The 112276-nt window shown below is 62.0% G+C and carries 69 protein-coding genes and 1 pseudogene; 39 read left to right on the top strand and 31 right to left on the bottom strand.

Annotated elements, in window-relative coordinates:
• The first annotated feature begins 211 nt into the window (after positions 1 to 211).
• From BBF94_RS16815 to BBF94_RS16800, 4 genes are all read left to right on the top strand, one after another.
• Positions 212 to 13219: a non-ribosomal peptide synthetase gene (locus tag BBF94_RS16815; RefSeq protein WP_065260104.1), complete on the top strand. Its 13008-nt coding sequence runs from the start codon at positions 212 to 214 to the stop codon at positions 13217 to 13219.
• On the top strand, positions 13216 to 21516 hold the full coding sequence (locus BBF94_RS16810; protein WP_065260103.1) for a non-ribosomal peptide synthetase: 8301 nt from the start codon (positions 13216 to 13218) through the stop codon (positions 21514 to 21516). Before BBF94_RS16815 ends, BBF94_RS16810 begins: the two co-directional genes overlap by 4 nt.
• Positions 21517 to 21582: 66 nt before the next feature.
• Positions 21583 to 22731: a macrolide transporter subunit MacA gene (macA, locus tag BBF94_RS16805; protein ID WP_065260102.1), complete on the top strand. Its 1149-nt coding sequence runs from the start codon at positions 21583 to 21585 to the stop codon at positions 22729 to 22731.
• Between the two features lie 2 nt (positions 22732 to 22733).
• The gene (locus tag BBF94_RS16800; protein ID WP_065260112.1) at positions 22734 to 24692 is read left to right on the top strand and encodes a MacB family efflux pump subunit; all 1959 of its coding nucleotides are present in this window, start codon (positions 22734 to 22736) and stop codon (positions 24690 to 24692) included.
• Positions 24693 to 24749: 57 nt separating this feature from the next.
• Here BBF94_RS16800 and BBF94_RS16795 read toward each other — a convergent pair whose 3' ends face one another.
• From BBF94_RS16795 to BBF94_RS16760, 7 genes are all read right to left on the bottom strand, one after another.
• Positions 24750 to 25523 carry a helix-turn-helix transcriptional regulator gene (locus BBF94_RS16795; protein ID WP_065260111.1) on the bottom strand — a complete coding sequence of 258 codons (774 nt, stop codon included), beginning with the start codon at positions 25521 to 25523 and terminating at the stop codon, positions 24750 to 24752.
• Between the two features lie 912 nt (positions 25524 to 26435).
• On the bottom strand, positions 26436 to 27668 hold the full coding sequence (glcF, locus tag BBF94_RS16785; RefSeq protein ID WP_065260100.1) for a glycolate oxidase subunit GlcF: 1233 nt from the start codon (positions 27666 to 27668) through the stop codon (positions 26436 to 26438).
• A gap of 3 nt (positions 27669 to 27671) precedes the next feature.
• Positions 27672 to 28736, bottom strand: coding sequence for a glycolate oxidase subunit GlcE (gene glcE, locus BBF94_RS16780; RefSeq protein WP_065260099.1), 1065 nt, complete (start codon positions 28734 to 28736; stop codon positions 27672 to 27674).
• On the bottom strand, positions 28736 to 30235 hold the full coding sequence (glcD, locus tag BBF94_RS16775; protein WP_065260098.1) for a glycolate oxidase subunit GlcD: 1500 nt from the start codon (positions 30233 to 30235) through the stop codon (positions 28736 to 28738). Before glcD ends, glcE begins: the two co-directional genes overlap by 1 nt.
• A 37-nt stretch (positions 30236 to 30272) precedes the next feature.
• On the bottom strand, positions 30273 to 31112 hold the full coding sequence (yghU, locus tag BBF94_RS16770; RefSeq protein ID WP_065260097.1) for a glutathione-dependent disulfide-bond oxidoreductase: 840 nt from the start codon (positions 31110 to 31112) through the stop codon (positions 30273 to 30275).
• 129 nt (positions 31113 to 31241) lie between these two features.
• On the bottom strand, positions 31242 to 32741 hold the full coding sequence (proP, locus tag BBF94_RS16765) for a glycine betaine/L-proline transporter ProP (RefSeq protein WP_065260096.1): 1500 nt from the start codon (positions 32739 to 32741) through the stop codon (positions 31242 to 31244).
• 142 nt (positions 32742 to 32883) lie between these two features.
• Positions 32884 to 33723 carry a helix-turn-helix domain-containing protein gene (locus BBF94_RS16760; RefSeq protein WP_065260095.1) on the bottom strand — a complete coding sequence of 280 codons (840 nt, stop codon included), beginning with the start codon at positions 33721 to 33723 and terminating at the stop codon, positions 32884 to 32886.
• Positions 33724 to 33818: 95 nt separating this feature from the next.
• Here BBF94_RS16760 and BBF94_RS16755 point away from each other — a divergent pair, with 95 nt between their 5' ends.
• From BBF94_RS16755 to BBF94_RS16745, 3 genes are all read left to right on the top strand, one after another.
• Positions 33819 to 34781 carry a threonine dehydratase gene (locus tag BBF94_RS16755; RefSeq protein WP_065260094.1) on the top strand — a complete coding sequence of 321 codons (963 nt, stop codon included), beginning with the start codon at positions 33819 to 33821 and terminating at the stop codon, positions 34779 to 34781.
• A gap of 95 nt (positions 34782 to 34876) precedes the next feature.
• Positions 34877 to 36421, top strand: coding sequence for a class I SAM-dependent methyltransferase (locus BBF94_RS16750; protein WP_065260093.1), 1545 nt, complete (start codon positions 34877 to 34879; stop codon positions 36419 to 36421).
• A gap of 195 nt (positions 36422 to 36616) precedes the next feature.
• Positions 36617 to 38152, top strand: a complete 1536-nt coding sequence (locus BBF94_RS16745) for a sensor domain-containing diguanylate cyclase (protein ID WP_065260092.1) — start codon at positions 36617 to 36619, stop codon at positions 38150 to 38152.
• Between the two features lie 62 nt (positions 38153 to 38214).
• Here the strand turns inward: BBF94_RS16745 and BBF94_RS16740 are convergent, their stop codons facing one another.
• Entirely contained in the window at positions 38215 to 38892 is a 678-nt protein-coding gene (locus BBF94_RS16740) for a type 1 glutamine amidotransferase domain-containing protein (RefSeq protein ID WP_065260091.1), read from the bottom strand.
• Between the two features lie 210 nt (positions 38893 to 39102).
• On the opposite strand from BBF94_RS16740, the gene BBF94_RS16735 reads away from it, so the two are divergent.
• The gene (locus tag BBF94_RS16735; protein ID WP_065260110.1) at positions 39103 to 39687 is read left to right on the top strand and encodes a TetR/AcrR family transcriptional regulator; all 585 of its coding nucleotides are present in this window, start codon (positions 39103 to 39105) and stop codon (positions 39685 to 39687) included.
• A 4-nt stretch (positions 39688 to 39691) separates the two neighbouring features.
• Here BBF94_RS16735 and BBF94_RS16730 read toward each other — a convergent pair whose 3' ends face one another.
• Entirely contained in the window at positions 39692 to 40948 is a 1257-nt protein-coding gene (locus tag BBF94_RS16730; RefSeq protein ID WP_065260090.1) for a PucR family transcriptional regulator, read from the bottom strand.
• 248 nt (positions 40949 to 41196) lie between these two features.
• On the opposite strand from BBF94_RS16730, the gene BBF94_RS16725 reads away from it, so the two are divergent.
• The 3 genes from BBF94_RS16725 to BBF94_RS16715 are packed head-to-tail and all read left to right on the top strand — an operon-like array spanning position 41197 to position 44534.
• Positions 41197 to 41466, top strand: coding sequence for a YtcA family lipoprotein (locus BBF94_RS16725; protein ID WP_065260109.1), 270 nt, complete (start codon positions 41197 to 41199; stop codon positions 41464 to 41466).
• A gap of 9 nt (positions 41467 to 41475) precedes the next feature.
• Positions 41476 to 42528 carry a multidrug transporter subunit MdtN gene (gene mdtN / locus BBF94_RS16720; RefSeq protein WP_065260108.1) on the top strand — a complete coding sequence of 351 codons (1053 nt, stop codon included), beginning with the start codon at positions 41476 to 41478 and terminating at the stop codon, positions 42526 to 42528.
• Positions 42525 to 44534: an FUSC family protein gene (locus BBF94_RS16715; protein ID WP_065260089.1), complete on the top strand. Its 2010-nt coding sequence runs from the start codon at positions 42525 to 42527 to the stop codon at positions 44532 to 44534. Before mdtN ends, BBF94_RS16715 begins: the two co-directional genes overlap by 4 nt.
• On the opposite strand, the gene BBF94_RS16710 is transcribed toward BBF94_RS16715, so the two are convergent.
• Complete coding sequence (locus BBF94_RS16710; protein ID WP_065260088.1) at positions 44531 to 45469, bottom strand: AraC family transcriptional regulator; 939 nt, start codon at positions 45467 to 45469, stop codon at positions 44531 to 44533. The two genes, BBF94_RS16715 and BBF94_RS16710, sit on opposite strands and share 4 nt — an antisense overlap.
• 21 nt (positions 45470 to 45490) lie before the next feature.
• Positions 45491 to 46324 carry an oxidoreductase gene (locus tag BBF94_RS16705; protein WP_065260087.1) on the bottom strand — a complete coding sequence of 278 codons (834 nt, stop codon included), beginning with the start codon at positions 46322 to 46324 and terminating at the stop codon, positions 45491 to 45493.
• 188 nt (positions 46325 to 46512) lie between these two features.
• On the opposite strand from BBF94_RS16705, the gene tspO reads away from it, so the two are divergent.
• From tspO to BBF94_RS16690, 4 genes are all read left to right on the top strand, one after another.
• Positions 46513 to 46956 (top strand): tryptophan-rich sensory protein TspO, encoded by a 444-nt coding sequence (gene tspO / locus BBF94_RS16700; RefSeq protein ID WP_065260086.1) that lies wholly within the window; start codon positions 46513 to 46515, stop codon positions 46954 to 46956.
• A gap of 9 nt (positions 46957 to 46965) precedes the next feature.
• Complete coding sequence (locus tag BBF94_RS16695) at positions 46966 to 47940, top strand: alpha/beta hydrolase (RefSeq protein ID WP_065260085.1); 975 nt, start codon at positions 46966 to 46968, stop codon at positions 47938 to 47940.
• A 156-nt stretch (positions 47941 to 48096) separates the two neighbouring features.
• Positions 48097 to 48426, top strand: coding sequence for a hypothetical protein (locus BBF94_RS27655; protein ID WP_141676593.1), 330 nt, complete (start codon positions 48097 to 48099; stop codon positions 48424 to 48426).
• Between the two features lie 128 nt (positions 48427 to 48554).
• Positions 48555 to 49358: a serine protease family protein gene (locus BBF94_RS16690; protein WP_065260084.1), complete on the top strand. Its 804-nt coding sequence runs from the start codon at positions 48555 to 48557 to the stop codon at positions 49356 to 49358.
• Between the two features lie 243 nt (positions 49359 to 49601).
• On the opposite strand, the gene BBF94_RS16685 is transcribed toward BBF94_RS16690, so the two are convergent.
• Positions 49602 to 50039, bottom strand: a complete 438-nt coding sequence (locus BBF94_RS16685; RefSeq protein ID WP_065260083.1) for a hypothetical protein — start codon at positions 50037 to 50039, stop codon at positions 49602 to 49604.
• A 587-nt stretch (positions 50040 to 50626) separates the two neighbouring features.
• Here BBF94_RS16685 and BBF94_RS16680 point away from each other — a divergent pair.
• Entirely contained in the window at positions 50627 to 50989 is a 363-nt protein-coding gene (locus BBF94_RS16680; RefSeq protein WP_065260082.1) for a DUF6124 family protein, read from the top strand.
• 134 nt (positions 50990 to 51123) lie between these two features.
• Here the strand turns inward: BBF94_RS16680 and BBF94_RS16675 are convergent, their stop codons facing one another.
• Positions 51124 to 52080, bottom strand: a complete 957-nt coding sequence (locus BBF94_RS16675) for a GlxA family transcriptional regulator (protein ID WP_065260107.1) — start codon at positions 52078 to 52080, stop codon at positions 51124 to 51126.
• Between the two features lie 106 nt (positions 52081 to 52186).
• Here BBF94_RS16675 and BBF94_RS16670 point away from each other — a divergent pair, with 106 nt between their 5' ends.
• Together BBF94_RS16670 and BBF94_RS16665 are read left to right on the top strand one after the other, a co-directional pair.
• Positions 52187 to 52981, top strand: coding sequence for an SDR family NAD(P)-dependent oxidoreductase (locus BBF94_RS16670; protein ID WP_065260081.1), 795 nt, complete (start codon positions 52187 to 52189; stop codon positions 52979 to 52981).
• Positions 52982 to 53133: 152 nt separating this feature from the next.
• Positions 53134 to 56016 (top strand): ATP-binding protein, encoded by a 2883-nt coding sequence (locus BBF94_RS16665; RefSeq protein ID WP_065260080.1) that lies wholly within the window; start codon positions 53134 to 53136, stop codon positions 56014 to 56016.
• On the opposite strand, the gene BBF94_RS16660 is transcribed toward BBF94_RS16665, so the two are convergent.
• From BBF94_RS16660 to BBF94_RS16650, 3 genes are all read right to left on the bottom strand, one after another.
• On the bottom strand, positions 56003 to 56617 hold the full coding sequence (locus BBF94_RS16660; protein ID WP_065260079.1) for a response regulator transcription factor: 615 nt from the start codon (positions 56615 to 56617) through the stop codon (positions 56003 to 56005). The two genes, BBF94_RS16665 and BBF94_RS16660, sit on opposite strands and share 14 nt — an antisense overlap.
• 77 nt (positions 56618 to 56694) lie before the next feature.
• Entirely contained in the window at positions 56695 to 57066 is a 372-nt protein-coding gene (locus tag BBF94_RS16655) for a response regulator (RefSeq protein ID WP_065260078.1), read from the bottom strand.
• Positions 57066 to 58670, bottom strand: a complete 1605-nt coding sequence (locus BBF94_RS16650) for a PAS domain-containing sensor histidine kinase (protein ID WP_065260077.1) — start codon at positions 58668 to 58670, stop codon at positions 57066 to 57068. Before BBF94_RS16650 ends, BBF94_RS16655 begins: the two co-directional genes overlap by 1 nt.
• 337 nt (positions 58671 to 59007) lie before the next feature.
• On the opposite strand from BBF94_RS16650, the gene BBF94_RS16645 reads away from it, so the two are divergent.
• The gene (locus BBF94_RS16645; RefSeq protein WP_065260076.1) at positions 59008 to 59973 is read left to right on the top strand and encodes a quinone oxidoreductase family protein; all 966 of its coding nucleotides are present in this window, start codon (positions 59008 to 59010) and stop codon (positions 59971 to 59973) included.
• Here BBF94_RS16645 and BBF94_RS16640 read toward each other — a convergent pair.
• Positions 59960 to 61189: an MFS transporter gene (locus BBF94_RS16640; RefSeq protein ID WP_065260075.1), complete on the bottom strand. Its 1230-nt coding sequence runs from the start codon at positions 61187 to 61189 to the stop codon at positions 59960 to 59962. The genes BBF94_RS16645 and BBF94_RS16640 overlap by 14 nt on opposite strands.
• 216 nt (positions 61190 to 61405) lie before the next feature.
• On the opposite strand from BBF94_RS16640, the gene BBF94_RS16635 reads away from it, so the two are divergent.
• The 4 genes from BBF94_RS16635 to BBF94_RS16620 all read left to right on the top strand — a co-directional run bounded on the left by BBF94_RS16635 (position 61406) and on the right by BBF94_RS16620 (position 65215).
• A complete protein-coding gene (locus tag BBF94_RS16635) occupies positions 61406 to 62752 on the top strand; it encodes an epoxide hydrolase family protein (protein WP_065260074.1) in 1347 nt (448 codons plus the stop codon).
• Positions 62753 to 62837: 85 nt separating this feature from the next.
• Positions 62838 to 63881, top strand: a complete 1044-nt coding sequence (locus BBF94_RS16630) for an alpha/beta fold hydrolase (RefSeq protein ID WP_065260073.1) — start codon at positions 62838 to 62840, stop codon at positions 63879 to 63881.
• 24 nt (positions 63882 to 63905) lie between these two features.
• On the top strand, positions 63906 to 64415 hold the full coding sequence (locus tag BBF94_RS16625; protein WP_065260072.1) for a cytochrome P460 family protein: 510 nt from the start codon (positions 63906 to 63908) through the stop codon (positions 64413 to 64415).
• Between the two features lie 23 nt (positions 64416 to 64438).
• Positions 64439 to 65215: an alpha/beta fold hydrolase gene (locus tag BBF94_RS16620; RefSeq protein WP_065260071.1), complete on the top strand. Its 777-nt coding sequence runs from the start codon at positions 64439 to 64441 to the stop codon at positions 65213 to 65215.
• Positions 65216 to 65256: 41 nt separating this feature from the next.
• Here the strand turns inward: BBF94_RS16620 and BBF94_RS16615 are convergent, their stop codons facing one another.
• Positions 65257 to 66471 (bottom strand): MFS transporter, encoded by a 1215-nt coding sequence (locus BBF94_RS16615; protein ID WP_065260070.1) that lies wholly within the window; start codon positions 66469 to 66471, stop codon positions 65257 to 65259.
• Positions 66472 to 66604: 133 nt separating this feature from the next.
• On the opposite strand from BBF94_RS16615, the gene BBF94_RS16610 reads away from it, so the two are divergent.
• The 3 genes from BBF94_RS16610 to BBF94_RS16600 all read left to right on the top strand — a co-directional run bounded on the left by BBF94_RS16610 (position 66605) and on the right by BBF94_RS16600 (position 69789).
• Complete coding sequence (locus tag BBF94_RS16610; protein WP_065260069.1) at positions 66605 to 67420, top strand: AraC family transcriptional regulator; 816 nt, start codon at positions 66605 to 66607, stop codon at positions 67418 to 67420.
• Positions 67421 to 67554: 134 nt separating this feature from the next.
• Entirely contained in the window at positions 67555 to 68304 is a 750-nt protein-coding gene (locus tag BBF94_RS16605) for a creatininase family protein (protein ID WP_065260068.1), read from the top strand.
• A 66-nt stretch (positions 68305 to 68370) separates the two neighbouring features.
• Positions 68371 to 69789, top strand: a complete 1419-nt coding sequence (locus BBF94_RS16600) for an aldehyde dehydrogenase family protein (protein ID WP_065260067.1) — start codon at positions 68371 to 68373, stop codon at positions 69787 to 69789.
• Between the two features lie 57 nt (positions 69790 to 69846).
• Here the strand turns inward: BBF94_RS16600 and BBF94_RS16595 are convergent, their stop codons facing one another.
• From BBF94_RS16595 to BBF94_RS16585, 3 genes are all read right to left on the bottom strand, one after another.
• A complete protein-coding gene (locus BBF94_RS16595) occupies positions 69847 to 71280 on the bottom strand; it encodes a catalase (protein ID WP_065260066.1) in 1434 nt (477 codons plus the stop codon).
• A 117-nt stretch (positions 71281 to 71397) separates the two neighbouring features.
• Positions 71398 to 71814 carry an organic hydroperoxide resistance protein gene (locus BBF94_RS16590; RefSeq protein ID WP_065260065.1) on the bottom strand — a complete coding sequence of 139 codons (417 nt, stop codon included), beginning with the start codon at positions 71812 to 71814 and terminating at the stop codon, positions 71398 to 71400.
• Between the two features lie 21 nt (positions 71815 to 71835).
• Positions 71836 to 72261, bottom strand: coding sequence for a hypothetical protein (locus BBF94_RS16585; RefSeq protein ID WP_225875070.1), 426 nt, complete (start codon positions 72259 to 72261; stop codon positions 71836 to 71838).
• A gap of 298 nt (positions 72262 to 72559) precedes the next feature.
• Here BBF94_RS16585 and BBF94_RS27650 point away from each other — a divergent pair, with 298 nt between their 5' ends.
• The 8 genes and pseudogenes from BBF94_RS27650 (at position 72560) to BBF94_RS16555 (ending at position 97041) form a co-directional block, all read left to right on the top strand.
• A complete protein-coding gene (locus BBF94_RS27650) occupies positions 72560 to 72970 on the top strand; it encodes a hypothetical protein (protein ID WP_141676592.1) in 411 nt (136 codons plus the stop codon).
• A 104-nt stretch (positions 72971 to 73074) separates the two neighbouring features.
• Complete coding sequence (locus tag BBF94_RS16580; protein WP_404820951.1) at positions 73075 to 80427, top strand: amino acid adenylation domain-containing protein; 7353 nt, start codon at positions 73075 to 73077, stop codon at positions 80425 to 80427.
• On the top strand, positions 80424 to 82073 hold the full coding sequence (locus tag BBF94_RS28440; protein WP_404820950.1) for a SagB family peptide dehydrogenase: 1650 nt from the start codon (positions 80424 to 80426) through the stop codon (positions 82071 to 82073). Before BBF94_RS16580 ends, BBF94_RS28440 begins: the two co-directional genes overlap by 4 nt.
• Positions 82070 to 86182 carry a non-ribosomal peptide synthetase gene (locus BBF94_RS16575; RefSeq protein ID WP_065260064.1) on the top strand — a complete coding sequence of 1371 codons (4113 nt, stop codon included), beginning with the start codon at positions 82070 to 82072 and terminating at the stop codon, positions 86180 to 86182. The genes BBF94_RS28440 and BBF94_RS16575 overlap by 4 nt, the downstream gene beginning before the upstream one ends.
• Positions 86179 to 95273: pseudogene (locus BBF94_RS16570) on the top strand (amino acid adenylation domain-containing protein). The gene BBF94_RS16575 and the pseudogene BBF94_RS16570 overlap by 4 nt, the downstream one beginning before the upstream one ends.
• Positions 95270 to 95953 (top strand): hypothetical protein, encoded by a 684-nt coding sequence (locus BBF94_RS16565; RefSeq protein ID WP_225875069.1) that lies wholly within the window; start codon positions 95270 to 95272, stop codon positions 95951 to 95953. The pseudogene BBF94_RS16570 and the gene BBF94_RS16565 overlap by 4 nt, the downstream one beginning before the upstream one ends.
• Positions 95950 to 96156 carry an MbtH family protein gene (locus BBF94_RS16560; RefSeq protein ID WP_065260063.1) on the top strand — a complete coding sequence of 69 codons (207 nt, stop codon included), beginning with the start codon at positions 95950 to 95952 and terminating at the stop codon, positions 96154 to 96156. Before BBF94_RS16565 ends, BBF94_RS16560 begins: the two co-directional genes overlap by 4 nt.
• A 15-nt stretch (positions 96157 to 96171) precedes the next feature.
• Positions 96172 to 97041: a TauD/TfdA dioxygenase family protein gene (locus tag BBF94_RS16555; RefSeq protein WP_065260062.1), complete on the top strand. Its 870-nt coding sequence runs from the start codon at positions 96172 to 96174 to the stop codon at positions 97039 to 97041.
• 34 nt (positions 97042 to 97075) lie between these two features.
• Here BBF94_RS16555 and BBF94_RS16550 read toward each other — a convergent pair whose 3' ends face one another.
• From BBF94_RS16550 to BBF94_RS16505, 10 genes are all read right to left on the bottom strand, one after another.
• Complete coding sequence (locus BBF94_RS16550; protein WP_065260061.1) at positions 97076 to 97765, bottom strand: hypothetical protein; 690 nt, start codon at positions 97763 to 97765, stop codon at positions 97076 to 97078.
• Positions 97734 to 98720, bottom strand: a complete 987-nt coding sequence (locus BBF94_RS16545; RefSeq protein WP_225875068.1) for a GSCFA domain-containing protein — start codon at positions 98718 to 98720, stop codon at positions 97734 to 97736. The genes BBF94_RS16550 and BBF94_RS16545 overlap by 32 nt, the downstream gene beginning before the upstream one ends.
• Positions 98721 to 98807: 87 nt before the next feature.
• The gene (locus tag BBF94_RS16540) at positions 98808 to 99323 is read right to left on the bottom strand and encodes a GNAT family N-acetyltransferase (RefSeq protein WP_065260059.1); all 516 of its coding nucleotides are present in this window, start codon (positions 99321 to 99323) and stop codon (positions 98808 to 98810) included.
• A gap of 157 nt (positions 99324 to 99480) precedes the next feature.
• Complete coding sequence (locus BBF94_RS16535; RefSeq protein WP_065260058.1) at positions 99481 to 100530, bottom strand: NAD(P)-dependent alcohol dehydrogenase; 1050 nt, start codon at positions 100528 to 100530, stop codon at positions 99481 to 99483.
• A gap of 120 nt (positions 100531 to 100650) precedes the next feature.
• Positions 100651 to 102000, bottom strand: coding sequence for an ATP-binding protein (locus tag BBF94_RS16530; RefSeq protein ID WP_065260057.1), 1350 nt, complete (start codon positions 101998 to 102000; stop codon positions 100651 to 100653).
• The gene (locus tag BBF94_RS16525) at positions 101976 to 102641 is read right to left on the bottom strand and encodes a response regulator (protein WP_065260056.1); all 666 of its coding nucleotides are present in this window, start codon (positions 102639 to 102641) and stop codon (positions 101976 to 101978) included. The genes BBF94_RS16530 and BBF94_RS16525 overlap by 25 nt, the downstream gene beginning before the upstream one ends.
• 87 nt (positions 102642 to 102728) lie before the next feature.
• The gene (locus BBF94_RS16520; RefSeq protein ID WP_065260055.1) at positions 102729 to 103166 is read right to left on the bottom strand and encodes a hypothetical protein; all 438 of its coding nucleotides are present in this window, start codon (positions 103164 to 103166) and stop codon (positions 102729 to 102731) included.
• A 28-nt stretch (positions 103167 to 103194) separates the two neighbouring features.
• Positions 103195 to 103959, bottom strand: coding sequence for a COG4705 family protein (locus tag BBF94_RS16515; protein ID WP_065260054.1), 765 nt, complete (start codon positions 103957 to 103959; stop codon positions 103195 to 103197).
• A gap of 90 nt (positions 103960 to 104049) precedes the next feature.
• Positions 104050 to 104904 (bottom strand): AraC family transcriptional regulator, encoded by an 855-nt coding sequence (locus BBF94_RS16510; RefSeq protein WP_065260053.1) that lies wholly within the window; start codon positions 104902 to 104904, stop codon positions 104050 to 104052.
• Positions 104905 to 105040: 136 nt separating this feature from the next.
• Entirely contained in the window at positions 105041 to 107008 is a 1968-nt protein-coding gene (locus tag BBF94_RS16505; protein ID WP_065260052.1) for an alkyl/aryl-sulfatase, read from the bottom strand.
• A gap of 104 nt (positions 107009 to 107112) precedes the next feature.
• Here BBF94_RS16505 and BBF94_RS16500 point away from each other — a divergent pair, with 104 nt between their 5' ends.
• From BBF94_RS16500 to BBF94_RS16480, 5 genes are all read left to right on the top strand, one after another.
• Complete coding sequence (locus tag BBF94_RS16500; protein WP_065260051.1) at positions 107113 to 108024, top strand: LysR family transcriptional regulator; 912 nt, start codon at positions 107113 to 107115, stop codon at positions 108022 to 108024.
• Between the two features lie 104 nt (positions 108025 to 108128).
• On the top strand, positions 108129 to 110327 hold the full coding sequence (locus BBF94_RS16495) for an OsmC domain/YcaO domain-containing protein (protein WP_065260050.1): 2199 nt from the start codon (positions 108129 to 108131) through the stop codon (positions 110325 to 110327).
• A gap of 79 nt (positions 110328 to 110406) precedes the next feature.
• Positions 110407 to 110862 carry a VOC family protein gene (locus BBF94_RS16490; protein WP_065260049.1) on the top strand — a complete coding sequence of 152 codons (456 nt, stop codon included), beginning with the start codon at positions 110407 to 110409 and terminating at the stop codon, positions 110860 to 110862.
• A gap of 86 nt (positions 110863 to 110948) precedes the next feature.
• Complete coding sequence (gene msrA, locus BBF94_RS16485) at positions 110949 to 111455, top strand: peptide-methionine (S)-S-oxide reductase MsrA (protein ID WP_065260048.1); 507 nt, start codon at positions 110949 to 110951, stop codon at positions 111453 to 111455.
• Between the two features lie 211 nt (positions 111456 to 111666).
• Complete coding sequence (locus BBF94_RS16480; protein WP_065260105.1) at positions 111667 to 112014, top strand: cupin domain-containing protein; 348 nt, start codon at positions 111667 to 111669, stop codon at positions 112012 to 112014.
• Positions 112015 to 112276: the final 262 nt, after the last annotated feature.

Below are 112276 nucleotides of genomic sequence, written 5' to 3'. Positions count from 1 at the left end.
CGGTGTGTCAATCACCAATGATGTCGGCTGACACAACCTCTTCGCGAGCAAGCTCGCTCCCACAGGGTGGGGCTGCTTACCACCACGGCTTGTCCCCGCTTCCCATGTCAGACACCCAAGCCCCGATGTTTTAGCTTTTCCGGGCTGCGCGTGGCCGCACGGACTCGCCGCTGCGCGCTCCTTTTTCCCGAATTTACAGCAGGTTACCCCCATGCAATTTCGCGAGCTGATGGCTGTTATTTCCACCCATGCGATCCGCCTTCAACAGGACGATGAAGACCTGGTCATTCTGGGCGACGACGAAGCGCTGGACGACGCGTTGTGGGACAGCCTCGCCAAACACAAGGCGCAGCTGCTGGAGCTGGTGGCGAGCCACGGCGGCGACTGGTCGAGCCCGGCGCTGCGCATCACCCCGGACATGCTGCCGCTGGTGCAACTGGATCAGCCGGCCATCGACCGTATCGTCGCCACGGTGCCGGGCGGTGTGGCGAATGTGCAGGACATCTATCCGCTGGCACCGTTGCAGGAGGGTCTGCTTTACCTCCACATCAGCGCACCGGAAGGGGATCCCTACGTGTCGCAGGCGCGGTTCACGTTCGACAGTCGCAAACGGCTGGATACATTCACCGACGCACTGCGTCGCGTAATAGAGCGCCATGACATTCTGCGCACTTCGTTCGTCTGGGAGCGACTGGACGAACCTGTGCAGGTGGTCTGGCGCGAAGCCCCGCTGGTCTGTGAGGAAGTTGCTCTCGATGACCGCGAGGACGCGCTTACGCAATTGCTGGCACGCCATGACCCGCATTTTTTTCGTCTCGACCTGCAACAGGCCCCGTTGCTGCGACTGGTGTTCGCCGAGGATCCGGTCAACGACCGGGTGGTCGCATTGTTGCTGTTCCACCACATGATCATGGATCACCTCGCGCTCGATGTGGTACGCCGGGAAATTCAGGCTTATCTGTCTGGCCGCGATGCCGAGGTCGGGAGAGCGGTGCCGTTTCGCGACCATCTGGCGAGGGCGCGTCTGGAGTCGGATGAGCAGGCGCACGAAGCATTTTTCCGCGAGATGCTGGGTGACATCGACGAGCCGACACTGCCCGGTGGCTTGCACGATGTGCAGGGTGACGGTCAGGGCATCGAGGAAGTGTCGTGCATGCTGGAAGGCGATCTGAGTCAGCGTCTGCGCACTCAGGCGCGACAACTGGGCGTGAGCGTGGCGAGCTTGATGCACTTGGCCATGGCGCGCGTGCTGGGGCAGTTGTCCGGGCGCACGGCGGTGGTGTTCGGCACGGTTCTGCTGGGGCGGCTGAACGCCGCGGATGGCGTTGAACAAGCATTGGGGATGTTCATCAATACCTTGCCGTTACGGGTGGATGTCGGCGAGTCGAGCGTTCATGACGGCGTGCTGGCGACGCACCGACGCCTGACCGCGCTGCTCGCCCATGAGCAGGCATCTCTGGCACTGGCCCAGCGTTGCAGCGCCGTGGCGGTGCCGACGCCGCTGTTCAGCGCCATGCTCAACTACCGCCACAGCAGCGTGGAGGAAGTCGCCGAGGTGATCGAGCTGTCGCCGGGGGTGCAAGTGTTGGGCGCCCGCGAACGCACCAATTATCCGCTGACGGTCAACATCGATGACCTTGGTCAGGACCTGCGCATCACGGTGCTGGCCGATGTGACGCTTGGCGCTTCCCGAATCGCCGGTTACCTGCGCACGGCACTGGACAGTCTCGTCGATGCGTTGCAGCACAACCCGCAAGCCGCATTGCACAGTCTGAACATACTGCCGCCCGTCGAGCGTGAGCACTGGCTGTATGGCGTCAACGCGCCGAAAGCGGAGTTGCCCGACACGCCGTTGATCCATCAGCAATTCGAAGCGCAGGCGCACACTCGGCCCGAGGCGGTTGCGTTGCTGTTCGATGGCAGGACTTGCAGTTATGAAACACTCAACCGGCAGGCCAACCGGGTGGCCCATCGTTTGCTCGCCCTCGGCATTCGCCCTGATGACCGGGTAGCGATCTGCGTCGAGCGCGGCCCGCAAATGATCGTCGGCCTGCTTGGCGTGCTGAAGGCGGGCGCCGGTTATGTGCCGATCGATCCGGCTTATCCGCTGGAACGGATCGCCTTCACCCTGCAAGACAGTGCGCCGGTGGTGGTGCTGATGCAGGCAGCGACTCTGGATCGGATTGTCGGGCTCTGCGTGCCGCAGATTGATCTCGACGACCACGCTTTGCAGACCGAACCTGATTTCAACCCGCAGATCCCGGGCTTGACTCCGGCGCATCTGGCCTACGTGATCTACACCTCTGGCTCCACCGGGGTGCCCAAAGGCGTGATGGTCGAGCACCGCAACGTGGCCCGCCTGTTTGGCGCGACCCACGACTGGTTTCGGTTCAATGCGCAAGACGTCTGGGCGCTGTTCCACTCGTTTGCCTTTGACTTCTCGGTCTGGGAAATCTGGGGCGCGCTGGCTTACGGCGGTCAGTTGCTGGTGGTGCCGCAACACATCAGCCGCTCGCCGGACGAGTGTTACGCGTTGCTTTGCCGCACAGGTGTCACCGTACTCAACCAGACGCCGAGCGCGTTCCGTCAGTTGATCGCCGCCCAGGGCCGCAGCCTGTTGCAGCATTCGCTGCGCGAAGTGATTTTTGGCGGAGAGGCGCTGGAGCCAGGATCGCTCAAACCCTGGTATGCGCGGGTCGGCAACGCCGGCACTCGGCTGGTGAATATGTACGGCATCACCGAAACCACGGTGCATGTGACCTATCGACCGCTGGTGGCGGCAGACGCGCAATTGACCGCGGGCAGCCCGATCGGCGTGCGCATTCCCGACCTGCAGCTGTACGTCCTGGATGCCCGGCGGGAGCCAGTGCCGGCCGGGGTGACCGGTGAGTTGTACGTTGGCGGCGCCGGGGTGGCCCGTGGTTATCTGAATCGTGAGGCGTTGACCGCCGAGCGCTTTATCGCCGATCCGTTCAGCGGGCATGCCGAAGCGCGTTTGTACAAGACCGGCGATCTGGCACGGTGGACGGTGGAGGGCGAACTCGAGTACCTGGGACGCAACGACGATCAGGTGAAAATCCGCGGCTTCCGTATTGAGCTTGGCGAGATCCAGGCACGTCTTGCAGCCTGCGACGGCGTGCGCGACGCGCTGGTGATCGCCCGCGAGGACAGCCCCGGCGACACGCGTCTGGTGGCTTACTGGCTGGCCGCCGAAGGTGCCGAACCGAGCGTTGCGCAATTGCGCGATCACCTGCTGGCATCGCTGGCCGAGCATATGGTGCCGGGCGCGTTCGTGCGCCTCGATGCCTTCCCGCTGACGGCCAATGGCAAACTCGATCGCAAGGCGTTGCCGCAGCCGGACAACGAAGCCTTCGCCCGGCGGATGTTTGAAGCACCGCTTGGCGAAATCGAAACCCGCATCGCTGTGATCTGGCAGACCTTGCTCGGGCTGGACCGGGTGGGCAGGCATGACAATTTCTTCGAGCTGGGCGGGCATTCGCTGTTGGCGGTGAAGCTGATCGAGCGCATGCGTCAGCAAAACATGCAGTGCGACGTCCGTGTGCTGTTTGGCCAGCCGAGCGTGGCGGCACTCGCCGCGACTCTGGGAGGGGATGCCACGGTCAGCGTGCCGGCCAATCGCATCGAACCCGGCTGCATCCGCATCACCCCGGACATGCTGCCACTGGCCACACTGGATCAAGCGGCCATCGACCGTATCATTGAGGCCGTCGAGGGCGGTATCGACAACGTGCAGGATATCTATGCCCTGGCACCGTTGCAGGCGGGAATCCTCTATCACCACCTGGCCATCGCCAACGGTGACCCATACGTGCTGCAAGCACAGTTCGCCTTCGACGGACTGGCGCAGATCAAGGCGTTCGTCCGCGCATTGAACAGTGTCATCGCCCGGCACGATATCCTGCGTACCGGCGTGGTCAGGGAAAACCTCGAGGAGCCGGTGCAAGTGGTGTGGCGTGCGGCGCCGCTGGCACTGGAACGGGTGGATGTCGATCCGCAGGACGGTGATGTGTTGCAGCAAATGCAGGCGCGCTTCGATCCGCGACACTATCGCCTGGACTTGCAGCGTGCGCCGTTGATGCGCTTCGCCTACACCGAAGACCCGTTGCAAAACCGCTGGGTCGGGATCCTGCTGTTGCACCACATCGTTCTCGACCACACCGCGCTCGAGGTGTTGGTGGCCGAGATGAGCGACGCACTTGACGGGCAAATCGGCGTGCTGCCGCCCCCCGTGCAATACCGCAACTACGTCGCTCAGGCCCGCCTCGGATCGAATGCCGGGGCACATGAAGCGTTCTTTCGCGAGATGCTTGGCGACATCGTTGAACCGACCCTGGCGTTCGGCCTGCGAGACGTACTCGGCGATGGCACAGGTATCGTGGACAGCGAATTGGCACTGGATGAGCATCTTGCCGGCCGCTTGCGCAACCAGGCCCGTACGCTGGGCATCAGTGTTGCGAGTCTGGTGCATCAGGCCTGGGGCCAGGTGCTTGCGCAGGTCTGCGGGCGCGAAGAGGTGGTATTCGGCACGGTGTTGCTGGGGCGCATGCAGGGTGGAGAGGGCGCCGACCGTTCGTTGGGTATGTTCATCAACACACTGCCGCTGCGGGCCCATGTCGGGGCAACGGCAGTGGAGGCGGGTGTCAGGGCGACCCACGAGCGTCTGGCGCAGCTGCTGGTGCATGAGCAAGCGCCCTTGATGCTGGCTCAACGTTGCAGTGGCGTGACGGGGTCGCAACCGCTGTTCAATACCTTGCTCAACTATCGCCACAGTGCGCAACAGGCGGCTACGCCGGGATGGGAAGGCATCCGGATTCTCGATTCTCGTGAGCGCAGCAACTATCCGCTGGTGGTCAGCGTCGATGACCTTGGACAGGGCTTCCGGCTTTCTGTGCAGGCAGTGCCCGAAGTGGATGGCATGCGGGTCTGCGACTACCTGCAGACGGCATTGCACAATCTGCTGAACGCGCTGGAGCAGGACCGCAATGCGCCATTGAATCAGGTGTCGATTCTGTCGGCGGCCGAACGCCAGCGCGTGCTGGTCGGTTTCAATGTCACCGGTCGCGACTTTGCCCACGGCCATGTTGTGCACCAATTGTTTGAAGAGCGAGCGGCGATCCAGCCCGACACTGTGGCAGTGGTGCAGGGCGGGCAAAGTCTGAGCTACGACGAGTTGAACCGCCGTGCCAACCGCCTGGCCCACCACTTGATCGGCCTCGGTGTGCAACCGGACGATCGCGTTGCGCTCTGCGTGCAGCGTGGGCCGCAGATGCTGGTCGGGCTGCTGGCGATCCTCAAGGCTGGCGCCGGTTATGTTCCGGTTGATCCGGCACATCCGGCAGAACGGATCACTTATCTGTTGCAGGACAGCGATCCGGTAGCGGTGCTGGCACAGACGACCACCCGCGACCTGCTGGGCGCCGTGCCGGTGATCAATCTGGACAGCGACGCTTGGCAGCATCTGCCGGACAGCAACCCACAGTTGCCGGGCCTGACCCCGGCACATCTGGCCTACGTGATCTACACCTCGGGTTCCACCGGCCAGCCGAAAGGCGTGATGGTCGAACACTCGACCCTGGAAAACCTCGTGCACTGGCACGCCGAAGCCTTTGATCTGCACGCCGGCAGCCACACCGCCAGCGTGGCCGGTTTCGGTTTCGATGCGATGGCCTGGGAAGTCTGGCCGGCGCTGTGCGTCGGCGCGACCCTGCACCTGCCGCCGGAATCGGTGAGCAACGAGCATCTGGACGAACTGCTCGACTGGTGGCGGGCGCAGCCGTTGCAGGTGAGCTTCCTGCCGACGCCGGTGGCCGAATACGCCTTCAGCCGTGAGCTGCAACACCCGACCCTGCGCACTTTGCTGATTGGTGGCGACAAACTGCGCCAGTTCAATCGTGCGCAGAGTTTTGCGGTGATCAACAACTACGGCCCGACCGAGGCCACGGTGGTCGCCACCTCCGGTCCCGTCGAAGTCGGTCAGCCGCTGCACATTGGTCGGCCGATGGCCAATGCCCGCGTCTATCTGCTCGACGATCAGCAACGTCCGGTGCCGGTAGGGGTGACGGGCGAGTTGTACGTCGGCGGCGCTGGCGTGGCACGGGGTTACCTGAACCGTCCCGAACTGACCGCTGAGCGCTTCCTGAATGACCCGTTCAACGAAGGGCGCATGTACCGCACCGGCGACCTCGCGCGCTGGCTGGCGGACGGCAACATCGAATACCTGGGCCGCAACGACGATCAGGTGAAACTGCGCGGCGTGCGGGTCGAACTGGGGGAAATCGAAGCGGCGCTGGCCAGCCATCCGGCAGTACAGGACGCCGTGGCGCTGGTGCGCGACGGGCAGTTGCTGGTGTGGTTCACCGAACGTACGCCCACCGATATCGAAAGCCTGCGCAATCATCTGCAAACCCGCTTGCCGCAAGCGCTGATCCCGGCGGCTTACGTGCGCCTCGACGCCTTACCGCTGACCGCCAACGGCAAACTCGACCGCAAGGCCTTGCCGGAACCGGATCAGCACGCCTGGCTCAGTCGTGAGTACGAAGCCCCGCAAGGCCCGGTGGAAACCGCGCTAGCGCAGATCTGGGCCGACGTCCTGAAGCTGGAAAAAGTCGGTCGCCACGACAACTTCTTCGAACTGGGTGGTCATTCGCTGCTGGCGGTCAGCCTGATCGAACGTCTGCGCCAGATTGGCCTGAACACCGACGTGCGCGTGCTGTTCAGCCAGCCAACCCTGGCCGCGTTGGCAGCGGCGGTGGGCAGCGGCCGCGAAATCGAAGTGCCGGCCAACCGCATTCCCGCTGGCTGCACCCGCATCACCCCGGACCTGCTGAGCCTGACCGAACTGGATCAGGCCGGCATCGACCGGATCGTCGCCACCGTGCCGGGTGGCGCCGCCAACGTGCAGGACATCTATCCGCTGGCGCCGCTGCAGCAAGGCATCCTTTATCACCACTTGAGTGCGGAGCAGGGCGATCCGTACCTGCTGCAATCAAGTGTGGCCTTTGCCAGCGTCGAGCGCCTGCGCGCTTTTGCCAACGCCTTGCAAAAGGTGATTGCGCGCCACGACATTCTGCGCACCAGCCTGGTTTGGGAAGGGCTGCCGAGCCCGCAGCAAGTGGTATGGCGAGAAGCTGCGCTGGCGGTTCAATCGGTCGCTCTGAGTCCGCTGGATGGCGATATCCTCGATCAGTTGCGCGCACGATTCGATGCCCGGGATTTTTGCCTCGACCTCGGTCAGGCACCGCTGATCCGTCTGATGTATGCCGAAGATCCGGTGCATGACCGGGTGGCAGGCGTGCTGTTGTTTCATCACGTCGTGCTGGATCACACCGCGCTGGAGGTGGTTCGCCGGGAAATGCAGTTGTATCTGCCGGGACAGGTTGAGTCTCTGCCGCCCGCTGCACCCTACCGCAACTACGTTCACCAGGCTCGTCAAGGCATTAGCGAGGAAGAACACGAAAACTTCTTTAGCGAAATGCTCGGTGATATTGACGAGCCGACCCTGCCATTCGGCTTGCAGGACGTACAGGGCGACGGCCGCAACATCGAGGAGCACTCGCTGGCGCTGCCGCTGGAATTGAATCGGCACCTGCGCAGCCAGGCGCGGCAATACGGGGTCAGCGTCGCGAGCCTGTTTCATCTCGCCTGGGCACGGGTGCTGGCGGCGACCTCCGGGCGCCGAGACGTTGTGTTCGGCACGGTGCTGCTGGGCCGCATGCAAGGCGGCGAGGGCGCGGATCGGGCATTGGGGATGTTCATCAACACCTTACCGCTGCGCGTGAAGGTTGACGGGCAGCGTGTGAGCGAAGCGGTTCGAACGGTTCATGAACGATTGGCCTCTTTACTGGGGCATGAGCATGCGTCGCTGGCACTGGCTCAGCGTTGCAGCGCCGTGGCTGCCCCTTTGCCGTTGTTCAGCGCGGTACTCAACTATCGACACAGCGGCCACGACGCTGAGCGACAGACTGTTGATCAAGTCTGGCAAGGCATCGAATTCCTGGCTCAGGACGGGCGCACGAATTACCCGCTGACCCTGAGCATCAACGACCGGGGCGATGGCTTCAACCTGTCGGTGCTGACCCCGGATCATGTGGGGGCGCAACGGGTCTGCGAGTTGATGCACACCGCTCTGACGGAGCTGGCGACAGCGTTGGCTGACAATCCCGGACAAGCCTTTGAACGTCTCAACGTCCTGTCAGCGGCGGCGCGCGAGCAACTGCTTGGCGACTTCAACGCGAGCACTGCCGTTTACCCGTCAGCGCAAGGTGTTCATCGTCTGTTCGAGGCGCAGGTTGCACGCACGCCGGATGCCGTGGCGGTTCAAGCGGGCACGCAGCGCCTGACTTTCAGGCAATTGAACCAGCGCGCCAATCGCCTGGCCCATCATCTGCTGGGGATGGGGGTCACCGGCGATACGCGAGTGGCGATCTGTCTCAAACGCAGCCCGGAAATGCTGGTCGGGTTGCTGGCGATTCTCAAGGCCGGCGCCGCCTATGTACCGGTCGACCCGGCTTATCCGCCCGAGCGCATCGCTTACATGCTGGGCGACAGTGCGCCGACGGTGATACTGGTTCGCGACGCAGCACTGCCGAATCAGGCTGGCGTACCGGTGATTGATCTCGCTCATGAGACCTGGCAAGACCTGTCGGATGCTGACCCGCAGGTCGCCGATTTTACGCCGGACAACCTGGCCTACGTGATCTACACCTCGGGCTCCACCGGCCAGCCGAAAGGCGTGATGGTCGAACACTCGACCCTGGAAAACCTCGTGCACTGGCACGCCGAAGCCTTTGATCTGCACGCCGGCAGCCACACCGCCAGCGTGGCCGGTTTCGGTTTCGATGCGATGGCCTGGGAAGTCTGGCCGGCGCTGTGCGTCGGCGCGACCCTGCACCTGCCGCCGGAATCGGTGAGCAACGAGCATCTGGACGAACTGCTGGACTGGTGGCGGGCGCAGCCGTTGCAGGTGAGCTTCCTGCCGACTCCGGTGGCCGAGTACGCCTTCAGCCGCGAGCTGCAACACCCGGCCCTGCGCACCTTGCTGATCGGCGGCGACAAGCTGCGTCAGTTCAATCGTGAGCAGAGCTTTGCGGTGATCAACAACTACGGCCCGACCGAGGCCACGGTGGTCGCCACCTCCGGCCCCGTCGAAGTCGGTCAGCCGCTGCACATCGGACGGCCAATTGCCAACGCCCGAATCTATCTGCTCGACGACCAGCAACGTCCGGTGCCTGTGGGTGTGACGGGCGAGCTGTATGTCGCCGGCGCCGGTGTTGCGCGGGGTTACCTGAACCGTCCCGAACTGACCGCCGAACGCTTCCTGACTGACCCGTTCAGCGACCAGCCGCAGGCGCGGATGTACCGCACCGGCGACCTCGCGCGCTGGCTGGCGGACGGCAACATCGAATACCTGGGCCGCAACGACGATCAGGTGAAACTGCGCGGCGTGCGGGTTGAACCGGGGGAAATCGAAGCGGCGCTGGCCGGCCATCCGGCAGTACAGGACGCCGTGGCGCTGGTGCGCGACGGGCAGTTGCTGGTGTGGTTCACCGAACGTACGCCGACCAACATCGAAAACCTGCGCAATCATCTGCAAGGGCTTCTGCCGCAAGCCCTGATCCCGGCGGCGTATGTGCGACTCGACAATTTGCCGCTGACCGCCAACGGCAAACTCGACCGCAAGGCCTTGCCGGAGCCGGATCAGCACGCCTGGCTCAGTCGTGAGTACGAAGCCCCGCAAGGCCCGGTGGAAACCGCGCTGGCGCAGATCTGGGCCGATGTCCTGAAGCTGGAACAAGTCGGTCGCCACGACAACTTCTTCGAACTGGGCGGTCATTCATTGCTGGCGGTCAGTCTGATCGAGCGTCTGCGGCAAATCGGCCTGAACACCGACGTGCGTGTGCTGTTCAGCCAGCCGACCCTGGCAGCCCTGGCCGCGGCGGTGGGCAGCGGGCGCGAAATCGAAGTGCCGGCCAATCGCATTCCTGCCGATTGCACGCGTATCACTCCGGAATTGTTGAGCCTGACTGAACTGGATCAGCCGAGCATCGACCGCATCGTTGCCACAGTGCCGGGCGGTGCTGCGAACGTGCAGGACATTTATCCGCTGGCACCCTTGCAGGAAGGCATTCTTTATCACCACTTGAGCGCAGAGCAGGGCGACCCCTATCTGCTGCAATCGAAGCTGGCGTTCGACAGCGTCGAGCGTGTGCACGCGTTCGCGGCAGCGCTGCGTCAGGTCATCGCCCGCCACGACATCCTGCGCACGGCCGTGATCTGGCAGAAACTGGCCGAGCCCATGCAAGTGGTCTGGCGTCACGTTGAGCTGCCGGTGCAGGAGGTCGTGCTGGATGCGGCGGATGGCGACGTCCTTGAGCAATTGCATGGGCGTTTCGATGCCCGTCACTACCGCCTCGACATCAGTCAGGCACCTTTGCTGCGGCTGGTGTACGCCCGGGATCCGGCTCACGACCGGGTGGTGGCGATGTTGCTGTTCCACCATGTGGTGCTCGATCACACCGCGCTGGACGTGGTGCAGCACGAAATGCTCGCCTGCCTGCAAGGGCGCGAAGCCTCGCTGGGCGCAGCGGTGCCTTACCGCAACTACGTGGCGCAGGCGCGGCTGGGTGTCAGCGAACGGGAGCACGAAACGTTCTTCCGCGACATGCTCGGCGACATCGACGAGCCGACCCTGCCGTTCGGCTTGCAGGATGTGCAAGGTGACGGTCGTGATATCGAAGAAACCCGACAGGCCCTGACGGCTGCCACCGGCCAGCGCCTGCGCAGCCTGGCCCGGAAACTGGGTATCAGCGTGGCCAGCCTGTTCCACCTCGCTTGGGCGCAGGTGCTGGCGGCGACGTCCGGGCAGGAGCGGGTGGTGTTCGGCACAGTGCTGATGGGGCGGATGCAGGGCGGCGACGGGGCCGACCGGGCGCTGGGGATGTTCATCAACACCTTGCCGCTGCGGGTCGACCTCGGTGAAACCCCGGTGCACGAAGGGGCTCGGGCGACGCATGCGCAGCTCAGTGCGCTGCTCGGTCATGAACATGCTTCCCTGGCGCTGGCCCAGCGTTGCAGCGGCGTGGCCGCGCCGGCGCCGCTGTTCAGTTCGATGCTCAACTACCGGCACAGCGCCGACGAAGCGCAGCAGCAAAACATCCGTCAGGCCTGGCAAGGCATCGAGACCCTGAGCAGCGAGGAACGCACCAACTATCCGCTGAGCCTGGGCGTCGATGATCTGGGGGATGGCTTCGTCCTCACCGCCATGACCCCGGCGAGTATTGGTTCGCAGCGGATCTGTGACTACATGCAGACCGCGCTGGCGACTCTGGCGGATGCTCTGGAGCAGGCACCGGATCAGCCGCTGAATCGCTTGCCGATCCTCGACGGTGCAGAACGTCAGCGGGTGCTTTACGACCTTAATGCCACCGAAACCGCAGATGATCTGCAGCAAACCGTTCACGGGTTGTTCGAGGCGCAAGTCCAACGCACGCCGCAAGCCATCGCTTTGCAGGCCGGTGAACGGCAACTGACCTACGCCGAACTCAACGCACAGGCCAACCGTCTGGCCCATCACCTGCGCGAACTGGGCGTGGGGCCGGATTCGCGGGTGGCGATCTGTGTCGAGCGCGGGCTGGAACTGATGGTCGGTCTGCTCGGCATCCTCAAGGCGGGTGGTGCCTATGTGCCGCTGGATCCGGCGTACCCGGCGGAACGTCTGGATTACATGCTCAAGGACAGTGCCCCGGTGGCGGTGCTGGTTCACGGGGCGACTCGCGCATTGCTTGACGAAAGCACTGCGCTGGTGATCGATCTGGATCAGGAACACTGGCGATACAACCCGGATGCCAATCCGCAAGTCCCGGGCCTGAGCGCTTCCAACCTGGCCTATGTGATCTACACCTCCGGCTCTACCGGCGCGCCGAAGGGCGTGATGGTCGAGCATCGCGGTGTAACCAACCTGTTGCACTGGAGTTCGCAACTGTGTCCGGCCGTGACGGACGGTGCGCTGTTGCAGAAAACCCCGTTCAGTTTCGATGCCTCGGTCTGGGAGCTGTTCTGGCCGTTGAGCGCGGGGCTGCGTCTGGTGCTGGCGCGGCCCGACGGACACCGCGAGCCGAAGTATCTGGCGCAACTGATTTGCGAGCAGCAGATCAGCGTGATTCAGTTCGTGCCGGTGCTGTTGCAACAGTTCCTCGAACTGGACGAGGTCAGTCAGTGCAGCAGCCTCACCGACGTGTTCTGCGGCGGTGGCGACCTGACACCGGCGCTGGCGCGTCGTGTGCGTGAGCGTTTGCCACAGGTTCGTTTGCACAACGTTTACGGTCCGACCGAAGCCACAGTGGACAGCACGGTGTGGACGCTGGAGCCGTCAATGCCGGTGCCGGACAGCGCCTTGCCGATCGGACGGCCGATCAGCAACACCCGTCTGTATGTACTCGATGCTGCCGGGCTTCCGGTGCCGATGGGCGTCATCGGTCAGTTGTTCATTGGCGGTGCCGGTGTCGCGCGGGGCTATCTGGGCCTGCCGCAGTTGATGGCGGAACGGTTCATCAACAGTCCCTTCGTCGCCGGCGATCGGCTGTACGCCACGGGCGACCGGGTGCGCTACCGCGCCGACGGTCAGCTCGAATTCATCGGTCGCAACGACTTCCAGGTCAAGTTACGTGGCCTGCGTCTGGAGCCGGGTGAAATCGAAGCGCAGCTGCTCAGCCATCCGGCCTTGCGCGAGGCCGTGGTGCTGGTGCGTGAAGAGCGCCTGGTGGCGTACTTCACCTGGCGCGCCGAGGCCGGGCAACCGGGGATCGAGGCGTTGCGCGAACACCTGCTCGCACGCCTGCCGGACTACATGGTGCCTTCGGCATTCGTCGCACTCGACAGCCTGCCACTGAGCCCCAACGGCAAGGTGGATCGCAAGGTATTGCCCGCACCGGATTCGGCTGCGGTCAGTCACCGCGAATACGAAGCGCCGGTCGGCGAAATGGAGATCCTCCTTGCGCGACTGTGGTGCGAACTGCTCAAAGTCGAGCGCGTCGGACGGCAAGACCATTTCTTTGAGCTGGGTGGGCATTCGTTGCTGGCGGTCAGCCTGATCGGGCGCCTGCAACAGGAAGGTATCGAAGCCGATGTTCGGACGTTGTTCGAGCAACCGACCCTGGCTGGTTACGCAGCCATCACGGAAAGAATGGAGATCGTCCTGTGAACCTGAATGAACTGTTGGCGACGCTGAAGACAAAAGACATCCAGCTGGCAATCACGGACGGCCAATTGCGGGTCAATGGAAACAAGCAGGCTCTGAGTGAACCAGCCTTGCTGGCCGCATTGCGCGAGCACAAACCGGCATTGATCGGGCTGATCGAGGCGGGCATTTACTCGCCCGCACGGGAGGGGCAGGTTGAAGTCCCGGTCAATGGAATCTCGCCGGGCACAACACGGATCACTCCGGAGATGCTGACGCTGGTTGACCTGAGCCAGGACATCCTCGATCAGATTGTCGCGCAGATCCCTGGCGGCGGCGCCAATGTCCAGGACATCTACCCGCTGACGCCGTTGCAGCAGGGCATTCTCTACCACCACGCGAGCGCTGAGCAGGGTGACCCGTACGTGATGCAGGCGAAATTCTCGTTCAGCGGGCCTGAGCGGTTCGAGGCATTCGTCCGAGCGCTGCAGACCGTCATCGAGCGCCACGACATTCTGCGTACCGCTATCGTCTGGGAAGGACTGGACACACCGGTGCAAGTCGTCCTGCGAAGTGTCGGGTTGCCCGTGGAAGAAGTGCAGCTCGACGCGGCACAAGGCGATGTCCTGGAGCAGTTGCATGCGCGATTCGACGCCCGGCATTTTCGTCTGGACGTGACACGTGCGCCGCTTTTGCGCCTGGCCCATGCCTGGGATGCAGGCAGCGGGCGTATCGTCGCGATGTTGCTGTTTCATCACATGGCGATGGATCACTCGGCGCTGGCCGTGGTCAGCGAAGAAATGCAGGCTTGCCTGTCAGGGCACGGCGCCAGGCTGGGAGCGCCCGTGCCGTTTCGCAATTATGTCGCCCAGGCGCGGCTAGGCATCAGCGAGTCGGAGCACGAGGCGTTTTTCCGCGAGATGCTCGGTGACATCGACGAGCCGACGTTGCCGTTCGGCCTGCAAGGCGTGCATGGCGATGGCTGCGACATCGAAGAATGCAGCGTGCCAGTTGATCCGTTGCTGGGGCAGCGCCTGCGAGCCAGCGCACGCTCGCTCGGCGTGAGTGTCGCGAGTCTGTTCCATCTTGGCTGGGGGCAGGTGCTGAATGCACTCACCGGCAAGTCTCCTGTCGTGTTCGGTACTGTGCTGATGGGGCGGATGCAAGGAGCGGAGTCGACCGACCGCGCCCTCGGCATTTTCATCAACACCTTGCCGCTACGGGTCGAAATCGGCGCGCTGGCGGCAAGCGAGTCGGTTAAGGCCACCCATGTCCGTCTGACCAGCCTGATGCGCCATGAGCACGCCCCGCTGGTGCTGGCCCAGCGTTGCAGCGGGGTGGTCGGGTCGTCGCCGCTGTTCAGTTCGCTGCTCAATTATCGACACAGCACCTCGAGTGCCAATGCCGGTGCCGAGGCGCTCGCGGCCTGGGAGGGGATCAGCGTCCTGCATGCGGAGGAACGCACCAATTACCCACTGACCTTGAGCATCGATGACTTTGGCAATCACTTCAGCCTGACGCTGCTGGCGACCCGTGAAGTCGAGGCGCAGCGGATCTGCGGCTATATGTTGTGTGCCATGGAAAACCTGTTGCACACGCTGGAGCAAGCCGCGGATACGCCGTTGAGCCAACTGTCGGTTCTGCCCGCCCCGGAGCGCGAACGGTTGTTGACGGGGTTCAACGCCAGCGATGTCGAATACCCTGGCGGACAGACGATTCATCAACGCTTCGAGGCGCAGGTCCTTGCGCGACCGCAAGCGCTGGCAGCGGTGCACCAGGACAGGCAACTGACGTTCCACGAACTGAATCGCCAGGCCAACCGTCTGGCGCATCGCTTGATTGATCTGGGTGTGCAGCCGGATGACCGGGTCGCAGTCGTGGCCCGTCGAGGACTGGATACCCTGGCCGGATTGCTCGCAGTCCTCAAGGCTGGCGCCGGGTATGTGCCGATCGACCCGGCGCATCCGACCGAACGCCTGAATTACCTGCTGGGTGATTGCGCACCGGTGGCGATCCTGACTTCACGTGATTTGCTCGCACGGCTGCCGGCGCAGGAGCTGCCGGTTCTCGATCTCGACCCGCGCACCTGGCGCTCAGGCAATGACGCAAACCCTGTGGTTCCGGGTCTGTCCGAGGCGAACCTGGCTTACGTGATCTACACCTCGGGCTCCACGGGTTTGCCCAAGGGCGTGATGGTCGAACACCAGACACTGGCCAATCTGGTCGACTGGCACAGCAACGCGTTTGACCTGTGTGCCGGCCGCCATACGTCGAGTCTGGCCGGGTTCGGCTTCGACGCGATGGCATGGGAAATCTGGCCATCGCTGTCTGTCGGCGCGACCCTGCACCTGGCGCCTGCGCAGGACGGCGGCGAAGACGTCGACGGGCTGCTGGCCTGGTGGTGCGCGCAACCGCTGGACGTGAGTTTTTTGCCGACGCCAGTCGCCGAATACGCCTTCAGCCGGCACCTTGAGCATCCGACATTGCGCACCCTGCTGATCGGCGGCGACCGCTTGCGTCAGTTTTCGCGCAATCAGCATTTCGATGTGATCAACAACTACGGCCCTACCGAAGCCACAGTAGTTGCCACGTCCGGACGGATCGAGGCAGGGGAGGCGCTGCACATCGGCAAACCGGTGAGCAATACCAAAGTGTATTTGCTCGACGACCAACAGCGACCGGTGCCGATCGGTGTGTCCGGCGAGCTGTATATCGGCGGCAGCGGCGTGGCGCGCGGTTACTTGAACCGTGCGCAACTGACCGCTGAACGCTTTCTGCCGGACCCCTTCAGTGAACGACCGAATGCGCGTATGTATCGCACCGGCGACCTTGCCCGCTGGTGTCCGGACGGGAGGATCGAATACCTGGGACGCAACGATGATCAAGTGAAAATCCGCGGCATGCGCATCGAATTGGGGGAAATCGAAAGCCGTCTGCATCAGCTTCCCGGCATTCAGGAAGTGGTGCTGCTGGCCCGTGAAGACGAACCCGGACAACCACGGCTGGTGGCCTACTTCACGGAGCAGGCCCAGGTGCAGCCCCTGGCGGTAGCGCAACTGCGCGAGCATTTGCTGGGCCAGTTGCCCGAGTACATGGTGCCGGTCGCATTCGTCAGGCTCGACAGCCTGCCGTTGACCGCCAATGGCAAACTGGATCGCAAGGCCTTGCCTTTGCCGGAGCGCACGGCCCTGCTCACACGCGCATACGAGGCGCCGCAAGGCGAACTGGAATGCACGCTGGCGCAGATCTGGGCCGAGGTTTTGCAGGTCGAACGGATAGGACGTCAGGATCATTTCTTTGAGTTGGGCGGCCATTCTTTGCTGGCCATGCGCATGGTCGCGCAGGTGCGTCAGCGACTGGGCGTGGAGCTTGCGCTTGGCGAGTTGTTCGCCAATGCCGAACTGGCGTCGGTGGCGCAGTCGCTGACCCGGGCCGGACGCTCTACGCAGCCGCCGATCCTGCCGGTGCCACGGGAAGGCGCATTGCCGTTGTCGTTTGCCCAGCAGCGCTTCTGGTTTCTGGCACAGATGGAAGGTGCCAACACCGCTTACAACATTCCGATCGGTCTGCGTTTGCGCGGTGTACTTGACGAAGATGCGCTACAGCGGGCACTGGCCCGGATTGTCGCCCGGCACGAAAGCCTGCGCAGCCGCTTCGCTCCCTGCAATGGCGAAGCCCAGGTGCTGATTAGCCCGCCCGACAGCGGCGTGCTGCTGCGTATCGAGGACTTGCGCCAGCACCCGCTGGCCGACGAAGCCTTGCAGGCACTGATTCAGGGAGAAGCTTCAGGTCCGTTCGACCTGCAGGACGATCCGTTGATCCGCGGGCGACTGGTCCGTCTGGCCGACGATCACCATGTGCTGCTGATCACCTTGCATCACATTATCTCCGACGGTTGGTCGATGGAGGTGCTGACCCGCGAGCTGATGGCGTTGTATCAGGCTTTCAGTCAGGGCGCCGAGGACCCTTTGCCGCCCCTGGCACTGCAATACACCGACTATGCCGTCTGGCAGCGGCGCTGGCTGAGCGGGGAGGTATTGCAGCGTCAGAGCGAATACTGGCAACGCACGCTGGCCGATGCGCCTGCCTTGCTGACGTTGCCTGCCGACCGACCGCGGCCGCCGCAACAGGATTACGCCGGCAGCAGCGTCGAAGTGTGCCTTGACGAACGCTTGAGCGCCGGGCTGAAAGCCTTGAGCCAGCGCCATGGGGTGACGCTGTACATGACGATGTTGAGTGCGTGGGCGATGCTGCTCAGTCGTTTGTCCGGGCAATCGGACGTCGTGGTCGGCTCGCCGGTGGCCAACCGTCAGCGGGCCGAAATCGAGGAACTGATCGGGTTGTTCGTCAATACCCTGGCATTGCGCATTGATACCTCCGGTGAGCTGAGCGTCGAAGCCTTGCTGGCGCGAGTCAAGGCGCTGACCTTGCAGGCCCAGGACCATCAGGACCTGCCATTCGAGCAAGTGGTGGAAATTGCCCGACCGGCCCGCAGTCTGGCCCACAGCCCGCTGTTCCAGACCATGTTCAACTGGCGCAACAGTGACGGGCCGGTATTGGCGCTAGGGGATCTGACCCTGGAAGCGGTGGCCGAGCCGAGTCACTTCGCCAAGTTCGATCTGACCCTGACCCTCGGTGAGTCACCCGACGGGATCATTGGCTGGATGGAGTACGCTACCGCTCTTTTCGATGAGGTGACGGCACGGCGTTATGTCGGTTACTTCCAGCGTTTGTTACAGGCCATGGTCAACAACGACCAGGCAGTACTGGAACACGTGCAGATAATCGACGATCAGGAACGCAGGCAATTGCTCGGCGAATTCAACGCCCCCGCAGGGGACTGTCCGCAAGTGCTTACCGTGCACCGTGTTTTCGAAATGCGCACCGCGGAGCGACCGCAAGCCATCGCTGCGGTGCACGGGATGCAGGCGTTGAGTTACGCAGAATTGAACCGCCGCGCCAACGGCCTGGCTCATCATCTCATCGCCCGGGGAGTGCGGCCCGGCGACCATGTGGCGATCCTGTTGCCACGCTCGCTGGAGCTGTTGGTCGCGCAGTTGGCGATCATCAAGTGTGCGGCGGCCTATGTGCCGCTGGACATCAACGCACCCGCCGAGCGTCAGGCATTCATGGTGCAGGATTGTCAGGCGGTCGCGCTGTTGACCGGCAGCGATCAGTCCGTCGATTACCCGGTAAGACGAGTGGATCTGGATACCCTGGCGCTTGCCGGGAGCCCTTCGCACAACCCGGATCTGCCTCAGTCCTCGGAGGCGCTGGCATACATCATGTACACCTCGGGCTCCACGGGCACCCCGAAGGGGGTCATGGTGCCGCATCGCGGAATTACCCGCCTTGTGATCGATTGCGGCTATGCCGATTTCAACCCGGGTGACCGGATAGCATTCGCTTCCAACCCGGCGTTCGATGCGAGCACCATGGATATCTGGGGCGCTTTGCTCAACGGTGGCCAGGTGGTCGTGATCGATCATGCGACCTTGCTCGACCCCCAGGCATTCGGTCGCGAGCTTGACCGGTGCGGTGCGACGATCCTGTTTGTCACCACCGCGTTGTTCAATCAATACGTGCAATTGATTCCCGAGGCGCTCAAAGGGCTGCGCATCCTGCTGTGCGGTGGGGAACGTGGTGATCCGGCGGCGTTTCGAAAGCTGCTCGCCGAAGCACCGGAACTGCGCCTGGTGCATTGTTATGGCCCGACCGAAACCACGACATACGCCACCACCCTCGAAGTGCGTGAGGTGGCGCCGGATGCGGACAGCGTTTCGATTGGAGGCCCCATCGGCAATACCCGCGTGTATGTGCTTGATACCCGGCAACAACCGGTACCATTCGGCGTCACCGGCGAGTTGTACATCGGTGGGCAGGGTGTTGCGCTGGGGTATCTGAACCGGCCTCAACTGAGTGCCGAGAAATTTCTCCGGGATCCGTTCAGCGACAATCCGCAAGCCTTGATGTATCGCACGGGTGACCTGGTGCGCTGGCAGGCGCCGGGGCGACTGGAATGTATCGGCCGCAACGATGACCAGGTAAAGATTCGCGGCTTCCGGATCGAGCTCGGAGAAATCGAAAACCGCTTGTTGAGTTGTCCGGGCGTCAAGGAAGCGGTGGTCCTGGCCCGGCGCGACGAACAGGAGCCAACGCGGCTTGTGGCCTATTACACGGCGCATGATCCTGCCTTGCAGGGCGGTACTCTGCGCGCGCTGCTGCAAACCAGGTTACCGGAGTACATGGTGCCGACCGCCTGGGTGGCGCTGGAGAGCCTGCCGCTGAACAACAACGGCAAGGTCGATCGCAAAGCCTTGCCGGCGCCGACACACCAAGCGCTGGTCATGCGTGACTATGAAGCGCCGGCCAATCCTCTGGAGGCGTCTCTGGCCGGGCTCTGGGCTGATGTGTTGCAAGTCGGACGGGTAGGACGCCATGACAACTTCTTCGAACTGGGCGGGCATTCGCTGCTGGCGGTGCGACTCGTCGATCTGATGCAAAAGGCCGACATGCCAGTTTCGTTGGCCGAGCTGTTCCAGCATCCCACTGTCGAGGGTACTGCCAGGCTGTTGTGCCAGCGCCATGACGCCGTGCCGCGCCCTGACGGCGTGATCGTGGTGCGGGCAAGCGACCGGGGCACGCCGTTGTTCCTGGTGCATGAGTTCAGTGGTCAGGACCTGTATTTCCCGGCGCTGGGCATGCACATCGGTGGCGAGTTTCCGATTTACGGTTTGCCGGGGATCGATTCCGGTAGGGCGCAACTGCGCACCATGGAGTGCCTGGCATCCCGGCTGGTCGAGGTTATCCGCGCCAGGCAACCTCATGGCCCCTATCGGCTTGCCGGCTGGTCGTTCGGTGGCGTGCTGGCTTATGAAATCGCGTCGCAACTGCTCGGAATGGACGAGTCAGTGGAGTTTGTCGGGCTGATCGACTCCTACGTGCCACGCCTGGCCGATCCGAACAAGGCGCAGTGGAGCGATGCACAGGTGCACAAGCGTCAATTGCTTTTGCATTGCACGGCACACTGGGCCGGCCGCGAGACACAGGGCCAGCAAGCACTGGCGCGTCTGGCGGTATTGCAGACCGAACTTGAGCAGTGGGCGTTCGCCGATTTGTTCAAACATTGCCACGAACAGCGCTTGCTAAGACCCGAACTCGCGGCTGTCTCGTCGGCAGATGCCTGGCATTACCTCGATCGGGAAGTGGCCCACGGGCATGCGCTGGCGCATTACCGGATCAATCCGGTCGGCCTTCCGTTGCATCTGCTGCGTGCCAAGGAGCGTTCGGCACCAATGTCACGACTCAGCCCCACGCGCGGTTGGGCTGAGGAATTGCCGGGTGCGCAGCTGAACTGCATCGACGTACCGGGCGACCACCAGAGCATGATGAAAGCACCGCACGTTCAGGCTCTGGGGCTGGCCCTGACTCAGGCGCTGGAAACGGCAATAGCGCCAGTGCCGCCGGCGTATCAGCCGATTCTGACGATCCAGACCGGTCACGCCGGGCATGCACCGATTTTCTGTGTGCCGGGCGCCGGGGACAGTGTCACCGGGTTCCTCCACCTGACCGAGGCGCTGGGGCCGGAGTGGCCGATTCATGGGCTGCAACCCCGAGGCCTGGACGGCGCGAGCGTGCCACACAGCCGGGTCGAAAGCGCCGCCGGTTTCTACCTGCGGGCGCTGGAGCAGTTGTATCCCCACGGGCCGGTGCATCTGATCGGGCATTCGTTCGGTGGCTGGGTGGCGTACGCCATGGCGGCGCAATTGCAGGCCGCCGGGCGCGAGGTGGCGTCGCTGACCCTGATCGACAGCGAATCGCCGGGCGGCAACAGCGTTGTGGGCAAGCCGTTCACCACAACGGCGGCGTTGTTGCGGCTGATCGAGTCGTTGCAACTGTCCAGCGGCAAGTCATTGGGGATCGATGCTCTGACCTTCGCTGAAGCCGATGACGCTACGCAAATGCGCCTGCTGCATGAGGGGATGGTTCATGCGGGCGTGCTGTCCGATCGTTCCTCTGCCGATGCGATGCGGGGCCCGGTGCGAACCTTCGCCACGGCGCTGCGCACGGTTTATCGACCGGCTCTGGCCTACACCGGACCGGTGCGCCTGGCGCTTGTGGACGACCCGACGCTGGACGCCCTCGGCAACCAGCGTGAACAGGCGGCCATGCTCGAGGGCTGGCAGCGTGAAGCCAGGGATCTGACGGTGTGGTACGGCCCCGGCAACCACTTCACGATCCTCAAGGCGCCGAATGTCTTCAGTCTTGCGGCGTGGTGGCATGACGGGCTGACCGTGGCGGCGGGGCAAACAGTGTCCTGATCGACGTTTTTAACCTGGAACCCGGCCACTGGCCGGGCTCAACCCTGAACGGAATTGTGGTCATTTATGGAACAGTCGAAGTTGCGCAAAGTCGGTCTGGGGATCGCGTTGACACTGGTGGCCGGGTTGGTGTTCTACACGGTGCAGGCACCGGCCGAAGCGCCGCAATACCTGACCGCCACGGTCGAACGAGGCGACATTGAAAACGCGGTGCTGGCCACCGGTTTGCTGGAAGGCATCAAACAGGTGGACGTCGGTGCCCAGGTCTCGGGGCAGTTGAAGTCGCTCAAGGTCAAGGTCGGTGACAAGGTCAAGAAGGGCCAGTGGCTGGCGGAAATCGACCCGCTGGTGTTGCAGAACACGCTGCGCCAGGCGCAGGTCGACGAAGAAAACCTGCAAGCCCAGCGTCGGGCGACCCAGGCTCAGTTGAAGCAGAGCAAGGCCATCTACGAGCGCTATCAGAACTTGCAGGAGGACGCCTCGATCTCGCGGCAGGATTTCGAAACCGCGCAATCGAACTACGAGGTGCAACAGGCCAATCTGTTGTCGCTGGATGCGCAGATCAAGAGCGCGCACATCCAGATCGACACCGCCAAGGTCAACCTGGCTTACACGCGGATCGTCGCGCCCATCGACGGCGACGTGGTGGGTATCGTCACCCAGGAAGGCCAGACCGTGATTGCCAACCAGTTGGCGCCGATCCTGCTGAAACTGGCGGATCTGGACACCATGACCGTCAAGGCTCAGGTGTCGGAGGCTGACGTCATTCATATCGTACCGGGGCAGGAGGTGTACTTCACCATTCTCGGCGAGGACAAGCGTTACTACGGCAAGCTGCGCGGCACCGAGCCCGCACCGCAGAACTTCCTGGAAACCCAGCCCGCCGGCACGCCGAAGCAGAACACGGCGGTGTTCTACAACGCGCTGTTCGAGGTGCCCAACCCGGATCATCGCCTGCGTATTTCCATGACGGCGCAGGTGCGCGTGGTGCTCGACACCGCCAAATCGGTGCTGACGATTCCGGTGGCGGCGCTGGGCCCGCGCAACAACGACGGCAGTTTTCCGGTACGGGTACTGGACGCCAAGGGCCAGGCGCAGACGCGCAACGTTCATACCGGGATCAACAACAACGTCAAGGTGCAGGTCAACGAAGGCCTGACCGAAGGTGACCGGGTGGTGATCGGTGATCCGGTGGCGAAAGTGGCGGGGGCATGAGCATGACCGAACCCCTGTTGCAACTGAGCGGCATCAGCCGCAGTTTCACCGCGGGCGACCGTGAGTTTCTGGCGCTGAAGCATATCGATCTGACGATCAATGCCGGGGAAATGGTGGCGATCATTGGTGCGTCGGGCTCCGGTAAATCCACGCTGATGAACATCCTCGGCTGCCTCGACTACGCCACCGCCGGCAGCTACAGGATCAACGGCCGGGAAACCCGTGATCTGGACAATCAGGCGCTGGCCGAGCTGCGTCGCGATTATTTCGGTTTCATCTTCCAGCGCTATCACTTGTTGCCGCATCTGAGTGCGATGCACAACGTCGAAATGCCGGCGATCTACGCCGGCACGCCGGAGCCCCAGCGTCACGCCCGGGCCCGTGAACTGTTGGCGCGCCTGGGGCTCAAAGGGCACCTGACGCATCGTCCCAGTCAACTGTCCGGCGGTCAGCAGCAGCGGGTGAGTATTGCCCGGGCCTTGATGAACGGCGGTGAAGTGATCCTCGCCGACGAACCGACCGGCGCGCTCGATACCTCCAGCGGCAAGGAGGTGATGCGCATTCTGCTGGAGCTGCACGCCGGGGGGCACACGGTGATTCTGGTGACTCACGACCCCAAGGTCGCCGCCAACGCCGAGCGCATCGTTGAAGTCAGCGACGGCGAAATCCTCAGCGACCGCCGCAACGAGCGTGATACCACGGCATTGAGCAGCGAGGATGCCGTGCCACCCAAGTCCACGACAGTGCGGCATCTGGTGGCCAGCCTCGGTTTGTTCAAGGAAGCGTTCAACATGGCCTGGGTCGCGCTGATCTCCCACCGGATGCGCACCTTGCTGACCATGCTCGGGATCGTCATCGGCATCACTTCGGTGGTGTCGATCTCGGCCATCGGCGAAGGAGCCAAGCGCTATGTACTCAAGGACATTCAGGCCATAGGCAGCAATACCATCGATATCTATTCCGGCACCAGTTTCGGTGACAGTCGTTCGGCGGCCATCGAAACCCTGGTGCCCGCCGACGTGACCGCACTCAATCAACTCTACTACGTCGACAGCGCCACGCCGGTGGTCGGGCGCAATCTGTTGCTGCGCTATCGCAACATCGACCTGGATGCGCAGGTCAACGGTGTCAGCGATCTGTATTTCCAGGTGCGCGGGATCAAGATGGAGTCGGGCATTGCGTTCAGCGAAAGCGACGCCCGGCGTCAGGCGCAGGTGGCGGTGATCGATCACAACACCCGAAACCGATTGTTCGGCGAAGGCGTCGATCCGCTGGGGCAGGTGATCCTGATCGGCAACTTGCCGTGCACGGTGATCGGTGTGGCGGCGGAGAACAAGAACATCTTCTCGTCGAGCAAGTCGCTCAACGTCTGGGTGCCCTATGAAACCGCAGCGGGCCGGTTGCTGGGCCAGCGCTATCTGGACAGCATCAGCGTGCGTATCAAGGACGGCCAGCCGAGTAAAGTGGTGGAGGAACACGTCAACAAACTGATGCTGCAGCGCCACGGCACCAAGGACTTCTTCACCAACAACCTCGACAGCGTGATGCAGACCGTGCAGAAAACCAGCCGCTCACTGGCATTGCTGCTGTCGCTGATTGCAGTGATTTCGCTGGTGGTGGGCGGTATCGGCGTGATGAACATCATGCTGGTGTCGGTCACCGAACGGACCCGTGAGATCGGTATTCGCATGGCGGTCGGTGCACGGCAATCGGATATCCGTCAGCAGTTTCTGGTGGAAGCGGTGATGGTCTGCCTGCTGGGTGGCGCCATCGGTATCTCGCTGTCCTACGCCATCGGTCATCTGTTTTCGTTGTTCATCAAAGAGTGGGAAATGGTGTTCTCGCTGACCTCGGTGCTCACCGCCGTAATCTGCTCGACCCTGATCGGCATCGTGTTCGGCTTCGTACCGGCACGCAATGCGTCGCGCCTCGACCCCATCGAGGCGTTGGCCCGGGATTGACGACGGCGTGAAAAGACCGCCGTCCTTTGCAGGAGGGCGGTCCTTTTCGCGACGGTATCAGGCAGCGTTCGACGGACCGCAGGCTGTCGGGCAGTCCTTTGGCGAATACATCCAGCGCATCAGCGAATGACGCCCGCTGATACCGAGTTTGATGGCGGCACGCTTGAGATAGCTTTCAACGGTATTGACCTTCAATTGCAACTGTTCGGCCAGTTCCGGCGCGGTGCGTCCGGCGAGCAGGCCGACACACACTTCCATTTCGCGGTTCGACAGGCTCAGTCCCAGTTGTTCCACGCGCTCGCAAAAGCGCAGGCGCAGGGTTTCCAGGCCTTGCAGGGCCGATTCCGATTGTTCCTGGGTCTGTCCTTGTGCATCAACGCTTGCCGGTTGCAGGGCATTGATGTGTTTTTCCACCATCGGCAACAGCACCGGGGAAATATCCTGCAACAGGCTGCGCTCCTGAGCGGAAAAACGTTTTGACGGGCCGCAGCGATAGACCGAGATCACATAGCGGTAACCGTCGTTGCGCCGGGTCAGATGCAATTGCGAGGCATCGGTGACGGTCGAGGGTACCGGGACGGGCAAGTCATTGGCGCCGGGCAGGGGGCTCAGTTCGGAATAGACCGTTTCGGTCAGCAGGGCGGCTTCCTTGACGCATTCGGGCTCGCTGCGTGGTTGCGTACGTCCGAGCGGTTCCACGCGCATCTGCCGGATGTGTGTGGCGTCCACCGCCAGTTGAGTCAGGATCAGGTCATGCAGCATCCGTGGGAAATGCCGGCTGCCAGTGCTGGCGATGACTTTGCCGATGTGAGGAAACAGCTGTGAGTTCATGTCGTTCATCCATGAGTTGCAGTGTGGTACTCGTGCTCCTGAACCACCGGAAAACAGCTCCATGCCCGGCGACAGCGCAACAGGAAATTGGATCCTATCTTAGTACAACGATTCAGCGACGATTTAATGAAGGGGCTATTAGCTAATAACTGACGGTGAAGGAGATATGGGATGACGGATGTCAGCGAAATGTCTTACGGCTGAACAGGGTCAGATTTATGAAATTCATACAAATGACAGTATCGAAGGACAAAAAAAGCCCGTTTCAGCCGAAGCTGAAACGGGCTTTTTCCCACATCGACAACCGTTACTTCAGGTTGTCAAAATGGTCTCGCAGGAACTCGTAAAAGCGAAACGTCTGAAACGATCTCCATACGAGGCTCAGCGTACGCAGCAAAAGCTTCATACGTTTTGGCCTCCAGGTCGGGGGCCAGACCTCCAGCGCACTTACCGGACCATGGGCGCCTTCGGACATAAACGTCAGTCCTGTCCATGAGGCGGCCGGTTGTGATCCCTCCGAGCCTTCATTCCGGCACGGGTGCAAAACCGTGTCGAAGGGCATGAAACCGTATGGTTCCAGCCAAACCTCATGGACGTACTGACGAGTGAGCGCTGGGATATTAACCTGACTTGTGGCGGGATTTTGAGGATCAAGGATAAACGGTTTATATGTTTTGTAATTCGTTATTTCTGTCAGCATATTTTGAGGCGATACACGTCCGTCAGCCTCTTCCTTGTTTTCGTATGGCACGCAAAATAACGTTGCAACCAAGACCAAAGATTAATAGTATTCCGGCACGTCAGTTCTGTCCGTGAGACAAAAAAGGTCCCAGCCGCAAACTGAGGCCTACCGAAAAACCGCCCCGCAAAGGCGGTTTTTTTTCGCCTGTCGTTCGACCGCCGCCAGCAATCCTACGTCTGGTCCACCAATGGCAACGCGGCATCCACCAACTCGATCCAGTGCCTGACCGGCGTGCGCCCGGCGCCGTCAAGGTGGGCCTGGCAACCGATATTTGCGGTGGCGATGACATCCGGATGACCGCTTTCCAGTGCATTGAGCTTTTGGTCGCGCAGTTGCCGGGCCAGTTCCGGTTGGGTTATCGAATAGGTCCCCGCCGAGCCGCAGCACAAATGGGCGTCCGGCACGCTCGTGAGGCTGAAGCCCAGTCGGCTCAGCACCGACTCCACCGCGCCGCCGAGTTTCTGCGCGTGTTGCAAGGTGCAGGGGCAGTGAAAGGCAAGACGCTGATCGGCATGAATGCCAAGGGACTCGAGCGGCTCCTCGCGCAATACTTCGACCAGATCTTTCGCCAGCGCACTCACGGTTTTCGCCTTCTCGGCGTAGGCCGGATCAGTGCAGAGCAAGTGTCCGTAATCCTTGATGAACGCACCGCAGCCGCTGGCAGTCTGTACGATCGCCTCGGCACCTTGTTCGATGGCCGGCCACCAGGCGTCGATGTTCTTGCGGGCCCGCTCAAGTCCTTTGGCCTGGGCATCGAGGTGATAGTCCACGGCGCCGCAGCACCCGGCATTTCGCGCTGGAGCAACGCTGATTCCCAGTCGATCCAGCACCCGTGCCGCCGCCGTATTGGTGTTGGGCGACAGACCCGGTTGCACGCAACCTTCGAGCATCAGCATCTGGCGGGCATGTCGGGTTTCCGGGCGGCGCTCGGTTGTAGTGGTGTTGCGTGGCAGTTTGGCTTGCAGAGCCTTGGGCAACAGCACGCGGAAGATCCGGCCAGCACCGAGCAGCCCCTTGAACAGAGAAGCATCGGGCGTCACTGCGCGCAAACCTTCGCGCAACAAGCGTTGGCCCATGGGCCGCGGCACCGCCGCATCAACCACAGCCCGGCCGATATCCAGCAGGTTGTGATAGTCCACACCGGACGGGCAGGTGGTTTCGCAATTGCGACAGGACAGGCAGCGATCCAGGTGCAGTTGGGTCTTGCGGGTGACTTCGTTGCCTTCGAGCACCTGTTTGATCAGGTAAATGCGGCCTCGCGGGCCGTCGAGTTCATTGCCGAGCAACTGATAGGTCGGGCAGGTCGCGTTACAGAAACCGCAGTGTACGCAGGTGCGCAGGATGCGCTCGGCTTCTTCGGCACGGGGCAGTTGTCGGGCCTTTTCGCTGAGAGTGGTCTGCATGGTTCAAAGCTCCGCGTACAGGCGACCGGGGTTGAAGATGCCCTGAGGATCGAACTGTTGCTTGAGGCGGCGGTGATAATGCAAGAGGGCGGGCGAAAGAGGATGGAAGGGCGCATCGATCAAACCATGGCTGTAGCAGGTCGCATGCCCGCCAACCTTCGAAACCGCCTGGCGGATCAACACCGCTTCCTCCCCTGACTTGAGCCACCGCTGGGCGCCGCCCCAGTCAAGCAACCGGGTGCCGTTCACATCCAGTGGCGGTGCGTTGTTCGGCACCGAAAGGCGCCACAGCGGCATGTCTTCATCGAAGAAGGCCAGGCGCTGTTCATTCAAGTCCGCCCAATAGGAACCGTCGAGTATTTCACCACCGAGACGGTCCCGGGCAGCGGCCACCGAACCATCGCCTCCTTCAAGCCGCAAATGCAGCCGCTGGCCGTCGTGGCAGGCGGCGCTGATCGGCAACGGTTGTTGACCCCATTCCACCAGACGCTGCAAGGCTCGCTCGCTGTCCATCTCCAGGCTGATGCTCTGGCACTGACGTGGCCTGGGCAGGACTTTGAGCGAAACTTCGGTGATGACCCCGAGCGTGCCGTAACTGCCGGCCATCAGCCGGGAAAGGTCATAACCGGCGACGTTCTTCATGACCTCACCGCCGAACCGCAGGTGCTTGCCATGACCGGTGATGATGCGGGTGCCGAGCACGAAATCCCGCACCGCCCCCGACCATGGCCGTCGCGGGCCCGACAGACCGCTGGCGACCATCCCGCCCACCGTTGCGTCGTCGGCGAAGGCCGGAGGTTCGCACGGCAGCATTTGTTGTGAAGCGTCCAGCACCGCCAGCAGTTCGGCCAGCGGTGTGCCGCAACGTGCGGTGATCACCAATTCGGTCGGGTCGTAGTGGACGATGCCGCGATGGGTGCGGGTGTCGAGGATTTCTCCGGCGACGATGCGCCCCAGAAAGGCCTTGCTGTTGGCGCCCTGAATCCGCAACGGTGTTGCAGCGTGCAACGCCTGATTGACCTGCTCAAGCAGCGCGGCGCTGTCATCGACGTCCTTGCCATGATTCATCAGAAACGCTCCAGCTCGGGGAAGGGCAGCTGTCCTGCGTGGATATGCATGGCGCCGAATTCGGCGCAGCGGTGCAGGGTCGGGATGTTCTTGCCCGGGTTGAGCAGACCGCCGGGGTCGAACGCGGTTTTGACGGCATGGAACAGGGTCAGCTCATCGCTGTTGAACTGTGCGCACATCTGGTTGATTTTCTCACGACCCACGCCGTGTTCGCCGGTGATGCTGCCGCCGACCTTTACACACAGTTCGAGGATTTTGCCTCCCAGGGTTTCGGCGCGCTCCAGCTCTCCGGGCCGGTTGGCATCGAACAGAATCAACGGATGCATGTTGCCGTCACCCGCGTGGAACACGTTGGCCACCCGCAGGCCATGTTCGGCGGACAACTGCGCAATGGCTTGCAGGACGCCGGGCAGTTCGCGGCGCGGGATGGTGCCATCCATGCAGTAGTAATCCGGTGACAGGCGACCCACGGCAGGAAAGGCATTCTTGCGCCCGGCCCAGAAGCGCACGCGCTCGGCCTCGTCCCTGGCCTGACGCACTTCGCTGGCGCCGGCGTTCTCCAGCACCTGGCGTACGCGGATGCAGTCATCGTGGACGTCGGCTTCAACGCCATCGAGTTCACACAGCAAGATGGCCTCGGCGTCCACCGGGTAGCCGGCGTGGATGAAATCCTCGGCGGCGCGGATCGCCAGGTTGTCCATCATTTCCAGGCCACCGGGGATGATGCCGGCGGCGATGATGTCGGCCACGGCTCGGCCGGCGTTTTCCACGGAGTCGAAGGCGGCCAGCAGGACTTTCGCGGTCTGCGGCCTGGGCAGCAGCTTGACCGTGATTTCGGTGATCACGCCCAGCAGGCCTTCGGAGCCGGTGAACAGCGCCAGCAGATCGAAACCGGGAGAATCGAGCGCGTCGGAGCCGAGCGTGAGGTGTTCGCCCTCGACAGTCAGGATCTCGACCTTGAGCAGGTTGTGCACGGTCAGGCCGTATTTCAGGCAATGCACGCCACCGGCGTTTTCCGCGACGTTGCCACCGATGGAACAGGCAATCTGCGAGGACGGGTCCGGCGCGTAATACAGGCCAAACGGTACGGCAGCCTGGGAGATCGCCAGATTGCGTACTCCCGGCTGAACCCGTGCGGTGCGAGCGGCCGGGTCGATGTGCAGGATGTTGTTGAAGCGCGCCATCACCAGCAGCACGCCTTTTTCCAGCGGCAGCGCCCCACCGGACAAACCGGTGCCGGCACCCCGGGCCACCACCGGTACATTCATCTCATGACAGATTCGCAAGATGCCCTGTACTTCATCCAGATGCCGTGGCAGGACCACCAACTGCGGTGTGGTGCGACAGGCGGACAACCCGTCGCATTCGTACGGGGCGAGATCCTCGCGCTGGTGCAGGATTTCCAGTGCTGGCCACTGGTTGTGCAGCGCCTGCAACAGCGCGGTTTTATCGACGTCCGGCAGGGCGCCGTCGACCTGTTCGTCGTAAAGAATGTTCATGCGGGCGCCCCTTGTTTTTATTATCGGCTGCGAGCGATTACTTCAGATCAGCCGCCTCATGTCTTTCGGGGACCTGGCTCGCTTCGTCGCCCCAGGTGCGGTTGACACGCTGCCCACGGATGACCGCCGGCCGTCTGGCGATGTCCTCGGCCCAGCGCTGCACATGGGTGTATTCGTGAGCCGACAGGAACTCGGCTGCGCCGTATACGTTGTTGCGCACCAGTTGCCCGTACCACGGCCAGACCGCGATGTCGGCGATGGTGTAGTGGTCGCCGGCAAGATAAGGGCTTTCGGCAAGACGCCGGTCGAGTACATCCAGCTGACGCTTGGCTTCCATGGTGAAGCGGTTGATCGGGTATTCAAACTTTTCCGGCGCGTAGGCATAAAAATGCCCGAAACCGCCGCCCAGGTAGGGCGCCGAGCCCATTTGCCAGAACAGCCAGTTCAGGGTTTCGGTGCGGCCGGCGAGGTCGGTGGGCAGGAAGGCGCCGAACTTTTCGGCCATGTAAAGCAGGATCGAGCCGGATTCGAATACGCGGATTGCCGGCTCCACGCTTCGGTCCAGCAATGCCGGGATCTTTGAGTTCGGGTTGACCCCGACAAAGCCGCTGGAGAACTGATCGCCTTCGCCGATGCGGATCAGCCAGGCGTCGTATTCGGCGCCGCCATGACCCAGAGCCAGCAATTCTTCCAGCAGGATGGTGACTTTCACGCCGTTGGGTGTGGCCAGCGAATACAGTTGCAACGGATGCTTGCCGACGGGCAGTTGCTTGTCATGGGTCGGCCCGGCAATCGGGCGATTGATATTGGCGAAGTGGCCGCCGGACGGAGCGCTGTGTTTCCAGACCCTGGGTGGTACGTAAGGCGTCTTGCTCATGAACGAACCTCATCGTCAGCTGCTGAAATGTGGTGAGCCGGCAGAAAAAAACCACCGGCTCCTGACGAACAGAACACCACAGAACGGCGTTTGAATGCCACCCTGTTGTCCCATCAACTCTTTATATGGTTATTCGATTCGCGGGTGCTGTTGCGCCAGATGATCGCGTTTGGCTTGCAGCTCGGCGATCTCGGCGTCGATGTCCTCGATTTTCTGTTCGATGTTGTCGTGATGCTCCTGCAACAGCTCCCGCGCTTCAGCGATATCGGAAGCTGCCGGCGCGGCCCCGCGTAGCGGTTTGTTGGCGGTTTCTTTCATGGTCACACCGGTGATCAGCCCGACGACGGCGGTCACCATCAGGTAATAGGCCGGCATGTACAGGTTCTGGGTGCTTTCCACCAGCCACGCTGCGACGGTCGGTGTCACCCCGGCGATCAGCACCGAGACGTTGAACGCACTGGCCAGCGCGCTGTAGCGGATATGGGTCGGGAACATCGCCGGCAGCGTAGAGGCCATGACACCAATGAAGAAGTTGAGCACCACGGCCAGTATCAGCAGGCCGGAGAAGATCAGGCCGATCTTGCCGCTGTTGATCAGCATGAAGGCGGGAATCGCCAGAATGAACAGAGCGATGCTGCCGAAGATGATGAAGGGACGACGGCCGATCTTGTCGCTGATAAAACCGATGGCAGGTTGTACGAACAGCATGCCGACCATGATTGCGATGATGATCAACACCCCGCGGTTCTCGCTGTAATGCAGGTTGTGCGACAGGTAGCTCGGCATGTAGGTCAGCAGCATGTAATAGGTGACGTTCGTCGCCGCCACCACGCCGATGCAGGTCATCAGGCTGCGCCAGTGTTTGGTCGCGACTTCCTTGAACGACACTTTCGGGCCGCCGGCCAGGCCTTCGCGGTCACCTTGCTCAAGCTTGTCGACATGTTGCTGGAAGGCCGGTGTCTCTTCGAGCGCATGACGCAGGTAAAGGCCGATCATGCCCAGCGGCAGGGCGAGGAAGAACGGCAGGCGCCAGCCCCAGTCCTGGAATTTCTCTTCGCCGATGATTGCGGTAATCAGCACCACCACGCCGGCACCCAGGACGAAACCGGCGATGGAACCGAAGTCCAGCCAACTGCCGAGAAAGCCGCGTTTGCGATCCGGCGCATATTCGGCGACGAAAATCGAAGCACCGGTGTACTCGCCCCCCACAGAAAAGCCCTGGGCCATTTTCGCCAGCAGCAGAAGGATCGGCGCCCAGATGCCGATCGAGGCATAGGAGGGAATCAGCCCGATGGCGAACGTACTGAGTGACATGATGACGATGGTTGCCGCGAGGACTTTCTGGCGTCCGTACTTGTCCCCCAGCGCACCGAAGAACAGCCCGCCCAGCGGCCGGATCAGGAACGGTACCGAGAAGGTCGCCAGTGCCGCGATCATTTGCACGCCGGGATCGGCCCCGGGGAAAAATACCTTGCCCAGCACATAGGCCACGAAGCCGTAGACGCCGAAATCGAACCACTCCATCGCGTTGCCCAGCGCCGCAGCGGTGATGGCCTTGCGCATCTTGGCGTCGTCGACAATGGTGATGTCTTTCAGCCCGATCGGGCTGACGCTTTCCTTTGATTCCATGGGATTCACTCTGCATCGGATCTGTTTTTGTGCAAACCGGCAGGCCCCGAGAGTCTGGGGCCAGAGCGGTTCGCCTTGGGCGATGCCATCTCCTTGATGGCACGGCTTCTTCCAGATCAGATACAAGCGGACACGAAAAAATTCACCACTCACCCGGTTTTTTGCCGATGACGCCATCGTGGCGCGATCCTGCGCGCAATTGCGCCGGACTCACGCCCAGTCGCTGGGTGAACGCACGGGTCATGTGTGCCTGGGAATTGAAACCGCAGGCGAGGGCGATCTCCGAAAGGCCGGCGCGGGCGTCGTGCATCAGCGCCCGGGCGCGGGCCAGGCGTCGGTCGATCAGATAACTATGGGGGCTTTTGCCGGTGGTCTGTTTGAAGGCGCGGTTGAAATAGCCTTCGGACAAATCCAGCAATTGCGCCATGGCCTGGACACCCAGCGGACCGTCGAGGCCGGCGTCGATGAATTCGTCGAGCAGGCGCATGCGACGGTCGGTGAGGGCGCCTTGAGTCGGTGGAATGGATTGCCCCTGGGCTCGCTCTGCCAGTTCGAGGGCCCAGGTTTCCCATTCATCGTCCACCGAAGCCCTCAGCATCGCGCTGCGCATGCGCGATGCAAGGCGAATGGCCGGCGGATCGATGTAATTGTTGAAGGCCCGATCACCCACCAGCGCCACGCCGTCGGTACGAATCACCCGCAGGTATTCACCGCCCGTGGGGGACTCGGACATCACGTCACAGCCAGCCGGGACGAACGCCAGACCATTGGGCAGCGCTTCGAAGGGACGGATCCGATCACTGCCGATGGCGTGCACGCCGCGCTGGCTGTCGAAGGCGAAGCCGATCGCCGATTGAGTCGCGACATAACGGGTTGCATAGGCGGCACCGGGCAACAATTCGATCGCCCACGGGCCGGCCTCGATACGACGGACCGGTTCGGGGACGACGGGTGACGGCGGACGATGGCTCATGACCGCCATGGTAGTGAAGAACCGAGGCAAAAGTCAGGTCGGTTTTTTGAAAGCCGACGTGATGTGCCTGTGCCTAGACTGGGGCCACGCACAAGGAGATTCCGATGCATTCACTCACTCGCCAAGACATCGAACAGGCTGCCCGTCAGGTTTACCAGGTGATGCCGGCCACCGCTCAATATCGCTGGCCGTTGCTGGCCGAGCGGCTGGGTTGCACGGTATGGGTCAAGCACGAAAATCACACGCCGACCGGCGCTTTCAAAGTGCGCGGTGGCATCACCTTCATGCACTGGCTTCGGCGTGAACACCCGAACGTCGAAGGCATTGTCTCCGCCACGCGCGGTAACCACGGGCAAAGCCTGGCGCTGGCAGCGCGAGAAGCAGGGCTGAAAGCGTTGATCGTGGTGCCGCAGGGCAACTCGCTGGAAAAGAACAACGCCATGCGCGGCTTCGGTGGCGAAGTGGTCGAGTACGGACGGGATTTCGATGAGGCTCGCGAGGAAGCGGCGCGGTTGGCGCAGGCGCACGGGCTCTTTCTGGTGCCACCGTTTCACACCGAACTGGTCAAGGGCGTGGCGACCTATGCGCTGGAGCTGTTCAGTGCGGCACCGGATCTGCACACCGTTTACGTGCCCATCGGTTGCGGCTCTGGCATTTGTGGCGTGATCGCCGCTCGGGATGCGCTGGGTCTGGAGACCCGGGTGGTGGGCGTGGTGTCCACGGAAGCCGCCGCTGCCAAGCTGTCCTTCGAGGCGAAAACCCTCTGCGAGACCGCCTCCGCCAATACCTTTGCCGACGGCCTGGCCGTGCGCAAGCCGATTGCCGAGGCGTTCGATGTCTACGGAGCCGGCGCTGCACGTATCGTCTCCGTCAGCGAGGAGGAAATCGCCGAAGCCGTGCGCGTGTATTACACCGACACCCACAACCTCGCCGAAGGCGCCGGCGCCGCAGCAATGGCGGCGTTGATGCAGGAGCGGGAGAGGATGCAGAGTCAACGAGTGGGGGTGATTCTGTCCGGCGGGAACATTGACCGGTCGGTGTATGCGCAGGTGATTGGCCGAGGATGAGCCCATCGCAACAGAATCAGGGCTTTTTGCGCTTGTGAATCGCCCTGAGTACCCCTATAAGTGCCGTTCCCACTACCAAAATAAAGGGTGCGCGCATGAGCAATGCCTGGAACGAAGGTTATTTCACGGACGAAGGCTACACCTACGGGTACAGCCGGGAAATCAATCCGGTTTTCCAGCGTTATTGTTTGTTGCTTCGCGGTTTTGCCACGCTTGAGGGCAGCGACGGTTATCACTGCGAACTGGGCTTTGGCCAGGGCGTGTCAATCAATATCCATGCCGCCGGTAATCCGGGGACTTATGTCGGTACCGATTTCCATCCGGGCCAGGCCGCCCATGCGATTGGACTTGCGAATGACTGGGGCAGCGATGCGCGGCTGTATGACGACAGTTTCGAGCAACTGCTGGCCCGCCATGACCTGCCGCAGTTCGACAGCATCAGCCTGCACGGCATCTGGACCTGGGTCAGCCGGGACAATCACAAGCTGATCGTCGAATTTGTCCGCCGTCATCTCAAACCGGGCGGTCATGTGTACATCAGCTACAACTGCTTCCCGGGCTGGTCGCCCATGGCCCCGTTGCGCCAGTTGTTCAGCCTGCATGACCGCTTCGCCGCGCAAGCGTCTGCACGGCCGGACCAGCGTATCGACGCTGCGCTGCAATTTTCCGAAGCGCTGTTGGCGGCCAATCCCAACTATGCCGACTCGGTGCCGGGGCTGGACGCCAAGTTGCAGAGCATCAAGGGCCAGAATCGTCAGTACGTGGCTCACGAATACTTCAACCGCGACTGGAACTGCATGTACTTCACCGACGTGGTCCAGGCCATGGCCCCGGCCAAGCTCGACTACGCCACCACGGCTGTCCCACTGGATTCGGTGGACCCGCTCAACCTGACTGCCGAAGGCATGGACTTTCTGGAAGGCATCGAGCATCCGGTCATGCGCGAGCAGGCGCGTGATTACTTCGTCAACCAGAACTTCCGTCGCGATCTCTACGTCCGTGGCGCTACCCGTCTGTCCGCCTCCGAGCACCGAGAGCGCATGCTCGGCACCCGCTTTGTTCTGATGCAACTGGCGGACAGTGTTGCGGGCAGCGTCACCGGGCCGGCGGGCTCGGCGACCTTGCAAGCGGAAATTTACGGCCCGGTGCTGGAGGCGCTGGCGGACGACGCCTATGTGCCGAAAACCCTGCGCCACTTGCTGGAAGCTACGCAGTCGTTGAGTTATGGCGATGTGGAGCAAGCGCTTAATGTGCTGATCGGAATGGGCGCCGTGGCACCGTGCCAGAGTGAAGCGGCCGAGGCACAGGTGCAGGCGCGCTGCAGCACTCTCAATCTGCAACTGTGCAGACGCTCGCTGTTCGACCACAAGATTCAGGTACTGGCCAGCCCGGTCATTGGCGGTGGCGTGACGGTCAGCCGCTTCCAGCAGTTGTTCCTGATTTCGATCAAGCAAGGCAAAACCCGTCCGGCCGACTGGGCACTGCTGGCCTGGGGCATCATCGGCGGTCAGGGTGAAGGCTTGCTCAAGGACGGCAAGGCACTGACCACCGCCGAAGAAAACCTTGCCGAACTGACCGAACAGGCCGAGGCATTCGCCGAGCGTTCACTGGTCGTTCTCAAGGCACTGAAAGTCGTTTAGCGACAATACGTCTTTCGGGATTGGGGTTTTTATCGAACCGGGCGATCAGCGAACAGTTCATCGAGGAGCCGACACGCCGTTGCTGCGCCGTCGATGGACTGCTTGTATCCTGCGCGGCCCCGAACAGACGGTCGCCGATATTGCCCCGGTCCGACAACGGCCATGAGGGAAACGGACTTTCCAAAAGGTACTGATGTGAAGCGTGATACCCACCTCGTGATGCTGTTGCTGTTGATGATCGGCTGCTCCCTGGCGTCGCTGACCATCTGGAAGGTGCTGAGCTCTCGGGAACAGGCGCTGGACGAGGTGAACGTCCACGGGCTGAACCTGACCCAGGCGCTCGCGACTTATTCCGAAGGCATCGTCCGGCAGAGCTCGCTGCTGTTGCTCGGGCTCGTCGAGCGTCTGGAAACCGAGGGCAGCGGCCCCGCGCAGATCGAACGCTTGAGTGCCCTGGTCAAACGTCAACAGCCGCTGATGCCGCAGCTCAGTGGCGTTGCCGTCTACGATAAACACGGCCGCTGGCTGATGTCCTCCAACCGACCGATTCCGGCGGGGGCCAACAGCAGTGACCGGGCCTACTTCATCCATCACCGCGACGATCCCTCCCGCGAGCCCTTCATCGGCCCGCCCATCCGTAGCCGCTCGAATCAGGAGTGGGTGATAACCGTGAGTCGCCGCTTCAATGACGCGCATGGAGATTTTGCCGGTGTGGTGGCGGTCACCCTGGGCGTCGAGAACTTCCTGCGGCTGTTCGGCAAGCTCGACGTCGGGCAGGAGGGGGCCATCGGTCTGTCCTATACCGACGGTACGCTGCTGGTGCGTTATCCCTTCCGCGAACAGGACATGGGGCGCAATTTCTCCAAGTCACCCATCTATGCGAAGTACCTGGTGGACCAGTCAGTGGGCACCGCATCTTTCACGTCCAGCCTTGACGGGGTGGAGCGGCTCTACGCGTTTCGCAAGAGTGAAAAGCTGCCGCTGATTACCACGGTCGCGCTCGGCAAGCGCGAAGCCTTGGCGGCGTGGCGACTGGAGGCGCTTTTGTCGCTGGTGGTGGTTGCCTCGTTGCTGGCGCTCACGGGCGTGATCGGCTGGTTTCTGATTGTCGATATACGTCGGCGGACCCAGGTGGAAGGGGAGTTGCGGCTCACCCAACAGCAGCTGCTCGGTTCCAATCGGCAGCTGGAATTGCTGGCGAGGAAAGATGCGCTGACCGGCCTCGCCAATCGCCGCTGTTTCGATGAAACCTTGGCCATGGAAGCGCGCCGGGCACAAAGGGACGGGGCGACACTGGCCCTGCTGATGATCGATATCGACTACTTCAAGCTGTTCAACGATTCCCAGGGGCATGTGGCCGGCGACGCCTGCCTGCAACGGGTGGGGAAGGTGCTTGAGGCCTGTGTGCGGCGACCGTCGGACCTGGTGGCGCGCTATGGCGGGGAAGAGATCGCGATCATCATGCCCGACACGGATGGCGAGGGGGCGACGGTCGTGGCGCAACTGATTCTGGAGCGACTGTCGCAAGCGTCCATTGCTCATCCGGCGAGCCCGTTCGGCAGGGTGACGGTCAGTATCGGCGTCACCGCGGCGGCCGGTCCGCAGCTTGCAGAGGTACAGGCGCTGATCGAGGCGGCCGATCAGGCGCTGTACCAGGCGAAATCCACAGGGCGGAACCGGATGGCAAGGCGTGCTCCCGGCGAAAGTGCCCATTCAGCACAACCCGTGTGAGCCTGCTGAACGGGCCGATAGTGCGCGACGCACGTCTTTCGGATGGATGACCGCTGAAAACGTCAGCCGAGCAACGTCAACAGCTTCTCGGCAACAGCGGCGGAACTGGCGGGATTCTGGCCGGTGACCAGTTTCCCGTCGGTCACGACGTGTACCTGCCAGTCGGCAGCTTTGGAATACCGTGCGCCGAGGCGCTGGAACTCGTCCTCGACCAGGAACGGCACCACATCCGTCAGGCCGACCGCCGCCTCTTCGGAGTTGGTGAACCCCGTCACTTCACGTTCCCGGACCAGCGGCTTGCCGTCGGCACCGAGCACATGTCGCAGCACGCCCGGCGCATGGCAGACGAAACCGTGGGGTTTGTTGCTGCGGGCGAAAGCTTCGATCAGGGCAATCGAATGCTTGTCTTCGGCCAGATCCCAGAGCGGACCGTGGCCACCTGGATAAAACACGGCATCGAAATCTTCGGCACGGACATCGGCCAGACGCCCGGTATTTGCCAGCGCTTGTTGCGCCGCCGGATCCTTGCGGAAGCGGTCGGTTTCGGCGCTCTGGGCGTCAGGTTCGTCGCTTTTCGGATCCAGCGGTGGCTGGCCGCCGGCGGGCGAAACCAGCGTGATATCGGCGCCGGCATCCTTGAAGGCGTAATAGGGCGCGGCGAACTCTTCGAGCCAGAAGCCGGTTTTCTTGCCGGTGTTGCCGAGTTGATCGTGGGAAGTCAGAACCATCAAGATTTTCATAGAGCACCTTGGGTGGGTCGGGAGTCGTGGCTGTGCGAGGGATTCACACAGGGCCGACACCGGGGAAAAGTTTGTCGGGGCGCAGCTTAGTTTCCAATTAGACCAGTCGTCTAGTGATTTTTTATCCGCATGTTTTTCATGGACCGGTGTGGCAAACTCCCGTTCCTTCGCATTAAACGACTGGTCTATTGCCTGGTAATCCGCGCCCCGATGAAACCGACCTACGACGACACCCGCCAACACCTGCTCGACACCGGCCACCGGATGATGGCCGAGAAAGGCTTCACCAGTGTCGGTCTGAACGAAATCCTGCAGACCGCCGGCGTGCCCAAGGGCTCGTTCTATCACTACTTCAAATCCAAGGAGCTGTACGGCCAGGCGCTGCTCGAGGATTACTTTGTCGGTTACCTCGCCGAGATGGAGCGGCGCCTGACGCTGCCCGGCCTGAATGCCCGCGAGCGTCTGATGGATTACTGGCAGGGCTGGCTGGATCGCTGCACGCTGGAAGGGCACGGCGACGAGTGTCTGGTGGTGAAGCTCAGTGCCGAGGTGGCCGATCTGTCCGAAGCCATGCGCCTGACCTTGCGTGATGGCGCCGAGCGCGTGGTGGCGCGCATCACCGCTTGCATCGAGCAAGGCCAGAGCGAAAACAGCCTGCCCGACGGCGATGCCCGGCAACTGGCGGAGACCCTGTATCAGCTGTGGCTGGGGGCCAGTCTGTTGAACAAGTTGCAACGGACCGGGCAGTCGCTGAGCACGTCGATGGCGACCACCCGGCGACTTTTGGGCGCCTGAGCGTCTAGCGCTCCTGGCCCTTGCTGATCGAGTGCCGGCGCAGCTTCAGGGCCGTGTCCAGCCGGCTGATCCAGTTGATGTCGTTGAGATCCGCTCCCAAGAGGGTTTCGATCCGGGCGGTGCGGTAATTGAGGGTGTTCGGGTGAATGCCCAGCGTCTTTGCCGTCTGGGCGCGGTGACGGCCGCTTGAGAAAAAAGTTTCCAGTGTCAGCAGCAGATCGGGTTCATGACTGAGCTGTTCGATCAGCGACATCAGGTATCGGAGGGTGTTGTCGTGGCTGCGCACGCTGTCTTCGATTAGCACGCTGGAATAGCGTCTGACCCGTGCTTCGGCCCCGTCGACAGGGAACAGGTCGATGGCCTTGATCGCTTCTTGTGCCGTGCCGATCCAGCCGGCGATCCCCTGATTAAGCAGACCGATGCCGATACCACGCAACGACGGCAGCAACGCCGGCAGTGACGCGGCGCTGTCGCTCAGGCGCTGGTCGCATTGCGTGAGGGTTTCGCCTTTGATGCCCGGCAGCCAGATCACCAGTCTGTCGCGGTACCAGACGCGGATCAGTTCCTTGACCGGGATCTTCAGGTGCCGGGCAACCTGCAGGGTCAGGCGGTCGAATTCATCTTCACGCTGCAACGGCTGGACAGGACGCAACGGCAGTTCCAGTGCGAGGGCCACGCGGGGCGTGCTGGCGTCCAGGCCGAGGGCCGACAGGGTTTCCTCAAAGCCTTCGGTATCGTGTGGCGCATGCAACAGGAAGTGATAAAGCCGCTGGTGCAGGTGTTCCCGCCAGCGAACCTTCTGAATCTGTTCTTCCAGATACGCCTGGACCACTTCTTCGGCAATATCGTCGAAGAAGTCGAACATGTAGCCGGAAATCTGCGACAGCAACTCTTTGCTTAATGCATCGTCGTCTCTGGCGAGCTCCAGATAGCCGCTCCAGATCCCGCGAACGCCCAGACTGAAACCGCGCATCAACGATTGCAGAGGCACGCCCTGATGGACGCGCCGGCAACCGATTTCCCGCAGCGCACGGCGAGTGTCCGGTGACAACCCCTCGCCGGTCAGCAGTGTTTCGCACCACAGGCGCGCGGTGTAGCTGAGGGAGTTTTCCAGATCCTTGCGGGCTTCGGGCGTGAGATCCTTGTAGCCTGCCATCCCGTTGAGCTGGCTGTTGATCTTCGCAGTGAGCAGGGAAGGGGTGTTCGCAAACTCGCGGGTGATCGTCGCAAGGCGAGCGCTGAGGGTGGGAATGGGCGTCATTGCGTTCACCTTTTTGCGCCTGGAAGGGTCGGTTTGACTCGTTGGCGAGTGTCTGTGCGCGCTCTATGTTCTTACGTTCAACAGGCCGGTTCAACAACGCTTTCAGCCCGGTTTCCCGGTTGTTTCCTGTCACAACGAAGTTGTGTTTTTTTCCAATATCGGGACCGCGGACGGATCGGTAAGGTGCGCAGGTCAATTCCTTGCCCAGAGGTTCCGGTTTGCGTCAGTCGTCACTTGCGAAGGTCGGCATGCCTTCATTCGATCCCGTCAGGCTGGCACTGATCCCCGTCGTTCTACTGCTCAGCGGCTGCTCCACATCCCCCTCGCTTGTACTGTTCGGTGCGGCATTTCCCGACTGGTTGTTCTGCATGGTCGGCGGCGTTGTGGCAACCACGGCGATCCACGTGATCCTGGGCAAATGCTCGCTGCGCGAACGCATTGCGCCTCTGGCACTGAGCTACCCGGCGCTGACCGGACTCCTGGCGATGCTGTTGTGGCTCGTCGTCTTCCACCGATGAATGACCGCCATGAATAAAACCGACGCAAAACCACGTGCAAGCCGTGTACCGGCGCTGCTGATCGTTCTGGCAGCGCTCCTGCTGCTGGGTTATGTGCTCTGGCAAACCGAAACCCGGCCGAGCACCGACGATGCCTATGTGTACGCCGATACCATCGATGTCGTTCCGGAGGTCAACGGCCGGATCGTCGAAATGCCGGTGCGCGACAACCAGTGGGTCAAGCAGGGCGATCTGTTGATCCGCATCGATGCACGTCCGTATCAGGACGCGCTGGATCAGGCCAGGGCGCGGCTGGTGACCCTCAACCATCAGATCGGCTTGACCCAGCGCAGCGTGAACGCCCAGCAATACGAGGCCGCATCGGCGGTGGCGTCGGTCGAACGGGCGAGGGCGCAGGCCACTCAGTCCAACGACACCCTTCAGCGTCTGGAGAAACTGCTCGCCAAGGGCTACGTGTCCGTGGAGGCCGTGGATCAGGCGCGCACGGCGCAACGTTCGACAGCTGCCGAACTCAACGCCTCCCGATTACAGGCCCAACGAGCCTCCGCTGCCGTCAGCGGTGTGGATGCGCTGGTGGCGCAGCGGGCCGAGGTCGAGGCGCAGATCTCCCTGGCCGAACTGAACCTGGAATTCACCGAAGTGCGCGCGCCTTTCGACGGACGAATCGCGTCTTTGCGCACCACCGTCGGCCAGTTCGCCTCGGCCTACAAACCCATCTTCACCCTGATCGATACGCGCCATTGGTACGTGGTGGCGAACTTTCGCGAGACCGATCTGAAAGGCATCAAAGCCGGCACGACCGCCACGCTTTATTTGTTGGGCGACACCGGCAAGCGCTTTCAGGGGCGGGTCGACTCGCTCAGTTTCGGTGTGCTGCCGGATGACGGCGGAACCGTGATCGAAGGTCTGCCGCGTGTGCAGCGCACCATCAACTGGGTCAGGGTTTCGCAGCGGTTTCCGGTGAAGATCTCGGTGCAGGATCCGGACCCGGAGCTGTTCCGTATCGGCGCCTCCGCCGTCGCCGTGTTGCGCCCTGACGAACCGGCCAAGACTGGCCAATGAAACACTCGGCGCAAGACTGGAACCGGGGCGGTCTGGAGCGCCTGTACCGGTTTCTGGTCGATGAACTTCAGCCCTATCCAGGTCGTATGAACCTGCTGTTGCGCACGCTGCTGGGCAGTGCGCTGGTGATCGTCATTTCGATGACTTTGCAGGTGCCGTTGCTGGCGCTCTCGCTGATCGTGGTGTTCTACGTGACGCAAACCAACGTAGTGCTGACCCGTATGGTCGGGATGCTGTTTCTGGTCGGCGCGACACTGGCCATCGGCTTGACCATCCTGCTGCTGAAATTCACCTACGGCTATCCGCTGCTGCGTATTCTCGGCGCTTGCGCGCTGTTTTTCTGCAGTGCGTATCTGATTCGTGTGACCCGGATCGGCGTGGTGTTTTTCGTGGTCGGCATTGTGGTGATCTACGCCCAGACCTTCGTCGACCTGACCGATCAGGCCGAGGCGGTTTTGCGTCTGGTGCTCTGGGTGTGGGTGGCGGTCAGTTACGCCATCGGCCTGACGCTGTTGGTCAACACGTTGCTGTTGCCGGCGGAGCCTGTCAGGCAATTGCAGAATCATCTGCGCTCCCAGTTGCTCACGGTTGCCCGGTGTCTGAGTGGCGAGCAGAGCGGGGCGGCGTTGGGTGCCGCCGCGATTCAGCGCAGCGTGTTGGCGTCGCAACAACTGTTGCGATTCGCCTGTATGCGCGACACTGATTTTCGCAGTCGGCAGACTGCGCATCTGGCACGCATCAGCAGTATTTCCCGGCTGTTGACGCTCGCCGCTCAACTGCCACCGCCCACAGCGAATGCACGGGCCACCGAGTTATTGCGTCAGGCCGTGCTGGATCTGGAAGCTGCTCTGGAAACGGGCCATGCGCCCGAAGGATTGTCTGCACTTGATCAAATCGACACGACCGGTCTGCCCGGCGTGTACGAGCAAATGCGCCTGGAATTGTTGTCTTTTCTCAATGTGCAGACGGCTGACAGCATTCCGGAAACCAAGCCGAAGAGCGCACCGATGTGGGTGCCGGATGCCTTCGAAAACCCGGTGTACACGCAGTTTGCCGTCAAGACGCTGCTGGCCGCCTCGCTGTGTTACCTGTTCTACATGGGTACGGACTGGCAAGGCATCCACACCATCATGCTGACTTGCCTGATCGTCGCTCAACCCAGCCTCGGCGCGACCGGCATGCGTGCGACGTTGCGTGTAGGCGGTGCGCTGGTGGGCAGCGCTTTGGCATTGGCGATGGTGATTCTGGTGGTTCCGCACATCGACGGAATCGTTGGCCTGTTGTTCATGTCGTTGCCGGTGATTGCGCTGGGTTCCTGGATCGCCGCCGGCTCCGAGCGAATCAGCTACGCCGGTGTGCAGATCGTGTTCACCTTTGCGTTGGCGTTGCTGGAGCAATTCGAGCCCAGCACCAACCTGACGGAGATTCGCGATCGCATCATCGGTGTGCTGCTGGGTGTCGGGATTTCCCTGTTGATTCACGCCTTTTTGTGGCCCGAGGCAGAAGGTGAAACGCTGCGTCAACGATTGGCGACGTTGGTAAACCAGCTCGCGAACTCACTGAACACGAGACGAAAAGCCGACGACGCGCCCCGTGACTTGCGCATATGGAACGAGTTGGCCGACTGCCAGGCGATGGTGGCCCGCGTGGCGTTGGAGCCGGGGTGGCAGGTTGCCGAGAGTCATCAGGAAGTGTTGGTCTTGCGCATGCAGGAATTGCTGGTGCGACTCAGAACCATCGCCATGGCAATCGATGCGCTGCAAGTGGAACTGGCTCACGGTCAGTCCCAAGGCGAGGCCTGGCTGGCATCCCTTGAACTGTGCAACGAAACGGCCACCGTGCTGGGTGACTACGCGCAGCAACTGAAGGGACAGCAGGGCTTTGCGGTTGCGAGCGGGGCCCTGGAACGCTTGCGGGAATACGCCAGCGCAAGGCTGGCGGACGATGAACTGAAAGCGCGTTTTCTTCAGTTGCTGGCAAGCGTGGAAAACCTGCCTGCCCGTTAATGCGACGAAACATACTCCGAGGGCGAAGTCGGCGCAGGCAAGGCATACGTCGCCTTCATCCATTCGATCTCCGCCTGCGGCGTTCTGCCAAAAAAGCGTTTGAACTCGCGACTGAATTGCGAGGCGCTTTCATAACCCACGTTGAACGCCGCTGCCGAAGCGGTCATGGCATTGCGCAGCATCAACAGCCGCGCCTGATGCAGGCGTGTCGACTTCAGGTATTGCATGGGTGAGGTGTCCGTCACGCCGCGAAAGTGCAGGTGGAAATTCGGCACACTCATGCTGGCTTCGTGGGCGAGTTGCTCGACGTCGAGGCGCTCCTGATAGCAACTGTGGATCTTGCGGATCGCCCGGATCACCTTGCCGAAATGCCCCTGTCGATTGAGCGCGGCACGCATCGATCCACCTTGTTCGCCGGTCAGAATGCGGTAGTAGATTTCCCGCAGCAGCGATGGCCCCAGTATCTGCGCGTCACCCGGGATGCTCATGGCTTCAAGAAAGCGCAATGTCGAAGCGCGGAGCTTGTCGTCCATCGGTGAGGCGTACATGCCCTTGGGGTGCGCATCGCTCGGGCCGTGCAGGTCATCCACTTGCTGCATCAACTCGCTGGCCAGGTGGAAATCCAGATGCATGTAGATCGCGAGCATCGGCTCAGCCTCTGTGGCATCGGTTTCCATGGTGAAGGGGATGGGCACCGACACCACCAGATAATGCTGGGCGTCGTAAACATAAACGTCTTCGCCCAGATACCCGCGTTTGCGTCCCTGACAAAGGATCACGATGCCCGGGTCGTACAGCACCGGTGTGCGGTTGAGTGGCCGGTTGGAGCGCAGGAAGCGGACACTTTCAAGTGCACTCAGGTTGTAGCCCTCGACCGGTGTAAGGGTTTCCATGAGTTGCACCATGCGCGAGGTGCCTGGGTCGGCCTGCTTCATTGCGTTCTCTCTATTGGCCACTCAATGGTCGGTGGAGCGGGTCAAGGCTTCCCACTGATCGATCTCGCTGGCTGCCTGTTGGAGCTTTTCACGCACCAGGCGCAGCGCGTCACTGCCCAGGAGCACATGTGCCGGTGGTCTCGGGCTGGCGATAATCTGCAACATCGCCCGCGCCGCTTTTTGCGGATCGCCGAGCTGCTTGCCGCTTTTTTCTTCGCGCGCCTTGCGTACCGGGTCGAAACTGGCGTCGTAGTCGGCAATGCTGCGCGGCGTGCGCTGCATCGAACGACCGGCCCAGTCGGTTCGAAATGAACCCGGCGCCACGGCAGTCACGAAGATATTGAAGGGCGCCAGCTCCTTGCTCAGCGTATCGGAGATGCCTTCGAGCGCAAACTTGCTGCCGCAGTAGTAGGCGATCCCCGGCATCGTGATCGTGCCGCCCATCGAGGTGACATTGATGATCTGGCCCGCACGCCGCTTGCGAAAGAACGGCAGAAACGCCTTGATCACGGCGACCGCACCGAACACGTTCACGTCGAACTGACGGCGCATCTCTTCCAGCGGCGACTCTTCGAAGATGCCTTCGTGACCGTAACCGGCGTTATTGATCAACACATCGACCGGGCCATGAGTCGCCTCAACTTCGGCAATGACGTCGTCGATCCGCTCGAAGTCCGTGACATCCAGCATTACCCCGTAAGCGTTATCCATGGACAGCGACTGAAAGGCGTGCAGGTCAGCTTCCCTGCGCACAGTGCCGATTACGCGATGGCCGGCCGCGAGTGCTTCCCTGGCCAGCGCATGGCCGAAGCCGCTGCTGACGCCGGTAATGAACAGGGTTTTGGTGGTGGACATGACGGGCTCCGGTGAATGAGGTTTCAGCTCATGGTAGCCATCGAAGAAACGCCCACCTATGTCGGTTTGTCTTTGAACATTGCCTATTCCTATCAGCGAGGCGAGGGCCACCCGATGAACTTTTTGCATGGCTTCAGGCATCCAAGCAGAACCAGACTCAACGCGCTGATATCAGCCAAGGACAGACGATGACCTTTCTAATTTTCCTGTTGGCCTGCGGTGCGGCAGCGAGCACCGGGATGATTTTCCAGCCGGGCCCGTGGTACCAATCGCTGGTCAAACCACGCTTCACACCGCCCAACTGGGTGTTTCCCGTTGCCTGGACAACGATCTACCTGTTGCTCGCATGGGTCGGTTATCGCCTGACCCTGACCCCCGGCAGCGAAACGGTCCTCGCCCTGTGGGCAGCGCAAATTGCATTGAACACCTTGTGGACGCCGGTATTCTTCGGCGCCCATCGCCTCTTCGCCGGCATGCTGATCATCACGCTGCTGTGGCTGGTAGTCGCGGCGATGGTGGTGTTGGCCTTGCGCCTGGACGTGATCACCGGTTTGATCCTGTTCCCTTACCTGGCATGGCTGTGTGTCGCGGCGGCGTTGAATTTCTCCATACTGCGCAACAACCGCGGATAAAAAGGACGTATGAAGACATCAATGGACTGGCCAGCGGACGAAGACGAGTTGGCGCAATTGCGCGCCTTCAACAAGAAACTTGCCCGGCTGCCGCGCTTTCGCATCCGCAATCGCATCACACCACGGGTGATTCAGATGCTGCTTCGCCTCAGCCAATTGGGCGGCGCGAGAAAGTTGCGCAAGCTCGGGCTTGAGGCCGAACGCAAAGTGGTGAGCGTCGACGGCGCTTCAGTGCCGGTACGGATCATCCGACCCAAGACAAAAGCCAAAGGCGTGGTGCTGGATTTTCATGGCGGCGGCTGGGTCATCGGCAATGCGCAGATGAACGACCCCCTCAATATCGGCATGGTGAAAGCCTGCGACGTAGCCGTGGTCTCGGTCGATTATCGGCTGGTGGTCTCGACGCCGATTGAAGGCGTCATGGAAGACTGCCTCACGGCGGCCCGCTGGCTGCTGAGCGATGACTGCCACGAGTTTGCCAACCTCCCCGTCATCGTCGTGGGCGAATCCGCCGGCGGCCACCTCGCCGTCGCAACCCTGCTGCAACTCAAACAATGGCCGCACTTGCTCAAACGGGTGAGCGGGGCGCTGCTGTACTACGGCGTCTACGACCTGACCGGAACCCCCAGCGTACGCAACGCCGGGCCCGAGACCTTGCTGCTGGACGGGCCGGGGATGGTTGAAGCGCTGCAAATGCTCACGCCGGGATTGAGCGATGAACAACGCCGGCAGCCGCCGCTGTCTCCGTTGTACGGCGACTTCACCGGGTTTCCGCCGGCGTTGATGTTTGCGGCGGAGCTGGATCCGCTCAGGAATGACACGCTTGAGTTGGCTGAGCGTTGGGGTAGGGCGGCGGAGGTTGAAGTGCATTTGTTGCCGGAAACGGCGCATGGGGTGATTCATTTTCCGCTGGGGTTGGCGGGGAGGGTGGTTGGGTATAGTCGGGGGTGGGTTGGGGGGCGGGTTGACTTCGGCTGCTCATGAATGTCCGCTATCGGCCAGTAGCGGACACTGGCTTTAAGGTCCGCTTTAGCTGCTGTAATCTATGCGAAGGCTCGTTGATCAATTCTATAGATTGCCATCTACGGGAATCAGTACCTTTAGACTAATCATATTTAATAAGAGTAGACATGGAACGTTATGAAAAATAAAGACCTTCTCCGGCTTAAAGAAGCAATATCGTTAGCAATTGAAATTGGGAAAAAGGCAGACTCTGAATATCCTGATGATAGTGGCAGTTGCAATCTTGATAGTGTTGCCATAAAAATGAAAGGCGTTCGTCAGTCTGCGATAGATAGTGCTGGATTGCCTGGCTATCTCGCCCCGGCGAATTCTAGGCACACAAGAAGGCTTTACTTGCCGAACCCATCTTCAGGTCAAGCAAATCGCAGAACAGAAACAGCCGAAGCCATGGCTAACTCTCTAAAAGAACAAGGTTTTGAATGCTACGTTCATTATCAAACTGATTAATTAATCGGCAGAGAAGGGAGGCTGATTTATTTTCTGAGAAATAAATCAGTCCCATTTTTTGATTAGAATCCGTTTTCTGAAAATAAATTCTTCCGCTTTATTCTGCACTTTTTCTAAAAAGGAAAATTATGTCGATTTACTTACCGTTTAGAGAAGATAATTTCTTGGAGTACGTCGATGAGGTGATTAAAAAATGGGGGCAGTGCACAGCTCCGTTGTTTATTGAGCAGGTAAGTAAAAGCGGAAAAATTACTGGAGCCGCTGACCTGATTGGCTCCAGTTTCTTCGCAGCTCGGCGAGGACACTATTTTCTGGTATCAGCTGCGCATGTCTTTGATGACCAAAATCCACTGCGTAAGTTCGGCGTCAATGTAAACGGAAAGGGTGCATTACTTAATGGCATTCCTATTGTCCGATGTAAGATCGACGATATCGCTGTAGCCCTACTGCCTGAGGCTTGGTTTTCATATGCGAAGATTGAAAGGCTAAAAGCTGTTCCTCTTGATGATTCTGTAACTCACTACTCCCCAATCGGAATTTGGGTAGCAATAGGATATCCCGCTTCAAAAAACGGGCTTAACCCGCGTCTCAACAAGACCCAAATCGTTACTCATGGCACAAGCTTCACTGATCGAATTGAGCGACCTTCCGCTAAGTCGCACATCTCGAACCCTGTTGGCTTTCGCTTCGACAAGAAGCGGGTAATCAATACCAAGATGGAGCCTGCAAATCCCCCATGCTTCAGTGGAACCAGTGGTGGACCGGTATTTGAGGTGCTGGCCGCCGTAGATAATCACGGATCATTTCGGTGGAAATGTCATTTAGAAGGTGTGTTTCTTGGGTGGCATAACCGTGAAAAGGAAGCCCATGCAGCTCGCGTGCAGCCGTTAAAGAATTTAATGGATCAGATCATTGACCATGTGAATAAGTAGAGTTTTAAATTCCGCTATTTGCGGATAACAACGCTAGGAGCACGCGAGAGAGGCAACGTCATAAAACTTGGTGAGCAACTTGACAGTTTTCTCCTGAACCTGACCATAAATGAATGGCTGCTAATGGCTGGGGATTCAACCGGTCACTGACGAACAACCATAACCGCCCAGAAACGGCTAGGTAATAGAGCGCCCATCGAACACGCTCAATATCTCTTACCTCAACAGGCCTTATCAAAGGGATCAACGCTTTATTCCACGCACTGCATTCCGGCAATCCAGTAACAGGTCATCCAGAAAGGGAGTGATTTCCAGCAATTCCATGAGGCCCCCGAGCTCTACAGCAGCCGTTCTGATCGGCGACCAATCGTCGTGATCAAATATGAACCAGTCATCGCAGTGAAATGCTGCTTCGCTCAGGTCATTGCATAGCTCCCAGGTCGCCTGTAGCCGTGTTTTGATCTCTGTTGGCAATGCGCTGCCGCAGATTGAAAGAACTTCGTTCAACGGCAGCATCATTTCAGACCAGGCTTCACATGCCGGGCAGTAGGGGATTGCGTTCCGCTGTGAATCCGCAGGAAGTGCCAGAAATTGCAGGGCCGGGATTGCCTCGCACACGGCGAGCACTCGCTTGTGCTCATCCTGGCCGTACCACTCCCACAATGTCGTTGAAAAACCCATCATCAAACTCCAGAAAACCAATCCAGCCGAACGGTCTGCGACGAGGCTGCTCAACGCGCTCAGGCTGTTCTCGCTCAGATCGAACGATTGCTCAGGGTTGTGGATTCAACCAGTGGACTCAATTGGTCGCAATCGCGTATCTGAAGTTCTTCCAGTTTGCACCGCAGCAAGAAAGGGGGGGGGGGGAGTTCATTTTCGGAATCCGCCCTCATTTTTTCCACCGGTTTAACCCTCCAAAAATCCCCGTTTAAAAGACACCATCCGTAACGCCCTCAAGGCTACACAGCCTTGCGTCATTGCCTACGACTACGCCAGAATCCGCCGGCTTGTGCGTCTGGGACGCGGGTTTTATCGTTTTCGGGTCACTGAAAAACAGTGATCGGGTTTGGTAGCCCGGTTCCCCATATGACGCATAACGTCACCTAGCGCGGATGCCTTTCGGTATCTGATTTATGGTGGCCATGCGCAGGGCGTCTTCGGGCGCGCCGGATTTTCCATATGGGCCGGTCTACCAACCTTCGTATGGCCACCACCCCTCGTTTGGTAGCGAGAGTGATGGCTCCTTAAGTCCCATATGGAGTTTCACCATGATCAAACCAACACCCAACCCACCCGAAACCGACCCGGTTTCCCCCTACCAATTCCCCGATTCCCGAACCCTGAACGAAGCCGCCGAACGCGCCCTCGATCATTACCTCACCCCGCAACAACGCATCATGGGCAGTCACACCACACACGACCCCATGTTCCTGGCCAACCCCGCCTACAACAGCGAATCCCTCCTGGCCAATGCCTGCGAGTCCCTTGATTCCGCCAGCGAAATGCTCAGCAACTTCGCCGCGATCCTGGAACCCGGCCACCGCAAAACGGCGCTGGGCATTGCGCAAGTGGTGATGGTCGCGGGGCTGGCGGTGAATCAGGCGTTGGATCATGTCGAGGTGAAGACGTGATCGGTTGATGGCAGTCGCTCAATAGTGGGAAAGAAAATGGCCGAGGTTGTCAGGTGTAACTGACGACCTCGGCCATATTTTTTCTGCACATATCGACGTTCGAACAAAGGGGACGCCTCGTCAGTCCGCGATATCTACACTTTCCCCTCCACTTGCCGCGCATCCCGCCGCACCGCCTGTGGAGGCACGCCGAAGCCTCGAATGAAGGCTTCACGCATATGGCGCCGATCGCGAAAGCCGGATTCGCTGGCGATAACGTCGAGGGAATGTCGGCTCTGTTCGATCATCAATCGAGCGGCCTCCAGGCGCAGGCCTTCGATGGCTTTGGCGGGGGATTGGCCGGTTTCTGCGCTGAATATGCGGGTGAACTGGCGAGGGCTCAAATGCGCCACGCCGGCCAGTTCTTCGACGCTGAGCGGTCGGCTCAAATGCTGGCGTGCATAGTTCAGTGCGCTTTGGATGCGGTCGGATTTGGGGGCGAGGTCGAGCATTTCCGAATGCTGCGACTGGCCGCCGGAGCGGTGCTGGTGCATCACCAGTTTGTGCGCCACCGAACGGGCGGCATCGGCGCCCAGATCCTTCTCCACCATGCCGACGGCGAGGTCGAGGCCGGCAGTCATGCCTGCCGACGTCCAGAAGGGGCCGTCGACGATATAGATGCGGTCGACGTCGACGCTGATTTCGGGGTGGCGCTTCTGCAAGGCCTGCGCGTAGGCCCAGTGGGTCGTGGCGCGGCGACCGGTCAACAGGCCGGCTTCAGCGAGGATGAAACCGCCGGTGCAGATGCCGACGGTGCGCCGGGCCTGACTGCCGGCCTGGCGCACGAAATCGAGCACAGCAGAGGCCGTTTCGGTTTTTACCGGATCGTTGACCCCGACCACGATCCAGGTGTCGGCCAGTCCGGGCGCCTCGAGCGGGCGGGTTTCCATGGCCAGCCCCAGCGAGGAACGCACCGTGCCGCCGTCCGACGAGAAGTTTTCGATGCTGTAGAAGGGGGCTTCGGCGATCTGATTGGCGAATTCGAATACGGCTTGAGTCGCCAGGGAGAGCACCTGAAAACCGTCAGTGAGCAAGTAGCCGATGCGATGCATGGTGATTTCTCGAATGTCCTGAATCCATACCATATACGTCATTTGAGATATGGCCAAGCCGTCGCATCCTGTTCTCCAGCACTTCCCATAACCCTGGAGACTCGACATGACTCAATCCCGCCTCGGTACCGCCCTGATCACCGGCGCTTCGTCCGGCATCGGTGCCATTTACGCTGAACGCCTGGCCCGCCGTGGCCATGACCTGATTCTGGTCGCACGAAATCGCGACCGCCTGAATGTCCTGGCCAAGCGCCTGAGTGAAGAAACCGGCCGTCACGTTGAAGTCCTGGCGGCCGATCTCTCCGACCGGGCCGATCTGGCACGGGTCGAAGCGCGGCTCAGAACGGACAGCAACATTTCTGTGCTGGTGAACAATGCCGGGGTTGGCGCGACTCAGCCCTTGCTGGAGTCGGACGTCGACAAGCTCGAAGACTTGCTGACGCTCAACGTGAACGTGCTGATGCGCCTGACGTATGCGGCGGTCCCGGGTTTCGTTGCCCGTGGCGGCGGCACGTTGATCAACATCGCCTCGATCGTGGCCATCGCCCCGGAGGTGTTGAACGGTGTTTACGGCGGGTCCAAGGCGTTCGTCCTGGCGTTCAGCCAATCCTTGCGGCATGAATTGGCGGACAAAAATGTCCGGGTCCAGGTGGTGCTGCCGGGCGCGACGGCCACCGAATTCTGGAGCGTGGCCGGCACACCGCTGGAGCATCTGCCGGAGGCCATTGTGATGCGGGCGGACGACATGGTGGACGCGGCACTGTCCGGCCTCGACCAGGGTGAGTTCGTCACCATTCCGGCACTTCCCGAGCTGGCCGACTGGAGTGCCTACGAGGCGGCGCGCCAGAAGCTCATGCCTGACCTGTCGCGCAGTGCACCGGCTGCACGCTATCGCGACTGATAACGAACAAAGGGGCGAAATTACGGGGTGGAGTTCTCGTTCCGCAGGCGTCAGGCTTGAACGATCGTGCAGAACTCCTATGATGCAAAAGGCTTGCGCCTGCGCCTTGCAAACGGCGACGCCCCCATCGTTTCCCAGAGAGATCGCCCCTCGTGGAGCCCATTCCAGACGCCTTGCATGAGTCCCTCACGACCCGGTTCATTTTTGGTCCGTTCTGCGTCGTTCCTGGTAAACGGTTGCTGACCCGCAACGGTGTTCCGGTGGAGATCGGCGGTCGGGCGCTGGATCTGCTGATTGCCTTGCTGGAGCAGCCGGGGCGGGTGCTGTCCAAGTACGATCTGATCGAAAAGGTCTGGCCCGACAGCGTGGTCGCCGAAGGCAGCCTGCGCTTTCACATGACGGGCCTGCGGAGGATTCTCGGAGATGGCGAAGAGCACGCACGTTATATCGCCACACAGGTGGGAGTGGGCTACGCCTTTGTGGCGCCGCTGGAAAGGCAATTGTTGGAGGCTCAGCCGGCATCCACGCAGCGCCGCCGCGAAAGTAACGTCTGCAGCCTGCCACCACGGGCGAAGCTGATCGGGCGCGAAACCGATCTGCAACTGGTCGTCGATCATCTGCAGCAGCCCAGGTTGTTCACCCTCGTCGGCCCCGGTGGTGTCGGCAAGACCAGCCTGGCCATCGAAGTGGCGCATCGCATCGCGGCCCAAGGCTACGAACGCGTCTGTTTCGTCGATCTGGCGCAAGTGGAAGACTGCGCGCTGGTGCCGTCGGCACTGGCCAGATCGCTGGGCATTGCGGTGCAGGCGGAAGACCCGCTGTTTGTCCTGCTCGCGCATCTGCGTGAACAGCGGCTGATGCTGGTGATCGACAATTGCGAACACCTGATCGACGCCGTTTCGACCCTCCTGGAACAGATCAGCGACAGCGCGCCGGATGTGGGCATTCTGGCGACCAGTCGCGAGCCATTGCGCGTGCGCGGTGAATACGTTCACTGGCTCAATCCGCTGGAGTTTCCTCGCGAGTCCCGGCACCTGTCCACTCAGGAGCTGCTGGCATTCGCTGCGATCAGGCTGTTTGTCGAGCGCGCTTCGTCGAGCAATGCGGCGTTGCTGCTGGAAGCGGAGGGCGGGCAGATGATCGCGGACATCTGCCAACGCCTGGAGGGCATGGCGCTGCCGATCGAACTGGCGGCGATGCGGGTCGCCAGCCACGGCCTGAAGGCCACGCATGCCTTGCTCGGCGAGCGCTTTTCACTGGGCTGGTCGGGGCGCCGGACGGCGGTGCCGCGGCATCAGACGCTGCGCTCCATGCTCGACTGGAGTTACGACCTGCTATCGGCGCCGGAGCGTCTGGCGCTGGAGCGGTTGTCGGTGTTTGTCGGGCCGTTCTCTCAAGAGGCGGCATCCCAGGTGGTGGCCGAGTCTCAGTCCGAAGGCCCGGCGGTGGCCGCGATCCTCGATGATCTGGTGTGCAAGGGGCTGGTCACGGTCGATCACAGTGATTCGACGGACTCCTATCGGCTGCTGGAGATGACACGCGCCTATGCCCGGGAAAAACTGACGGCCCGGGGCGATGCCGAAGTCAACTCGCTGGCCTTCCGGCATGCGGCGTATTACATGGATCTGCTGGGCCACCCCGGTACCTCGCCTGATGAGTTTTTCCGCTACTTCGGGCGCCTTGCCACTCAGTTGGGCAACGTGCGCAGTGCGCTGGAGTGGAGCTTCGGCCCCCATGGCGATCCGGGCCTGGCATTGCCCCTGGCGGCGGCGAGCGCCCCGTTGTTTTTGCATTTTTCGCTGTTGGTCGAGTGCCGGACCTGGTGTTCCCGGGCCGCAGAACTGCTCGAGCTGGGGTACTACGGCACATCGACCGAAATGGAATTGCAGGCGGCCCTCGGGCTGGTGCTGATGTTCACTCAGGGCAACAGCGAAGCGGCCGAAAAGGCCTTGCTCCGGGCGCTGGACATCGCCGTTGCGCTGGCGGACCACGGATCACAGTTGAGGCTGCTGGGGCGCTTGCAGATTTTCTACGAGCGCATTGGCGATTTCCGCTCTTCGCTGGCATGGGCAGAGCAGGCCGCCGTGGTCGGCAATGTGCTGAATCAGCCGGCAGCCATTGCGATTGCTTCATCGCTGACCGGCATCTCCCATCATCTGTTGGGCGATCAGCGTCTGGCCCGACAGGAGCTGGAGCGCTCGCTGCGCAACAGCTTGCCGTCCCACCCCGGCAACACGATCTACTACGGCTTCGATCATCGCAATCGTACCGGGCTGGCACTGGCCCGTTCGCTGTGGTTGCAGGGTTTTCCCGATCAGGCCCGGCACTGGGCCGAACTGATCGAAGCCGAGGCGTCGGCGCTGCAGCATCCGGTCACCTACTGCATCGCGATGGTCTGGATTCTGTGCATCTATATCTGGACCGGCGATCTGGAGAAGGCACTCGCCAGTCTGGAGCGATTCAGTGCGGTTGCCGAAACCAATGCGCTGGGCCCGTACATGGCTGCCGCCCATGGCTTGCGAGCGGCGATTGCCATCCGTGCCGGGCAGCCTGGCGAAGCGGTGCCGCTGCTGGAGGAAAGCCTGGCGCGGCTGCGTGGCATGCGCTATGAACTGCTCACGACATCCTTTGAAATCGCATTGGCCGAGGGCCTGATGCTGGGCGGGCAACACGATAAGGCGCTGGCGCTGGTCGACGGCACCATCGATCACTGTCGTCAGAGCGGCGACGCTTTCGCCTTGCCGGAACTGCTGCGGATCAAGGCCGGTATTCTCAAGTTGATCGACGGCGAGAATGTTCAGGCCATCACGACCCTGCTTGAGGCGTCCATCGCGCTGAGCCGCGATCAGGGAGCCTGGGCATGGGAGCTGAGGACTTCGATGGATCTGGCCAGGCTCTGGCTGGAACAGGGAAGGGCGGAGCAGGCCAGGGCGTTGCTCGGCGCGTGTCGCGAGCAGGTCTCGGAAGGTTTCGACACCCTTGACCTGCGCCGGCTGGAATCCCTCTGGCAAAGCCTTTGCGTCACCTGCGAGTGATCAGCGCCGCCATTTTCACCAGATCCGCCAGCGAGCGGGCTTTCATCTTGCGCATGACCTTGCCCCGGTGAGCCTTTACCGTGATTTCGCTGATATCGAGGTCAGCGGCGATCAGCTTGTTCAGACGACCGCTGACCACGGCGGCCATGATTTCCTGTTCGCGGGGTGTCAGGGTCCTGTAGGCCTCAAGCACGGATAGCACGGCTTTTTCTTCCTCCAGCGCCGCGCGGCTGCCTTCGAGCGCCTCGCTCATGGCCGTGAGAAGCACGTCATCGTTGAACGGTTTGGTCAGAAACTCCACTGCGCCGGCTTTCAAGGCCCGCACCGTGCGCGGAATGTCGCCGTACCCGGTGATGAAAATGATCGGCATGTTGTAGCGCTCGTCAGCCAGGGACGTCTGCAAATCCAGACCATTCAGGTCCGGCAGGTTGATATCCAGCACCAGACAACTGGGAACCCGCGCCCGAGGCTCGGCGAGAAAAGCCTGCGCGGACTCGAAGAGTCGTGGCTGCCAGCCGGCGCAGCGGATCAGCAGTTCCAGCGACTCGCGCACGGAGACGTCGTCATCCACAACGAAAACCACAGGCGTGACGTCACTCATCGAAGAAGCTCCGTGGCCGGGGGACACTGTGCGATTGCTGTTCAACATGGCGATTCCTTTTCTTTGCCGCTTCGCGCTCAGTCGAGGGGCAGGGCGGCGCTCAGGGCCTTGAGCAGTTGCGCTTCACTGAAAGGCTTGAACAGGCACTCCACCGCGCCAGTGTTCATCAGCTTCGCCTGTTGGCTGGCGTCGGCGTGAGCGGTGATGAAAATCACCGGGATGCGATAGCCGCGACGCAGCAGTTCCCGATGCAGATCCTGCCCGGACATGCCCGGCATGGCCACATCGAGAATCAGGCAATCGGTCAGGCCGAGATAAGGCGACGCCAGAAACGCCTGGGCCGAGGCGAACGCCTGGACAGCGAATCCGAACTCCCTGATCAGGTCAGGCAGCGATTCACGAACCGACTCGTCATCATCGACAACCGATACGAGCAAGTACTTACCCATCAGTGATTCTCCATGACGCGACCGGAGACATCGCGGTTGTCGGTTGGCGCAGACTCGTCCGCACACGGAATTGAAAAGGTGAACGTCGTACCCGGTCCGTCGTGGGCCGTGGCCCGGAGCTGCCCGTCGTGGTGTTCGATGATGGAGCGACTGATCGACAGACCGACTCCCATGCCCGAGCTTTTGGTGGTGTAGAAGGCATTGAAAATCCGTTCCATGTCCTGTGGATCGACGCCGGTGCCGCTGTCCTTCACCGCCAGATAAACGCTCCGGTCTTGCTCCTGGCCGGTGCTGACGAAAAGTTCTCTGGAGCGACCGGTGATCGTAGTCATGGCCTCGACGGCGTTCATGATCAGGTTGAGGATCACCTGTTGAAGCTGGACCCGGTCGCCCTTGACCGGTGGCAGGGCCTCGGCGAATCGAGGATGAAGCACCACGCCGTTGCGTTGCAGCTCGCCCAGCAGCATGGCGATGACTTCCCGTGCGGCGTCATTGAGGTCGACGTTTTCAATGGTGATGCTTTTTTTCGAGAACAACGCCCGCAAGCGGTTGATCACATCGGCCGCCCGATTGCCGTCGCGAATGGTGCGGCGTGCGGTTTCCAGGGCTCCGTCGACATTCGGAGGGTCGGCGCCGAGCATCCGCAGGCAGGTACTGGCATTGGTGATGATGCCGGCCAGCGGCTGATTGACCTCATGGGCAATCGATGCGGTGACTGCGCCCAGGCTGGCGACTCTGGCCAGATGCGTCAGCTCGGAACGGGCCTTGGCCAGAAAGGCTTCCGCCTGTTTGCGGTCTTCGATGTCGGTGTTTTCGCCATACCAGCACACGATCCGGCCCGCCTCGTCGCGCTGGGGTACGGCGCGGATCAGAAACCAGCGGTAAATGCCGTCGAAGCGTTTCAGGCGAGCCTCGTACTCACCGGCATCGCCCGAATGCAGAAGCGCTTGCCAATAATTGCCGAGCCCCGGGGCGTCGTCGGGGTGGATCGAGGCCGTCCAGCCGTTCCCGCACGCCTCTTCGAGCGACATGCCGGTGTAGTCGCACCAGCGCCGGTTGACGAAGCCGACACTGCCTTCGGGCGAAGCGCTCCAGACGAACCCGGGAACGGCATCGATAATGCCGCGCAGGCGCTCCTCCGAGCGGCTGACGTCTGCGAGGGCCTTGGCGATCAAGACCTTGTCCCGTCGGCGTTCATCGATATCGACCTGCAACACGCACCAGCGAGTGATGGTGCCCTCGCTGTTCCTGACCGGCAGGCCACGCACATGAAACCAGCGATAGACCCCGTCGGCGCGACGAATGCGATGCTCGACGTCATAGGGCGTGCCGGTGTCGACCGAATGCATCCACGCCGCAGTGACCGATGGCAGATCGTCCGGGTGCACGGTGTCGCTGGCTTGCCAGTTTTTCAGTTCATCGAACGGGATGCCGATGTAGTCGAGGATTTGCCGGTTGACCTGCTCCAGTTCACCGGACGGCGTCATGAAGGCGACCATGGCCGGAATGCTGTCGATGATCGAGTCGACCTCGGACATTGGCAGCTTCCTGTCATTGACGTGACCCGGCCCGTCTTCGATGACGCGCTCCTGCTCATTCGCCATATCGATTCTCATTGTGCAGTCACCGTTGAACAAAGATGCGCCTTCTGATGGCACCCGCCCATCATACTTTGGTGTCGCTTGCCGCGAATATCGGCCGCCATCGCACATTGCGAAGGGCATCACGGTGCTGCTTTTGTAAGGCACTGTATCTACGACCCCTCCAGCCATACAAGCATGCAAAGCGCCCGCTTCGCGAAACCGCGTGGATACATCCGCCGCGCAGTCTTGGCCCTGGTTTCAACGTCCTCCGACGATTGAATGAAGGCAACGTGACGTCCGCATTCCTGCCACCGCCAAGGCAGCAGGAAAGGTCGTCCCTGTGACAAGGCAGAATCTTATGAAAGCAGTGGTCATCCAGGCCTTTGGCGGGCCCGAAGTCTTGATGGTGCAAGACATTCAACTGGCACAACCGGGGCCCGAACAGGTCCTGGTCAAGGTCATGGCGGCGGGCGTCAATTTCATGGACACCGGTGTCCGGCGCGGGCTCGGCGCTGCCTGGGAACTGCCGTTGACGCCGGGGGCGGAAGGCGCCGGCATTGTTTTAGCCACCGGACCGCAGGTGATGGAGTTCGGTGTCGGTGACCGCGTGGCCTGGCATTACGTGCCGGGCAGCTACGCCGAACAGGTGATCACCCCGGTCAGCCAGTTGGTGCCGCTACCGGACGAGATCGACTTCGTCACCGCCGCCAGCCTGATGATGCAAGGCCTGACCGCCGCCAATCTGGTGGACAAGGTGCATGCGATCCAGCCGGGTGACGTGGCCTTCGTGCACGCGGCGGGCGGTGGTGTGGGGTTGATGCTGACCCAGTTGATCAAGCTGCATGGCGGCAAGGTCATTGGCCGGGTGTCTCACGCCGACAAGGTGGAGGCCGTACTCGCGGCGGGTGCCGATTACGCGGTGATCGGGCGGGCGCACAACATTGCCGGACAGGTCATGCGCCTGACGGAGGGAAAACGCGTGAATGTGGTGTACGACGGCACTGGCGCGCAAGGTTTTGCCGACTCGCTGGAGATGCTGGATTATTTCGGCACCCTGGCTTTGTACGGACCGTTCATGGATCCGACACCGCCGATCGATATCTTCAGCGTGCCGCGCAGCATCAAGCTGACGTATCCCTCGGTCATGCACTACGTTCGCGATCGCAAGGTGCTGCTGGAAAAATCCCGGCAACTGTTCGCGTGGGTCAGTACCGGCAAGCTGAAGACCTTCATCGGCAATCGTTATTCGCTGGACCAAGCACAACAGGCCCATATTGATATCGAGTCGCGCAACACGACGGGCAAGCTGATCATCGTCCCTTAGTGCCACGCCGGATCAGCAGCGCTGCCAACAGCTGGCTGCCGGCGAAGAACGTGAACAGCTCTTGCGCGGTCCATCGGGCATCCAGCAGAAAACCGGCAACCACCGGCGATATGATCGCCCCCAGGCGCCCCATCGCCAGCACCACGCCGACGCCGGTCGTGCGAACCGACGTGCAGAACGCCTGAGGGGCCAGGACATACAAGGCAGCCACCGCACCATTGAGCATCAGGCCAAGGGTGACGGCCACAAGTGCCGCCAGGCCGGGCAGGTGCGAGGCCGGCACGATCAATGGCAGCAGGGCAGCGTTGAGCAGCAGGAAACCCGATAACAGACGTTGGCAGCCGAATCGATTGGCCGCGAGGCCCAGAAGCAGGGCACCGAGCATGCCCCCGAACGCCAACAGCACCCCGATCCGGGCGCCTTGCCGGTCGGTAAAGCCGTTATGGACCAGCAGGCTCGGGGTCCAGCTCATCACGAAGTAGAAGCAGAACATCAGCAGAAAGAGCGCCAGTGCCAGCGACGTGGTCTGTTGCCACTGACCGGGCGCAAACGGTCGGCGGGCGTTGTCAGGCAACGCTGGAGCGCCAGGCGCGCGGTGTTCGAGTGCCAGAAATGACGGCGACTCTCGTAACCAATGGACGCCGGCCAACGCTGCCGCCAGCGTGATGCAACCACCGGCTAGAAAGACATACCGCCAGCCCACCCAATCATTCAGTACATGCGCCAGTACCCCGCCCAGGCTGGCGCCCATGGCGAAGGCGAGGGATTGCAGCGCGATGGCCAGATTGCGCCGCTGCGCGCTGGCGTGTTCGAACGTCAGCACGTTCGCCCCCACCAGCACCGCCCCCGTGCCGATGCCGGTCAGCAAACGCAGGAACATCAGCACGTGATGATCCGGACTCCAGAACGACAGCAACATGCTCAGGCCGCTGAGCAGCAGACCGGCGAGCAATAACGGCCTGCGACCGAAGCGGTCGGCCCTGGGCGCGGCCAGCAGCGAACCGAGCGCCATCCCGATCAGACTTGCGCTCAACAACAGGCCCAATTGCGCGCCGCTCAACGCCCACTCCGCAGAAACCCGGCTGGCAGTGAAGGCCATGGCCATCACGTCCAGCCCGTCGATCACGTTGAACAGCATGCACAGCCCGATCACCCACCACTGCGAAGTGGTCGATGGCGTACTGCTCAGGCGTTCGAGCGCTGTGTCCCCACGCATCCGCAATCCTTGTTCCGCTCTATCAATTAAATGGGCCGTTTCCCCGCCGCATTCTGCCCGTTAACCGCTGCTCATTTCGAGCGCGATTTTACGCGCCGGGCCAACGTGTCATACCAAGGTATCGACCGACACCAACGTGTAATCGCGGCGACGGTGTCGGGGTGGTCTGATCCGATTGGCGATGCCTTTCGAATAATGACTACAAGGAGATCCATCATGGTTGCGGTTACGTGCGGTTCCACATGGCGCCATTGCCTGGCGTCAGCCATCAGAAGAGGGGCCCTGGGCCTTGCCGTGCTCGCAGGCAGCAGCGCGACCTGGGCCAGCAGCGCGACCACCGATCCGTCGCAAGCGATTCGCCCGTACCACGTCCATGTGGATGAAGCGAAATTGACTGACCTGCGCAAACGCATCGCCGACACCCGCTGGCCCGACAAGGAAACGGTCAACGACGTGTCCCAGGGTGTGCAGCTGGCGCAGGTCGAAGCCCTGGTGAAGTATTGGGGCAGCGGTTATGACTGGCGCAAGGCCGAGGCGAAACTCAATGCCTTGCCGGAGTTCGTGACCACGATCGATGGCGTCGACATTCAGTTCATCCACGTGCGTTCACGCAACCCCAATGCGATGCCGCTGATCCTCACTCATGGCTGGCCGGGTTCGCAATTCGAGTTCCTCAAGACCATCGGCCCGCTGACTGACCCCGTGGCGTATGGCGGCAAGGTGGAGGACTCGTTCGATGTGGTGATCCCGTCGATTCCCGGTCACGGTTTTTCCGGCAAGCCGACCGAACTCGGCTGGGGTCCGGATCGGGTCGCAAAGGCCTGGGATGTGCTGATGAAACGTCTGGGTTATACCCATTACGTGTCTCAGGGCGGCGACCACGGTTCGGTGATCTCTGATGCATTGGGTCGTCTGGCGCCGCCCGGTCTGCTGGGCATTCACTTGAACATGCCGGCCACCGTGCCTCCGGAACTGGTCAAGCCGATCAATGGCGGTGACCCGGCTCCGGCAGGGCTGAGCGGCCCGGAACTGACGGCGTTCAACTCGCTCAGCCAGTTCTTCGGGCGCAATGCGGCCTATGGCGCCATGATGGTGACCCGGCCACAGACCATCGGTTATCTGCTGGCCGATTCGCCTGCCGGCACGGCGGCGTGGATGTATGAAAAGTTCGCCGCGTGGACCGACAGTGACGGCCAGCCCGAGAAAGTCCTGAGCCGCGATGAAATGCTCGATGACATCAGCCTTTACTGGCTGACCGACAGCGGCGCCTCGTCCTCCCGTTTCTACTGGGAGAACAACAACAATAACTTCAGCGCCGCCGCGCAGAAGACTGCGGACATCAAGGTGCCTGTCGCGATCACCGTGTTCCCCCACGAAATCTACCGCGCGCCCAAGGTCTGGTCGCAGCGTGCCTATCCGTCGCTGGCCTACTTCAGCGAGGTCAGCAAGGGCGGTCACTTCGCGGCCTGGGAACAACCGCAATTGTTCAGCGAAGAACTGCGCGAAGCGTTCCGGCCACTGCGTGCCGCCGCGCAGAAAACCACGGCTCAGGCAGCCCGCTGACCTTTTGATCCGCAAGCCTTTCAACCCCAAGCCCTTCAACCAAAGCCCGGAACCGCCGCCCGGCGGTTCACGGTGGAGACTCGGCATGACTGACTCTGACGCTGTAATCCAATCCCGGCGCGTGCTCGCTGGTTCCATGCTGGCGATTGCCCTGGCTGTCGTCGCGACATACGCCGGCGCCACTGAAGTGCCTGCCGGCAAGATCGACGCCATTACCGCCGGCAGCAACGTTTCATTCGGCGCGCTGAAACACGTCAAGGCCGGACTGCTGGACGTGTCCTATGCCGAACTCGGTCCGGCCGACGGGCCGGTGGTGATCCTGCTGCACGGCTGGCCCTACGACATTCACAGCTACACCGACGTCGCTCCGGCACTGGCGCAAAAGGGCTATCGGGTTCTGATTCCCTATGCGCGCGGTTATGGCGATACGCGCTTTCTGTCGGCCAAAACCGTTCGCAACGGCCAGCCTTCGGCGCTGGCCAAGGATCTGATCGACTTCATGGACGCCCTGAAGATCAAGCAAGCCGTGCTCGGCGGTTACGACTGGGGTGCACGCACCGCCGATATCGTCGCCGCGCTCTGGCCGGAACGGGTCAAAGCGCTGGTGGCGGTGAGCGGTTACCTGATCGGCAGCCAGGACGCCGGCAAGGCGCCGTTGCCTCCCGCCGCCGAGTTGCAGTGGTGGTATCAGTTCTACTTTGCGACCGAGCGCGGTCGTCTGGGTTACGAGAAAAACACCCATGACTTCGCGAAACTGATCTGGCAATTGGCGTCGCCGAAATGGAACTTCGACGATGCGACCTACGACCGCAGCGCGGCCGCCTTGCAGAACCCCGATCACGTCGCCGTCTCGATCTTCAACTATCGCTGGCGCCTGGGGTTGATCAAAGGGGAAGCGCAATACGATCCGCTGGAGAAAAAACTGGCGGCGTTCCCTTCGATCAGCGTGCCGACCATCACCCTGGAAGGTGATGCCAATGGCGCGCCGCACCCACCGGCCGAGGCGTATGCCAAACGCTTTACCGGCAAATACGAATACCGGCTGATCAGCGGTGGCATCGGCCACAACCTGCCGCAAGAAGCGCCGCAGGCCTTCGCTCAGGCAGTGATCGATGCCGATCATCTCTGATAGCCGGCCCGAGAGGATCCGACGATGAAACTCAACCATTGGGCCGTGTTGCCGGCGGCCATTGCGCTCGCGGCACTCGCAGCCACGGGCGTCGCTCTGGGCGAAGCCGATGACGGTGATGCTTCGCCGATCTACGGCGTGAAGCTGCCGAAAAACTATCGCCAGTGGGCGCTGATCGCTCCGGCCCAGGAAGCCGCGCCGCTGGATGAATTGCGCGCGGTGCTGGGCAATGACCGGGCGATCAAGGCTTACCAGAGCGGGACGTTGCCGTTCCCCGACGGCACGGTGCTGGTCAAGCTGGCGTGGAAACACGTGCAGTCCCCGGAGTTCGAGCCGGCCTCGATTCCGGGGGCGGCCACCACTGTCCAGGTCATGGTCAAGGACTCGCGCAAATACGCTTCGACCGGTGGCTGGGGATTTGGCCGATTCATCAATGGCAAGCCTGCCGATGAAGCCCAGCACCAGACCTGTTTTGCCTGTCATCAGGCGCGGGTGCAAAACCATGACTTCGTTTTCACCCGATACGCCCCCTGATCCATCACACAAGGAGTTGTCACATGAAAAGAACATTGACTGCACTGACCCTCGCGGCCGGCCTGTGCCTGGGCGTGAGTGCCTTCGCCCAATCCGCCAAACCGACCGTGGTACTGGTGCATGGCGCCTTCGCCGATGCGTCGAGCTGGAACGGCGTGGCGAAAATTCTCGAGAAGGATGGCTACACGGTGATCGCCGCCGCCAACCCGTTGCGCGGCGTCAAGAGCGATGGCGCAGCAGTATCGGCGTTGCTGAGCAGCATCCAGTCGCCGGTGGTGCTGGTCGGTCACTCCTATGGCGGCAACGTCATCAGTGAGGCGGCCAACGATCATGCCAATGTCAAAGCGCTGGTTTATGTCAGTGCCTTTGCCCCCGAGGCTGGTGAAACCGTTGCCGGACTCGCCGGCAAGTTTCCCGGCAGTACCCTCGGGCCAACGCTGGCGCCACCCGTTGCGCTGGCCGATGGCGGCAAGGACTTGTACATCCAGCAGAGCAAGTTTCACGATCAGTTCGCCGCCGATGTCCCGGCTGCACAAGCGGCGCTGATGGCCGCGACCCAACGCCCGGTCACCGAAGCAGCGCTGAACGAGCAGGCCGGGGCGCCTGCCTGGAAGCACATTGCGTCCTGGTACATCTACGGCGACAAGGACAGGAACATACCGCCCCAGGCGATGGCGTTCATGGCCAAGCGTGCGGATGCCAAGGCGGTCGAGGTGGTGAAGGGCGGTTCTCACGTGGTGATGGTGTCGAACCCGGCACCGGTGGCCCGGCTGATCGAGAAAGCGGCGACGGCCCTCTGAACCTCGGCGTGCACCCGGGTGCACCGCCGTTTTTTATCGGTTCAGGCAGCGGATGTCTGCGGCGACTTCATCGGGGCCAGTCTGAGCAGGGGCGTGATGCCGAGCATCAGCAACAGTACCGCGAACAGCGATGCGTACGCCGGGCCGAAGTGTCCGGTGTATTCGCGCAAGGCACCGAACAGCAGCGGCCCGAGCGCGGCGATCAGGTAACCGATGAACAGCATGAACACCGTCCATAACCCCGCCTGTTCGCTGGTGCTGGCGTGATCCAGCGGCAAGGTCATGGCCACGGTGAAACCCATGCCCAGGCCGATGGCTGCGAGCACCACGTACAGCATCGGCCAGTACGCCGGCAGGAACGCCATGCCGCCAACTCCCATCAGTGCCAGCAACGCCGACAATCCCAACAGGCCGCGCCGGTCGTGGGCCTTGCCTCGAATCAGCCCCGCACCCACGCTGGCAACGGCGAATACCGCGGTAAAAATGCCCAGCAGAACGCCCGGGGGCACACTCGACGTGGCCGCTTCCACCGACGCTGGCGCCATCCAGGCGAAGAGGGCGTAGACCACGAATTGACCGGCACCGAAATTCAACGCAATCAGCCACGCCTGCGGATTGCCCCACGGCAGACGTTTGCTCGGGGTCGACGGCGATTTCACCGCTGGCGCCGGTGTCGCAAAACGCCGTGCCATCCACACCCAGCTGGCGATGGCGGTGAGGCACAGCCCGCTCCAGCTGCCGGCGCTGACCCGCCAGTCCTGCGCCAGCTCGGCAATCGGCGCGCTGAACACTGCCGCGAGGGTCGCGCCCAGGCTCAGTCCGCCAGCATAAATGCCCATGAACAGTGCCGGTCGTTGCGCAAAGTGGGTCTTGATCCACGCGCCGGTCATGGCGCCAGCGACCGCGATGCCGATGCTGGCAAGGAACGTGCTGCCGAGCAGGAAAAAAGCATTCGGCGAGATTGCCCGCAGCAACGTGGACGCGCCCAACAATGTCAGGGCGGCCACCACACTGCGATCGATCCCGAAGCGCCTGGCCAGGCTCGGCACCACCAGCGCGAACACGCCCATGCAGACGTCGGGGATCGAGGTCAGCAACGCAGCCTGGGTGTAGCTCAATTGGAAGTGTTGCTGGATCAGCGTCAGGATCGGTCCCACCGAAATGATCGGCGGACGCAACGCGATGGACAGGATCAGCAGGCCGATCACCGCCGTGACGCTTTGTGGGGGAGCGGAGAGATTACGCGTGTTAGCCATGGAAAAAGCCTCATTGCTCAAGAATGAGCGCAAGGCTAACAATGGGCTCGCAATGGCAAATGCCAAGATTTGTCGCCAAAGTGACAATCGCTGCATGAGGCGATCAAGGTCTGTTTTCAGGAGAGTCCACTCGATGAAACAAGAGGTGCGCAAGGTCGTCGCCAAGCGAGAATCCGCGCCGCGCAGCGAACGTTATCCCGACTATCAGGATGTGCCGCGCGTAATGACCGTGCTGGTGCGCGATCAGGTCACTGGCGAGTACAACGAACCGCATGTGCATCGTCATGGGCAGTTGCTGTACGCCTCAAGCGGCGTGATGCGGGTGGCCACTGAACGCGGATTGTGGATCCTGCCGCCGAAGCGGGCGCTGTGGATTCCGCCAGGGGTGACCCACGATCAGTTGATGCTGAGCGCCGTCAAAATGCGTTCGATCTACATCGAGCCGCAGGCCTGCGCCGGGCTGGGCCCTCATTGCAAAGTGCTGGAAATCCCCGGACTGTTGCGCGAGTTGATTCTGGCCCTGGCCGACCAGCCGATCGAATACCCGCAGGAGGGGCGCAACGCGCACATCGTGGCGTTGATACTCAGCGAACTGCAGGGGGCGCGGACGTTGCCGATCGAAGTGCCGTGGCCGCTCGACAGGCGACTGGTCACGGTGTGCGAGGCAATTCTGCAGGATCCCGGGCAGGACCACTCGATGGGTTATTGGGCCGACCGGGTCGGCGCCAGTCCGCGCACGCTGATTCGCCTGTTCGTCAATGAAACCGGCCTGAATTTCCGCCATTGGCTGCAGCAGGTGCGGCTGGCGACCGCCATCGACCGGCTCGACAAAGGACAGTCCGTCGGCGTGATTGCCCGGGACCTGGGTTACGCCAGCCAGAGCGCCTTCAGTGCGATGTTCAGACGAGTGATGGGCGAATCGCCCCGTGAGTTTCTCGTGCGCGATTAGCGCCGTCCGGGGTTTCCGATACCTTTGTATTCTGTCGCCGAAGGGAGTCGGGTGTTATCAATGCTTCTGCAGATGCAGGTGATTGAAAACCCGCCCATCGTTCCGCAAGGAACCTTCGAAGAGAGAGAAGCCTGATGCTTTTATACCTGTCGACCTGGTCCGAAATCGCGCAATTCCTCGAACGCAGCCGCACCATCGTCATCCCGATCGGTTCCAACGAACAGCACGGGCCGACCGGCCTGCTGGGCACCGACTGGATGTGCCCGGAAATCATCGCCCATGAAGCGCAGAAGAACGCCGACATCCTGATCGCCCCGACCTTCAACATCGGCATGGCGCAGCATCACCTGGGGTTCCCCGGCACCATTTCGCTCAGGCCTTCGACCTTCATCGCTGCCATCGCCGACTGGACCCGTTCGCTGGCCGCCCATGGCTTTGAAAAGATCCTTTTCCTCAATGGCCACGGCGGCAACATCGCGTCAATCGAAGCCGCGTTTTCGGAGCTGTACGCTGAAGCGAGTTTCGCCCGGCGCAAGGCCGGGTTCGCCCTGAAGCTGTGCAACTGGTGGGACCTGGAAGGCGTGAACGAGCTCGCCCGTGACCAGTTTCCGACCGGCCACGGCATTCATGCCACGCCTTCGGAAATCGCCGTGACCCAATGGGCGTACCCCGATTCCATCAAGTCGGCGGACTACTCGCCGCAGATCGCCAATTGGGGGCCGATCCGTGAAGCGGCGGACTTCCGTGCCCGTCACCCGGACGGCCGCATGGGCTCGGACCCGGCCCAGGCTTCGCCGGAAAAAGGCCGACAACTGGTGGAAATGGCCGCTCGCGGCCTGGTGCAGGAGGTGCAGGCCTTCAGCCGTGAATCATTACCCGACTGAGCCGTCGCCCTGACCAGCGCCCGGATTTTCCGGGCGTTGCTGTTTCAACCCTTTGGGAATATCGACATGTGGACTATCAAGCACAGCTACATCGATGGCGCATTCGTGCCCGTTCAGGGCCGCGAAACGATCGAATGCATCAACCCGGCGACGGAAGCAGTCATTGGCACCGTCACCCTGGCCAACCGCGACGACGCCAGGCAAGCCATCGCCGCTGCCCGGCGTGCACAGATCACGATGGGCGGCACCTCGAAAGCCGAGCGTATCGACATGCTCAAGCGCCTTCAGGCGGCGGTGCTGGAGAGCACCGACGAAATACGCGACACCGCCATCGAGGAATACGGCGCACCGTTGGCTCGTGCGCAATGGGTCAGCCAGTACGCGTCGCAGTCCTTCGCCAACGCAGCGCAGGTGCTGGAGAGCTACGAGCTGGTCCGGTCTGTGGGCCATGCAAGGGTGATCATGGAGCCGGTCGGGGTGTCGGCGTTGTTCGCCCCCTGGAACAGCACCGCCGGTACGGTATGCAGCAAACTGGCGGCGGCGATTGCCGGCGGTTGTGCCACGGTCATCAAGCCGAGTGAGCTGAGCCCGTTGCAGACCCAGGTGCTCGCGCTCGCCCTGCAACGTGCGCAACTGCCCAACGGGGTGATCAACATTGTCTTGGGCCGTGGGAGCGATGTGGGCGACGAAATCAGCACCAGCCCGCACATCGCGAAGATCTCGTTTACCGGCTCCACCGCCACCGGAAAACTCATCGCCCGCGCCGGCATCGAGACGATGAAACGGGTGAGCCTGTCGCTCACCGGCAAGTCGGCGTCCATCCTGCTGGACGACGCGGATCTCGAAACGGCCATCCCCATGGCGCTGAATGGCGCTTTCATGAACAACGGTCAGGCCTGTGTCGCCGGTACGCGGCTGTTGGTCCCGCGCACGAACTTGCCGCAGGTGATCGAGCGGGTGAAAACCCTGGTCGACGCCATAGTGGTCGGTAATCCCCGTGATCCGGCGACCGCCATCGGCCCGATGGTCAACCAGGCGCAGTTTGATCGCGTGCAGGGTTTTATCCGGCGCGGGCTGGAGCAGGGCGCACGGTTGGTCGTCGGCGGGGAGGGCCGGCCTGCCGGGCTGAGCCAGGGCTATTTCGTGAAACCCACGGTGTTTGCCGACGTCGGCAACGACATGGACATCGCCCGGGAAGAGATTTTCGGCCCGGTGCTGTCGATCATTGCCTATGACGATGAAGAGGACGCGGTCCGCATTGCCAATGCCAGCGTCTACGGTTTGCAGGCCTATGTGTTCACCCGCGAGGTGGAACGTGGCCGACGCATCGCTACGCGTCTGGAGGCCGGTTCGGTGTTGATCAACCGGATTGCACCGGAGCTGCTTGCGCCGTTTGGCGGGGTCAAGCAGTCGGGGATTGGCAGGGAGTTCGGGGTGTCGGGGCTGGAAGCGTTTCTTGAAGCGAAAAGCATCGTAGAGGACTGACAACGACAGCAGGGCCGGCAGGATCAATCCTGCTGGCCCTGCTTGCATCATTGCGGATCAGCCCAGTGCTTCGATGGCCTGCGCAACGCCTGCACCGTACGCCGGATCCGCCCGGGTGCAGTGGTCGATGTGGCGTTGTCGGGTCTGGGCGCTGGCGCCATGGATCGAGCGCGCCGTGTTCTCGAACAAGACCTGTTGCTGGGCGGGCGACATGGCCCGGAACAGCGCACCCGGTTGCGAGAAGTAATCGTCGTCCTCGCGGTGATTCCAGTGCCCGGCGCTGCCTTTGAGGGCCAGCGGTGGCTCACTGAAATCCGGTTGCTCGACCCATTGGCCATGGCTGTTGGGCTCGTAGCCGATTGTGCTGCCCGCATTCGAATCGGTGCGCATCTGACCGTCCCGGTGATAGCTGTGGACCGGGCAGCGGGGGGCGTTCACCGGGATCTGATGATGATTGACGCCCACGCGATAGCGCTGTGCATCGCCGTAGGAGAACAGTCGCGCCTGGAGCATTTTGTCCGGTGAAAAGCTGATGCCGGGCACCACGTTGGCCGGGTTGAAGGCCGCCTGTTCGACGTCGGCGAAATAGTTGTCGGGATTGCGGTTGAGTTCGAGCACACCGACTTCGATCAGCGGGTAGTCCTTGTGGGGCCAGACCTTGGTCAGGTCGAAGGGATTGAACGGGCAAGTGTCGGCGTCCGCCTCGGGCATGATCTGCACAAAAAGCTTCCATCGCGGGAAGCGGCCTTCTTCGATGGCGGTATACAGGTCGCGCTGGGCGCTTTCGCGATCTTCGCCGATCAATGTAGCGGCTTGCTGGTCGGTCAGGTTCTCGATGCCTTGCTCGGTTTTCCAGGTGAACTTCACCCAGAAACGCTCGTTCGCCGGGCTGATGAAACTGAACGTATGGCTGCCGAAACCATGCATGTGCCGGTAAGTGCGTGGCAATCCGCGATCACTCATGACAATCGTCACCTGATGCAGCGCTTCGGGCAGCAGCGTCCAGAAATCCCAATTGTTGCGGGCGCTGCGCAGGTTGGTTCGAGGGTCGCGTTTGACCGCGTGGTTGAGGTCGGGGAATTTCAACGGGTCACGCAGAAAGAACACTGGTGTGTTGTTGCCCACCAGATCCCAGTTGCCTTGCTCGGTATAGAACTTGATGGCGAATCCGCGAATGTCACGTTCGGCATCGGCGGCGCCACGCTCGCCGGCCACGGTGGAAAAACGCACGAAGATATCGGTGGTTTTGCCCACGCCGGAGAACAGCGCTGCCTTGGTATATCGACTGATATCGCGGGTGACGGTAAAGGTGCCGAATGCCCCTGAACCCTTGGCGTGCATGCGTCGTTCGGGAATGACCTCTCGATCGAAATGCGCCAGTTTTTCCAGCAGCCATACATCTTGCAACAGCACCGGGCCTCGGGGGCCGGCGGTCTGCGAGTTGTTGTTATCCACCACTGGCGCGCCGGCGGCGGTCGTCAGCTTGTTCATGCGCTACTCCTGGCTTTTGTTGGTTTGCCGCCATCACATCAAAAGCCTCGGGATGCCCTCTATTGCACCTTGGTGTCGCTGCAGGAAACGGGGGAATGGCCGGACATTGCAATGTGATCAGGCGAGGGTGATGCTGACATTGACGTTGTTGCGCGTGGCTTTGGAGTAGGGGCAATTCTGGTGCGCCGCTTCGATCAGCTGCTGTGCCAGTTCCGGCTCGATTTCCGGCAACGATACAGCCAGACGGGCCTGCAGGAAAAAACCGTGCTCTGCGTGTACCAGGTCGACATGAGCCTCAACTCCGGCGTTTGCCGGGAAGCCGATCCTGCGCGCGTTGCAGGCGTGGCGCAGGGAACCGAGAAAACAGGCTGACCAGCACACCGCGAACAACTGCTCGGGATTGGTTCCGGTCCCGGGGGCGCCCGGAGGAGAGAGCCTGAGATCCAGTCGACCGTCGTGACTGCGTGCGGTCCCTTCACGGCCTCCTGTGGTGCAGGTGTGAGCGGTGTAGAGCGTTTTCTCGATGTTGATCATGGGCATTCCCTGGTGAAGATTTCACTGCGTCGAACGATCGATGCAGGCTGCGCGCGCAGTGTCGTTGCGTTCCGTTGGCGACACGCACGCCAGCGGTGGGGAAGCGGTTGTCGTGGCCATGTCCCGTTTGCCCAGGTTGATGAGCAGCGTGGATCTTGCAATCTCGATCAGCCAGGCCCGAAACGGAAAGTCGGGGTCGTGCCGGGCCTGTTCCAGATAAAGCATCTTGAAGGCTTGCTGAACGAGGTTGCCGGTGTCCTCGCGGCTGATCCGCCCGGCCTGGACCTGGCCCTCGTAAAAGGCGATGAGCAACGGCGTCACGGTCGCGAACAACTGTTGTGATTCAGCCCTGTCATGCCGGACGGCGCCGGTGACCAGGGCATACAGTTCGTCGTTGCCGAGCCGGTCGGCCTCGCACAGGCACTGTTGGCGATAACCTTCAGCCATGATCGGATCCCTCGCAAAACCATCATTCGACCGAGCGAAGCGAGCAAAAAGATTCGCAGGGAGCCTCGCGCTCGGCGGTGAGATTCAAGCCTGCCTTCACCGCTCCATGACTGCCAGTTATGCGTTGTTAGCGCTTGTTAGCAACCGGCTGTTGCAGCACGTTGCAGGGTGATTTTTTTGCTGGCTGGCCAAGACGCTGCGCGGGTTTTCGATGGCCTTTGCCTGGAGAAACGGCGGGGAGGTGTTCGGGCATTTTTGACATCCCTGTCTCTTTGCCATCGTCACGATGACGTAGGAAATGTCTGATATTTATTTCGCAAAATTCCTACATTTTGTTTGCCTCACCGGCAAAAAACGTGGTTATTATCCGCCGGCGCTCCGGGTCACAAACCCGGCGCCAGAAGATTGCCGTGCGTCTACAGGCCCGGCAGTCGCAGCCGATCGGGACCACCCTGGCGCTGTCACCCACCGCGCAGGTTGTTCCTCGTCGTTGACCCTCAAATGGAAGTCGAGGTTTCAATTGAGCACGCGGTTTGCAATTGACGATGCAGTGGACAAGGCGATCGATCTCGCCATCGGTCCTGGCAATTCTCCAGCTGTTCATGCTGATCGCGCTGCGATGTTCTTCGCCAGCTCATCTCCCCCCGGTTTTCTGTGCGCGTGTGCGTGCGACGTGAGTCTGCATGCGCGTGTCGCGCCATCTTCCTGAATTCGAATGACCGAACCGGCACTTGATGCCGGGACCTGACTGGCAGGGTGCATTCCGCCCCTGCCTGATCACAACAATAAAGCAGTCATGGACGGTAGCCTCCGATGTTCGACAACATTTCCTTGCGTGGGACGAATCCTGCGCAGCCCGACGTTTCATCCTCGATTCCGTTCGATACCGATCTGTGTGTGCACGGTCTGTTCGAAGCGCAGGTGCTGCGTACCCCCGAGGCGATTGCCGTACGTTGGCAGGATGAGGCGCTCAGCTACCGCGAGCTCAACCGCCGGGCCAATCGTCTGGCCCATCACCTGCGCAGCCTCGGGGTCGGGCCGGATGTGCGGGTCGGGATTTGTCTTGAGCGTTCGCTGGAAATGCTGGTGAGTGTGCTCGCGGTGCTCAAGGCCGGTGGCGCCTATGTGCCGCTGGACCCGGCGTATCCGCAGGCGCGGCTGGCGCACATGCTGGCCGACAGCGCGACGCCGGTGGTACTGACCCATGGTCAGGCGCGGCATGTCCTGATGGCTGCGCTCGAACAATCGACCACGGTGCTTGATCTGGGCGATTCAACACATTGGGCTTCACAGTCACCCGAGAATCCTGATCCCCATGAGACAGGCCTGACACCCCGGCACCTGGCCTACGTGATCTACACCTCGGGCTCCACCGGCAAGCCGAAAGGCGTGATGGTCGAGCATCGCGGGCTGATCGCCGTGAGCGCTGCCTGGGCGCAACTCTATGCGCTGGGCGAGCCGGTCAATCACCTGCAGATGGCCGGGTTTTCCTTCGATGTGTTCAGCGCCGATCTGATTCGCGCGCTGGGGTTCGGCGGCACGCTGGTGCTGTGCCCACGGGACACCTTGATGGACCCGCCGGCCCTTTATCGCTTGATGCGAGACGCGCAGATCGGTTTTGCCGACTTCGTGCCGGCGCTGCTCAACCCCTTGCTGGCGTGGGTCGAAGAGAGCGGTCATGACCTGTCGTTCCTGCGCACCGTGGTCTGCGGCTCGGACATCTGGACCGCTCACAGCGCCCGGCAACTGCGCAGGTTGTGCGGCGACAAGGTGCAAATCGTCCAGGCCTATGGCGTGACCGAGGCAAGCATCGACAGCACTTGTTTCGAGTTCACCGAAAGCAGTGAGATCGACGGCGTCCTGCCGATTGGCCGGGCACTGCCCAACACCCGGATCTACCTGCTCGACGAACAGGGCGAGCCTGTTACCGAGGGAGCTGCGGGTGAGCTGTACATCGGTGGTGTCGGTGTGGCGCGGGGTTATCTGAACCTGCCGCAGCTCACTGCCGAGCGCTTTATCGACAACCCGTTCGTAGCGGGCGAACGCCTTTACCGAAGCGGTGATCTGGCGCGCTATCGGGCCGACGGCCAACTGGAGTTTCTGGGACGCAACGATTCCCAGGCCAAATTGCGCGGTCTGCGTCTGGAGCTGGGGGAAATCGAAACCCGGCTGGCGGACATTGCAGGTGTGCGCGAAAGCGTGGTGCTGCTGCGTCAGGACGGCCCCGGCGAACCGCGACTGGTCGGCTACTACTGCGAAAAACCAGGCTCGACGCTGAGCCCGGGTGCCCTGCGTGAACAGCTGCAAAACAGTCTGCCGGATTACATGGTGCCGACTGCATTCGTGCGACTGGAGGCGTTGCCGCTGACGGCCAACGGCAAGGTTGATCGACCGAGTCTGCCGGCGCCTGACGTCGACGCCTTCGACCAGCAGGATTACCAGCCTGCGCAAGGCTCGCTGGAAACCGCGCTCGCCGCGATCTGGGCCGATGTGCTCGGTGTCGAGCGCGTGGGGCGTGAGGATCAGTTTTTTGCGCTGGGCGGTCATTCGCTGCTGGTGATGCGCGTGCTGGCGCAGGTGCGTCATGCGCTGGGGCTCGAAGTCGCGCCTTCGACGCTGTTTGCCGCCCCCGTTCTGAAGCAGTTCGCCGAACGGCTGCAAGCCAGTCAGGCTGCGGCTCGCCCGGCGATTACGGCCTTTGCACGAGCGGGCGCGCAAACGTTGTCGTCTGCCCAGCAGCGCCTGTGGTTCATCGCACAAATGGAGGGTGGCAACGCGGCGTATCACATGCCGCTGAACCTGCGCTTGCGCGGTCCTCTGAACGTGGCGGCGCTTGAGCGCAGCTTCAATCAACTGGTGGCACGCCATGGGGCGCTGCGCACCACGTTCATCGCCGTTGAAGGGGAAGGGCGGCAACAGGTTTTACCGCCTGCGCACAGCCTTCGACTGACCGTAACCGATCTGCAAGGTCCCGATGCGCAAGAGCGTCTTACCCGGTTGATCGACGAGGAGGGTGCCCGGCCTTTCGATCTGAGCCGTGGCCCGCTGATGCGCGTAAGTCTGGCGCGACTGGCGGCGGACGATCATGTGCTGATGCTGACCCAGCACCACATCATCTCCGATGGCTGGTCGATGGGCGTGCTGACCCGCGAGCTGGGGCAACTGTACGAAGCCGCGCTTCAGGATCGCGACAATCCGCTGCCGCCATTGCCCGTGCAGTATGTGGATTACGCCGTGTGGCAGAAGCAATGGCTGACCGGCGACGTGCTGGAACAGCAAAACCGCTATTGGCGCGAAACCCTCACGGGCGCGCCAGTGCTGCTGGAGTTGCCGAGCGATCACAAGCGTCCGCCCGTGCAGGATTACCTCGGCGGATTTGTGCCGCTGGTCTTCGACCCATCCCTGACCGCAGGCCTGAAAGCCTTGGGCATGCAGCAAGGCACCACGCTGTTCATGACCTTGCTGGCCGGTTTCTCGCTGCTGTTGTCGCGCCTGGCGGGGCAGGACGATGTGGTGATCGGCGTGCCGTCGGCCAATCGCCCGCAACAGGAGCTGGAAGGGCTGATCGGTTTCTTCGTCAACACCCTGGCCCTGCGCATGACCCGGTCCGGCACACCCTCGGTGGCGCAATGGCTGCAACAGGCGCGGCAGGTTGCACTGGGCGCTCAGGAGCATCAGGAACTGCCGTTCGAGCAAGTGGTGGAGTTGCTCAACCCGCCACGCAGCCTGGCCCACAGTCCGCTGTTTCAGGTGCTGTTTGCGTGGGAGCAGGATCAGGATTCCGATCTGTTGCTGAGCGGGCTTGACGTCACGCCAGTCGAGAGCAGTCATCACGTGGCCAAGTTCGATCTGCAACTGGCGTTGCATGAGCGTGACGGGCAGATCGTCGGTGGTCTGGAATACGCCTCGGGCCTGTTCGAGCGCGAAACCGTCGAGCAGTTCGGCGAGTACCTGCGACGGGTGCTGACGCAGATGGTCGAGGACAGCGAGCAGTCGCTGGCCGGGATCAAACTGCTGAGCGCCGAACAACACCGGCAGATCGTTCATGACTGGAATCGCACCTCACGCGATACGTCTTCACTGCCCGATTGCATGGCGCGGTTCGAGACCCAGGCCCGGCAAACACCCGATGCCGTGGCGCTGCTTGCCGGCCGTGAGCAACTGAGCTACGGCGAACTGAATCGCGCTGCCAACCGACTCGCGCATTACCTGATCGAACAGGGCGTCGGCCCCGAACATCGCGTCGGCCTGTGCCTGGAGCGTTCGCCGCAGATGGTCATCGGCCTGTTGGCGATTCTCAAGGCCGGCGCGGCGTACGTGCCGTTCGACCCGGCCTATCCGGGCGAGCGCCTGGCGTTCATGCTCAGCGATGCCGCGCCGACCGTGCTGTTGACGCAATCGAGCCTGATGGCCGGGCTGCCGGCGAACGAGGCGCAGATCTGCTGTCTGGACACTGACGCAGCGCAATGGGCCCGACACTCGGCGGATGATCCGCAAGTTGCGGTGAGCCGGGAACACCTCGGCTACGTGCTCTACACCTCCGGCTCCACCGGACGCCCAAAAGGCGTGGCCCACAACCGTCGCGCGCTGGATAACCTGATCACCTGGCAGCTCGATCAAGCCACAACACCGAAGCGCGTCCTGCAGTTCGCCTCGCTGAATTTCGACGTCTCTTTTCAGGAAATCTGCAGCACCCTTTGCCAGGGCGGCAGCCTGTTGCTGATGACCGAGGACAGCCGCAAGGACCTCGCCGCGCTGCGTCCGACCCTGGTGGCCGAAGGCGTGCAGCGGGCGTTCCTGCCATTTGCCGTGTTGCAGCAACTCGCCGGCCTGACCGAAGCCGATGCACCTGTGCCGGCCGGTGGCTGCGAAATCATCACCGCCGGTGAGGCCCTGCAGATCAATGACGAGCTGCGTGGTTTTGTCCGCGGGCTCGGTGGCGCGCAGTTACATAACCAGTACGGGCCGACCGAAACCCATGTGGTCAGCCAGTTCAGCCTGGACTGCGGTGATGCCGAGGCCTGGCCGGACAAGCCGCCCATTGGCCGGCCCATCGCCAATGCGCGGTTGTATGTGCTGGACGAGCATCTGAATCCGGTGCCGGTCGGCGTGGCGGGCGAGTTGTACATCGCCGGCGCGTGCCTGGCCCGGGGCTACCTGAACCGCCCGGACCTGACCGCCGAACGTTTCCTGCCGGACCCGTTCAGCGACGAACCGGGTGCGCGGATGTACCGCAGCGGCGACCTTGCGAAATTCCAGGCCGACGGCAACGTGCAATACCTGGGACGCATCGATCATCAGGTGAAATTGCGCGGCTTCCGCGTCGAGCTCGGCGAGATCGACAGCCTGTTGCAGCAACAGCCCGGGGTGCAGGAAGCCGCCGTGTTGCTGCGTGAGGACGTGGCCGGGGACAAGCGTCTGGTGGCCTATGTGGTCGGCACCGCGACCAGCGAATTTTTGCGTGCCGAACTGCAACGTCAGTTGCCCGAACACATGATCCCGAGTGCCTGGGTCCGGCTTTCGCAATTGCCCCTGACCCGCAACGGCAAGCTCGACCGGCAGGCGCTGCCGGCGCCGGAGCGCAGCGCCGGGGCGGCTTACGAGGCGCCGCGCAACGACATTGAACGGCAAATGGCCGAGATCTGGGCCGAGGTGCTCAAGTGCGAGCGGGTCGGCATCCACGACAACTTCTTCGACCTCGGCGGCCATTCGTTGCTGGCGACGCGGATGATCTACGCGATCAACCAGCGCATGGGTGCGCAACTGTCGTTGAGCAGCCTGTTCCAGACGCCCGTGTTGAGGGATCTGGCGGCGCAGGTCTCGCGTGATGATCAGAGCATCGAACCGGCGTTCATCCAGATCGAGCCGGATCGCACTGATCGACATGAACCGTTCCCCCTGACCGATATCCAGCAGGCCTACTGGTTTGGTCGCGAAGCCTCGGTCAGCCTCGGCGGCGTCAGTGCCCACGGCTATGAAGAATTGCGTATTCCCGACTTCGACGCCGAGCGTTTCGAACTGGCATTGAATCGCATGATCCAGCGCCACGACATGCTGCGCGTGATCTTCCTCAGCGACGGCACGCAACAGGTGCTGGCGCAGGTGCCGACCTATCGCATGCCCCGCAGTGACCTGCGCGGTCTGCCCGTCGAAGAGGCGCAACGCCTGCTTCAAGCGACCCGCGAGCGCCAGTCCCATCAGGTGCTGGACGCCAGTCGCTGGCCGCTGTTCGAGTTCAGCCTGTCGCTGCTCGATGACGGCATCACGCATCTGCACATCAGCCTCGATGCGTTGATCGTCGATGCGGCGAGTACGCAGATTCTGGCGCGCGAACTGATGGCGTTCTATGTCGACCCGACCCTGGTGCTGGTGGAACCGGGCCTGACTTTCCGTGACTACGTACTGGCCGAACAGCAACTGCGCAACGGCCGCCGTTACGAGCAGGCACTGGGCTACTGGCGCGAGCGGGTGACCACTCTGGCCCCGGCGCCGGACCTGCCGCTGGTGCGCCAGCCCGAGAGCATTGCCAACCCGCACTTCACCCGTCGCGACCGCGACATGTCGGCGGCGCAGTGGGCGCAGCTCAAGGCCGTGGCCAAGCAGTTTGCGGTGACGCCGTCGGTGATGCTGCTGACCGCGTTCAGCGAAGTGCTGGCGCTGTGGAGCCGCACGCCGCGATTCACCCTGAGCCTGCCGCTGTTCAACCGCATGCCGCTGCACCCGGATGTCGACGAAATCATCGGTGACTTCACCTCGCTGGTGCTGCTGGAAATCGGCATCGACGGCACGCGGAGCTTCACCGACAAGGCCCGCGCCGTGCAGGCGCAATTGTGGCGCGACATCGACCATTCGGTGGTCAGCGGTGTGCGGGTGCTGCGTGAATTGTCCCAGGCCCGGGGCGTGCAGCAGACAGCGATGCCAATCGTGTTCAACAGCACGCTGTCGGAAGCCGCGCCGGAACTGGCCGAATTCAACCTCGCGGACGCATTGAACGCCACACACATGCATAGCATCACCCAGACACCACAGGTGTGGCTCGACCACACCTTGCTGGAGCTGGAAGGACGGCTGTTGTTCAACTGGGACAGCATCGACGAACTGTTCCCGCAAGGCATGATCGAGCAGATGTTCGCCGCCTATAACACGCTGCTCGACAGCCTCTGCGAGCCGGCGGCCTGGAGCGCGAATACGCCTCGACTGCTGCCGCAGGCGCGGTTGCCGGCACCGGTCGACAGTCAGCAGACATTGCCGTTGATGCACGAACTGTTCGAGCGCCAGGCTCTGGCCACGCCGGACGCACTGGCAGTGATCGGAGCGCGTCAGCTGACCTACGCCCAGTTGCGCAATGAGGCCCGACAACTCGGCGCCCGCCTGCAAGTGCAAGGCGTGCTGCCGAACCGCTTGGTCGCGGTGGTGATGGAGCGCGGCTGGGAGCAAGTGGTCGCGACCCTGGCGATTCTGTATGCCGGCGGCGCTTACCTGCCGATTGAACCGACTCAGCCAGCCGAACGGCTGCGACATATTCTGGATCGCGCCGAGGCGAGTCTGGCCCTGACCCAACCGGCATTGCTCGACAGGATCGAATGGCCGGCGCAGGTCACGGCCATGGCGGTGACCGATGAAGTCCCGTACGAAGTCCTGCCACTGCAACCGGTGCAGGTAAACGAAAGCAATCTCGCCTACGTGATCTACACCTCCGGTTCCACCGGCCAGCCGAAAGGCGTGGTGATCGATCATCGCGGTGCGGTCAACACGCTGCTCGACATCAACCGGCGTTTTACCGTTGGCCCGAATGACCGGGTGTTGGCGATTTCCTCGCTGAGTTTCGACCTGTCGGTCTATGACTTTTTCGGCACGCTGGCGGTGGGCGCGGCAGTGGTCATCCTCGACCCGCAACTGACCCTCGATCCGGCGCACTGGCTTGAATTGATCAAGCGTCATCAGGTCAGCCTGTGGAATTCGGTGCCGGCGTTGCTGGGCATGCTGGTCGAGTACGGTGAGGGCGAGGGCGGTGCATTGCCCGCCAGCCTGCGGGTGGCGATGCTGTCGGGCGACTGGATTCCCCTGACCTTGCCCGAACGGGCCTGGGCGTTGCAGCCGGACTTGCAACTGATCAGCCTGGGCGCGCCACCGAAGCGTCGATCTGGTCGATCTGTTATCCGGTGACGCACGTCGACCCGGCCTGGCGCAGCATTCCCTACGGCAAGGCTCTCGACCATCAGCGCTTCTACGTGCTGGACGAAGCGTTGCAGGTTCGTCCGACCTGGGTCGCGGGTCAGTTGTACATCGGCGGCATCGGTCTGGCCAAGGGATACTGGCGCGATGAAAAACTCAGCGCCGGCAGCTTCTTCGATCACCCGCTGACTGGCGAGCGGCTGTATCGCACCGGTGACCTTGGTCGCTTGCTGCCTGACGGCAACATCGAATTCCTAGGGCGCGAAGACAATCAGGTCAAGGTCCAGGGCTATCGCATCGAGCTGGGCGAGATCGAAGCCGCACTCAATCGCCATCCCGGCGTGCAGAGCGCGGTGGTGCGGATTCTGGGCAGCACGCTGGGCGAGAAGCGTCTGGCGGGTTATGTGCTCAAGGCCGATCCGGCGCTGCAGGCCAATGACTTCACCGATTACCTGACGGACAAACTGCCGGCGTACATGATTCCGTCGTCGTTCACTTTCGTCGAGGCGTGGCCGTTGTCCTCCAACGGCAAGGTCGACAAGAAGCGCCTGCCGGAACCGGCACAAGCCGAAGAGCAAGGGCCCGCATTGCAAGTCGAAGGCCCGCTGGAACAGCAACTGGTGGACATCGTGCAGGGCGTGCTCAAGCGCGAGTCCATCGCCGCCAGCGCCAACTTGTTGAACCTGGGCGCGACTTCGATCGATATCGTCAGGATCAGCAACGCCTTGTCCGGCGCCTTGCAGTTCCGCCCGCACGTGGCGCAACTGCTGGCCCAGCCGACGCTGCTGCATCTGCTCGGCATGTATCGCCAGCACCGGGCGCGGCAGGAACTGCTCGGCAATATTCAGCAGATCTGCGAGACCCCGCAGGACATCATCGAAGATCCACAACAGCGGGCGCAGTTCAAGGCTGAGCAACGTGGTCGCCGTGCCTTCGCTCAAGCCTTGCCGGAGCTGGCACTGGACTTGCCGCAAGATCCGGCTTTCGCAAGGCGTCTGAGCGATTACCGCTCGGTGCGTCAATACGATCCGCAACCGATCGCCACCCAGGCATTCGCGCATCTGCTGGCCGCACTGGCGCAGGGGCGACTCGACGGGGAGGTGAAATACCAGTTCCCGTCGGCGGGCGGGTTGTACCCGATTCAAGCCTACCTCTACGTCAAGCCGGATCGCGTGCTCGGCGTGCCCGGTGGCGCCTATTACTACGACCCTCGCCAGCACCGTTTGCTGGCCCTCCAGAGCGGATTGCTCGACCCGGACACCTATGACTATTTCGTCAATCGCCCGGTGTACGAGAACGCCGCGTTCTCGCTGTTCTTCATCGCCTACATGGCAGCGATCCGCCCGCTGTATGGCGAGCGTAGCCGCGACTTCTGCCACATCGAAAGCGGCGCCATGGCGCAGTTGCTGAGCATGACCGCCGTCGAACACGGCCTGGGCCTGTGCGGCATCGGCTCGGTCGAGGAGCAGCCACTGAAAACGCTGTTCGACCTCGGGCCGAGTCATGAATTGATCTACTCGATGATCGGCGGACGGCGCACGGCCGATGAACAGTACCGCGCAACGGTCGAGGCCTTTGCCATCGAGCCTGCGACCGCAAGCCTGGACGACGAAGACATGGAGGAGTTCGAAGTATGAATGCCGATCAATTGCTGGCGTTGTTCGCTCGCCATGGTGTGGTGCTCGAGGTGGATGGCGACAAGTTGCGCTGCAAGGCGCCTCGCGGGTTCCTCACTGAAGAGCTGACTCAGGCGCTCAAGCGCCACAAGCAGGCACTGATTGCCTTGCTCGGTGGCGGGGATGACATGGCGATTCCTTGTCGTGCCGGCGAGCACGCGGACTGGCCATTGTCGTTTTCGCAACGGCAACTGTGGTTTCTCGATCAACTGGAGCCCGGCAACCCGTTCTACAACGTGCCCACGGCGGTGACGCTGAAGGGCCAACTGGACGTGGCGCTGCTGGAGCGGGCGCTGAACGCACTGGTTGCCCGCCACGAAATCCTGCGCACGACGTTTTGCAGCGTTGAGGGGGAGCCGCGTCAGGTGGTGCATCCGTCGATGCCGCTGTCGTTGTTGGTGACGGATCTGCGCCCGTTGCCTGCCGAGGAGCGTGAGCAGCAAGTGCGAGTCGCCGTCGAGCAGGACGCCCGGGCGCCGTTCGATCTGGCCATCGGGCCATTGCTGCGGGCGTCTTTGTTGCGTGTGGCGGACGACGAATACCTGTGGCTGTACAGCGTGCATCACATCATTGCCGACGGCTGGTCGATGGGTGTGATCCTGCAGGAAGTCGCCACGCTGTATGGCGACTTTCTGCGCGGTGAGACCCCGAGCCTGGCGCCGTTGCCGGTGCAATACGCCGATTACGCCTGCTGGCAGCAGCAACGCGTGGGCGGTGCGGCGCTGGATGCCCAGCTCGATTACTGGCGACGCACCCTGGACGACGCGCCGCTGTTGTCGACCCTGCCCGCCGACCGGCCGCGACCGCTGGTGCAGCGTTACGTCGGCGCCACGTTCAATGCTTGCGTCGATGGCGGCACCCTGCGTCAACTGACGGCGCTGGCCCGGCAGACCCAGGGCACGCTGTTCAACGTGTTGCTGGGTGCTTTGGCGGTGCTGCTGTGGCGCCATAACGGGCAGCAGGATCTGTGCATCGGCACGCCGTTCGCCAACCGCAACCGTCCGGAAGTCGAGCCGCTGATCGGCCATTTCGTCAACACGCTGGTGCTGCGTCAGCGTCTGAATCCACAGCAGACCTTCGCCGAGCTGCTGCGCGACGTACGCGGCCAGATGCTCGATGTCCACGCTCATCAGGACGTGCCGTTCGACCGTGTGGTCGAGGCCGTCAACCCGCAGCGTGATCCCGGCCATTCGCCGCTGTTCCAGGTGATGCTGGTGTTGCAGAACACCCCCGGCAGCGGCGTGCAGATGCCCGGCCTGGCGCTGGCGCCGTACAGCACCAGCAGCGCCACGGCCAAGTTCGACCTGGCGTTCGAGTGGTTCGAGCGAGAAGGCCGGCTCGACCTGTTGGTGGAATACAACACCGACCTCTATGACGTCGCGACCATCGAACGGCTGAGCGGGCACTACCGTCATCTGCTGGAACAGATCGCCGCCGACGCCAAGCAGCCGATCAATGCCTTGCCCTTGATGAACGAGGCCGAACGTCAGCGGGTGCTGGTCGACTTCAACCGCACCGAACCGCTGATGCAACCGGCGCAATGCGTGCACCAACTGGTCGAAACTCAGGCCGCGAGCAATCCTCAGGCTTGCGCAGTGGTATTCGAGGGCCAATCCCTGAGCTACGCCGAACTCAATGCCCGGGCCAATCGTCTGGCCCGGCATTTGCGCACCCTGGGTGTCGGCCCGGATGTGCCCGTGGCGGTGTGCATCGAGCGTTCACTGGAGTTGCCGGTGGCGCTGCTGGCAGTGCTCAAGGCCGGCGGCGCCTATGTGCCGCTGGACCCGGACTATCCGCTCGGACGCCTGAGCCACATGCTCGGCGACAGCACGCCGGCGGTGCTGCTGACCCTCGGCTCGGCGTACGGAATATTGCGTCAGGCCATACAAGGTTCGACCTGGGAAGCGCCGATTCTCGATCTGGAAAAAGATGCCGCGAGCTGGGCGTCGCTGCCTGCGGACAACCTCGATCCGCGCAGTGTCGGCGTCACTCCCGACCATCTCGCCTACGTGATCTACACCTCCGGCACCACCGGTCTGCCGAAGGGGGCGATGGTCGCTCACCGGGGCCTGAGCAATCTGCTGCTGTGGTGCTTGCAGGTCTGCGGCGAAGCAGGGGCGATGCTGCACAAGATCCCGTTCGGTTTCGATGCTTCGGCCTGGGAGACATTCTGGCCACTGGCAACCGGCGGACGGCTGGTGATTGCACGGCCCGGCGGGCATTACGAACCGGCCTATCTGGCGCGTGAAGTGCGTGAACAAAGGGTCACGGCGCTGGTGTTCGTGCCGGCGATGTTGCAGCTGTTTCTGGAGGTCGACGAGGTCAGCCGGTGCACGTCGCTGACCGATGTGTTCAGCGGTGGCGGTGAACTGCCGCCCGCCCTGGCCCGACGTTTTCAGGAGCGTCTGCCCCATGCACGGCTGCACAACGTCTACGGCCCGACCGAAACCACGGTGATCAACAGCGTCTGGACGCTGGAGCCCGGCGCCGAAGTCCCGGCCCGGCAACTGCCGATTGGCCGGCCGATTGCCAACAACCGTTTTTATGTCCTCGACGAGCGCGATGAGCCGGTGCCGGTGGGCGTTACCGGGCAGTTGCACATCGGTGGTGTCGGTGTTGCCCGGGGTTATCTGGGGCTGGCGCAGCTCAGTGCCGAGCGCTTTATCGACAATCCGTTCATGGCAGGTGATCGCCTCTATCGCAGCGGCGATCTGGCGCGCTATCGCCCGGATGGCCAGCTGGAGTTTCTCGGGCGCAACGACTTCCAGGTCAAGTTGCGCGGTGTGCGTCTGGAGCTGGGCGAGATCGAAGCCCGGCTCGAGGCATTTCCCGGCATTCGCAGTGCCGTGGTGCTGATGGTTGGCGAAGCGGCGCAGGATCAGCGACTGGTAGCCTGTTGTGTGGTCGCCGAAACCATGGATGAGGCGGCGGTACAGGCTCATCTGGCGCAGACGTTGCCGCGCGCGGTTGTCCCCGGCAATTACCTGTGGCTCGATGCCTTGCCGCTGACCGCCAACGGCAAGGTCGATCGTGCCGCACTGGTGGCGCTGGCGGATGAAGACAGGGTCAACCGTCAGGTCAACCTCAGCAGCCCGCGCGACCACATCGAACTGACGCTGTACCAGATCTGGAAACGCCTGCTGCTGGTGCCGCAGATCGGCATTCGCGACAACTTCTTCAATGTCGGCGGCACCTCCATCGCCGCCATCAAGATGGCCCACGAAATCAGCCAGGTGTTCGCGGTGGAAATGCCGGTGCGCGTGGTGCTCAGCTACCCGACCATCGAGGCGCTGGGCGGCTGGCTGCGGGTCGGGGCCAACCCGGCGGTGGCGCAGGGCAACCTGATCGAGTTCCGCCGTGGTGCGGGGCACAGCAATGTGGTGTGCATTCACCCGGCGGGCGGCACGGCGTTCTGTTACCTGTCGCTGGCCAAGGTTCTGCCGGATGAAGCCGGCGTTTACGGGGTGCAATCACCGGGACTGAATCCGGGGGAGAGCACCGAACCGACAGTGGAAGCGATGGCCGAAGCCTATCTGAAACTGATCGAACCGCTGGCGACGCAACCGCTGATTCTCACCGGCCTGTCGTTCGGCGGACTGGTGGCCTATGAAATGGCGCGACGATTGACGGCCGCCGGACATCGACAGGTGACCGTGGTGCTGCTCGACACCCAGGGCAGCGACGATCCGGGTTTCCGCGAGCAGATCGGCACCGTGGACATGGCCGAGTTCCGCGACAAGCTGGTGCGTTTCAACGGCATGTACCCCGGCATCGAAGACGCCCAGGTCGAGCGTTATTTCCACATCTACAACCACAACCGTCTGGCCATGGCCGCCTATGAGTGCGCGCCACACGCCGGTCGTGTGGTGCTGATTCAGGCTCGGGAAGACTTCAGCCGCCATCAGTTGCATGAGCTGCGCGGATTCTGGCGGCGTCGAGCGGGTAGCGGCTACCTGGCAAAACTGGTCAGTGGCGGGCACTGGGACATGCTCGAAAGTGCGGAAATCCATCGGGTCTCGCAGATCATTCGGCATGAGCTGCAACGCTTCGACGCGCAGGAGGCGAAATGATGAATGCTGCCAAAGAAATGCCATTGCTCGCGCGTTTCGCCGAACAAGTGCAGCGCAATCCGCACGCCCCGGCCATTATCGACGGGGCACTGACCCTGACTTACGCGGAACTGGCCAGCGCCAGCGAGCGCATTGCCCGAGGCTTGCGCACACGCGGCGTCGAGCCCGGCCAGTCACTGGCGTTGTGCATGCCGCGCTGCTGGCAATGGCTGGCGGCGATTCTCGGCGCGTTGAAAATCGGCGCCGTGGTTGTGCCGCTGGACCGTGCCAGTCCGCTCAAGCGCCGGGAGTTGATGCTGGCGGACGCGGCCTGTGTCGGCCTGATGACCCTGGACGAAGAACCTCAATGGTCGCCTGCAGTGTGGCAATCCGGCGTCGAGGCCTTGCTCGACCAGCCGGACTCTGCGCCGCAAACATTGGCGGACGAGTTCGCCGAGGTGATGTTCCTGTTCTACACCTCGGGCACCACTGGCATTCCCAAGGCGGTGGAAGTCGGCGAGCGTGGCCTGCTGCGCCTGGCACACACCACGGGTTATATCGAGATTCGCCCGACAGACCGCTTCGCCTGCCTGTCCAACCCGGCGTTCGACGCGTGCAGTTTCGAGCTGTGGGCACCGCTGCTCAACGGTGGCTGCTGCGTGATGATCGCCGACGAAGACGTGCTGGATGCCCGCCGACTGGCCGAGGTGCTGGAGCGCACGCGAGTCGACAACCTGTTCATGACGGTGTCGTTGTTCAACACCTTGATTGCTGAATGGCCGTCGTGCTTTTCCAGCGTGCGTCAGGTGCTGATCGGCGGTGAGCAGATCAGTGCTGCCGCCGTACGCGGATGGTACCGGGCCAATCCGGAGAGCCAGTGCCGGATTCATAACGTCTACGGCCCCACCGAATGCACCACGTTTGCCCTGTGCTGGCCGATCAGCCGCGACTTTACCGGTGACCTGGCGCCCATTGGCCGACCGTTGCCGGACACGGGTGTGTGGGTGCTGGATGAGCAGCAGCGACCGGTGCCAGTGGGAGAGGTGGGCGAGTTGTATCTGAGCGGCAGCGGTGTCGCCCGTGGCTACCGCAACCGGCCCGAGGAAACGGCCCGCCAGTTCGTCCGGTTGCCCGGCCTCGATGGTGGCGCGCAAGTGCATTACCGCACCGGCGATCTGGTGCGGCGCAATGCCGAAGGTCTGATCGAGTACCTGGGCCGGATCGACCGTCAGGTGAAGATTCGTGGCTTCCGCATCGAGCCGGGGGAGGTGGAACAACGGATCCTGGAGCATCCGGGCGTAGCGCAGGTGTATGTCTGTACCCGGCGTCAGGCGGCGGAGGATCATCAACTGCTGGCGTACATCGTGCCGCACGGGGAGCTGGACTATCACGCCTTCGAAACCCATCTGCGGGCGCAACTGGCGCCGTACATGCGGCCGCATCAGTTGTTCCTGCTGGAGCGTCTGCCGCTGACGGCCAATGGCAAGATCGATCGTGACGCCCTGTTGGCTCAGCCATTGAGACCATGGCACCCGGCGGTAATCGCCATGGAAAACGATCACGCTTCGCCAGCGCTGGCCTGGTTGCTGGGTCAGGTCCGCTCGCTGCTCGGTCAACCGAACCTGAGCGCACAGGACGACTGGCTGGGCAGTGGCGGCGATTCGCTCAAGGCCATGCGCCTGCGGTCGGCGATTCGCAACCGTTGGCAGTGCGAGATGGCCCTCGACACACTGCTCAACGAGTCTTTCTCATCGTTGGCCGAGCGACTGGTCGCCGAGACGCATCGCGATTCGATCTATCCACCTGCGCCCTCGATCAGTGGCGCCCGCCGCCTGCCTGCCACCGCTGAACAGCGGCGCTTGTGGCTGTTGCAGCAACGTTCGCCGACCTCGACCGCTTACAGCGTGCCTCTGATTCTGCATCTGGCGGCCGGCGTCGACGTCGCGGCACTGGGCGAGGCCGTGGACCGCCTGGTGAAGCGCCATCCGGGCTTGCGCACGGCGTTCGCATCGGGTGCCGATGGTCTTGATCAGGTGATTGCCGAGCTGGGGCCGGTCTGTCGCACCTTTGCGCTCGGGCACTTTACCCAGGACAACTGGAAGGCCTTTGCGGAGCTGGTTTTTGCTGCGCCGTTCGACCTGAGCACGCCGAACCTGTTTCAGGCCTGGCTGTTGCCGTTCACCGATGGCAGTTGTCGGTTGTTGCTGAACCTGCATCACATCATCGTCGATGGCTGGTCGGTGAACCTGCTGTTCGAAGAGCTGAGGCAGTTCTACACCGACGTCGTGCAAGGTCGCGAAAGCCCTGAATCGGCAGCCCATCTGACGACACTGGAATTTGGCCAGTGGCAGCGGCAGTGGAGTGTAGAGCCGCATTACCGCGACCAGCGTCGTGCCCTGGTCGAGTTGCACCGTCAACGGGAAGAACCGTCCCCGGCGTTGATGCCGATGCGCGCACTCAGCCCGGACGCAAGATTGCACCGCGAACCCCTTGGGGCGGTGCGCAGTGCGGACCTTGAACGGTTTTGCACGCAACAGCGACTGACCCGTTTCGAAGTGCTGTTCAGTGTCTTCGCCTGGAGCCTGTACGCCCTGACCGGAGGCGAGCGGCTGCGGATCGCCAGCCCGGTGGCCAATCGGCCGCTGGCGGAATTCGAGGATAGCATCGGCATGTTTGCCAATACCGTGCTGATTCCCACCGCCGTAGACCACGCACTGACCCTGGGCGAACAATTGCAGCGCCAGACCGCTGTCGTGCGCGAGGTGCTGGCACTGCAGGACGTGGCACTGGCGGATCTGGTCGAAGACCTGCGGCTGTCTTCCAGCGCCGCGCTGTTCGATTTCATGTTTGTGCTGGAAAACACCGATTACGCTGCCCTTGCCGATTCGAACCTGCACGCCACGCTGGAATTCAACGAGCATCTGCACGCCAAGTGCCCGCTGACCTTATTGATGGTGGGCAGCGGCTCGCAGCTGGAATGCTGGTGGGAATATCAGTGCAGCCATTTCGATGCCGAGCAGATGAGCACGGTGAATGCGTTGTTCCGTCGGGGGCTGGATCTGTTGCTGGAAAGCCCCATGGCGACTCTCGACAGTCTGGTGGGTCCTTATCGACGCGGCCTGCCGGCAGCCAGTGAAGGGCCGAAAGTCGAGCTGCCGTTCAACACCCTCGCAGACTGGTTCGAGCATCAGGTGCATTGCACACCGGACGCCACTGCGCTGGTTCAAGGTCAGCGCCATCTCACTTATCTTGAGTTGAATGTGCTGGCCGATTCCCTGGCCGCTGCATTGATCGAGCGTCATCCGTTGCCGGTCGCAAGCGCGCCGCTGCACGTGGTGCTGTTTCTCGATGCCTCGGTGGAACACATCGTCGCCTTACTGGCGCTGGCCAAACTCAACCTGACCGCCGTGCCGCTGGATCCCGCTTACCCGGCGGCGATCCAGCGTCAGGTGCTGGAGCAGGCGCAGCCGCATTGCCTGTTGTTCAACGAGGCGACCGCCGCAGTGCTGGAGGGGCTGAACGCGGGACGGTTCCCCGTGCACCGGGTCGATCTGCTCGCCGATGCCGGACTGTTCGAGCGCCCGCGTCATGACGGCGAACGGCCGCTGTACACGCTGTTTACCTCCGGCTCGACCGGCACGCCCAAAGGCGTGCAAGTGTCGGAGCGCACCCTGTGCAACCTGTTGCAATGGCAGCGCAACGAAGGGCAGTTGCCGGCGAAGTCGGTGACTCTGCAGTTCTCCATGCTGTCGTTCGATGTGTCGTTTCAGGAGATTTTCAGCACCCTGTGCGGGGGCGGCTGCTATCACCTGATCACGCCGCGTTGGCGTCAGGATGCCGAGGCGTTGCTGGATTACATGGTCGAGGCGCGGATCGAACGGTTGTTCCTGCCTTGCGTGGCGTTGCAGCATCTGGCGCAAACCGCCGTGGCCCGTGGCATTTACCCGTCGCATTGCGCGAAGTGATCACCGCCGGGGAGCAATTGCTGTGTACTGACGCGCTTCGCCACTGGTTCGGCGCAATGCCGCACGCTTCGCTGTTTAATCACTATGGCCCGACCGAGACCCACGTGGTCAGCGCCTTGCGCTTGCCTGCGGTGCCCCGCGACTGGCCGCTGCGTGCACCGATCGGCCACGCCGTCGGCAATGCCCGGTTGGTGCTGGTCGATGAATTTGATCGCCCGGTGCCCAATGGCTGCCGTGGTTATCTGTTGGTGGCGGGACCGATGGTTGCCCGTTGTTATCTGGCCGATCCTGCGCTGAATGCCTCGCGGTTTGTCGAGCTGCAAGAGGGGGGCTTGCATTACCGCACCGGCGATCTGGCGTGGGCCGATGCCCAGGGCTGCCTGCACTATCTGGGCCGCGATGACCAGCAGATCAAACTCAGCGGTCATCGTTTGGAACTGGGGCAGATCGAAGCGGCGCTGATGCAGGTGCCGCAAGTGGTCAATGCGGTGGTGGCGGTTCAGGCCGAACCTGCGCGCCTGATCGCGTGGCTGCAGCTCGACGGCGAATCTGCGACAGCGCAACAACTGGATCGTCAGGTTGCGCAGAGTCTGCCGGCCCATGTGCGGATCGATGAATACCGAAGGCTCGACGTCTGGCCGCGCACCCCAAGCGGCAAGATTGACCGCAAGGCCTTGCCGGCGCTGGGAGAGGCGCTGGAGCGGCGCCGCACGCCACAGTTGCCTGTGCAATTGACGGCACTGGAAAGCCAATTGAGCGAGTTGTTCCGCGAGGTGATCGGTCGTGACATCGAGCCGGAACAGACCTTCTTCGAGGCCGGCGCCACCAGCCTCGGCCTGATGCGTTTGCATGGCCGTTACGCCGACGAGCTGCCGCACAAGGTGACGATGGCCGACCTGTTCGAACACGTCACGGTACGGCGGCTGGCGGCGCACCTGTCGACGGCTTCGGGGGCAGCGGTGGCGCGTGTGCGGCAAACCGATGCAGGCGATCAACCGATGGCGATCATCGGTATGTCGGTCAACGTGGCCGGGGCGCAGAACCTGTCCGAGTTCTGGGCGATGGTGCAGGGCAACGGGCTGGGCATCGAACGTTTCGCCGCCGAAGAAGGTCTGGTCGGTGCCCGCAGCCAACTGGCCGGAATGCTTGACTTCGATCCCGAATATTTCGGCATCAGCCGTCAGGAAGCGCGGCTGATGGATCCGCAACAGCGGCATCTGTTGATGGGCTGTGTGCAGGCCCTGCAACATGCGGCGATTGTCCCGTCGGCGGACGGTCCGCGCATCGGCCTGATCGCCAGTTGCGGCGAAACCACGTACTTCCAGCAGATGTTGCGCGAGACCCGCGAAGGTGATTTGCCGGACGGTTTCCAGATGGCGCTGCATCACGACAAGGATTTTCTGGCAACCAAGGCCGCGTATCACCTGGACCTCAACGGTCCGGCCCTGAGCGTGCAGGCAGCGTGCGGCAGCTCGCTGATCGCCGTCCACATGGCCAGTTCGATGCTGCGCCAGGGCGACAGTGACGTGATGCTGGTCGCTGGCGTGTTGATCGACCCGACCCTGAGCGATGGCTACCGTCATCGCTCGCAGCACATTTTTTCCGCCGACGGTTTGTGCCGTCCGTTCAGCGACGATGCCAGCGGCACCATCGGCGCCAGTGGTTATGGCGTGGTGGTGCTCAAGCCGTTGGCCAGGGCGCGGGCGGAGGGTGACCGGATCTATGCGTTGCTCGAAGGCTCGGCGCTGAACAACGATGGCCGGGCCAAGATGAGCTACACCGCACCGTCGGTGGCCGGGCAAAGTGCGGTCATCAGCGAAGCCTTGAGCCGCGCCGGGTTGACCGGTGCAGACATCGGCTACATCGAAGCCCACGGCACCGGCACGCTGCTCGGGGACCCGATCGAAGTCGCGGCGTTGACCAAGGCCTTTGGCGAGGCACCGACCGGCCATTGCGCGCTGGCTTCGGTGAAAAGCCAGATCGGCCATCTGGGGGCGGCGGCGGGGGTGGTCGGACTGATTCGCGCCAGCCTTGCGGTGTTCCATGGCGTGCTGCCGCCAAACCTCGGGTTTGCACGGATCAACCCGCAGATCGATCTGGAGCATTCGCCGTTCTACGTACCGACCACGTCGCGGCCCTGGCCGGAGGGACGGCGGCGTCTGGCGGGTGTCAGCAGTTTCGGGATTGGCGGTACCAATGCCCATGTGATTGTCGGTGCTGCACCCAAGGTGCAGGACGTGACCGAGCAAACGCTGCCTCTACTGATGATCTCGGCCCATAGCCGAGCGCAACTGCTACGCGATATCTCCGTGATCAGAACGTATCTGCAAGCGCATCCGCAACAGCAGACCGCATTGCTACGACACTTGCAGTCAGGTCGCCGGCAACTGCGCTGGCGCTTTGCGATGGTCTGCCAACCGGGTGACGAAATTCCCTTGCAGCCAACGACGATCAAGGAAATCACTGCGCCGGGTGGACAACTGATCGTCCGTGATCACTCAGCGCAGGCATTGCTGCAGGCCTGGTACGAGGGCGCCCATATCCAGTGGCCGCAGCGCTCGGCGCCGCCGCCCTGGGATTTGTCGCCATCGTCTTTTGATCTTCAGACCTACCGGTTTCAATCCGTTGATGAAATCGTTGCCCCGGTTTCGGCAGGCATCGAGCGGCTGCCGCTGGCGCAGTGGTTCCACCAGCGGCAGTGGGTGCGCGTCCGGCGCCTGAGCGTGAAGGCATCGGATGCCAAACGAGAAACGCTGATTCTTTGCAGCCATGAAGCCCCCGGCGCGGCATTGCTGGAGCCTCTGCGAGGGGTTTATCGACGTGTGATTCAAGTGTGCGCGGGCAATGGTTTCAAGCACCTCGGCGCAGATCGTTTCGAACTGGACCCGCTGGACACCGAAGCCTTGGGCCGTTTGCTCCGCGAGGTCACGGCGTCTGAAACTGGCGAACTCGACTGGCTGCACACCTTGCCGCTGGCGGTATCCGGCGCGGTCAACGAGCCGTCGCTGGACCTGGCGCAGTGGGCCTGTCTGGACACGGTCAGTGCGCTGATGCAGGCGTGGGGGCAAACCGCACGGACGACCCGGCTGCGGTTGTGGTTGATGTCGTGGCAGGCCTGCCCGGTGGACGGCGAAGTCCGACGCCCCGAGCTGGCGGCGCTGGCCGGAGTTACCGAAGTGGTGCCCCAGGAATACTCGGTGAATTGTCACTGGCTGGACTGGCCGTCGCCGCACCTTAATACGCAGGCCAGAGAGCTGGCGGCGCTGCTCGGTGATCCGGCGACGCTGCCTCGGCGAATGGCGGTGCGCGACGGTTTCTTGTGGCAGCCACGCTTGATCGCTCATCCATTGCCGAGTGCGACGACCTCCAGCCTGTTGCCGGAGGACGGCACGTTTCTGGTGCTGGGTGGTACTGGCGGGATCGGTCGAACCCTTTGCGAACATCTGTTGCAGGCCCCTGCGCGGCGTGTGGTGCTGCTCTCCCGCCAAGGTGAACTGCCTGAAAATCTGGCGGCATACGCCTCGCGAATCGACTGCGTTCAGGCGGATATCGCCGATCTGTCGCGCTGGCCGCAGGTACTCGATCAACTGGCCCGGCGTTACGGTCGCCTGAGCGGGGTGATTCATGCGGCAGGTGTCGGCGCAGGGAGTCTGATTCGCCTTCGCGACCCCCGGCAGATGGCCGAAGCGATGGCCGCCAAGACTCGCGGCATGCTCGCGGTCGAAAGCCTGATCGAGCAGCTTTCGCCGGGTTTCGTCCTGTACTGCTCATCGATGTCGGCACTGTTCGGCGGGGCGGGGCATCTGGATTATTCGGCGGCCAGCGGTGTGCTCGACGGGTTTGCGCATTACCGTCCGGACACGGCCAATGCTTGCCTGCGCCTGGGCATCAACTGGGACATCTGGCGCGACATTGGCATGGCTACGACTAGTAACGGCGGGGACACTGCGCACCAGGAACATCTGAAGGTCGGCATGTCCGCCGAAGAGGGGGGCCGGGTGTTCGATCTGGCGATGACGGCGCAGTTGCCGCAATTGCTGGTGTCCACCACTGGTATCGAGCAGTCGCGGCGCTTTTATCCGGTTCGCCATGGCGTCGTGGCTCCGCCGGTCGAAGTACCGGAAAGCGAGGATCTATCCGTGCGCCTGCGTGAATGCCTGTGCAAATGGCTCGGTGTGGCTGAACTTGAGGATGACGATTCACTGTATGAACTGGGTGCGGATTCGCTGACGCTGCTGGACCTGATCGACGAGCTGCAAGCGGCCACCGGCGAGGTGTTCCAGTTGTCGCAGTTCAGTCACAAGGTCAGCCTGAGTGAAGTGCTGGGGCTGGTGGCCGCCTGTACGGGCGAGGCTTTGGCGACCACGCAGCCGGGCTGGAACGGTGTAGTCCGGGTGGATCAGTGGCACGCCGGTGCCGGCCGCGAGTGGTTGTACCTGATCCATCCGGTGGGTGGCGATGTTCAGGCTTACCGGGAGCTGGTTTCGGCGCTGCCGGCGGATCTTGGCGTGTGTGTGATCGCCGATCCTGCGTTGCGCGTGCCGCAGCTTGTGGACACCAGCATCGGCGAGCGGGCGCGTCTGTATCTGGAGGCCATCAAGGCGCACCTTCCGGACGGCTGCGCCTGGCGTCTGGCGGGTTGGTCGTTCGGAGCCTGGGTGGCGCAGGCGCTGTGTCATCAGGCACAGGCAGACGGTTACAGGCAACCGTTGTTGTACCTGATCGATCCACCTGCGCCGGATGCCGGAGCGGAACTGGCCCATATCGATGAGCAGACCATCGAGCAGGTGTTCCAGCGTGAGTTCGCCCAGCGCTGGCCCGATGGCGAAGGGCAGACGATGTCCGAAGAACGTCAGGCTTATCTGCAGCGGCTGACGGTGTGCTGCCGCAACAATATGAGCAGCATGGTCGACTTCGTGCCGCCGGCATTGACGGTCACACCGGTGCGGATGCTCATCGCCGGACATGCCAATCCCTATGGTCTGGGCAATGCCTGGCACATGGATGACCTGCAACGCCGCTGGCAGGCATTGTTGCCGCAATTACAGAGCTGGCAGCGGCTGGATACCGATCACTACGGCATCGTGGCGGGCCGCTGGGCGCGGTTGCTGGCCGAGGTGATCGGTAGCGATGAGGCGTCGATATGAATGACGTGACTTCGATGCCTCGCTGGTTACCGATCCTGATGCAGGTGCTGTGCGAAGACCGGCCCGAAGCCCGGCGCGAGCGGATATGCAGCTTCGACGAAACGCCTTCGCTCCAGCAGGTTCATTGTTGGCAGGCCGAGGTGGTCTTGCCGATGGTGTGTGAGTCCTTGCCGGAGCATCGGCCAGCGTTGCTCACTTTGCAAAGCCTGCATCAACGGGCGGCGCTCGGCTTGTCCGGGCGCCAGGGTGAATGGCGGGCCACGCTCAAACCGGTATGGCTGGCGCTTTATCGACGGGCCTATGCCTACGACGCGGCTTACGCCCAGGCCCACGCCAGTGCGATGACGTACGGCCTCGCACCGGCCAACACGGCCATGATCGCCGAGCACTTTGGCGATGCCGAGGCGTTCGCGACGTACTACGCGCAATTGAATACCGAGGCCAGTGCTACGGCGTTCGCTCAGGCCCATGCCGCAGCGAATGCCGAGGTTTCGGCCCGGGCCTTCGCGGCTGACGATGCTGGCGCCTACGCGCAGGTCTGCGCCGCGTCGGTGCGGGTCTGTGTGTGGGCCTGTGCGCAGGCCGACGATCAGCGGCGCAGGCTGTTCAACCATCTCGCAGAAGGCCTGCTCCGGCACCTGGCCCCGCTGCAATCGCGCTCCACAGGAGAAACGACATGAATGATGCACGGCAGCAATTCGATGTGGTGATCAACGCTCAGGGGCAGTATTCCCTGTGGCCGACGGACAAGCCGATGGCCAGCGGCTGGAGCGCGGCGGGCATGCGTGGCGAGCGTCAGGTCTGTCTGGATTACATCAATGAGCACTGGATCGACATGCGCCCGCGTTCTCTGCGCGAGCAGTCATCGGCATCGTTTCAATGAAAAAGGTGAGGGAACATGGATCAGTTGGCACTCAAGGCAATCGAGCGCATCGCTGCAGAAAAGCGCGCACCGTATCAGCGCATTACGGTCGACCGGATCACACCGATCATCGGTGCCGAAATCGGTGGCGTTGACCTTTCGCAACCGCTGGATGACGAACGGCTCGCGGAGATCCGCCGGGCCTTTCTGGAAAACCATGTGCTGGTGTTCCGCGATCAGCATCTGACGGTTGAGGAACACAAGGCGTTTGGCCGGTTGTTCGGCGAGCTGCGGGCGTTGCCGTTGGAGGATATCGACGGCGATGATCCGGAGCTGGTGGTGATCCGCGCCAATGCGCAATCGCGCTACGTCGCCGGGGAAACCTGGCATACCGACGGCACGGCGGACCTGGCGCCGTCCATGGGGTCGATGCTGTACGTCAAGGAGACCCCGGCCATCGGTACCGGCGGCGACACGCTGTTCGCCAACATGCACCTGGCGATCGAAATGCTCTCGCCGGCGATGCAGCAGTTCCTCGGCGAACTGACTGCGATTCACGACGGTGCGATTCCGTGGAAGGGTTATGAGGCGCCGGCCAATCTGCCCAGGACTGAACACCCGGTGGTGGTGCGTCACCCGGAAACCGGGCGCAAATCCCTGTTCGTCAATTCCGGGTTCACGTCGCACATCGTGCAGTTGTCCGGGGGCGAAAGTCAGGTGCTGTTGAACATGCTGTTCGACCTGGTGGCACGGGAGCCGGTACTCAGTTGCCGCGTTCGCTGGGCGCCGAACACGTTGGTGTTCTGGGATAACCGCTGCACCCAGCACCATGCGGTGTGGGATTACTTCCCGCACTCACGTTATGGCGAGCGGGTGACGATTCTCGGAACGCAGCCCAAGGCCTGAAAACATCAGAGGGAGCAATTTGCTCCCTCTTTTTCTAGACGCCGCGACGGATCAGTTGCTCGACGATCAAGTCACCGAACGCGAGATTGCCGTGCAGCGGGTCATCCACTTCGCAGAACGCTTCACGCTGAAAACCCTGCTCATCGTTCGCCGCCTCGCGCACATCGATCAGCTCGACGCCAAGCCCTTGCAGGCGTTCGATCAACAGCGATTGCGCAGCCATGAACACACGCGGGTCGGACAGTTCGGGCACCCGTTGCGGCGGCAGCACGGCGAAGACCTTGAGCTTCAGCGCCAAGGCCTGTTCATGGAAGGCCAGGGCGGGGCGGGACAAGGTGTCGATGACAGTTTCGAACAACGGCCCGGCGAGAAACCCTTCATCGAACTCACCCTGCGCATTCTGGTAACAGGTCCAGTTCGCGGCGGTGGCCAGATAGTGCAGGCTCAGACCGATGGTGCTCACCAGCGGCACGCCGACCTTCGCCAGTTGCGGCGCTTGGAGCGTGTCGAGGGCCTGGCGATACAGCCGATCCATCTCGGCATCGCGAAACACCACGTCATGCCGGGTCAGGCTGAAGAAATCGATCGCAAAATCCCGACCGGTTCCCAAAGGTCCGCCACCGAAAGACAGTTCACGGGCCCGCGCTGCCTTGCCGATGACACCGGCATGGGAGTCACCCAGCAGCAGAAACCTAGGCGTAGTAATCGAGTACGGCGTCTTCACAGACAAGATCCTCGCTGGACACACTGGTGGAGGTGCTCGGCGCCTGCACCGACTGGACGGCTTCAAGTCCGGCAAAAAATTGCTGCATCACGAACGCCACGCCGTCTGGCGTGACCTCCCGCTGGTTGGGTTGGTAAAACGCGCCTTTGAACGGGGTGCCGGTAATGATTTCGTAGGACGGGAAATAGTCGACGTCGGGCAGTTCTTCACACAATTGCCCGGCAACGGCGCGCAGCACCGATTTGGAATAGGTCGTGGCGCTCAGTACATGCTCCCCGGTGGCGGTTGCCGTCAGGGGCACCGGCGAAACGGTGAACAGCAGGCGCAGTTGCGGGTTGATCGAGCGCATCAATTCCACTGCCCGGACCATGTCGCCATAGGTGTCCATGAAACCGAAATTGCAGAATCGGTGGAGCAGCGGATCGAAAGTGCCACGCACGGTGCCGGGACACACGGGATATACCAGACCGGTCTGCCGATGTTGCCAGGCTTCGGTCAGACCCAGGGTGAAGACAAAAACCCTGGCCCGGCGCAGCCCTTCGCGGATGGCGTCAAGGGTGATTTCCCGCGATTCGGACAGTGCCTGTTCGCTGGCGAATCCGTCGGGCTCCACGGCGGGGCGGAACGGGTCGAAAAAACGCCCGTCATGAGCCCAGGTTTCATCGGGCGGTGCGCTGACGCCCAGTGCCCATTCAAGCCATTGGCAGAGCATCGCCGGGGTGTACAGATTGCCGGTGCGGAAGGAAAACACCCCATAGTTGCGGGCCTTCCAGTCAGCCTCGGGCAGTGCGTCCGGGGCGGGCTCCGCGTCCAGCCAGTTCATGCCGCGCTCCACCAGTGCGCGACCGATGTGCTGGGCGAAACAGGAACCGGCGGTGACGATGGCGTCCTTGTTGCCGATCTCGAACTGCGGCGTCCACAGCTCACCGATGTCCGGCGCGGACCTGTCGGCCACGGCGGTACGCCAGAAGGCGCGGGGGGGGAAGACATTGATAGGGGTTCATGACGAAAGGCCTCCCTGGCGAGTCGTTGAGCGCAAGGTTCAGCGTATTTGATAGTGATAGATCAGATCGTCGTACCACCGATCACCGATCCGGTAGGCCTGCGGCTCACGACGTGCGAACACAAAGCCGCACTTCTCCAATACCTTGCAGGAGGCGATATTGCCGTCGGTCACGGTCGATTCCAGCGAGTTCAGCCCGATGGCGGCGGCGTAGTCGATGATCGCCTTGCGCGACTCGGTGCCGAACCCCTTGCCCTGATGTTCAGGCAACAGCAGGCATCCGACTTCGGCATGACCTGGCGACATAATGCGAAAACCGGTCACGCCCAGTTCGTGACCGCTGGCTCGGTCGGTGACCACCAGGCACAGCCAGTGCTCCGACTGCGGATTCCAGGCCGGGAGCCGATGCTCAAACCCCTTGCGTACCTGTTCCTCGGCAATTTCGCCGAAGACGTACTGCATGGTTTGTGGTTCGCTGTGCAGTCGAAGGAACAACGGCCAGTCGGATTCGGCCATCGTGCGCAGGTCAAGCCGTTCCGTGGATAGCTCGAGCATCCACCGCTCCTTGCAAGGATGGAAAGGGAGAGGGTTTTTTACTGGGTGTGGAAGGAAAGATCAATGAGCGGAAGGGCAGAGAGTGAATGTTGCAGCCGTTGTCGGCGGTGTGGAGAAAAGCGTTCGCGTGCGCAACGCCTTTCTCCGCATGTGCCGGTCAGCCCGCCAGTGTCGCGTTATCGATCACAAATCGATATTTCACGTCGCCCTTGAGCATGCGCTCGTAGGACGCGTTGATCTGATCCGCGCGAATCAATTCGATGTCGGACACGATGCCGTGTTCGGCGCAGAAATCCAGCATCTCCTGGGTCTCGGGAATGCCGCCGATCATGGAGCCGGCGATGGTGCGACGCTTCATGATCAGGTTGAATACGTTCGGTGACGGGTGCGGCGAGGCGGGGGCGCCGACCAGCGTCAGGGCGCCGTCACGCTTGAGCAGCACCAGGAACGCATCGAGATCGTGCGGGGCGGCGACGGTGTTGAGAATGAAGTCGAAGCTCCTGGTGTGCGCGGCCATCTCTTCGGGATTGCGCGAGACCACGACCTCATCGGCCCCCAGGTCTTTCGCCGCTTCGCGCTTGGACTCCGACGTGGTGAACGCCACTACGTGCGCGCCCATCGCATGAGCCAGTTTGATGCCCATGTGGCCCAGACCACCGATGCCCACTACACCGATCTTCTTGCCCGGCCCGGCGTTCCAGTGACGCAGCGGCGAGTACGTGGTGATGCCGGCACACAACAGCGGTGCGACGGCGGCCAGTTGTGCTTCTGGGTGGCGGATGCGCAGCACGTAACGTTCATGCACCACGATGTTTTGCGAGTAGCCACCGAGGGTCCAGCCGGGGGCGTCCGGGGTCGGGAAGTTATAGGTGCCGATCATGCCGTCGCAGTAGTTTTCCAGACCGGTTTCGCAGTCCTCGCAGTGTTTGCAGCTGTCGACGATGCAACCGACACCCACCAGATCGCCGACCTTGTAAGCGGAAACGTGAGCGCCGACCGCCGAAACGCGGCCGACGATTTCGTGTCCCGGTACGCAAGGGAATTGCGTGCCGGCCCACTCCGATCGCACCTGGTGCAAGTCGGAATGGCAGATGCCGCAGAAGGCGATGTCGATCTGGACGTCGTGGGCCGCAGGGGCGCGGCGATTGATCTGGATGGGCTCAAGGGGGTTGTCGCCCGCGTGGGCACCGTAGGCTTGTACAAGCATGGGAGCGTACTCGATGGATCTGTCGGAGAGTCATCTTCCCGCTCTGCGTTTGTCGTCTGATAGTGCATTTCTGTGGATTACTTGCCTGATTCTGTTCGCAATGGAGCTGACCACTTTGGCTCAAACGCTGACGAGCAAAATCCGGACACACAGTCCGCTCTGTCTGACCTCGTCAGAAAATCCCAACCGAATGCTGGCTCCCGAACGGTCGGCAATCGCTCTGACGATGGACAGGCCCAGACCCGACCCCGATTCATCAGTGCCCAGACTGCGATAGAACGGGTCGAATACACGCGCCTGTTCATCCAGCGGAATTCCGGGCCCGGTATCGCTGACTTGCAGGATCACCGCCGTTTGCTCGCGGGTGACTGAAAGGTCGATACGCCCGCCGGGCGGGGTATAGCGAATCGCGTTGTCCACCAGGTTGCGGATCAGGATCAGCAGGTCGGTTTCGTTGATGCAGACTTGTACGTCTTCGCCGCTTTCGACACCGATATCGATGTCCTTGCGTTCAGCCAATGGCAACAGGTCTTCCAGAACCTGTCGGTAGATGCGCAGGACTGAAACGGTTGTCGGTGCTGCCTGCGTATTCGACTGCGCGGCAGCCAGCGTCAGCAGTTGATCGATCAGATTCCTGCTGCGCTCGATACCCCGGCGCAACGGCAACAAGCGCTCGCGGGCCGATGAGGGCATATCGGTGGCGGCCAGCCGTTCGGCCTGCAGGGACAGGGCGGTCATCGGCGAGCGCAGTTCATGGGCCGCGTCGGCGACGAAACGCCGCTGGTTGTCTACGGACTGGGCGACGCGACCGAGCAAGCGGTTGATGGCCACAACAAACGGTCGGATCTCGCTGGGCAGATGGCTTTCATCGACCGGGTGCAGGTTCTGTGGGTCCCGATGATCGATGTCGGCCGAAAGCGTGGCGATGGGGCGGAACATCTTGCGTACCAGGTCGCCCACCACCAGCAACAGCACCGGAAACAGGATCAGAAACGGCAACAGACTGCGCCAGGCACTTTCGCGGGCCTCCTTGTCGCGCACGCCGGTTTCCTGGGCGACGACGATGCGTTCGCCACGGGCGGTGGTTCTGACCAGCACCCGGAAGTCTTCGCCGGTCACTTTCAAGGTCGACAGTCCATCGGACAGATTCGTGGGGAAGGGCAGTGGCAGCGAGGCGTCGTTGTTGCCGAGCGCTTTGGTGCCGTCGGCGAGGTATTGCACGATGACTCGGGATTCTTCGTTGTCGTCGCCCGCAGCCTCAGCGGTGGGGTAGTGCAGGGTCATTTGCTGGCGGTCGTAAAGTGCTGCGACCTGGCGCAAAGTCTCGTCCTGCATTTCGTGGGCCTCGTCCAGCGCGGAAACAAACACAAATGCAGCGGCCAGCAGCGCAACGACCAGAATGGCCAGCGACAGGGTGACCGACAGCCGCAGTTGCACCGAATCCCTCAGGCGCCTTTTGAAACCATCCATCCCATTCCCCTGACGTTCTTGATGACGTGACTGCCGAGTTTGCGTCGCAGGGCGTGAATCAGAAACTCCACCGCGTTGCTTTCCACTTCATTGCCCCAGCCATAGAGCCGGTCTTCCAGTTCACTGCGCGAGAGGATCGCCCCGGGCCGGATCAGCAGGGCTTGCAACAGGGCGAATTCGCGGCTGGACAACTGCACGTCCGGTTTGTCCGCGGTCGAGGCTTGTTTGGAAAGCAGATCGAGGGACACCACGCCGTTGTCGAGCAAGGACAATGCCGTCCCGCCCTTGCGTCGCAGCACTGCGCGCATCCGCGCCAGGAGTTCGGCCATGTCGAAGGGCTTGAGCAGGTAATCGTCAGCACCGCCGTCGAGGCCGCGCAGGCGATCTTCGAGGCCGTCACGGGCGGTGATGATCAGCAGCGGCACCGGGTTGTTGCGAGTGCGAATGCTGTCGAGCACGTCCAGCCCGTCCTTGCCGGGCAAGCCGAGGTCCAGCAGCACCAGGTCGTAGTGCTGAGTGTCGAGCGTGGCCAGTGCGGTGAGGCCGTTTTTCACCCAGTCGGTGGCGTAGCTGGCGTCGTTCAGCGCGCCCTGGATGGCATCGCCGATCATCGGATCGTCTTCCACCAGTAATATCCGCATCACCCGCTCCCCAGAAAAATAGCGCGACGGGCAGGGCCGTCGCGCTTGTATTGAAGCATCTGTGCAAGGGTTTGTCCGGGGCCCGGATCAGGCGTTGCCCTTCAGCGAGTCAAAGGCTTTGAGCAACTCGTCCATCCGCGCCTTGCAGTCTTTCTGCTGCGGGGCGCTGGCGCGCAAGGTGTCGAGCGAGCGGTCGATGGCCTTGTCCAGCATGTGCCAGTCGCCGGCGGCACGGGGTTTGATTCCGGCTTCGGCGGAGTCCCAGGCGGTTTCCAGATCCTTGATCCGGGCCTTGGCGTCCGACAGATCGTTTTTATCGACCAGGGCAGCTACGTCGGCCGCGATGTTGCGGAACTCGGACAGATCACCCAGTTTGGAGGCGGCCTGGCCTTGCGTGCTGACGGCTCCTGCAGCGGCGTTTGCAGCCGGTTTGTCCGCCGGCTTCGAGCAGCCGGCAGCAATGCTCAGCAGGCAGATGGACGAGACAATGGCGACGTGACGAATGATGGTTTGAATCTGGCGCATGATGATTCCTTGATGAAAGTCTGAAGGTTTATTGAGTGATGGCTTTGCGATTGCCGACGTTGATCTGCGCGACGGCCACCAGCAGGACAATGACGCACAGGAAGATCGCGCTGGTCCAGGTCGCGCCCATGCCGAGTCCGCCGTAGGTCTTGGCCTGGGTCAGCAGGTCACCGAGAGAGGCACCGAAGGGGCGGGTCAGGATGTAGGCGATCCAGAAGGTCAGCACGGTGTTGGCACCCAGACGCCAGGCGATCAGGGTGGCCGCGATCAAAGCGCCGAAGATCACTGCGCCGACGGTGAAGCCCAGGCCCAGTGCTTCAGTGGCCAGGTCGCCGGCGGCGGTGCCGAGGGCAAAGGTGCAGAGCACCGTGGCCCAATAGAACAGCTCCCGGCGAGGGGTGACGATTTCGCGAATCGACAGGCTGCGTTCGGTCCGGAACCAGATCAGAAAATTCACCACCAGCAACACGGAGAATACCACCGTGCTGGTGTAGAGGCTGACCTCCAGCATGTCGGTCAGGATGTCGGTGATTTGCGTGCCGACGATGCTCACCAGCACCACCGTCAGCCAGTAGATCCAGGGGGTGTAGGCCTTGGTGCGCATCTGGCGGAACAGCGCAATGGCCAGCAGCGCAGCCATGCCCAGGCTGGTGGGGCCGGCGCCGAATCCGGCGTCGACGGCCAGAAAGTCGGCACCGGTTTCACCCACGGTCGTGGACAGGATCTTGATCACCCAGAAGGACAACGTCACTTCGGGCACTTTGTTGAGCCAGTCGGCTATGGCGGGTTTCATGGGTGGATGGCCTCTCCTGAGCAGCGCTGAATGTGCGCAGGAGAGAAGGTATCCAGTGAAACTTAGCTGAGCCTGAGGGGCACGCGATGGTTAGCGCAGCGGCACGTAAATATCCGTTTGCCACTGCTCCTGCGGGATCTCGGGACTGATGCTCAAGTACTCGAAAAACAGCGGGTGATCGCGCAGTTCTTCGCCGCTGGCGGGCAGCCAGTCGCGGTAGACCGGGTAGATGCTTTCGCCGATGTGATCGGTGGGGCCCACATGACGCACCACGGCGCAACGCCCCGCAGGAATACCGAGCTCACCTACGTTGAACTCATTCGGTGCCACGGCTTCGCGAATTTCGCCGCAGATCGCAAAATGAAAGTCTTCCGGCGGCGTCGTATCGGGGTTGCCGTAAGGGATTGCGAATGTGCGACTTGAGGCCACCGGTGACTGCCCGCTCTGCTGGCGCCACTGGATGAAGCGTTGCACGCTTTGATTGACAAGGCCCGGAGGCCCACGGTGATCGAGTGCCGCGACCCGGACTCCGGGGAAATCGACGATTCGTACCTGCATGGCGATGCTCCTTGAAAAGTGAGGAATGGCGAAGACCGTGTGCCAGACGCTCCAGTCCGGAGCCTTGCGAAATGCCCCCGGCGAGATGCCGAAGTCGCGCTTGAATGCCCTGGAAAATGCTTCGGGGCTTTCAAAGCCGGCATCGAACGCCGCGTCCATCACCGAATGGCCGGGCAGGGTGGTCAGACGGTGCGCGGCCCGGCGCAGGCGCATCAATTGCACATAGCGCGAGACGGGCACGCCGACGTATCCCGTGAACTGCCGGTGAAAGTGGAACTCGGAGAAGTTTGCCACCTGGCTCAGCGCTTTCACCGACAGGTCGCCCTCAAGATTGGCGTCGATGTAGGCGAGTACGACGGTGAAACGCTTCTCGTAGGCAGATTGCATGGGTGTGTCGGGCACGCAGTGGAGCTCCTGGAGTAACGGTCGGCCCTAGAATCGTCGAAAGCGGCGTACCGATACCTAGCCGGACTTGCTCAGGGTTGACCTCTTCAGGCATTACAGCCGAACGCCCCTTCACGAATCAATCGCGCGCCTGAGCGACGATTGCAAAGTTGCCCGGTGCTTTCTCCAGCAATCCAAGGAACCGCACCAGATCCACCGTGCTGCCATCGACCTTCAGGTCTTTGGAGGTGAGGGCATCCTTGAACCCCGCCGTACCGCCCAGCAATTGCACGAAAAGATCCTTGGTGACGCTCAGCGTGGCGTTGGCATTGGTGGCCGGCGCACCCCGGCGATAGTGCAGCACGGCGTTCTCGATCCACAGCACGAACGATTCCTGCGTGTCGGTCAGTTGCAGATTGAAGGTCCAGTTCTTGCCGTCCGCCGCCGGCCCGTCGAGGCTGGCGGCCATGGCTTCGAGGAAGCGTTCGGTGGGTGTCTGCTTCATCAGCTCGATCAGGTCCGAGCGGCGCACGCCTTTGTCCGGCGGGCCGTTGCGCAACTCCTGGGCGGCGGTCAGGTAGCTGTTGCGCCAAGTGGCTGACTCCGACTGATAGCCCAGCTGTTCGTAGGTCCTGGCCAGCAGTTCCTTGGCGGCCTTGTCGTCGGGCTGGTCGAGGACGGCTTGATCCAGCAGCTCGGCCACCCAGCGGTATTCACCTTTGTCATAGGCCACGCGTGCGGCTTCGAGCACTTTGGCGTTGCCGCCCATCAACTCGACGTAGCGTCTGGCGGACTCCCTGGGGGGCAGCGGATTCAGATGCGCCGGGTTGCCATCGTAGGCGCCGAGGTACATCTGGTAGATCGCCTTGACGTTGTGTCGCACGTCGCCGTAATAGCCGCGGGTGCCGAAGTACGAGGCCAGTGAATCGGGCAACTGGATCTTCTCGGCGATCTCGCCGGGCGTGTAGCCGGCGTTCATCAGGCGCACGGTCTGGTCGTGCATGTATTTGTAGACGTCGCGGTGCTTGGTGATGAATTCGCGGATGCGCTCGTTGCCCCAGACCGGCCAGTTGTGCTGGCCGAAATAGACTTCGGTGTCGCCCAGTTCATCGAGGGCGATCTGCGCGTAGTCGGACCAGCGCAATGCGTCACGAACCTTGGCGCCACGGATCGGCAACAGATTGTGCATGGTCTGCGCCAGCAGTTCTGCGCCGCCATAAGCCTTGCGCTCAGGGATCGTGAAGGTCAGTTCGGCCGGGGCCTCCGCGCCTGGAATGTTGTGGAATACAAAGGTCACGCCGTCGAGCACCAGTTCCTGCGCCGGCTGATCGATGATCTGCGTCGGCGCCAGAATGCCGATGCTGCCGTAGGCGACGTTTTTGCCCAGCCCGGTATCCACCATGCCGGTGGCGCCCGGCCTCAGATTCTTGCCGAACTGATACATCGAACGGCGCGACATGGCAGGTCCCGCCAGCACGTTTTCGCTGGTGGCTTCCTCCATGAACCCGACAGGGGCCACCACGGGAATCTTGCGCTCGGCGACTTCCGCGACCGAGGTAATGCCCAGTACGCCGCCGAAGTGGTCGGCATGGTCATGGGTAAAGATGATGGCAGTCACGGGTTTGTCGCCCAGTTGCGCGCGGGCAAAGGCCAGGGCAGCGGCGGCGGTTTCTTTCGAGGTCAGCGGGTCGACGACGATCCATCCGTTCTTCCCCTCGATCAGTGTCATGTTGGCGATGTCAAAACCGCGCAACTGATAAATGCCATCAGTGACCTTGAACAGCCCGATCTGCGCGTTGAGCATCGCGTGGCGCCACAGGCTCGGATTGACGGTGGCGGGGGCCTTGCCTTCGACGAATCTGAACGCATCGAAATCGATCAGCACAGAGCCGTCGGAACCGAGGATCTGGCCGGTCGGGCGGGCGATCAGACCGCGCCGGGCGTCTTCCATGTCACGAGCGTCGTTGAGGTTCAGGCCTTTGATCGAGGCTTCTATCACCGCCGCAGTCGCAGGCGTCGCTTGGCTATTGGCAACGCTGGACGGTTTGTCACAACCGGCGAGGGAAACCAGCGTCAGAGCGATCAGTGTGTGAAAGGTCGGTCTCATTCTTGTTGTTCTCCGAGGATCGATTCTTCAGAGAGTAGGGAGGCAGGAGCGATGTATCCAATGCATTGTTTACATCCGGGCAATGCGTGGCTAGCATCGGCGACATGGACCTTAAACGACTGACACACCTGCTGGCCCTTGCCGATGAACGCCATTTCGGCCGCGCCGCCGAACGCGTGCACCTGAGCCAGCCGGCACTGAGCCGCAGCATCCAGGCACTTGAAAGCGAAACCGGCCAACGCCTGTTCGACCGGGACAGCGGCGACGTGCGCCCGACGCCGGCAGGGGAGTTTCTGATCGAGCGGGCCCGACGGCTGTTGTTCGATGCCCGTTCTCTGGAACGGGACCTGGCGCTGTACGGCGATGGCCGGCTCGGCAACCTTGCATTCGGCGTCGGGCCGTTTCCGGCGGCGATGTTGATGCATCAGGTGGTGCCCAGGTTGCGTCGGGAGCACCCGGCCGTCACGCTGCGGGTAGAGGTCAACAACTGGCAGATTCTTGAAGCCCGGTTGCGGGACGAAGCGATTGAATTCTTCGTCGCGGACATTCGCAATTTCTCCGCCGAATCCGATCTGCAAATTCAGTCGCTGGGTCAGGCTTCGGCGGGCTTTTTCGTCAGGCCGAAACATCCATTGGCCGGACGCCTGGTGACGATGAGAGATCTGGAAGTCTACGGCATCGCAACGACGCGCCTGCCGACCGTGGTGAAGGACGAAACGGCACGTACCCTCGGTATCTCCGCTCGCCAGGCATTGCCTCTGGCGCTGGAGTGTGACGACGTGGCTTTGCTCAGGACGGTGGCCTGTTCGACGGATACGATCCTCGGCGTGATTCACGGCGCCGTGGCTGAAGACCTGCGCATTGGCAAACTGATCGAACTGCAGGTCGTGGATCGACCTGGATTGCATTCCGAAATCGGTGTCGTCAGCCTGCCCAACCGAAGCCGGTCGCCGACGGCTCGCTGCGTGATCGACGCCATCGTCGCCGAAATGGCACAGCGCAACGACTCGACTTGAGCGGCGCTCCGGTCGGCGGCCAAAACGCCAAAGCACAAGACTTCCCGCTGAAAAACCGGATAATGGCGGCCATTCTGTTCAGCTCGCTATTCTGGTAGTCCCCCATGGAAATCAAGGTCAACTTTCTCGACAACCTTCGACTTGAAGCCAAGTTCGATGACTTCACGGTGGTGGCCGACCAACCGATCCGCTACAAGGGCGATGGTTCGGCGCCGGGTCCGTTCGACTACTTCCTGGCCTCGTCGGCGCTGTGTGCGGCTTACTTCGTGAAGCTGTATTGCGAAACCCGCAACATCCCGACCGATAACATCCGCCTGTCGCAGAACAACATCGTTGACCCGGAGAATCGCTACAACCAGATCTTCAAGATTCAGGTCGAGCTGCCGGCAGACATCTCCGACAAGGACCGCCAGGGCATCCTGCGTTCCATCGACCGTTGCACGGTAAAGAAAGTCGTCCAGGCCGGTCCCGAGTTCGTGATCGAAGAAGTGGAAAACCTCGACGCCGACGCACAGGCACTGTTGATGCCGGGCGCCAATTCTGGCACGAGCACCTGCATTCCGGGCAAGGATCTGCCACTGGAGCAGACCATCGCCAACATGTCGGGCATCCTCGCCGACCTCGGCATGAAGATTGAAATCGCCTCGTGGCGCAACATTGTGCCGAACGTCTGGTCGCTGCACATTCGCGATGCGCACTCGCCGATGTGCTTCACCAACGGCAAGGGCTCGACCAAGGAAAGCGCATTGGCTTCGGCGCTGGGCGAGTTCATCGAGCGCCTGAACTGCAACTTCTTCTACAACGATCAGTTCTGGGGGCTGGATCTGGCCGATGCGCCGTTCGTGCACTACCCGGACGAGCGCTGGTTCAAACCGGGCCGCAATGATGAGCTGCCAACCGAAATCCTCGACCCGTACTGCCTGAAGATTTACAACCGCGACGGCGAGTTGCGCGGCTCGCATCTGATCGACACCAACTCGGGCAATGAAGAACGCGGCATCGTTTCGCTGCCATTCGTGCGTCAGTCGGACGGCGAAGTGGTGTACTTCCCGTCGAACCTCATCGAGAACCTGTATCTGAGCAACGGCATGAGCGCCGGCAATACCCTGGCCGAAGCCCAGGTGCAGTGCCTGTCGGAAATCTTCGAACGTGCGGTGAAACGCGAAATCATCGAAGGCGAATTCGCGTTGCCGGACGTGCCGCAGGAAGTATTGGCCAAGTACCCGGCGATCATGGCCGGCATTCAAGGCCTGGAAGCCCAGGGCTTCCCGGTGCTGGTGAAGGATGCGTCGTTGGGCGGCGAATTCCCGGTCATGTGCGTCACGCTGATGAACCCGCGCACCGGCGGTGTGTTCGCCTCGTTCGGCGCACACCCGAGCTTCGAAGTGGCGCTGGAGCGCAGCCTGACCGAACTGCTGCAGGGCCGCAGCTTCGAAGGCCTTAACGATCTGCCGCAGCCGACCTTCGAAGGTCACGCGGTCACCGAACCGAACAACTTCGTCGAGCACTTCATCGACTCCAGCGGCGTGGTGTCGTGGCGCTTCTTCAGCGCTCAGGCGGAATACGAATTTGTGGAGTGGGACTTTACCGCTCAGGGAGAAAACTCCAATGCCGAGGAGGCCGAAACCCTGTTCGGCATCCTCAAGGGCATGGGCAAGGAAGTGTACATGGCGGTGTACGAGCACATCGGCGCCACCGCTTGCCGCATCCTGGTGCCGGACTACTCGGAAATCTACCCGGTGGACGACCTGATCTGGGACAACACCAACAAGGCGCTGTTCTTCCGTGAAGACATTCTCAACCTGCATCGCTTGAATGAAGAAGAACTCCAGTCGCTGGTCGAGCGCCTGGTGGAAAGCGAACTGGACGACTACACCGACATCACCACACTGATCGGCATCGAGTTCGACGACAACACCGTGTGGGGGCAACTGACGATTCTGGAACTGAAACTGCTGATCTGGCTCGCCCTGGGACAGATCGAGGAGGCTAAAGAGGCGGTGGAGATGTTCCTGCAGTACAACGACAACACCGTCGAGCGGGGGCTGTTCTATCAGGCCGTCAACGGGGTGCTGGAGATGCAACTGGACGAAGATCTGGAACTGGCCGACTACGAAGCCAACTTCCGCCGCATGTTCGGTAACGAGCGGATGGATGCGGCGATCGGCTCGGTGGACGGCAGCGTACGCTTCTACGGTTTGACGCCGACCAGCATGAAGCTCGAAGGCCTCGACCGCCACCTGCGACTGATCGACAGCTACAAGAAACTGCACGCGGCCCGGGTCGGCGTGAAGACTTCGTAGCGCTGAAAACGGCAATAAAAAAGCACCTTCGGGTGCTTTTTTGTTTTTAAGATGGGCGTCTGCCGCAAGGAGCATTGCAATGGATCTTAAGTTCAGTCACGTCGATGTACTGGTCAACGACCTTGAAGAGGCTTGCGCTTACTATGCGCAGGTTCTACAGGCCAGAATTTCCCGAATCCTGATCTGGGAGCGAGGCGGCCTGCACGTTCGCTACGCGATTGCGCTGATCGGTCAGGAGCGCTTCATGCTGGTCCAGCCGTTGGCGGGGAATCTCAAACAACTGCTGGATTCGTCGGGGGAGGGGATGATCTACCGTCATTGCTACTCGACACCGGACATCGAAAAAGCCTACGACGAACTGGTACTCGCCGGCGTGCAGCCCGAAGATGAAAACGGCCAGCCACTGGAACGCACCAACCTGCAATCACCGTCCGGGACACGCATCATCTGGCTGCCCAAGCGCTTCGGGCATTTCTCCATCGAGATTCTGGAGGCACAAGCGCTGGAGGCGTTCATCGAGGCCGCGTTTGCATGAGGTCAATCTGTAAGCCAGCCTTGGAATTGGCCAGTGCGCCCTTATAACAGTGACCACCTCCAATATCCCGAAGGGAAGGACAAATCATGACCAGTCAAACCGAAACTGCCATCCTCGCCGGCGGCTGCTTCTGGGGCATGCAGGACCTGCTGCGACGCTATCCCGGGGTGCTGAAAACCCGTGTCGGTTACAGCGGAGGCGATGTACCGAATGCCACCTACCGCAATCATGGCAACCACGCTGAAGCCATCGAGATCATTTTCGACCCGGCGGTAATCAGCTATCGGCAGGTCCTTGAGTTCTTCTTCCAGATTCATGACCCGACCACGCCCAACCGTCAGGGCAATGACCTGGGCCCCAGTTACCGTTCGGCTATCTATTATCTGAACGAGCAGCAGCGTGACATTGCCGAAGACACTGCCGGCGACGTTGACGCCTCGCGTCTGTGGCCGGGGCGGGTGGTCACCGAAATTGAACCGGCGGGACCGTTCTGGGAAGCCGAGCCCGAGCATCAGGACTATCTTGAGCGGATTCCGAATGGCTACACCTGCCACTTCATTCGTCCCAACTGGAAGCTGCCGAAGCGCGCTTGAGGTCGGGCAGAGTCTATATGGAAATCGGGGCCGTTCCATTTTTTGAGAATGGAACGGCCCCGTTTTTTATCTGCCCTCTGTGACGTGCTCATATCCGAAGCCGAGGGATCAGCAACTGCTTGAATAACCGCCCTCTCGTCGACTGATGGCAGCTTGTGCCGTTTCGGGTGTTTACTGCTAGTCAGGTCCCGCATGGCAGGTGAGCAACATGATCAACCAAGAGCAGATGGCTCCAGAGACGAAAGGTGTTGCAGTGGAAATGCTTGCAACGATTGACCTTGGGCCGGAAATCGAGGGAATGGCGGGGCGTCTGCTCCGTATGCGGATGGTGACCATCGAGCCAGGAGGCGTTTTCGGGCCTGTCCACAATCACAAAGACAGGCCGGGTGTCGTCTATATATTGCAGGGAACGATCACGGATCATCGAGATGGCGTCGCTACGGACTACGGACCGGGAGTGGGTTGGCCGGAGGACCGGAACACCACACATTGGCTCGAGAACCGCGGAACGGTGGCAGCAAGGGAAATTTCGATCGATATCGTCAGGCAATCTCAGTAGCTGGAGTGCTTGCGTCCAAACGGCGGACTCACGCTCGTCCAAAGAGCCGAATTAGGCAGATCAGTGCTTGGGAAACGAATTTTCAGGAAAGGGGTTGACCACCTGTTTCAATCCTGTATTATTCGCCTCCCGCTAGCGAGCATCTTGATGTTGCAGCTAGCGCAAGTGGTTGATTTGATTGAAGAAATTTTAAAAACTTCTGAAAATAATCACTTGACAGTAAATGAGGCTGCTGTAGAATGCGCGCCTCGGTTGAGACGAA

Origin of the sequence: Pseudomonas bananamidigenes (assembly GCF_001679645.1) — a bacterium.
Classification (GTDB): domain Bacteria; phylum Pseudomonadota; class Gammaproteobacteria; order Pseudomonadales; family Pseudomonadaceae; genus Aquipseudomonas; species Aquipseudomonas bananamidigenes.
This window is presented reverse-complemented; position numbering and strand designations above follow the sequence as displayed.

Excerpts from the sequence above, each read along its gene's own strand:
- BBF94_RS16815 (WP_065260104.1), top strand. The coding sequence starts at position 212 with ATGCAATTTCGCGAGCTGATGGCTGTTATTTCCACCCATGCGATCCGC.
- BBF94_RS16585 (WP_225875070.1), bottom strand. The coding sequence starts at position 72,261 with ATGGCTGAAGGTTATCGCCAACAGTGCCTGTGCGAGGCCGACCGGCTC.
- BBF94_RS16715 (WP_065260089.1), top strand. The coding sequence starts at position 42,525 with ATGAAACACTCGGCGCAAGACTGGAACCGGGGCGGTCTGGAGCGCCTG.
- BBF94_RS16695 (WP_065260085.1), top strand. The coding sequence starts at position 46,966 with ATGAAGACATCAATGGACTGGCCAGCGGACGAAGACGAGTTGGCGCAA.
- BBF94_RS16520 (WP_065260055.1), bottom strand. The coding sequence starts at position 103,166 with ATGCGCCAGATTCAAACCATCATTCGTCACGTCGCCATTGTCTCGTCC.
- BBF94_RS16540 (WP_065260059.1), bottom strand. The coding sequence starts at position 99,323 with ATGCTCGAGCTATCCACGGAACGGCTTGACCTGCGCACGATGGCCGAA.
- BBF94_RS16650 (WP_065260077.1), bottom strand. The coding sequence starts at position 58,670 with ATGGCGAATGAGCAGGAGCGCGTCATCGAAGACGGGCCGGGTCACGTC.
- macA (WP_065260102.1), top strand. The coding sequence starts at position 21,583 with ATGGAACAGTCGAAGTTGCGCAAAGTCGGTCTGGGGATCGCGTTGACA.
- BBF94_RS27650 (WP_141676592.1), top strand. The coding sequence starts at position 72,560 with ATGTCTGATATTTATTTCGCAAAATTCCTACATTTTGTTTGCCTCACC.
- mdtN (WP_065260108.1), top strand. The coding sequence starts at position 41,476 with ATGAATAAAACCGACGCAAAACCACGTGCAAGCCGTGTACCGGCGCTG.
- BBF94_RS27655 (WP_141676593.1), top strand. The coding sequence starts at position 48,097 with ATGAAAAATAAAGACCTTCTCCGGCTTAAAGAAGCAATATCGTTAGCA.
- BBF94_RS16495 (WP_065260050.1), top strand. The coding sequence starts at position 108,129 with ATGGAAATCAAGGTCAACTTTCTCGACAACCTTCGACTTGAAGCCAAG.
- BBF94_RS16515 (WP_065260054.1), bottom strand. The coding sequence starts at position 103,959 with ATGAAACCCGCCATAGCCGACTGGCTCAACAAAGTGCCCGAAGTGACG.
- msrA (WP_065260048.1), top strand. The coding sequence starts at position 110,949 with ATGACCAGTCAAACCGAAACTGCCATCCTCGCCGGCGGCTGCTTCTGG.
- BBF94_RS16685 (WP_065260083.1), bottom strand. The coding sequence starts at position 50,039 with ATGGGTTTTTCAACGACATTGTGGGAGTGGTACGGCCAGGATGAGCAC.
- BBF94_RS16680 (WP_065260082.1), top strand. The coding sequence starts at position 50,627 with ATGATCAAACCAACACCCAACCCACCCGAAACCGACCCGGTTTCCCCC.
- BBF94_RS16645 (WP_065260076.1), top strand. The coding sequence starts at position 59,008 with ATGAAAGCAGTGGTCATCCAGGCCTTTGGCGGGCCCGAAGTCTTGATG.
- BBF94_RS16595 (WP_065260066.1), bottom strand. The coding sequence starts at position 71,280 with ATGAACAAGCTGACGACCGCCGCCGGCGCGCCAGTGGTGGATAACAAC.
- BBF94_RS16525 (WP_065260056.1), bottom strand. The coding sequence starts at position 102,641 with ATGCGGATATTACTGGTGGAAGACGATCCGATGATCGGCGATGCCATC.
- proP (WP_065260096.1), bottom strand. The coding sequence starts at position 32,741 with ATGGAATCAAAGGAAAGCGTCAGCCCGATCGGGCTGAAAGACATCACC.
- BBF94_RS16510 (WP_065260053.1), bottom strand. The coding sequence starts at position 104,904 with ATGCAATCTGCCTACGAGAAGCGTTTCACCGTCGTACTCGCCTACATC.
- BBF94_RS16620 (WP_065260071.1), top strand. The coding sequence starts at position 64,439 with ATGAAAAGAACATTGACTGCACTGACCCTCGCGGCCGGCCTGTGCCTG.
- BBF94_RS16590 (WP_065260065.1), bottom strand. The coding sequence starts at position 71,814 with ATGATCAACATCGAGAAAACGCTCTACACCGCTCACACCTGCACCACA.
- BBF94_RS16615 (WP_065260070.1), bottom strand. The coding sequence starts at position 66,471 with ATGGCTAACACGCGTAATCTCTCCGCTCCCCCACAAAGCGTCACGGCG.
- BBF94_RS16555 (WP_065260062.1), top strand. The coding sequence starts at position 96,172 with ATGGATCAGTTGGCACTCAAGGCAATCGAGCGCATCGCTGCAGAAAAG.
- BBF94_RS16625 (WP_065260072.1), top strand. The coding sequence starts at position 63,906 with ATGAAACTCAACCATTGGGCCGTGTTGCCGGCGGCCATTGCGCTCGCG.
- glcD (WP_065260098.1), bottom strand. The coding sequence starts at position 30,235 with ATGAACATTCTTTACGACGAACAGGTCGACGGCGCCCTGCCGGACGTC.
- BBF94_RS16505 (WP_065260052.1), bottom strand. The coding sequence starts at position 107,008 with ATGAGACCGACCTTTCACACACTGATCGCTCTGACGCTGGTTTCCCTC.
- BBF94_RS16565 (WP_225875069.1), top strand. The coding sequence starts at position 95,270 with ATGAATGACGTGACTTCGATGCCTCGCTGGTTACCGATCCTGATGCAG.
- BBF94_RS16735 (WP_065260110.1), top strand. The coding sequence starts at position 39,103 with ATGAAACCGACCTACGACGACACCCGCCAACACCTGCTCGACACCGGC.
- tspO (WP_065260086.1), top strand. The coding sequence starts at position 46,513 with ATGACCTTTCTAATTTTCCTGTTGGCCTGCGGTGCGGCAGCGAGCACC.
- BBF94_RS16560 (WP_065260063.1), top strand. The coding sequence starts at position 95,950 with ATGAATGATGCACGGCAGCAATTCGATGTGGTGATCAACGCTCAGGGG.
- BBF94_RS16710 (WP_065260088.1), bottom strand. The coding sequence starts at position 45,469 with ATGAAGCAGGCCGACCCAGGCACCTCGCGCATGGTGCAACTCATGGAA.
- BBF94_RS16675 (WP_065260107.1), bottom strand. The coding sequence starts at position 52,080 with ATGCATCGCATCGGCTACTTGCTCACTGACGGTTTTCAGGTGCTCTCC.
- BBF94_RS16800 (WP_065260112.1), top strand. The coding sequence starts at position 22,734 with ATGACCGAACCCCTGTTGCAACTGAGCGGCATCAGCCGCAGTTTCACC.
- BBF94_RS16670 (WP_065260081.1), top strand. The coding sequence starts at position 52,187 with ATGACTCAATCCCGCCTCGGTACCGCCCTGATCACCGGCGCTTCGTCC.
- BBF94_RS16635 (WP_065260074.1), top strand. The coding sequence starts at position 61,406 with ATGGTTGCGGTTACGTGCGGTTCCACATGGCGCCATTGCCTGGCGTCA.
- BBF94_RS16575 (WP_065260064.1), top strand. The coding sequence starts at position 82,070 with ATGAATGCCGATCAATTGCTGGCGTTGTTCGCTCGCCATGGTGTGGTG.
- BBF94_RS16795 (WP_065260111.1), bottom strand. The coding sequence starts at position 25,523 with ATGAACTCACAGCTGTTTCCTCACATCGGCAAAGTCATCGCCAGCACT.
- BBF94_RS16610 (WP_065260069.1), top strand. The coding sequence starts at position 66,605 with ATGAAACAAGAGGTGCGCAAGGTCGTCGCCAAGCGAGAATCCGCGCCG.
- BBF94_RS16740 (WP_065260091.1), bottom strand. The coding sequence starts at position 38,892 with ATGAAAATCTTGATGGTTCTGACTTCCCACGATCAACTCGGCAACACC.
- BBF94_RS16580 (WP_404820951.1), top strand. The coding sequence starts at position 73,075 with ATGTTCGACAACATTTCCTTGCGTGGGACGAATCCTGCGCAGCCCGAC.
- BBF94_RS16605 (WP_065260068.1), top strand. The coding sequence starts at position 67,555 with ATGCTTTTATACCTGTCGACCTGGTCCGAAATCGCGCAATTCCTCGAA.
- BBF94_RS16730 (WP_065260090.1), bottom strand. The coding sequence starts at position 40,948 with ATGACGCCCATTCCCACCCTCAGCGCTCGCCTTGCGACGATCACCCGC.
- BBF94_RS16530 (WP_065260057.1), bottom strand. The coding sequence starts at position 102,000 with ATGGATGGTTTCAAAAGGCGCCTGAGGGATTCGGTGCAACTGCGGCTG.
- BBF94_RS16755 (WP_065260094.1), top strand. The coding sequence starts at position 33,819 with ATGCATTCACTCACTCGCCAAGACATCGAACAGGCTGCCCGTCAGGTT.
- BBF94_RS16500 (WP_065260051.1), top strand. The coding sequence starts at position 107,113 with ATGGACCTTAAACGACTGACACACCTGCTGGCCCTTGCCGATGAACGC.
- BBF94_RS16630 (WP_065260073.1), top strand. The coding sequence starts at position 62,838 with ATGACTGACTCTGACGCTGTAATCCAATCCCGGCGCGTGCTCGCTGGT.
- BBF94_RS16640 (WP_065260075.1), bottom strand. The coding sequence starts at position 61,189 with ATGCGTGGGGACACAGCGCTCGAACGCCTGAGCAGTACGCCATCGACC.
- BBF94_RS16750 (WP_065260093.1), top strand. The coding sequence starts at position 34,877 with ATGAGCAATGCCTGGAACGAAGGTTATTTCACGGACGAAGGCTACACC.
- yghU (WP_065260097.1), bottom strand. The coding sequence starts at position 31,112 with ATGAGCAAGACGCCTTACGTACCACCCAGGGTCTGGAAACACAGCGCT.
- BBF94_RS16600 (WP_065260067.1), top strand. The coding sequence starts at position 68,371 with ATGTGGACTATCAAGCACAGCTACATCGATGGCGCATTCGTGCCCGTT.
- BBF94_RS16535 (WP_065260058.1), bottom strand. The coding sequence starts at position 100,530 with ATGCTTGTACAAGCCTACGGTGCCCACGCGGGCGACAACCCCCTTGAG.
- BBF94_RS16660 (WP_065260079.1), bottom strand. The coding sequence starts at position 56,617 with ATGAGTGACGTCACGCCTGTGGTTTTCGTTGTGGATGACGACGTCTCC.
- BBF94_RS16725 (WP_065260109.1), top strand. The coding sequence starts at position 41,197 with ATGCCTTCATTCGATCCCGTCAGGCTGGCACTGATCCCCGTCGTTCTA.
- BBF94_RS16690 (WP_065260084.1), top strand. The coding sequence starts at position 48,555 with ATGTCGATTTACTTACCGTTTAGAGAAGATAATTTCTTGGAGTACGTC.
- glcE (WP_065260099.1), bottom strand. The coding sequence starts at position 28,736 with ATGAATCATGGCAAGGACGTCGATGACAGCGCCGCGCTGCTTGAGCAG.
- BBF94_RS16655 (WP_065260078.1), bottom strand. The coding sequence starts at position 57,066 with ATGGGTAAGTACTTGCTCGTATCGGTTGTCGATGATGACGAGTCGGTT.
- BBF94_RS16705 (WP_065260087.1), bottom strand. The coding sequence starts at position 46,324 with ATGTCCACCACCAAAACCCTGTTCATTACCGGCGTCAGCAGCGGCTTC.
- glcF (WP_065260100.1), bottom strand. The coding sequence starts at position 27,668 with ATGCAGACCACTCTCAGCGAAAAGGCCCGACAACTGCCCCGTGCCGAA.
- BBF94_RS16760 (WP_065260095.1), bottom strand. The coding sequence starts at position 33,723 with ATGGCGGTCATGAGCCATCGTCCGCCGTCACCCGTCGTCCCCGAACCG.
- BBF94_RS16490 (WP_065260049.1), top strand. The coding sequence starts at position 110,407 with ATGGATCTTAAGTTCAGTCACGTCGATGTACTGGTCAACGACCTTGAA.